Origin of the sequence: Mangrovicella endophytica, from assembly GCF_002893625.1 — a bacterium.
GTDB classification, from domain to species: Bacteria; Pseudomonadota; Alphaproteobacteria; order Rhizobiales; family Rhizobiaceae; genus Mangrovicella; species Mangrovicella endophytica.
Genome location: NZ_PKMZ01000004.1, coordinates 168,316 through 278,031, shown reverse-complemented (window position 1 = coordinate 278,031; position 109,716 = coordinate 168,316). Strand labels below are relative to the sequence as shown.

The window sequence follows — 109,716 nt, the reverse complement described above, 5'->3', positions numbered from 1 at the left end:
GCTCGCGAAGGTCGTAGCGGGGCTACGGCCGAGACGAGCCGACAAAGTGGGCGCCCGGCGACCGCAAACCCGAAGGGCCGGGCGCATTCGGCCCGATCCCGTCGGCCCCGGTCTACGGCCGTAGCCCCGCTACGACCTTGCCCGGCGTCTTGATCTCGAACCGAATGCCCTGCGGCAGAGCGGTTCCGTGTTCGCCGGAAATGCTCTACGCCGGCCCGCAAGGCGAGGCGACCGGGAATGGCCGGTTGGCCGTGATCCGCAACGATGAAGGGCGCGAACCCCCTTGGGATTCGCGCCCTCTGGCGTTTCATCGATCAGCTGGCGGTGATCAGGCGGTCTCTTCCAGCATCACGAAGACCGAGCGCGCCTTAACGATCAGCTCCACCGTGTGGTCGACGCGGCGCGGCTCTAGGTCCGGCCAGTCGGACTGGATGTAGAGCTGATAGGCGTGGCCTTCCCGCGGCGGCGGCAGCATCACCACCGCATCCTCGTGGCTGCCATTGACGTAGATGACGGCGCGCTCGCTTTCGACATCGGGGTCGTCCTGAGCCGAATAGATCGACATGCCGAGGAAGCGGCGGCTGGGATCGTTCCAGTCGCCTTCCTCCATCTCATTGCCGTCCTCGCGCAGCCACATCACGTCCGGGATGTCCTTGCCGGGCAGCGTCTCGCCCGTCAGGAACCGGTCGGTGTTCAGCGCCGGATGCGCCTTGCGCAGGGCCGCCAGCTTGCCGGTGAACTCGATCAGTCGCTGGTCGGCATTCTCCCAGTCGAGCCAGGTGATCTCGTTGTCCTGCGCATAGCCGTTGTTGTTGCCGCCCTGCGTGCGCCCGAACTCGTCCCCGGCGACGATCATCGGGTTGCCGCGCGAGACGAGCAGCGTCGCCAGCAGCGCCCGGATGTCCTTGCCGCGGGCCTCGATGATCGCGGGATCATCGGTCATGCCCTCGACGCCGTTGTTCCAGGAGTGGTTTTCGTTATGGCCGTCGCGATTGTCTTCGCCGTTCGCCTCGTTGTGCTTCTCCACATACATGGTGAGGTCGGCGAGGGTGAAGCCGTCATGGGCGGCGATGAAGTTGACGCCTGCCGACGGCTTGCGGCCGTCGTGATTGTAGAGGTCGGCCGAGCCCGCCATGCGGGTCGCGAGCGCCCCGATCATGCCGTCCTCGCCCTTCCAGAACTTGCGCACGTCGTCGCGGAAACGGTCCTGCCACTCGAGCCACGGCGGCGGGAAGTTGCCGACCTGATAGCCGCCGGGACCGACGTCCCACGGCTCGCCGACATGGATGCGGTCCTTCAGGACGTCGTCCGCGGCCACCATCTTGAAGAAAGGCGCGTCGTGGCTGAAGCCGTCGGGCAGGCGGCCGAGCACGGTGCCGAGGTCGTAGCGGAAGCCGTCGATACCGGCGGCCTGCACCCAGGTGCGCAGGACGTCGATGAACATCCGCGCCACCGGCTCCTTGTGCGTCGCCATGGTGTTGCCGGTGCCGGTGTCGTTCAGCATGAACTCCGGCTGGCCTTCCGGATGGCGGTAGTAGAGGAGGTTGTCGAGGCCGCGATAGCAGATCGTCGGTCCGAGCTCCGAGCCTTCGCCCGAATGGTTGAACACAACGTCGAGGAGGACGCGGATGCCGCGCTCGTGCATCGCCTCAACCGTGCGGCGGATCTCGGCAAAGCCACCCGGTGCGAGGCGCGGATCGGGCGCCATATGGGTGATCGGGTTGTAGCCCCAAGCGTTGGTGAGGTTGTAGTTGAGGAGGTGGCCCTCATCGATCCAGGCCGCCAGCGGCATGAACTCGACCGTGTCGATGCCAACCTTCTGCAGATGGTCGAGGAGCTTCGGCTCGGCGAGTGCCGCGACGGTGCCGCGCAGCTCGGTGGAGATATCGGGATGGCGCTGCGTGAAGGCGCGGATCGACATCTCGTAGGTGAAGCCGGGCGCCTGGAAGGGCATCGGCTTGGCGTCACGGGCAAGATCCATCACCACGGCGCGCGGCATGAAGGCGGCGCTGTCGAGGTCGCGCTCGGGCGGCGCGGTCAGGACCGGCGTGTAGACGAAGGGCCGGTCGAGCTGAACGGCATAGGGATCGGCGAGGAGCTTGGAATAGTCGAAGCGGTAGCCCTCTTCGGGAGCCCACTTGCCGACAGCGCGCAGGCCGTAGCGGGCACCAACCTTCAGGCCCGGAACGAAGCCGTAATGCGTGCCGCCGTCGCGGCCGGTCAGCGGCAGGCGATCGGTTTCCTGCGTTCCTGCCGCGTCGTCGAAGAGGCAGAGATGAATTTCGTCGGCATTCTCGGAGTAAACGGCGAAGTGCACGCCGTCGTCATCAACAGTTGCGCCGAGCGCAGCCGGTTTGCCACGCTCGGTAGTGAGTGAGTTGCTCATTCTGGCCCGATCTCAGGTGATGACGTCAGGGCCAGAACGGCCCGTACGCTTGGTGATCTCGCCGATAACATCGGCCGTGTTGATCAGTTCCGCGAGCGCGACATCCGGCGTGACATTGTGCTTTGCCGGGTCTGGTTCGAAGCATTCGATGTAGACGCGCAGCGTGGCGCCCTGCGTTCCGGTGCCTGAGAGGCGATAGACGATTCGCGAGCCGCCGGAGAAGACGATGCGCACCCCCTGGCCGGTTGAGATCGAGCCATCGACCGGGTCCCGGTAGGAGAAGTCGTCCGCCTCGGAGACCACCAGCGTGCCGAAGCGCTGCCCCGACATGGAGGCGAGACGGTCGCGCAGCGACTCCATCAAGCCATCCGCAGCGGTCTTGTCGATCTCCTCATAGTCGTGCCGCTGGTAGTAGTTGCGGCCGAATTCGCGCCAGTGCGCCTCGACGATCTCCTTCACGCTCTGGCGGCGCTCGGCCAGGATGTTGAGCCACAGGAGCACGGCCCAGAGGCCGTCTTTCTCGCGCACATGGTCAGAGCCGGTGCCGGCGCTTTCCTCGCCGCAGATCGTCACCTTGCCCGCATCGAGGAGATTGCCGAAGAACTTCCAGCCCGTCGGCGTCTCGTAGATGCCGATCCCGCGCTTCTGCGCCACGCGGTCAGCCGCTTGGCTTGTCGGCATCGACCGGGCGATGCCGGCGATCCCCTTGGCGTAGCCCGGCGCGAGATGCGCATTGGCCGCGAGCACCGCGAGCGAGTCCGACGGCGAGACCACGATGCCGCGCCCGACGATGAGGTTGCGGTCGCCATCGCCATCGGAGGCCGCGCCGAAGTCCGGACCATTCGGCGCCATAAGGTGGTTGATCAGCGCCGCGGCATGGACTGCGTTCGGATCAGGATGGCCGCCGCCGAAATCTTCCCTGGGCTCGCCATTGACGACGGTGCCGGCGGGTGCGCCGAGGCGCTCCTCGAGGATGCGCGTCGCATAGGGCCCGGTGACAGCGTGCATGGCGTCGAAGCGGAGCGTGAAGCCGGAGGCAATCAGCGCGGCGATCTTGCCGAAATCAAACAGCTGCTCCATCAGCCGCTCGTAGTCCGCGACGGGGTCGACGACCTCCACGACCGTGTCGCCGAGCCGGCTTTCGCCGACCACCGAGATGTCGGGCGCCGCATCGCGGGCGATACGAAAGGCGGTGATCCGACGCGAGTTCTCGTAGATGGCCTCGGTGATCTTCTCCGGCGCAGGCCCGCCATTGGCGATGTTGTACTTGATGCCGAAATCGCCGTCCGGCCCGCCCGGATTGTGGCTCGCCGAGAGGATGATGCCGCCGGAGGTCTTGCGCTGGCGGATCAGATTGGAGGCTGCCGGCGTCGACAGGATGCCGTTCCGCCCGACGATTACCCGGCCGTAGCCATTCGCCGCCGCCATGCGGATGGTGGTCTGCACCACCTCGCGGTTGAAGTAGCGGCCATCGCCGCCGACCACCAGGCTGGCGCCTGGCTCTGGCTTGGCCGCGTCGAAGATCGACTGGATGAAGTTCTCGACGTAGTGCGGCTTCTGAAAATGCGGAACCTTCTTGCGAAGCCCCGAGGTTCCAGGCTTCTGGTCTTCAAAGGGCGTCGTTGCGACGGTCTCGATCATGGGTTCCGCTATTCTTTCGTCAGCTCGCGATAGAGGTCAGCATAGAGGGCGGCGCTGGCAGACCAGGACACGTCCGTGTTCATTGCGCGTGCCTGCATCTTCTGCCACGGCGCCCCTTCGTCATAGAGCCCTTTCGCGCGCTTCAGCGCTGCAATGAGGTTCTCCTCGTCCACGGGCGAGAAGATGATGCCGGTAGCAACCCCCGCCGTGGACGCCGCAAAGTTGGCGTCGATGACCGTGTCGGCAAGGCCGCCGACGCGCGAGACAATAGGAATACAGCCATAGCGCAGCCCGTAGAGCTGCGTGAGGCCGCAGGGCTCGAAGCGCGATGGTATGATCAGCGCATCCGCGCCGGCCTGCACGCGGTGGGACAGCACCTCGTCATAGCCGATCCGCACGCCGATGCGGTCGGGATGGCGGTTGTGAGCAGCGCGGAAGGCATCCTCGATCTCCGGGTCGCCAGACCCGACCACGACGAGGCGGATGCCGGATGCGACGATCTCGTCGCAGGCGGCCGCGACGAGGTCGAGGCCCTTCTGCCAGGTGAGGCGGCTCACCACGGCGAAGATCGGACCGGCCTCGCGGCGCAGCCCGAACTCGCCTTCGAGCGCGCTCTTGTCGTGCCGGCGCGGCTTCAGGTCCTGAGCCGAGTAGCGCTCCGCGATCACCGCGTCCGTTGCGGGATTCCAGACGTCGACATCGATGCCGTTGACGATGCCGTGGAGCTGGCTCGCCCGGCCGGCGAGCAAGCCCTCGAGGCCCATGCCGCCCGCCGGCGTCAGGATCTCGCGCGCATAGGTCGGGCTGACCGTGGTGATCGCGTCGGCGGCGTGGAGACCGCCCTTGAGATAGCCGACATTGCCGTAATATTCGACGCCTTCGATCGACCACGCCGTCGGCGGCAGGCCGAGCGCCGGGAAGATGGAACTGGAGAAGTTGCCCTGGAAGGCGAGGTTGTGGATGGTCACGACCGTGCGCGGCCGCGGTGCATTCGTCACGGCGAGATAGACGGGTGTCAGCGCCGCCTGCCAGTCATGCGCATGCACGATCGCCGGCCGCCAGCCGTCGAGCGCGCCCATGGCGATCTCGGCGCCGGCCCTCGACAGCGCCGCGAAGCGCGCCCAGTTGTCGGGATGATCGTAGCCGCCGGGCATCTGGTAGGGCCCGCCCGGACGGTCGAAGAGATGCGGCGCATCGAGCACGAGAAGATCGAGCCCGTTCACCTCGACGGCGAGCACATAGGCCGGGCCGCCGAAGAGATCCGGGATCCGCAGCGCCGCATGCGTCGGGTCCAGCGCCGCCAGCACAGATGGATAGCCCGGCAGCAGCGTGCGGGTGCGGATGTCCTGCGCCTTCAGCGCCAGCGGCAGCGCCCCGGCAACGTCCGCCAGCCCTCCCGTCTTGATCAGCGGGAAGGCCTCCGAGGCAACCGACAGGACATCGAGGCTCATCGGTAGCTGAGCCGGTCGATCATCGGCTTGGTGACGAGGCAGATGCCGTTGGCCGTGCGACGGAAGCGCTGCGCGTCGAGTTCGGGATCCTCGCCGATCACCAGCCCGTCCGGGATCTGCACGCCGCGGTCGATCACCGCGTTGCGGATGCGCGCGCCGCGTCCGATCTGGCACTGCGGCAGCACCACGGCATGGTCGAGATAGGAGTAGGAGCGCTGGCGCACGCCGGTGAAGAGGAGGGAGCGGCGCAGCGTGCCGCCGGAGATGATGCAGTCGCCGGACACGAGCGAGGAGATCGCGGAGCCGCGGCGGCCGTCCTCGTCATGCACGAACTTTGCCGGTGGCGTCGTCTCCGCATAGGTCCAGATCGGCCAGTCCCGATCGTAGATGTCGAGCGGCGGCACCACGTCGGTGAGATCGATATTGGCCTGCCAGTAGGCGTCGACCGTGCCGACGTCGCGCCAGTAGGCCTCGTCCTCGTTGGCCGAGCGCACCACCGAGCGGTTGAACGAATGCGCATGGGCGACGCCGTGGCGCACGATATGCGGGATGATGTCCTTGCCGAAGTCGCGGTTCGACTGCGGATCGGCCGCATCGCGCCGCAGCTGGTCCATCAGGAACGTCGTCTCGAAGACGTAGATGCCCATCGAGGCGAGGGCGGTATCCGGGCGGCCGGGGATCGACGGGGGATCGGCCGGCTTCTCGATGAAGTCGGTGATGCGGCCGTCCTCGTCGACATGCATGACGCCGAAGCCGACGGCCTCCATGCGTGGGACTTCCAGGCAGCCGACGGTCACGTCGGAGCCTTTGTCGACATGCTGCTGCAGCATGATCTCGTAGTCCATCTTGTAGATGTGGTCGCCTGCGAGGATCACGATGTAGCGGGGCGCGTAGCCCTCGATGATGTCGATGTTCTGGTACACGGCGTCGGCCGTGCCGGCGTACCATTGGTCCTCCGAGACGCGCTGGCTGGCGGGGAGGATGTCGAAGCTCTCGTTGCGCCCGGGGCGCAGGAAGTTCCAGCCGTTCTGCAGGTGGCGGATCAGGCTGTGCGCCTTGTACTGCGTTGCGACGCCGATGCGGCGAATGCCGGAATTGATCGCATTCGACAGCGCGAAGTCGATGATGCGGGTCTTGCCACCGAAGAACACGGCCGGCTTGGCGCGTCCGTCGGTCAGTTCCATGAGGCGGCTGCCGCGCCCGCCGGCCAGAACATAGGCCATGCTGTCACGCGAGATGGATGCGATGCGTTTGCGTTCGGCCATGAATGTCCTCCCACTGCCGGTCCGCCGTTGATCCGCCGGATTCCGGGCCTGATGGCAGTCGCCGGTGCCGCGTCTTACCCGGCGTCCACCCTCTCAAGGCTCAGATAGAGCCGCGGCCATAAGCTTCCATGAACGGGAAGCCGCCGGGAAGGGATTTTTCCGGCGGCTTCGACGATTGCGCGACCGAGGCGGGAGGGATGCCGATCGGGGTTGCCTCAGCGGGTCGGGCCGGCGTGCCAGATGTCGCGGGCATATTCGCGGATCGAGCGATCGGAGGAGAACCAGCCCATCCGCGCCGTGTTGCGCACGGCCTTGGTCTGCCATTCGTCCTGCTGGCGCCAGACCTTGTCGAGCCGGCGCTGCGTTGCCCAGTAAGCCTCGAAGTCGGCGGCGATCATCCACCAGTCGTTGTTGTAGAGGTTGGAGACGAGGCCGTGGTAGCGCGTCGGCTCGTCGGGCGAGAAGACGCCGGCAAGGATTGCCTCCAGCGCCTCATGCAGCAGCGGCAGCGCCTCGATGATGGAGCGGCCGCTATGCGTTTCGCGCCGGCGCTGGGCCACCTGCTCGGCGGTGAGGCCGAAGATGAAGATGTTGTCGTCGCCGACATGCTCCAGCATCTCGACATTGGCGCCATCCAGCGTGCCGATGGTGAGGGCGCCGTTCAGCGCGAACTTCATGTTGCCCGTGCCGGAGGCCTCCAGGCCGGCTGTGGAGATCTGCTCGGACAGGTCGGCCGCGGGCATGATCACCTCGGCAAGGCTGACATTGTAGTTCGGCAGGAACACCACCTTCAGGAGGTTCTGCACCGAAGGGTCGGAATTGACGACCCGCGCCACGTCGTTGGCGAGGTGGATGATCTCCTTGGCCTGCGCATAGCTCGGCGCCGCCTTGCCGGCGAAGATCTTCACCCGCGGCACCCATTCCTTTTCCGGATGCGAACGGATCTGCGTATAGAGCGCCACTGCCTCGATGATGTTGAGGAACTGGCGCTTGTACTCGTGGATGCGCTTGACCTGGATGTCGAACATCGCAGTCGGATCGACATTGATGGCGAGGCGCTCTTCGATCAGCTTAGCGAGCCGCCGCTTGTTCTGCAGCTTGACCTCGGCGAAGCGCTTGCGGAAGGCGGCATCGTCGGCGAAGCGGTCGAGGTCGATCAGCTTTTCCGTGTCGTCCAGGAAGGCCGGCCCAATCGCTTCGGTCACGAGGGACGTCAATCCCGGATTGCAGCGCATCAGCCAGCGCCGCGGCGTCACGCCGTTGGTCTTGTTCTCGATGCGGTCGGGATAAAGCTCATGCAGATTGTGGAAGACGGTCTTCTTCATCAGCTCCGTGTGGAGCGCCGAAACGCCGTTCACCGCATGTGAGCCGACAAAGGCGAGCTGGCCCATACGCACGCGCCGGCCGTTGCCCTCGTCGATGAGCGAGATCGCCGAGATCTTGCCGCCGTCGAGGCCACGCTCCTGCGCCTGTCGGATCGTCTGCGCGTTGATGGCGTAGATGATCTGCATCTGGCGCGGCAGCAACCGCTCGAAGAGGTGGATCGGCCAGTGCTCCAGCGCTTCCGGCAGGAGCGTATGGTTGGTGTAGGAGAAGGTCGCCTGCGTCGTTGCCCAGGCGGTCTCCCAGTCGAGCTCGTGCACGTCGATGAGGAGCCGCATCAGCTCCGCGACCGAGACGGCCGGATGGGTGTCGTTCAGCTGGATCGAGACCTTCTCGGCGAAGTTGGAGAGGTCGGGATACTGGCTGAGGTGACGGCGGATGATGTCCTGCAGCGAGGCCGAGGAGAAGAAGTATTCCTGGCGCAGCCGCAGCTCCTGGCCGGCCTGATGCGAGTCGGCGGGATAGAGGACGCGGGTGATCGCCTCGGCCTTGTTCGATTCCAGCAGCGCGCCGATGTGGTCGCCGGAGTTGAAGGCATCGAGCAGAATCGGATCGAGCGACTGCGCGCTCCACAGCCGCAGCGTGTTGACGTTGGCGCCGCGCCAGCCGACGATCGGCGTGTCATAGGCGACGGCGAGCACGCGTTCGGCCGCGCGCCAGATGTGGCGGACGGGCTTGCCGGCCTCTTCCACCGCCATGACCTTGCCGCCGAAGCCGATCTCGTAGGCGCTCTCGCGACGCTCGAATTCCCAGGGATTGCCATGGGCGAGCCAGGTTTCCGGCAGCTCGACCTGCGAGCCGTCGACGATTTCCTGGCGGAAGAAGCCATGGACGTAGCGGATGCCGTAGCCGACACCGGGAACGCCGGTCGAGGCCATCGATTCCATGAAGCAGGCCGCAAGGCGCCCGAGGCCGCCATTGCCGAGCGCCGCGTCCGGCTCCAGCAGCTCGATCATGTCGAGGTCGATGTTGAAACGGGCCAGCGCCGCCGAGATCGGCTCTTCCAGTCCGAGATTGCCGATCGCGTCGCGCAGCAGGCGGCCGATCAGGAATTCCATCGAGAGGTAATAAACGCGCTTGCGCTGGTTCTCGTAGATCTCGCGGGTCGAGGTGAACCAGTGGTCGATGATGCGATCGCGCACCACCAGCGTCGTCGCTTCCAGCCAGTCGTAGCGCCGGGCGGTCTGCGGGTTCTTGCCGATCGCATAGGTCAGCTTCTCGACGATCTCCTGCGCCAGCGTATCGGCGTCGACGCGCCGCGGATTGGCGTTCGGGATGGCGGTGTTCGGCGTCGCGTCTTCGGCATCGTCGATGCGAAGGTTGTCCTGGATTGCCGATGTCATCGGGACCTCATCGTGCTGATCGCGTTGACGAGACCGATGGTGGACGCGTCGCGTCCCTCCGGCGAGGTCTCGCCCTTGATGACGGGGAGAAGGGCGGTGGCGAGCTCCTTGCCGAGCTCGACGCCCCACTGGTCGAAGGCGTTGATGCCGTAGAGCTGCGCCTCCACGAAGACGCGGTGCTCGTAGAGGGCGATCAGCCGCCCGAGCGTTGCCGGATCGAGCCGATCGTAGAGGATCGTCATCGACGGCCGATCGCCGGTGAAGGTGCGATGCGGCGCAATCCGCTCGGCATCGCCCGGTGAGCGGCCCATGGCGAGGAGCTGCTGGCGCGCCTCCTCCAGCGAGCGGCCGCGCAGCAGTGCCTCGCTCTGGGCGAGGCAGTTGGCGAGGAGAAGATCGTGGTGACCTGCCGGGTCGCCCTCGGCAGCATTGGCCGCGACCAGGAACTCGACCGGGATGATGTCGGTGCCCTGGTGCAGCAGCTGGAAGAAGGCGTGCTGCCCGTTGGTGCCGGGCTCGCCCCAGACGATCGGGCCGCTGATAGCCACCGTGCGTCCGTCGATGCCCGTGCGCTTGCCGTTGGACTCCATGTCGAGCTGCTGGAGATAGGCCGGCAGGCGGGCGAGGCGCTGGTCGTAGGGAATGACCGCGCGCGTCGGATAGGCGCAGACGGCCCGATGCCACCAGCCGACGAGGCCCAGCAGGACCGGCAGGTTCCGCTCCAGCGGGGCGGAGCGGAAATGCTGGTCCATGTCACGTGCGCCGGACAGGAAGGCCCGGAAGTCCTTTGCGCCGATGGCGATCATCAGCGGCAGTCCAATCGCCGACCAGATCGAGTAGCGCCCGCCGACCCAGTCCCAGAAGCCGAAGACGCGCGAGGGGTCGATGCCGAAGGCTGCGACCTTGTCGAGCGCCGTCGAGACCGCTGCGAAATGGGCGTTCACCGCTCCATCGCCGAGCGCCTCGGCGATCCAGCGGCGCGCGGTCTCAGCGTTCGTCATCGTTTCGATGGTGGTGAAGGTCTTCGACGCCACGATGAACAGCGTCGTCGCCGGATCCAGCACCTTCAGCGTGTCGCCCAAATGGGCGCCGTCGACATTGGAAACGAAGTGGAGGCGCGGCCCGTCATGATACGGCGCCAGCGCCAGGGTCGCCATGGCCGGACCGAGGTCGGAGCCGCCGATGCCGATATTGACAACGTCGGTGAACCGGGCACCGCCGGAGCTGGCAATCGCGCCCGAGCGGATCGCCTCGGCGAAGTCCGACATGGCGAGGAGGACGTCCTCGACAAGATCGCCAACCGGCTCGCCATCGGCGGCAAAGCCGTCCTCTCGAGTGCCGCGCAGCGCGACATGCAGGACGCTGCGGTTCTCCGTCTCATTGATCCTGGCGCCGGCAAACATCGCATCGCGCTTCTGAACGAGCATGGCCGCCTCGGTGCGCTTCAGCAGGTCCGCCAGAACGGCATCGTCGAGCGCGGTCTTGGAGAGGTCGAGGATGAGGTCGTCCAGCCGGAAGGCGAAGCGCTCGAAACGGGCCGGATCCTTGTCGAACAGCGAACGGATCCCCGTCCCGGTCGTCAGCTTTCCGGCAGGGGATGATCCGGCAGATGCAGTCACGCGATACTTTCCTTCAATGCGGGGAGAGCCCCAACCGCCGAAGGCTTCGGCAGCAGGGACCAGTCGTCCTTGATTCGCCAGCGTTGTTGATCTTAACCATGCGACACGGCCTTACGAAAGCCGGGCAATAAATCGTCGGGTCGCAGCCGAACTAGCTGCGGCCCGGCGCGCTTCAAGAGCGACGCGGCGCATGGGAGCTCCGCGGAATCGTTCGTCCGCGCGAACTCACATGCTGCCGCACCGCCGACCGGGTTGTCGGCGTCGGTGGGCCTGGAGCTGCGCTTCAGCCGCGCAGGGCGGCTAAGTGCTCGATCGCCTCGTCCACCGTCTCACCGGTGGAACGGACCTCGTCGTGACCGGCGGGCTCGCCAAGCCGCTCCCGCAGCTGCGCCTTCCAGTCCCGCAGCACCTCCTCCTTCTCCGCGTCTGACAGCGCGTCGCTGTCGAGAACGGCGCGCGGATCGGAGAAGCGACCGTGCTTGGGATGGTCGAACTTGGCGTATTTCAGCGACTCGGTGTTCATGGCTGCCGGCCTCCGAGGCCGCCCACGATGTCGTTCTGTCCTGCCGCGACGTCGATCGCCGACGGTGTGCCGGTCTCGCCGGTGCTCGGGCCCGTATTGCCAAGCCGCTCATCGACACCACTGAAGAAGGAGCCGAATTCCGCATGGCGTGCGGCGGGGATACGCTCCCGCAGGTCTTCCGCCAGCTGCCGGATTTCGGCATTGCGGCCGGGTTCGCGGGACGGATCGGCCAGCATGGATTCGATGCGGGATCTCTCGCTTGCAAATTCGTCCGGAAGGCTGCCGGCCGTGCCGGACGCAGCGCCCTCGCTGATTGTGCGATCGTTCATGGCTGTTCTCCAATCTGAGAGCGGACAGCCGATCGTTCAGTTGGCTGCCGCCGCTCGATGGAGAACGGCGCGTAGGAGCGAAGGTTCAACCAGAAAAGGGATGCGGGCCGGCGTGCCGCATCGCCTGAGAGACAGCCGCTCGTGGGCGGCAGGCAGAATGGCGCAGGCCGGCGGAGCTGTGTGCGCCGCCGCTGCCCTCAGTATTCCTTCTCGTAGAACACGCCGACTTCGCCGCCGCCCGTCGCCGTCACCGCGCCGCGAGCTTTCAGGCCCTCGCCGAGGTTGAGGTCGATCGAGACGCGTCCAGTGGAATCGACGCCGAGATAGGTGTTGTCGTTGAGATATTTGCCGACGCCGACCGCGGTCTGGCCGTCGGACGTCGTCTTGATGTCGAGATCATCGACGCCGATCTGCGAGCGGAGATTGTCGAGGAGCCCCGTCGATCCGCCGACGCCCGCGAGCGTCGCGGCGGCTTCCGCGAGCTGGGCGATCTGCAGCGGCGACAGGTCCGCGGTGCCCTGGTTGAAGATCAGCCGAGCCAGCACCTCATCCTGCGGCAGCGCCGGCGTGGAGGAGAAGTTGAAGTCGGGCATGTTGGCCGGGCCGGTGACGGCGATGTTCACCGTCGCATCACCCGTGTCGGAGGTCGCCAGAAGGTCCAGAGTCGGGACGAGATCGCCGGTGAAGGACAGCCGTCCGCGCTCGAAGTCGAGCCGCTTGCCAAGGATGCGGAAGCGTCCGCGCTGCAGGTCGAAGCCGCCGACGATGCTCGGCGAACTGGCCGAGCCGGTGAGGCGGATGCTGCCGCCAAGCTCGATGTCGAGGCCGCGGCCGCGCACGAACACCCGGTTCGGCGCGTTGAAGGTGAGGTCCAGCTGAATGCCGCCGCCCGAGCGGGTGGTGCCGGCACCCTTCGGTGCGATCTCTTCCTGCTGCTTGTAGACCGCCCGCGGCGCGTTCTTGTGCTTGACGTCGATCCGCGCAAGCGAGGTCGGCAGGTTCTCCGGGACGATGATGTTGATCTCTTCGGCATTGATGGTGCCGGAGAGGACTGCGGCGCCGGTGAGCGGGCCAGTGAGGCTGAGATCGGCATTCAGCGTCGCGCCGATCAGCTCGCCGTCATTATAGCGCCCGTCCACCACCCGCACGCGGATATCCGCCGGGAAGCCGTTGTTGAGGCCGACCGATCCGGAGACGGCGATGGTGCCGCCGGAGGAGAGCGATGCGCTGAAGGACTGGATGGTCGCCGTCTGGCCGTTCAGCGCGATCTGCGTGTTGATGTTGCGGATTGCGAGGTTGAGGCCCGTATCGACGAATTGCGCGCCGCTGGTGGAGACGGTGCCGACGACATTCGGCTGGCTGGCCGGGCCGCTGACACGCGCATCGACCCGCACCGTGCCCTGCACCGAGCGACCGCCTTCCGCGAGGATGCGGTTGGCAAGCGCCAGCGGCGCCGTGCCGTTGAGTGCAAGATCGAGCTGCGGCGTGCCCGCGACGTTGACCGAGCCGCTGACGGTGAAGGCGATGGCGCTGCCCGACAGCCGCGCATCCACCGTCGCGACATTGTTGGCGAAGCGGCCGCGGGCTCCGACGCCGAGCGGACCGACGCCAGCCTCGCGCGTCTGCGCCAGCGTCAGGCCGGCAATGTCGAGATTGTAGTCGACGCTCGGATTGGAGGCCGAGCCGGTCACCCGCGCATTGCCGTTGATCGTGCCGGACGGGTCGATGCCGGAGGCCGCGGCGCTGAGCAGCGAAGCGGGGACGCGGTTGAGGTCGATCGACAGGTCCAGCGTCTGGCCGGCGGAGCCGGTGGCGACGATGCTGCCGCCGCCGACATCGACGCGCGCCGTCTCGATCGTCACGGCCGAGCGGGCGTAGCGGCCCTTGGCGACCGCGTTGACGGACGGGGCCTTGGCCGCGCGGGTCTGCGCCGTCGATATGCCGGAGGCCGAGAGATCAAAGCTCGCAGCCGGATCGGAGATAGAGCCGGTGGCCGAGGCGGTGCCGGAGATCGTGCCGGCGGCGCCGAGATTCGGCACGAAACCATTGGCGATGCCGACCGGCACGCGCGTCAGCTCCACGTCGATGTCGAGCCTCTGGCCGACTGTGCCGGTGGCCGTCAGGGAGCCGTTGCCGATAACGGCGCGTGCCGTCTTCAGCGTGGCCGTCCCGGCGGCATAGGAGCCGGTCACGTCCAGGCGCAGCGGCTCGATCTTGGAACGGGCGATCTGAGTCGCGGTGATGCTGCGCCCGGCCAGCGTGAACTCCGCCGTTGGGTCGGCGACGGGACCGCTTGCCTTGGCGCTGCCCGAGACGGTGCCGGAGGCGCCGAGCCCCGGCACGAAGCCGTTGGCGAGGCTGACGGGGACGGCGTCGAGCGTCACGTCGAGATCGAGCGTCTGGCCGACCGTGCCGCGCGCGCTCAGCGAGCCGGAGCCGACCGTGGCCCGCGCCCGCTCGATGGTCGCCGAATCACCGGCATAGGTGCCGGCAACATCGAGGCTGATCGGCGGCACCTTTCCGGCCTTGACGGTCGCCGCGGTGATGCCGGTGCCAGTCAGCGCGAAGCGCGCCTGCGGTGCGTCGATCGAGCCGGTGGCCGTGGCATCGCCCGAGATCGTGCCGGTGGCGTCGAGACCGGAAACGAAGCCATTGACCAGGCCGACCGGGATGTCGGCGAGACGCACCGAAAGGTCCAGCGTGCGGCCGACCGTGCCGCTGGCCATGAGGTTGCCGTCGCCGACGGTCGCCTTGGCGCTGGCGATCGTCGCCGTGCCGGCGGCATAGCGGCCGGAGAGGTCGAGCTCGACCGGCTTGATGCCGGACCGGGCGATCGCCTCTGTGGTGAGGCCGGTGCCGGTCAGCGCGAAATCGGCCGTCGGATCGGCGATCGAGCCGGTCGCCTTGCCGTTGCCGGAGACGGTGCCGGATGCCTTCAGGCCGGGCACGAAGCCGTTGACGAGACCGACCGGAAGGGCGTTGAGGCCGACGGTCAGGTCGAGATTGCGGCCAACCCGGCCGCTTGCGTTCAGCGAGCCCGCGCCGACATTGGCGACGGCGGTCTCGATGTCGGCGGTCTCGTCGGCATAGCGGCCGGCAAGGCGCAGATCGAGCGGCGGCACGCCGGAGGCGCGGCTTTCCGCAGCGGTGAGGCCGTTGCCGGTGATGTCGAAGACCGCGGCCGGATTGTCGATCGGTCCGCTGGCGGTCGCCGTGCCGGAAATGGTGCCGGCGGCCTTGAGGTCGGGCAGGTAGGCGTTGGCAAGCGCAGCCGGCAGGTCGCGCATGGCAAGCTTCAGATCGACGGTGCGGCCGACGGTGCCGGACGCCTCCAGCAAAGCCGCGCCCAGCGTCGCGCGCGCCGCCGTCAGCGTTGCGACCTCGTCGGCATAGCTGCCGGACAATGCCAGCTCCATCGGCGGCACGCCGGCCGCGGCGACGGCCGTCGCGGTGATGCCGGTGCCGGTCAGGTCGAAGCTGGCGTTCGGGCGCTGCAGCGTTCCTGTGGCCGTGGCCGTGCCGGAGACCGTGCCGCTTGCATCGAGCCTGTCGACGAAGCCGTTGGCGAGCGCCACCGGCACCTTGTCGGCGGCAATCCTGAGGTTCAGCTGCTCGCCGACCTGTCCGCTCGCCGACACCGCGCCTTCCCCGAGACCCACCGCCGCCTCGTGCAGGTTGAGCGTGCCCTTGGCGTAGTCGCCAGCAATGCGCGGCGTCAGCGGCGGGAGTTTGGCCGCGCGCGTCTGGCTGGTTGCGATGTCGGTGCCGGTGATGGCGAAGGTGGCGGTGGGATCGCCGGCCGGTCCCTTGGCGCTGGCTTCACCGCTCAATGTGCCGGAGGCGGCAAGGTCCGGGACGAACGGATTGGCGACGGCGGCGGGGACGGCGTTCAGCCGCGCCGTCAGGTCGAGCGTCTCTCCGGCCGTGCCGTTGAGGACAAGCGAGCCGCTGCCGACATTCAGCGTCAGCGCCTCGAAGCGTGTCCCGCCATTGACGATGGTCAGCGCGGTGGGGTTGGCGAGGGCAACGGCTGCACCCTCGATGTCGGCCGTCAGGCGGTCAGCCGAAACGATCGTGGCATCTGCATCGAAGCGCACGCTGCCGGCGACTTCCACCGGCACGCTGTTGGCCGTCGCGGTGGTGGCGAGCGTCGTCAGCTCGCCCTTTCGGTCGAGCGCGATTGAGAGATCGCGGACGGCCACACCGCCGGCGTCGATCCCCTCGGCCGTCACGCGTCCCTGCGGGAAGGGCTGGCCGAGATAGTCCTCGGCCGAAAGCTTGATGTCGGCGCCGCGCAGCGTATTGCCGCCGACCGTCAGCTGCCGGGAGACGAGGTCGAGGGTCGCCAGCGGCTGATCCTGATCGGACAGGCCGAGCTTCACCGTGCCGTTGAGGTCGCCGCCGGCCTCCTGCATCGCCAGCGCCGCGAGCGGGCCGATGTCCTCGACCGCAACGGTGAGGGTGCCGACGGGCGCTGCGCTGTCGGTGATCTGCAGCTCGCCGGTGATCGAGTTCGGTCCCTGCTTGATTGCAAGGTTGCGGATCCGCCGCTCGCCGCTCGGCAGCGTCTCGACATCGGCGGTGCCGGTGATCGGCGCGCCGTCGAGATTGCCGGCCACGCGCACCGTGCCGGACGGTGCCGTCGGGTTGAAGCTGCCGCGGGCCTCGATCTTGAGGTCGGAGAGCTTGCGGCCACCGATCGTCAGGCCATTGCTGTTCAGCGCGATGTCGACGTCCGGCTTTTCCACCGGGCCGGAGGCGGTCAGGGAGAACTGTGCCTCGCCGCCGAGCGCGGCGTTCACCGCCTCGGCCTGTGCGATGGTGCCCTTGATATCGGCGGAAACAGTGCCGGCGTCGAGGCCGGCCTGGCCGGTGATGCTGAGGCCGGTGCCCTTGACGGCAAGCTCCGCCGCCGAGAGGGCGCCCGCCGCCGTGCGCGCCACCTTGCCGGAGATCGCCAGCCGGTCGCCGGCGAGCGGGATCATCGCGGCCGATAGGGCCGAGGTGTCGAAGGCGGTCGACAGCGACAGGTCGAAGGCGGAGAAGTTCAGCGCCGCGGTGCCGGCGACACTCGCCTCGGCGACCTTCGTCGTCGCTTTGCTTTCGGTCAGCGTCAGGCCCGTGTCACCGAGCGAGCCGGCAGCCGTGATGGCAACGGGGCCTTCGAGGAAACGGTCAGCAAGGCCCTCCGGCGAGGCGACGGACTGGGCCGCGGCCTCGATGGCGAAGGGGCCGGTCAGCGCCGTCACGTTGAAGCCGTTGCCGGTCGCCGATGCGGTGACGCGCTGCGCGATGTACTGGCCAAAGCCCGCCGTCGGCAGATCGGCCTTGAGCGTGAGATCGGAGGCGGAGAGCGCGCCCTTCAGCGTGCCACTCAGCGAGGCGACTTCGAGCTTGGTCTGGTTTGGCTCGGTGCCGAAGGCGAAGGGGATCACCGCACCCTGGCGCGAGCTGACGGAGAAGCTCAGATCGTTTCCGGTGCCGGTTTGGTCCAGCGTGCCGCGCGCCGTCAGCGCCAGCGCATCGGACGCAAGGTCGGCCTGGTCGATCCCGATCAGCCCGTCGGGACGGAACAGGAGTTGCGCGTCGAGCGTGGTCGCGCCGGAGACGTAGGCGCGAACGGAGTCGGGTGCGAAGCGCTCGGCCGCGACGCTGAGCGAGGCGGAGACGCGCCGGCCTTCGGGGAGGGCGTTGACGCGCGCCGTGACGCTGGCGGCCTGCTCGCCGCCGACGGTGAGCGCGCCATTGGCCATGAAGTCGCTCAACGGGCCATTGCCCTTGACCGTCAGGTTGACCGGCGGTGCGCCCGGCAGCTGCAGCAGCCCGGCGACGAGGCCGCCCGCCGGCTCGCTCGCGGCGACGTCGATCGTCAGCCGGTCCTCGGCCGGCGCAAAGGCGATGGTGGCGGCGATCGTCCCCGGCTTGTCCAGCCGGTCGATATTGGCGCGCACGTCAAGGCGCGTCGGGTCGGCGGCAAGGCCAAGGCTCGCGGTTGCCTTCAGCCGCGCCGGCGTACCCGCCACGGCCTGCCCCAGCTCGAATTCGTTGATGGCGATGCTGCGGATATCGGCGGTGATTGAGGGCAGCGAGAAGCCGCCGCCGCTGTCGTCCGCCGCGGGCGCGGCGCTGCGCGGCAGCCGGTCGAGAACGATGCGACCGGCCGTCAGGCTCTCGATGGAGACATTCTTGCGCACCAGCGCCAGCGGCGACCAGTCCATGGCGAGGTCGCTCGCCGTGAGATAGACGCCGTCGGCGTCGGAGACGGTCAGCCGGTCGATGCGCACGGCGCCGGTGAGCGCGCCGGAGAGACCCTCGATATCGACCCGGGCCGTGTCGGAGGAGATCAGGTTCTCGATCTGGTTGGCGACGAACTCCTGCGCCTCGGCGGGGTGAGGAGCCGAGAGCAGGAGAGGCGCGAAGACGGCCAGCGCCAGCCAAGAGCGGAGGCGAGGGGCGCGGTCGAAGGGGCGTCGGAAAAGGGTCATCAGAAGGCCTGCCCGATTCCGGCATAGATCTGGAAGCTGGCGTCGCGCGGCCCCGGATCGAGCGGGATACCGACATCGACGCGGATCGGCCCGAAGCCGGTGAGGTAGCGGGCGCCGACGCCAGCACCGAGCTTGAATTCGGAGAAGTCGGGCACGAGATCGTCGCCGACGGTTCCGAAGTCGAGGAACGGCACGACCTGGATGTTCTCGGTCACGCCGATGCGCGCCTCGAGCGATCCTTCGAACAGCGACAGGCCACCCGTCGGCGTATCCGTGAAGTCCTCGTTAGTACCGGGCAGTACGACATCCGGAAAGTAGGGACCGATCGACTGGAAGGCGTAGCCGCGCACCGATCCGCCGCCGCCGGCATAGAAGCGGCGGTCGTTCGGCACGTCCTCCAGGTCGGCGCCGAAGATCGTGCCATAGGCGAGACGCCCAGCCAGGATGAAGCGGTTGCTGTCCGACAGCGACAGGTAGGTGGAGGCGTCCGCGCGCGCCTTCAGGAAGGGCGTGCCGTCCTTGAACTCGTAGGTCGGCTCGGCGAAGAGCTTGGCGTAGATGCCGGACGTCGGGTTCAGCGGCTCGTCGCGGCCGTCATAGGTGTAGGTGATCGGCACCGAGCCCAGCACGAAGCTGTCGCTGCCGAGATAGTCGGTGATCTCGTCATATTCGGCGCGAACCGCGACATTGATCGTCTGCTGCTCGTCGAGCGCGTATTCCACGCCGTTGCTGAGCGCGAAGGCGCGGCGGTCATAGGCAAGTGGATGCTCGCTCGTCACCTCGAGCGAGCCGATATAGACCGAGTCCGGCCCGAGCACGCCGGGCTTCTTGAAGACCAGCGAGGCGTCGTAGTCGAACTCGTCGGTCTCCCGGCCCGTCGTGTCGATCACCGAGGCGCCGATGCGCGACACCGAGGCGTCGAGGCGGATGCTCTCGGCGCGGCCGAAGAGATTGCGGTTGCCGATATAGCCGGAGACGCCGGCGCCGTCCGTGTTCGAGAAGGTCGCGCCGAAGCCGTAGTAGTTGAACTTGCGTTCGCCGACCTCGATCTGGACGGGGAGCGTGCCGTCCGCCGCCTGGCCTTTGGCCTCCTTGACGCTGATCGAGGAGAAGACATCGAGCTTCATCAGGCGCTTGCGGGCGCGCTCCAGCGCCTCCGGCGAGAAGGTCTCGCCCGGCTCGATGCCGGCCATGTAAGCGATGAAACCGGGGTCCACGTCCTTGGCGCCGTCAACGAAGGTCGCGCCGAACGGCACCGGCTCGCCCGGCGAGATCTGCAGCGTGTAGTCGAGCCGCCCGGTTTTGGTATCGGCAACGACGTCGCGGTCGGTGATGGCGACAAAGGGACGGCCTTCGTTGCGAAGGTCGCGCAAGAGTTTCGCCTCGGCGTCGAGGATTCGCACGGAGGCGGCCGAACTGCCCGGCGTCAGCTCGTATTTCTCGGCGTCCATCGGAACGCCATTGGCGCTGACCGAGACGGAACCGAGCTGGAACTCCTGGCCCGGATTGACGCGGATCTCGACCGGCACCGGCCGCGCGGTGAAGGTCGCGTCCGGCGCGAGGTCGGCGATGTTGCGCCCCTCGATGAAGATGTCCACGAGCCCGTCATATCGCGCGTTCTCGTAGAGCGCGGCGACGAGCCGCTTGCGATCGTTGCGAGCCTTGGAGAGGAGACCGAGCGAGCCGGAAACCGGATCGTCCTCGTCCGCTATGAGGGTCGAGGCGTCGCGCAGCTCGTCCTCCAGCCCTTCGACGGCCGGCGTGACGTTCAGCGTGACCGTATAGTTGACGGGATCGAGGACCGCATCCTCATCGGCCTCGTTCTCGCTTTCGAAGAACTTCAGTCCGAAGATCTCGAAGGCTTGCGCGGGCACGGCGCAAGCTGCGAGCAAGCCGACCGTGGCAAGGATAAGGCCGAGGTGCCGTGTTCGCCGATCGTGTCCGGATGCTCCCGTCAGGCCCAGCCGGGTCGATCGTGTCGCAAGGAGCAAGGCGTACCTCGAACATTTCGCCGCCGCGCCGCCGCGAAGGCCGGTGCAGGCTCGGACCGGCCGTCCGCGGACTGCCATTTCGGGAGAAGGCCGGCCTTGGCCGCCGCTGCGGCTTTGTCAGCCGCTGCCCACCTCCCGTCGCTGCCGTAAGCATGCCGTTAAATCGTGAAAAGACAACATCGCAAGCCGGTGATCGGCCGGCTCGACGGGCGCAGCAGGGCCGAAAGCGCAAGCCTTGTGCTATCGCCGCCACAGTCCGGGCCGGCCGCTCGCGGACGGGATGAGGCAGCGTTAAGTCATTGAAGATACACAGCCGGCTGATGATCCCGCTGGTGACCGTCCGACGGCGGCGACGTCGAAGACCCGCTGCGGCGGCAGGCATGATCCGCACGACGAAAAGGGGCGGCTGAACGCCGCCCCTTCCGCATGTCCTGCGATGAAGCCTTACGCCTTAAAGGCGGCAGGCGTGCGCACGGCCGTCATTGCCGATGAAGGTGTCGGTGCGTACGTCGTAGGTCCGGTAGCGCGCCTCGCAGCGGGCCGTGTGGCTGCTGGAGACCGGCGGGTCGATGTAGTAGCGCGGCGCCGGGCGATAGTAGACGCGGCCCTCCGGGTAGCCGTCATAGCCGTCGTAGTAGCGCGGCCCACGGTCAGCCAGTGCGCCGCCGATCAGAGCGCCGGCTGCAAGGCCGACCACACCGGCGGCAACGGCATCGCCATGGCCGTGATGGTGGCGATAGTAGCGCCGGTGACCCCAGTCACCGCGGTAGCGATGCCCGCCCCAGCCGCCGCCGTGATAGCGGTGGCCGCTGTAGTAGGGGTCAGCCGCGGCGGGAGCTACAGTGGTTCCGACCATGCCGGTGGCGAGAGCCGCAGCGGCGCAAAGACTCAAGATCGTCTTCTTCATTCTCATTACTCCTGATGGTCTGAGCGGCGCTGGCGCGCTGCCTGTAGGGCAGATGTGGGTCGGCGTCGCGCTGCTTGCAATTTGTCCCTGGGAGCTAGAACGTCGCAGTTGCCGCGGCGTTCCAGAGCGCCCGCCGGCGGCAGCGGACGGATTGCCGCGCGGCGGATGCGTCGGATGCGGACGGCGCTTCCGACGCCGTCCCGCGAACCTGTCTGCGGCCTAGAGCGTGCAGCGAATGCGGCGGCCGTTGGAGCCGAGATAGGTGTCGGTACGGGCGTCGTAGGAGCGGTACCGTGCCTCGCAGCGATCGATGTGGCGCCGATCCTCCTGAGCGCCGCCACGGCTCGCGGCCGCACCGCCGATCAGGGCCCCGGCCGCAAGGCCAAAGATCGCGGCAGCGGCGGCATCGCCACGGATGTCGCGACGATCGCGTGCGAAGCGGTCATAGCGGCGGCGGTCCCACCGGCGCGCGTCGCGGCGGAAGTCGCGGCAGTCGCTGTCGCGTGGGTTCCGGGCGCAGTAGCGCTCGACATAACGCTGACGCTCGCGCAGGCTCTGCGCTTCTGCCGGCGCGCTGAAGCTCACGATGCTGGTTCCGAGCATGGTGAGGCTCAGCGCGAGGTTGAGAAGTTTCCGCATGATTGTCTCCTGAGATGTGTCTGCACAGCCATCTGGCAGCACTGCCAGCGTAAGTGCGCCTTAGTAATGGCGCCGTCCGGCTGAACGGGAGCTGAACGCGAGCGGTTCCGCTGACAGGCTGCAACAAGAGGATGGGCAGACAAGGAGTTACGCCGGAGCGGGTCGCCCGTGCACGAGGAGTTGAACGCTCAAGCGCGATTCCACGCTTCTCCTGACTCGCCGGAACGGAACGGGAACCCTATTCTGGCCGCATGGCCAAACTGACCCTCGTCGAGAAGCTCGCGATCCTGAGTGATGCTGCCAAATACGATGCATCTTGCGCATCGAGTGGCACGTCGAAACGCGATTCATCCAAGTCGAAGGGGATCGGATCGACGGAAGGATCGGGCATCTGCCACGCCTATGCGCCGGACGGGCGATGCATCTCGCTCCTCAAGATCCTGATGACCAACTTCTGCATTTACGACTGCGTCTACTGCGTGAACCGGTCCTCCTCCAACGTGCAGCGGGCCCGCTTCACAGTAGAGGAGGTCGTGAAGCTGACGATGGAGTTCTACAAGCGTAACTACATCGAGGGCCTGTTCCTTTCCTCCGGCATCATCCGCAACTCCGATCATACGATGGAGGAAATGGTGCGGATCGCCCGGCTCCTGCGCCTGGAGCACAACTTCGCCGGCTATATCCACCTGAAGACGATCCCCGGTGCCTCGCCGCAGCTCCTGGAGGAGGCGGGGCTTTTTGCCGATCGCCTGTCGATCAACATCGAGCTGCCGACCGACATCGCGCTGGAGGATCTGGCTCCCGAGAAGAAGCCGGCCGAGATCCGCCGCTCGATGGGCCAGCTCAGGCTGAAGATCGAGGAGCACACGGCCGAGAAGAAGGAGCGTGCCAAGCCGAAGCGCTTCGCCCCGGCGGGCCAGTCGACGCAGATGATCATCGGCGCCGATGCGGCCAATGACGATGCCATTCTCGGCCGGGCGGAGAACCTCTACGGGAATTACCGTCTGCGCCGCGTCTACTACTCTGCCTTTTCGCCGATCCCGGACTCATCGAGCCGGCTGCCGCTCGCCAAGCCGCCGCTGATGCGCGAGCACCGGCTGTACCAGGCGGACTGGCTGATGCGCTTCTACGGCTTCGAGCGCGACGAGATCGTGTCCGGCGGCGAGGAGGGCATGCTTGATCTCGCCGTCGATCCGAAGCTCGCCTGGGCGCTGAAGAACCGCGAGCGCTTCCCGGTCGACGTCAACCGCGCCGACCGTGAGCTGCTGCTGCGGGTGCCGGGCTTCGGTACGCGAGCCGTCGATCGCATCATCTCGACGCGTCGCCACCGCACGCTGCGGCTCGATGACATCGCAAGGCTGTGCCAGTCGATCGACAAGGTCCGGCCGTTCATCGTGGCGCTCGACTGGTCGCCCGGCGGGCTGACGGACACGGAAGGCCTACGCGCCCGCGTCGCGCCGAAGAAGCCGGCCGAGCAGCTCAGCCTGTTCTGACCATGTTCGTCGCCAAGCTTGATCATCCCGCCGACTTCGACGGCTGGCGAGGCGCAGCGCGGGCCGCGCTGGCGCTCGGGATCGCGCCGGAGGACATGGGCTTTGCCGTGGAGGGCGAGGTGGCAGGCCTGTTCGCCGAGCCGCTGCCGCCGCTGCCCGAGGACGCTCGGCCCGCCTTCGTGCCGAAGCAGTTTCCCGATCTTGCGCGCAAACTCGTTTGCCATGCCGATGCGGACCGCTTCGTCTTCGCCTACCGCCTGCTCTGGCGGCTGCAGATCGACAAGCGCCTTCTCGAGATCGCGTCCGATACGGACGTCGTTCGCTCCATCGAGATGGAGAAGGCCGTCCGGCGCGACAGCCACAAGATGAAGGCCTTCGTGCGCTTCCGCGAGATCGAGACGGAGGAGGGGCGGCACTACATCGCCTGGTTCGAGCCCTTCCATCATGTGGTCGAGCTGACGGCGCCCTTCTTTGCCCGACGTTTCGCCGGTATGGTCTGGTCGATCCTGACGCCGCTGCGCTCCGTCCACTGGGACGGCGCCGATCTGACCTTTGCCCCTGGTGCCTCGCAGGACCAGCGGCCGAAGGACGACGACATGGAGGCGCTGTGGCTGACCTACTACGCCTCGATCTTCAATCCGGCCCGGCTGAAGGTGAAGGCGATGCAGGCCGAGATGCCGAAGAAGTACTGGCACAACCTGCCCGAAGCGCAGCTCATCCAGCCGCTGATCCGCAACGCCGAAGCCTCCGCCCAGCGGATGATCGCAACCGCACCGACGCTGCCGAGTTTGCGTCATGAACGGCAGGCGGAGCGCAACGAGATGGCGACGGCAGTCCGGGAAGGGGCATTCGGCGGCTTCAACAAGCGGCCGGACGATATCGACGAGGCGCGCGAGCAGGCCAAGCATTGCAAGGCTTGCCCGCTGTGGGAGCCGGCAACGCAGACCGTGTTCGGTCGCGGGCCGTCCGACGCGCCGGTGATCTTCGTCGGTGAGCAGCCGGGTGATCAGGAGGATCTCGCCGGCGAGCCCTTCATCGGCCCGGCCGGCAAGGTGTTCGACCAGGCGCTGACGGCGGCCGGCGTCGATCGCACCCAGGCCTATGTCACCAATGCGGTGAAGCACTTCAAGTTCGTGCCGCGCGGCAAGCGGCGCATCCACCAGAAGCCGAATATGGGCGAGATGAAGATCTGCCGCTGGTGGCTGGAACTGGAGCGCGAGCTGATCCGCCCGAAGCTCATCGTGGCGCTCGGCGCAACGGCCGCCGCCTCCGTGCTCGGCAAGGCCGTCACCATCCGCGATACACGCTCGAAGCTCATCGATCTCGACGAGGACACCAAGCTCCTCGTCACCGTCCATCCCGCCTATATCCTGCGCCTGCCTGATCGCGAGGCCCAGGCGCGCGAGCAGGCCGCCTTCAACGAGGACATGGCGCGGGTGCGTGAATATGTGCCGGAGATTGCTCTGGCTGCCTGAAGGCACGGCGGTCGTGCAAACGATACGACGCGCTGCCCGGGCGCGGATAGGCCGCGCCCGGCCTTAGCATCCCGTCGTGAAGAGGATCGCAACCTTCGCTGCGTACGCTGCGCCGATCGATCGAGGCGAACGCGGAGCCATGCATGACGAGGCGCACCGTCGATTATCTCGGCCTGCCGTTCCTGGACGGCGGGCTCGAGGCTGTGCGCACGGCTTTGCAGGAGCTCCTCGAGAGCAACGCCTATGCCTATGTCGTCACGCCGAATGTCGATCACATGGTGGCTTACCACAGCGGTGACGATTGGGCCTTCAAGGCAGTCTATGCCGATGCCGCGCTCCATATCTGCGACAGCCGCATCCTGGCGGTGCTGGCCAAGGCGTCGGGAAAGCAGCTGACGCCATGTCCGGGATCGGACCTGACGCTTGACCTGATCCGGCGTCCCCTGAAGCCCGGCATCCGGATGGCGATGGTCGGTCCGGACGAGGCTGCCGCAGCCGAGCTGCGGCGCCGCTTTCCCGAAGCCGACGTGGCACATCTCCCGTCATCCGACCGGCTCACGGTCGGGTCGGCGGACTGGCACGCGACGGTCGAGCGGGTCGCGGCTGCGGCCTGGGACCTCCTCTTCGTCTGCCTGTCCTTCCCCAAGCAGGAGTTCTTCGCGGCCGATCTGAAGCGCGTGCGGCAGTCCGGAGGCGTCGCGCTCTGCGTCGGCGCCAGCATCGACTTCCTGACCGGCAAGCAGGTGCGCGCGCCCGCCGCGATGCAGAGGCTCAAGCTCGAATGGCTGCATCGGCTCGCCGGCGACCCGAAGCGGATGTGGCGGCGCTATCTGGTGCGCGGACCAAAGATCTTCCGGCTGGCGCTGCGGGAGGCGCTCGAGACGCGTAGCCGGACCACAACCACAGCAGAAGCTGCGACCCTGTCTTCAGCACGGTCGGCCGGCAGCGCAGGGTCCGGGTGGGGCGGTGGACGCCGCGGCATCCTGTTCCTCTCCACGGTGCAGCCACTCGCACGGCGCAGCGGCGGCGAGATCTGCAGCATGAACTTCATCGAAGCGCTGAAGGCGGCCGGCGCAGATGTCGAGGTGCTCGCCTACGACCGCGCTGGTTCGAAAGAGCCACTGCCGGACGGCTTTGCCGCACCACGAACGCTGACGATCGAAAGCGCCGATTCCAAGCGGGACACGGCGATCTGGCTTGCGCGTGCCTTTGCAACCCGGCGGCCGTTCTCCGTCCAGAAATACGTCACCCCGCAGATGCGCCGCGCCGTGCGCGAGCGCTTGTCGGGCGGGCGCTACGATGCCGTCGTCTTCGACCACGCTCAGGCGACGTGGCTGCTGGGCGACATCCCACGCGAACTGCCGGTGATCTTCATCGCCCACAATGTCGAGCACGCGCTCTATGCCGGCCACGGCGAGAGCGTGGCGGAGACCGGCGGCGTCAGCGGTCTACGCCGTCTCGCCGGACGGGCGAAAGCCGGGATCTACCGCCGCGAAGGACGTCTTCTCGCCGCCGCGGAGGAGAAGGCCGCGAACCGCGCGAGCCAGATCTGGACCCTGACGGAGGAGGATCGGTTCGCCTTTGCCGCGCTCGTCCGCGATCCCGGCAAGGTCCGGCGCTTCGCCGTGCCGGGGCAGAGCTTCGGCGAAATGGCTGTTGTCACGTCAGGTGCTGATCACGCCAGTCGGCCGGACATCGGCCTTCTCGGCAATTGGACCTGGGACATCAATCGTGCCGGTCTCGACTGGTTCCTGGACGAGGTGGTGCCAAGCCTGCCGGCCTCGCTCGACATCGTCGTCGGCGGCAAGGCGCCTTATCCGGCTGGCACGCGCCGCGGTCCGGTGCGCTTCACCGGCTTCGTGCCGGATGCAGGCGCGTTCCTGCGCAACTGCCGCCTCATCGTCATCCCCAGCACGATCGGTTCGGGCATCCAGATCAAGACGATCGAGACGATCGGCCTCGGCGTCCCCGTCGTGGCGACGCCGGTTGCCCTGCGCGGCATCGACGAGCGTCCGGCCAATGTGCGGGAGGCGGGGGACGCGACGGCGATGCTGGCGGGGATCACCGGACTCCTTGCTCATCCAGCTCAAACGGACGCCTCCGGCCCCGCCTGGCTGGGCCAGCGGCGGAAGCGCTTCGAGACGGATGTCGCAGCGGCTCTGGCGGCGCTGGCCAAGGGCTGAGCCGCGGCCGTACGAACCGTCGCGCTCAGGAGCGATGCGTCACGGCATGATCATGAGCCGGATCACAAACCCCGTGGCGCCGACAACGGCAACGCCGCCGATCCACAGCGCGACGAACCATGCGAGCCGCTTCCAGAGCGGGCCTGGCGCCTCGTCCGCCTTCAATGGTGATAGCCCTCGCCCTCGACGATCTTTCCCCTGAAGACGTAGTAGGCGTAGCCGGTGTAGGCGAGGATCATCGGGATCAGCACGGAAGCGCCGACCAGCAGGAACTTCAGGCTGGAGTCCGGTGCCGCCGCATCCCAGATGGTGATGTCCGGAGGGATGATGTGGGGATAGAAGTTGATCCCCAGCCCGATGAAAGACAGCGTGAAGAGCGCCGCCGCCGACAGGAACGGCCGGTGATGCGCGCCCTTGGCGAGCGACTGGAACAAGCTGAAAGCCGCGATCGCCACGAGGACCGGGACCGGCGCGACATAGAAGATCTGCGGCATGGCGAACCAGCGCACGTAGAACTCGGGATCGAGGAACGGCATCCACAGGCTCACCGCGCCGATCAGCGCAAGGGTTCCGGCGCCGGTAATAAAGGCGTAGCGCCGCGCCACGCCCTGGATCTCGCCTTCGGTCTTCATAACCAGCCAGGTCGAGCCGAGTAGCGCGTAGCCGACGACGACCGCAACGCCGGTCAGCAGCGAGAACGGCGTCAGCCAGTCGAACCAGCCGCCGGCATAGGCTCGGCCCGAGACGTCGATGCCCTGCACCAGCGTGCCGAGCGCGATCCCCTGCGAGAGCGCCGCGACGACGGATCCGATGAAGTAGGACGCGTCCCACAGGAAGCGGCCGCGCACCGTCTTGAAGCGATATTCGAAGGCGACACCGCGGAAGATCAGCGCCAGGAGCATGGCGATGATCGGCGCGTAGATCGCCGGCATGATGATGGCATAGGCAAGCGGGAAGACGGCGAAAAGACCGCCGCCGCCCAGGATCAACCAGGTCTCATTGCCGTCCCAGATCGGCGCGACGGAGTTCATCGCCGTGTCGCGGTTCTCGTGCCGGCCGAGGAACGGGAAGAGGATGCCCGTCCCGAGATCGAACCCGTCCAGAAGGACATAGGCGAGCACGGCGAAGGCGATGATGAAGGCCCAGAGCAGCGGCAGGTCCATCCTCGTGTCTCCTATTCGCCGCGAGCCGGTTCGGGCACGTCGTCGTCGAGGGCCGGTGCCGGCGTGATGCCGGCCGAGCGGATCGGCTGGCGCGGTGGCTCTTCCTCGAATGGCGTCGGCGGCTTCGCCATCAGGCGCAGGATGTAGAAGGTGCCGGCGCCGAACAGCAGGAAGTAGACCACGATGAAGGCAAGGAGCGAGGTGCCGACTGCTTCCGCAGCGATCGGCGAAGCGCTTTCCGACGTGCGCAGCAATCCGTAGACGGTGTAGGGTTGCCGGCCCATCTCGGTGGTGATCCAGCCGCAGAGAACGGCCAGGAAGCCGCTCGGCCCCATCGCCACCATCGCCCGTTGCAGCCAGGTGGACTGGCGCAGCGAGCCGCGCCAGCGGGTCCACAGCGACCACAGCCCGAGGCCCAGCATCGCAAAGCCGATCGCGACCATGACCCGGAACGTCCAGAAGATCACCGTCGCATTCGGCCAGTCCTCGCGCGGAAAGGCGTCGAGCCCCTTGATCTCGGCGTCGAGACTATGGCCGAGGATCAGCGATCCGAGCGCCGGGACCTCCAGCGCGTAGTCCGTCCGCGCCGTTTCCATGTTCGGGATGCCGAACAGCGTCAGCGGCATGCCGCCGTCGCGGTTCGTCTCGAAATGGCCCTCCATTGCGGCGACCTTGGCCGGCTGGTGCTCCAGCGTGTTCAGCCCGTGCTGGTCGCCGGCCAGGATCTGGATAGGTGCAACGATCGTGGCCATCCAGAGCGCCATGGAGAACATCAGATGCGCCCGCCGGTTGTCCCGGTCACGCAGGAGATGCAGCGCCCCGACCGCACCCACCACGAAGGCCGTCGTGAGGTAGGCAGCCAGCACCATGTGGACGAGCCGGTAGGGGAAGGACGGGTTGAAGACGATCGCCCACCAGTCCGCCGGGATGAACTGTCCGGCCGCGTTGATCGCGTAGCCGGCGGGCGTGTGCATCCAGGAATTCACCGACAGGATCCAGAAGGCGGAGAAGAAGGTGCCGAGCGCCACCACCACCGTGGCGAAGAAATGCAGCTTGCGGCCGACCTTGTTCATGCCGAACAGCATGATGCCGAGGAAGCCCGCTTCGAGGAAGAAGGCCGACAGCACCTCGTAGGCCATCAGCGGCCCGAGCACCGGTCCTGTCTTGTCGGAGAAGACCGACCAGTTGGTGCCGAACTGATAGCTCATCGTCAGGCCTGAGACGACGCCCATGCCGAAGGTCAGCGCGAAGATCTTCACCCAGTAGCGGAAGACGTCCATGTAGACGGACTTGCCGGTGGCGAGCCACAGCCCTTCCAGGACGGCGAGATAGGAGGCAAGGCCGATCGAGAAGGCCGGAAAGATAATGTGGAAGGAGATCGTGAAGGCAAACTGGATTCGTGCCAGGACGACGGGGTCGAAGGCCTCGAACATCAACTCACCTCTGTCGCTCCGAAGGAGCGCCTCCTTGCGAACGCCCTTCACATAGTCGTTGCGGGATCGCATCTAAAGGGTATCGGCGCATCGCTCGCATGCATGGTCGGCATCTCGGGCGGCTCATTGCACGGGATCGACGCGGAGCGGCCGGCGCGATCCAGCGACCTCGTTGGTGACGTTCGCCATACGGTCGCGCAACAGAACGGTTTCCACCCTGTCGTGAAAGGCACTAGAACTGCGGCGCGAGGCGATGGGAGTTCTGCCGCGCCGGGAGGAACAGTATGGATTTCGAGGCGGCACGCCGCGACTTGACCGGCATCTTCGAAAGCGCCGTCGCGGCGGCTCATCCGGCGACCATCCTTGCCCAGCATCTGCCGGAGCCGCCGACCGGTCGCGTCATCATCCTTGCCGCCGGCAAGGCGGCGGCCAGCATGGCGGCGGTGGCCGAGCGCCACTATCGCGAACGCGGCCTGGGTGAAGAGAGGATCGACGGCATCGCCGTGACGCGCGACGGTTATGCGCTGCCGGCTGGCCACCTCGCAGTGGTTGAGGCCGGCCACCCGTTGCCGAACGCCCACGGCCTTGCCGCGACGCGTCGTGTGCTGGAACTAGCGGCCTCCGCCGGTCCGGACGATCTGGTGCTGGCGCTGATCTCCGGCGGCGGCTCGGCCAACTGGCTGCTGCCGGCGGGCGACGTCACACTGGAGGACAAGCAGGCGGTGACGAAAGCGCTGCTGCGCAGCGGCGCGGCGATCGGCGAGATCAACTGCGTGCGCAAGCACCTGTCGCAGATCAAGGGCGGCCGGCTGGCACAGGCCTGCAGCCGGTCGCATCTGGTGACGCTGGCGATCTCCGACGTGCCGGGCGACGATCCGAGCGTGATCGCCTCCGGTCCGACCGTCGCCGATCCAACCACGCTGGCGGATGCGCTGGCGGTGATCGAGACCTATGGCATCACGCTGCCGCCGGCCTGCCAGGCGGTCCTCGCTGATGCCGCCAACGAGACGCCGAAGGCGGACGATCCGGTCTTCGCGGCGAGCGACTACAGCATCATCGCGACGCCGGCTGGCGCGCTCGATGCCGCAGCGGCCGAGGCGGCAAGGCTCGGCTGGCAGCCGCTCCTTCTGGGTTCCGATCTCGAAGGCGAGGCGCGCGACGTCGCCGCCGAGCACGCGCGGCTGGCGCTGGAGGCCCGCGGCCGCGGCGAGCGTATCGCCATCCTGTCCGGCGGCGAGCTGACGGTGACGATCCGAGGGCAGGGGCAGGGTGGACCCAACCAGGAATACGCCCTCGCTTTGGCGCTCGCACTCGGCGGGGCTCGGGACATCTTCGCCCTCAGCGCCGACACGGATGGTACCGATGGCGGCGGCGGTCTTGCCACCGACCCTGCCGGTGCCTTCGTGGCGCCGGACACGCTGGACCGCGCAGAGAAGCACGGCGTCGACGCGGCAGCCGCCTTGGCGGACAACGACTCCACCGGCTTCTTCGACGCGATCGGCGACATCTTCCGGCCGGGACCGACCCACACCAACGTCAATGACTGCCGCATCATCCTCGTCGCCTGAGCCCAACGGGCTCGGGAGGGGAAAAGCGACTGCACCGATTGGGGCCGACCGACCGGCCAATGCCATCTTGGTAATAGGGGAGGACCTTTCATGAAGCGCTCGCGCGTCAACCAGATCCTGCGGGAGTCGGACGACTTCATCCGCTCCTTCGGCACCATCCTGCCGCCCTTCGCCTACTGGTCGCCAGCGGAGATGAAGGCACGTCGAAGCGAGATCGGCACCATCCTCGACCGGCGTCTCGGCTGGGACATCACCGATTACGGCCAGGGCGATTTCGACAGGCTCGGCCTCTTCCTCTTCACGGCGCGCAATGGCGACAATGCCGACCTGAAGGCCGGCCGCGGCATGCTCTATGCCGAGAAGATCATGATCTCGCGGCAAGACCAGCTGTCGCCGATGCACCGGCACGACCTGAAGGCCGAGGACATCATCAATCGCGGCGGCGCGACGCTGGCGATCGAGCTCTACACGGCAGCACCCGACGGCTCGCTCGACGAGAGCCTGCCGGTCGAGGTCGTCACGGACGGACTGACACGGCGGATGAACGGCGGCGACATCCTGCGTCTGGCGCCCGGCGAGAGCGTGACGCTGCTGCCCGGCATCCACTGGCACGCCTTCTGGGGCGAGGGCGGTGACGTCTTCGTCGGCGAGGTTTCGACCGTCAACGATGACCTCACCGACAACGTCTTTCGCGATCCGATTGGCCGCTTTGCCGCGATCGAGGAGGACGAGGCACCGCTGCACCTCCTGGTGTCGGATTACGAGAGCTGGTTGGGGGAGTAGGCGCGATGGAATACCGGTACGACTTGCTTGAGAGCTTTGTGTAGCTACATATAGATGCTGGGCATCACCTATGATCCCGCGAAGCAGGAGTGGACTCTCGTCGAACGGGGGCTCGATTTCCGCGATGCAGAACGTGTCTTTGCGGGCATCACCTTCGATCGGATCGATGATCGTAAGGATTATGGTGAGGAGCGGGTCATCACCGTCGGGACGCTTGATGGGCGAATGGTCGTGCTTGTCTGGACCCGACGTGACGGCACGCGGCACATCATTTCGATGAGGAAGGCCAATGAGCGCGAACAAGCTCGATTCAAGTTCCATCTGGACCGACCCTGACGATGCTCCGGAGCTGACTGACCAATGGTTTGAGGATGCGACGCTGCATGAAGCCGGCGTGGTCAAGCGTCTCCCAGGCCAGCGCGGACCTGGACGGAAACCACCGAAACAGGCGGTGACGCTTAGGCTGGACGCTGAGATCATCATGCACTTTCGAAAGAGTGGCGAGGGCTGGCAAACCCGCATCAACGAGACGCTGAAGGCGGCCATCGCCAAAGAATCTGCCTGATCAAAGGTGCTGAGTCGCACCGGGCCAGATGGAGGTCGATATGACGCGGCTGGAGAAGCTCGAGAACGAGGTCAAAGATCTCGATGCGAACGAACTCGCCTGATTTCGCGAGTGGTTTACCCGCTTCGATGCCGAGAAGTTCGACGAAGCCATCGAAGCGGACACCCTCTCTGGGCGGTTGGATACCTTCGCCGAAGCGGCGCTCGACGACCATCACAAGTGCCTGACGATGGTGGTCTGATAAGTCGTGGCGAACCAGGCTTTTCGTGATCCGAACCGCTGTCCCACGCACCCCGGCGAGATCCTTCGCGAGGATGTGCTGCCGAGCCTCCGCAAGTCGAAGGATGAGCTCGCGCATCTGCTGCGGATTGAGACGCCAGTATTCGCCGATGTCCTGATGGAGCGCCGGCCCATCACTCCTGAGATCGCCGCGAGGGTCGGCAAGCTCCTGGGAAACGGTCCGGGCGTGTGGCTGCGCATGCAGACGGAATATGGCACCTGGCATGCCGAGCGCGACATCGACGTCAGCGGCATCCCGACGCTGACGGCCGCCTGACCTTTTCCGATTCTGTGGACAGGCAGCCCATAGCTCCGACTCCCGGACCCGCTCCCGTGCTAGATCGAAGGCGATCCTCCGACCGCTCCAACTGAGCGGCCGGACGCTGCCGTGGCAGCCCCAGCACAGACATCCGAAGGGCATGCGATGAAGGTTGCCGTCGATCTCGGCACGACCGCCAGCGGCGAGCCGGCGGAACTCGATCTGGAAGAGCTTCTCTCGACCCGCCTGCTGGTCCAGGGCAATTCCGGATCCGGCAAGTCGCATCTCCTGCGCCGGCTTCTCGAGCGCAGCGCCGAATGGGTGCAGCAGGCGATCATCGATCCCGAGGGCGACTTCGTCGGCTTCGCAGAGCGCTACGGCCATGTCATCGTCGACGCCAACCGGACGCCGGCGGAGCTGACCCGCATCGCCATGCGCATCCGCCAGCATCGCGCCTCCGTCGTGCTCGATCTGGAAGGGCTCGACGCCGAGGTGCAGATGCACTGCTCGGCCGCCTTCCTGAACGGGCTCTTCGATGCCGATCGCAGCGCCTGGTATCCGATGCTGATCGCCGTCGACGAGGCGCATCTCTTCGCCCCGGCCATGGCGGGCGAGCATTCCGACGAGGCGCGGCGCGCCTCGCTCGGCGCCATGACAAACCTGATGTGCCGCGGCCGCAAGCGCGGGCTTGCCGGCATCATCGCGACGCAGCGGCTCGCCAAGCTCGCCAAGAACGTCGCGGCCGAAGCCTCGAACTTCCTGATGGGCCGCACCTTCCTCGATATCGACATGCAGCGCGCCGCCGACCTTCTCGGCATGGACCGACGCGCCGCCGAGCGTTTCCGCGATCTGGAGACGGGTAACTTCGTGGCGCTGGGACCGGCGCTCTACAGCCGGCCGACGCAGGTGAAGATCGGCACGGTCGAGACGGCCGGGCGCAGCGGTCGCCCTTCGCTGCTGCCGCTGCCGGAACATGGCCGCGAGGCGCTGGCCGAGCTCATCTTCACTGCCGGTGCCGACGAGCCGGCCGAGTTGCCGATGCCGGTCCGCTCCGCGCCGGTGCCGATGCGCGAGCTGATGGAGCGGGTCTCGGCCCCCGCTGCCTCCGCCGAGCCCGCCGACGACGACAGCCGTTCACCGGAAGAGCGCGCGGGCCTGATCGACGCGATCTTCGCCGAGATGCTGGAGGACCCGGAGGCCGCCTATCGTCCGGTGCCGATCCTCTACCAGGACTTCCTCACCCATTGCCGCCTGAAGCGGCTGCGCGGCGCCGACACGGACATGGCGGCCTTCCGCCGGCGCCTGTCGCTGGCGCGTGCCGGCATCTCCGCGGATGCCGAGGATGAGGAGTGGGCTGAGGTGGTGGCGCGCTCCGAAGCGCTGCCGGAGGAGATGCAGGGCGTCTATCTCATGCTGGCACGGGCGGCGCGCGACAGCGCGCCGTGCCCGCCCGACGAGGCGCTGGCGCGCGCCTATGGCAGCCACTCGCCCTCGCGCGGCCGCTTCCTCCTCTCCTTCATGACGGATCGCGGCTTCATCACCGCCGACATGGATTTCCGCGGCAACCGCGTCGTCACCATCGCCGGCACTGGTTGGCGCACGGGAGCGGTGCAACAAGCCGCGGCGGCCAAGCCGACCGCGCTCGACGAGGCGCGGGCCCGTCGCGCTGCGCGCCTTGCCGGGCTCAGCTGATTTCGGTCTCAGCGGGCGGCAGGGCGGTGCAGCTTAGATGTCGACGCCGAGCAGCCGCAGCGTTCCCACGATGAAGCCGTCGCCGACGCCGAGCGTCACCGCGGTCTCGATCGCGGCGAGGATGATGATCAGACCAGTGCGGGAAAGCCGCGGGAAGGTCGCTGCGCCGCCGAGCGCAAACAGCGTGTCGCCGAGCGAGTTGAGGAGGCTGTCGCCGGCATAGTGCTCGGCATTGGGGCTGCTGGAGAACAGCGCCACGATGGCCGGCGTGTTTTCCATCGCCTCCCAGATCGAGTGGCCGAAGATCACGCAGAGGAACATGGCGCCAAGCGACCATGCGGGTCGCATCCAGCGCACGAAGGCGGCAAGGCCGATGCCGAAGGCGATGTGCAGCAGCGAATACCAGTCGGCAAACTGCTGTGAATTCTCCGCCGGATTGGCGCCGGTCTGCCATAGGCGCACAATGCCGCAGGGGCAGGTGACTGGCCGGCCAATCGCGGCCAGCAGGGCGAGCGTCACCGCGATCATGCCGAGCCCGGCCCAGAGCCGCCCGCGCACATTCATCGGGAACGGGCTCGACCTGTCCTGCGGCTTGGGCTGGAGGATATCCGACATCGCCCACGGAACGGCGCCGCGGCCTATCGGGTTGCGCACAGCAACAGACCCGACACGGCCGCCTGCGGCTACGGAATCGATGCGGGCGCCGGTTGGCTGCGCTATTGTCACGGCACGATGGTCCATTTCGCCCTGATATGCCCTCCCTTCTTCAGCCATATCCGGGTGTTCGAGGCGCTTGCCGCCGAACTGACGGGACGGGGGCACCGCGCCACCTTCGTTCTGAATGCCGGTGCGGACTCGATGGTCGGCCCCGGTTTTCCCGCCGCCACAGTTTGGTCTGGCGGAGGCCGAGAGGCTCAAGGTGATCCGGCCCGAGCGCATCTTGATGCGGTGATCGAGCGGGCGGCGCGGCCGAACGGGCTCTTCGGCATTCTGCGCACCGTTGCCGACACGGCCGCGCTGACCGACGAGCTCTGTGACGGCGGCCCCGACGTACTGGGTGCGATCGGTGCGGAGATGATCATCGGCGACCAGATGGAGCCGGCCTCAGGTCTCCTAGCGGCGCATCTCGGCCTGCCCTTCGTCTCCATCGCGGCCGCCCTGCCAATCGATCCCGATCCGGCGATCCCGCTGCCCTTTCTGCCCTGGCCCTATGATCCCAGCGAGAAGGGGCTGAAGCGCAATCGCGGCGGTGAGCAGGTGGCGCGCCTGCTGCTGACGCGCCAGCGGCAGACTCTGCGACGCTGGTCGGAGCGTTCCGGCATCTCGCCGCGCGAGACGCTGGCGGACTGCCTGTCGCCATCTGCGACCATTGCGCAGACCGTTCCCAGCTTCGACTTTCCGCGTCCGCCGGAGCCACGCTTCCAAGCCGTCGGTCCCATACGTCTCCAGACAGAGGTTGCGACAGACCTGCCGTTTGCGCTCGATCCAGAGCGCCCGCTGGTGTTCGCCTCGCTGGGCACGCTGCAGGGGCACCGCGTCGACATCTTCCGCTCGGTTGCCAAGGCCTGCCGCGATCTCGGCGCGCAGTGCCTCGTTGCCCATTGCGGGCGCCTCGATGCGAGCGAGGCCGCGTCGATCGATGCCGACGTCGTCACCGATTTCGCGCCCCAGCAGGCCGTGCTCCGGCGCGCCGCCGTCTGCGTGACCCATGCCGGGCTGAATACGGTCATGGACTCGCTGGAGGCCGGCGTGCCGCTGCTGGCGATCCCGATCGCCTTCGATCAGCCCGGCATCGCCGCGCGGATCGTGCATCATGGCGTCGGCGAGCGGCTGTCGCGACGGTTCCTGACTGCGGCCAAGCTGCGCGCCTCCCTTGAGCGGCTGCTGGCGCGGCCTAACTACAGAAACAGGGCCCGCGCGATCGGCCTCGACATTCGGGCATCGGGCGGGGCGTCCTTGGCGGCTGACATCATCGAGAAGGCGAGCGGCGACATCGCGTCGGCGCGGCGATGACAATGCCCGATCGGGATTGCGACATCGCCCTCGTGGGCGGCGGCCTTGCCAACGGCCTCATTGCCTGGCGGCTGCGGCAGAGGCGTCCGGAGCTTTTGGTCCGCATCTTCGAGGCCGGCGCCATCGGCGGAAACCACACCTGGTCCTTCCATGCCGGCGACATCTCGGCGGAAACGGCGGCGTGGCTGGAGCCCTTTGTCTGCCATCGCTGGTCGGACTACGAGGTGCGCTTCCCCGCCCGCCGCCGCGTGATCGGCACCGGCTACCAGAGCGTCACGTCGGAGCGGTTCCGGCAGGTGCTCTCGGCGACGCTCGGCGATGCCATCGAGACGGGCTTTGCCGTAGAGCATCTGACGGCCAACACGGTGGTTCTGGCGGATGGCCGGACGATCCGGGCCGCGTGCGTCATCGATGGCCGCGGCTTTACACCGACGCCGCATCTGCAACTCGGCTTCCAAAAGTTCCTGGGGCAGGAGGCGGAACTCGCCGCACCACACAGGCTCGTCCGCCCGATCATCATGGACGCGACCGTGCCGCAGAGGGACGGTTATCGCTTCGTCTACGTGCTGCCGCTGTCGACGACCCGCCTCTTGGTCGAGGACACCTACTATGCCGACGGGCCGGACCTTGATCCGGATCGTCTCCGCACGTCGATCGACGCCTATCTTGCTTCCCACGGCTGGCAGATGAAGGCCGTCGAGCGAGAAGAGCACGGCGTCCTGCCGATCGCACTTGGCGGCGACATCCAGGCATTCTGGGAGGAGAAGCAGGGGCAGCCGTCGAGCGGGCTGGCCGCCGCACTGTTCCACCCGACCACCGGCTATTCGCTGCCCGACGCCGTGCGGCTCGCCGACTGCATTGCCGCCTTGCCCGACATCGCGTCGCCATCCGTCTTCACGACGATCCGCGACCATTCGATCGCGACCTGGAAGGAGCGTTCCTACTTCCGCATGCTGAACAAGCTTCTCTTTCTCGCCGGCGAGCCGGCCGAGCGCTACCGGATCCTCGAGCACTTCCACCGCCTGCCGGACGGCCTGATCGCCCGCTTCTATGCCGGGCGCCTGCGCCTGTCCGACAAGCTGCGCATCCTCAGCGGCAAGCCGCCGGTGCCGGTCGGCCGGGCCGTCAGGGTTCTCGCCGGCGCGGGTTTCTTCCGGAGGGCTGTCGCGTGAGCGCGGGGCGTGCCACCACGGCCGTCGTCATCGGCTCCGGCTTCGGGGGACTGGCGCTGGCGATCCGCCTGCAGGCTGCCGGCATCCAGACGACGCTGCTGGAGAAGCGCGACAAGCCCGGCGGGCGGGCTTACGTGTACGAGGACCAGGGGTTTACCTTCGATGCCGGACCGACGGTGATCACCGATCCCTCGGCGCTGGAGGAACTCTTCGCCGCCGCCGGCCGGCGCATGGCCGACTATGTCGAGCTGCTCCCGGTCTCGCCCTTCTACCGGCTGTGCTGGGAGGACGGCTACGCCTTCGACTACGGCAACAACCAGGCCGAGCTCGACCGGCAGATCGCCGCCAAGAGCCCGGCGGATGTCGACGGCTATCGCCGCTTCCTCGCCTATTCCAGGGCCGTCTTCGAGGAAGGCTACCTGAAGCTCGGCGCCGTGCCGTTCCTGAACTTCCGCGACATGATCCGCGCCGGGCCGCAACTCGCGCGCCTGCAGGCGTGGCGCAGCGTCTATTCCAAGGTGGCCCAGTTCATCGAGGATGATCAGCTGCGGCAGGCCTTCTCCTTCCATTCGCTGCTTGTGGGCGGCAATCCGTTCGCGACCTCGTCGATCTATGCGCTGATTCACGCGCTGGAGCGGCAATGGGGCGTCTGGTTCCCGCGCGGTGGCACCGGGGCTCTCGTCAGCGGCCTCGTCCGGCTCTTCACCGATCTCGGCGGCACGGTCCACCTCAACGCCGAAGTCGCCGAGATCGAGATGGCGGGCGAGCATGCGACCGCCTTCGTCACCAAAGACGGGCGGCGCTTTGCGGCCGATCGCGTCGCCTCCAATGCCGATGTCGTCCACACCTATGGCGATCTTCTCGGCGGCAGTGATCGCGGTCGGACGGAGGCGGCGCGGCTGAAGCGCCAGCGCTTCTCCATGTCGCTCTTCGTGATCTATTTCGGCCTCAGCCGGCATCATGAGCAGCTGGCCCATCACACCGTCTGCTTCGGGCCGCGCTATCGTCCGCTGATCGACGAGATTTTCCGCGGCGTCTCGCTGCCGGCGGATTTTTCGCTGTACCTCCACAGCCCCTGCGCCACCGATCCCTCGCTCGCCCCTGCGGGGGCGGGGAGCTACTATGTGCTGGCGCCGGTGCCCCATCTTGGCAATGCCGATATCGACTGGGCGGTGGAGGGGCCGCTCTACCGCGACCGCATCCTCTCCTACCTCGAAGCCCGCTACATGCCGAACCTCAAGTCCGAGCTGGTCACCAGCCGCATCTTCACCCCGGCCGATTTCAAGACCGAGCTGAATTCGCATCTGGGCTCGGCCTTCTCGCTCGACCCGGTGCTGACACAGAGCGCCTGGTTCCGGCCGCACAATCGCGACGACAGGATTGCCAATCTCTATCTCGTCGGCGCCGGCACGCATCCGGGCGCCGGCGTGCCCGGCGTCGTCGGCTCGGCCAAGGCGACGGCCGGGCTGATGATCGCCGACGCCGCCGCGTCCCCGGCTTGAGCACCTGATGGCCGACGCCGCGCCTCCGAGCCCCGCCGGCGCGAGTACGCCCGCGGCGGAGCTCGGCTCCATGGCAGCCGAGACCATTGCGGCGGGATCGAAAAGCTTTGCTGCCGCCGCGCGTCTGTTTGATCCCGCGACCCGGCGCAGCGCCATGCTGCTCTATGCCTGGTGCCGGCATTGCGACGATACCGTCGACGGGCAGGAGCTCGGCCATCGCCCCACGATCGCGGCGGCGGCCGCCAATGCCGCCTCAGCCGAAGCGCGTCTGGCCACGCTGCGCCGCGACACCGAGGCGGCGCTCGCGGGCAACCCGCCGTCGCATCCGGCCTTCCAGGCGCTGGCGGAAGTCGCCGCCCGCCATCACCTGCCGCCGGCCCTCGTGCTGTCGCACCTCGACGGCTATGCCATGGACGTCGCCGGTCGAACCTACCGCACCGAGGCCGACCTCCTCGAATATTGCTACGCCGTCGCGGGTGCCGTCGGTGTGATGATGGCGCGCGTGATGGGCGTCAGCGACGAGTCAGTGCTCGACCGAGCCTGTGACCTCGGCCTGGCCTTCCAACTCACCAACATCGCCCGCGACATCGTCGAGGATGCTGAGAATGGCCGCGTCTACCTGCCGGCGGAGTGGCTGGCCGAGGCGGGTGTGCCGGCCGATGCCGTCGCGGCGCCGGAAAACCGCGCGGCGATCGCAAGTCTGGCGCAGGGGCTGATCGTCCTCGCCGAGCCCTACTATGCCTCGGCGCTGGTCGGGCTGAAGGGGCTGCCGCTGCGCTCCGCCTGGGCGGTCGCGACCGCAAACGGCGTTTATCGCGAGATCGGCTTGCGGGTGGTGGCCAAGGGGCCGGCGGCCTGGGACGCGCGGATCTCGACCTCGAAGGCCGCCAAGCTGCGGCATGTCGCGCGCGGCTATGCCGCCGCACTCGCCTCGCGCATCGCGCCCGAGCCGCCGCGCGCGGCCAAGCTCTGGACGCGGCCGCGTTAGATTAGAGGCCGGCGGTCAGGAGCGCGGCGCTGCGGTCTCGTTGCGGCGCTCGGCCGCGACGGTGCCGGAACGCTTCAACTCCTCGCTCAGCCGGTCCACCGGCGGGGCGTAGAGGAAGCCGAAGGACACGGCGCCGTCCTTGCCCTTCACCGCATGATGGAGCCGGTGCGCCTGCACCAGGCGCTTGGCATAGCCCTTGTGCGGGATATGGCGGAACGGCCAGCGCTGATGCACCAGCCCATCATGCACGATGAAGTAGAACAGCCCATAGAGCGTGATGCCGGCGGCGATCGCAGTCACCAGCGGGTAGCCGTAACTGCCGATGAAGAAGAGCAGGATGGCGAAGAGCGCGAAGACGACGGCATAGAGGTCGTTCTTCTCGAACAGGCCCTCGTGCGGCTCGTGATGAGAGCGGTGCCAGCCCCAGCCCCAGCCATGCATGATGTATTTATGCGCGGCCCAGGCGACGCCTTCCATGGTGAGGAAGACCGCGAGCGCGACGGTGATCAGCACCGGCCAGCCGTTGACGTCCATCATCCCTGTCCTTGCTGTCGCATGAAGCCTGCAATCTAGCGGATAGAGGCAGCACGCTCCACCCGCCGGCACCGCTGATTGCGGGAGGCCGCTATGCGAGCGCAGTATCAGCTTCGGCCAACCTCTTAAGGCTTCGCGGTACTCGCGGCCGGATAGAGCGTTCCGATCAGCGGCAGATGCTCCGGCCCGTGTTGCGAGAGATAGGCGTGGAAGGCCTTCTCGGCCGGCGATTCCGCCCGGTCCTTGCGCGACACCACGAACCACTGCCGCCGCACCGGCATGTCGACGACGTCGAGGATGGCGAGCCGCCCCATCTCCACCTCGAAGCCGATCGTATGGGCGGAGATGAAGGCAATGCCGAGCCCGGCCATGACAGCCTGCTTGATCGTCTCGTTGGAGCCCATCTCGACGCTGTTTCGCTCCAGCGAGCCAGGCACGGAGGCGAAGAACAGCTCCAGCGACTTGCGGGTGCCGGAGCCCGGCTCGCGGATGATGATCGTCTCCTGCAGGAGGCGTGCCCGTGGAATCTGCCGCTCTCGCGTCAGCGGATGGTCCGGCCGCGCGATCATCACCAGCGGATGATCGCCAAAGACGGTCGACTGCGCCGGAAACTCCGTCGGCGCCTGGCCCATCAAGACGATGTCGAGCTCATAGGCGCCGAGCTTGGCGACAATGTCGGCACGGTTGCCGACCAAGAGCCGGATGTCGACATCGGGATGCTCGGCGCGAAAGCCGGCGATCAGCCGCGGCGCGAAGTACTTCGCTGTGGACACGACGCCGAGCCGGATCGAGCCGGCGCGCACGCCCTTCAAGGCGTCGAATTCGTCGTCGAGGGCACGCAGCACGGTGTCGACGGCATTCGCCGCCTTCAGCGCCGCCCGGCCCGCAGCGGTCAAGATCATGCCCTCGTTGGTGCGGTCGAACAACAGCAGCCCGCAGTCGCCCTCCAGCTGTTTTATCTGTAGGGTGACCGCCGGTGACGTCAGCCCGAGGACACGCGCCGCCGCGGCAATGGTGCCGTGCTGGTGGATGGCCTGGATCGACCGCAGCTGCCGAAGGGTCAGTGTCCTCATGACGCGCTAAGTTAGTTTTCCTTACCCTCACGGTAAAGAGAATAAATTTTACTTAACCAGCGGCCGTGTCCATCCTCATCCGTGACTTGGTGAACGGGGCCGCAGAGCTCCGACACCAAAGGGGAGGAATGACATGCCCTCGTCGCTCGACGCTTATCTCGGCTCCTATGCCGGCACGGACCCCCAGCGGGTCGCGGTGGCCGACACGCTGCGCCAGCTGGCCGGCGCGGCCGTGAAGGTCCGCAACACCATCATCCAGGGCGGCAGCGGCGAGAACCTCGGTGCCTCGCGCGAGGCGGCGAATGCCGGCGGCGACATCCAGAAGGAGCTCGACGTCGTTGCCGACCGCGTCTTCCTGGAGGCGGCCAGGGCGTCCTCCATCGCCTTCTACGGCTCCGAGGAGCAGGACGAGGCGGTCGCACTGAAGGCCGATGGGCTGCTCGCCATCGCCATCGACCCGCTCGACGGCTCGTCCAATATCGAGACCAACGTCTCGATCGGCACGATCTTCTCCATTCTGCCGGTCGATGCCGAGCATCGCAGCAATCCGGCCTCGGTCTTCCTGCAGCCGGGCTCCCGGCAGCTCGGCGCCGGCTTCTTCATCTACGGGCCGCAGCTCCTCCTGGTGATGAGCGTCGGCAACGGCACGCATGTCTTCTCCTTCTCGCCCTCCTTCGGTGGCTTCGTCGAGCTGCGCAGCTCGCTGTCGATCGCTGAAAAGGCGAGCGAGTTCGCCATCAACGCCTCGAACTACCGGCACTGGGACCCGGCGATCCGTCTCTATATCGACGACTGCCTCGCCGGGGCGGAAGGGCCGCGCGAGCGCGACTTCAACATGCGCTGGATCGCCTCGATGGTGGCTGACGCCTACCGCATCTTCGTGCGCGGCGGCATCTTCCTCTACCCGGGCGACGGGCGGAAGGGGTACGCCAAGGGCCGCCTGCGGCTCGTCTATGAGGCCAATCCGATCGCCTACTGCGTCGAGCAGGCCGGCGGCGGCGCCACGGACGGCCTGAACCGCATCCTCGACATCGTGCCGGACGGGCTGCACGCCCGCACGCCGCTGGTCTTCGGCTCCAAGCGCGAGGTCGAGCGCGTCGGCCGCTACGTCACCGATCCCGCTGCGATCGGAGAGCGCTCGCCGCTCTTCGGCAAGCGCAGCCTGTTCAGAGCCTGAGGAGAGCGACAGGCCGCCATGTCCGCCAAGCATCCCATCATCGCGATCACCGGCTCGTCCGGCGCCGGCACGACGTCCGTCAAGAAGACGTTCGAGCAGATCTTCCGGCGCGAGCAGGTGAATGCCGTCTACATCGAGGGCGATGCATTCCATCGCTACGACCGGCTGACGATGCGCGATCGCATGGCGGAGGCGGAGGCGAAAGGCGACCGGAACTTCTCCCACTTCAGCCCGGAGAACAACATCCTGGAGAAGCTGGAGGAGGTGTTCGAGGAGTATGGGCGCAAAGGGCGCGGCGAGACCCGCCACTACGTCCATGACGATGCCGAGGCGAAGATCTACGGAGCGGCGCCCGGCACCTTCAGCGACTGGTCGCCCTTCGACGCGGACTCGGACCTTCTCTTCTACGAGGGCCTGCACGGCTGCGTGCGCACCGACGGCATCGACGTCGCCCGGCATGTCGACCTGAAGATCGGCGTCGTACCGGTCATCAACCTCGAATGGATCCAGAAGATCCACCGGGACAAGGCGACGAGAGGCTATTCCACCGAAGCGGTCATGGATGTGATCCTGCGGCGGATGCCGGACTACGTGAAGTACATCTGTCCGCAGTTCACGCTGACCAACATCAACTTCCAGCGCGTGCCGATCGTCGACACGTCGAACCCCTTCATCGCGCGCTGGATCCCGACGCCCGACGAATCGATGATCGTCATCCGCTTCGCCAATCCGCGCGGCATCGACTTTCCCTACCTCCTGTCGATGATCCCCGGCAGCTTCATGTCGCGCGCCAACTCCATCGTCGCGCCGGGTGCCAAGCTCGACATCGCGATGCAGCTCATCCTGACCCCGCTGATCCTGCAGCTCATCGAGCGCAAGCGGAGGGCGTCATGACAATCAGACCCGCCGTATCGGCGGATCCTCCGGCTTAGACGCCGGAACAGAACAGTCGAAGTGCAGGGCATGACCGAACGCCGCGCGATCCGCGCCGGCGAAGGAGAGATCATGCGCTCGCCGTCCCGGATGAAGGGCGGCAGCCGGGCATCGGACGAGCAGGGAGGCTCAGACGAGAATGGCAAAGATCACGCTCAGGCAGTTGCTCGATGAGGCGGCGGAGGCCGGCTTTGGCGTTCCCGCCTTCAACATCAACAATATGGAGCAGGGGCTGGCGATCCTGGAGGCGGCCGACCGCTGCGACGCACCGGTGATCCTGCAGGCATCCCGCGGCGCCCGGACGTATGCCCGCGATATCATGCTGTCGAAGATGATGGACGCCCTGGTGGAGATGTATCCGCACATCCCCGTCTGCATTCATCAGGACCACGGCAACAACGAGGAGACTTGCCTGACGGCGATCCGCCACGGCTTCACCTCGGTGATGATGGACGGCTCGCTCGAGGCCGACATGAAGACGCCGGCCTCCTACGACTACAACGTCGTGATCACCGAACGGGTGACGCGCATGGCGCATTGGGTCGGTGCTTCCGTCGAGGGCGAGCTCGGCGTGCTCGGCTCGTTGGAAACGGGCGCCGGCGAGGCGGAGGACGGCCACGGCTTCGAGGGGCAACTGGGGCACGACCAGCTGCTGACCGATCCGGACCAGGCGGTGGACTTCGTCAGCCGCACCAGGGTCGACGCCCTGGCGATCGCCATGGGCACCTCGCACGGTGCCTACAAGTTCTCGCGCCGGCCGGACGGCGACATCCTCGCCATGAACGTCATCGAGGCGATTCACGAGAAGCTGCCCTCGACCCATCTCGTCATGCACGGCTCGTCCTCGGTGCCGCAGGAGCTGCAGGACGTCTTCAACCGCTACGGCGGCGACATGCCCCAGACCTGGGGCGTACCGGTGGAGGAGATCGAGCGCGGCATCCGTCACGGCGTGCGTAAGGTCAACATCGACACCGACTGCCGCATGGCGATGACCGGGCAGTTCCGAAGGGTCGCCATGGAGAACCCGCGCGAGTTCGATCCGCGCAAGTTCATGAAGCCGGCGATGGACGCGCTGCGCGACCTCTGCCTCGACCGCTACGAGCGCTTCGGCACCGCAGGGCGCGCCTCGCGCATCCGACCTGTGCCGCTCGACGACATGGCCGAGCGCTATCGGCGCGGGGAGCTCGACCCGCGCATCGAGATGCGGCGCGCCGCCTGAACACCTCCAACAGACACCACACCAAAGGAGACGGCCATGCAGGAGATCGCCCACACCATCAAGGGCAAGGACCGCTACCGGTCCGGCGTGATGGAATACAAGAAGATGGGCTACTGGGAGCCCGACTACGAGCCGAAGGACACCGACGTCATCGCCTGCTTCCGGATCACGCCGCAGGACGGCGTCGATCCGATCGAGGCGGCCGCGGCGGTCGCCGGCGAATCCTCAACGGCGACGTGGACCGTCGTCTGGACGGACCGGCTGACGGCGGCCGAGAAGTACCGGGCCAAGGCCTACCGTGTCGACGAGGTGCCGAACGCCGAAGGCCAGTACTTCGCCTACATCGCCTACGATCTCGACCTCTTCGAGCCCGGCTCGATCGCCAACCTGACGGCATCGATCATCGGCAACGTCTTCGGCTTCAAGCCGCTGAAGGCGCTGCGGCTGGAGGACATGCGGCTGCCGACCGCCTATGTGAAGACCTTCCAGGGGCCTGCCACCGGCATCGTCGTGGAGCGCGAGCGCCTCGACAAGTTCGGCCGGCCGCTGCTCGGCGCGACGGTGAAGCCCAAGCTTGGCCTGTCGGGGCGCAACTACGGCCGCGTCGTCTATGAGGCGCTGAAGGGCGGGCTCGACTTCACCAAGGACGACGAGAACATCAACAGCCAGCCCTTCATGGATTGGCGCGAGCGCTTCCTCTACTGCATGGAGGCGGTGAACAAGGCGCAGGCGGCCTCCGGCGAGATCAAGGGCACCTATCTCAACGTCACCGCCGCGACCATGGAGGACATGTACGAGCGCGCCGAGTTCGCCAAGCAGCTGGGCTCGACCATCGTCATGATCGATCTCGTGATCGGCTGGACGGCGATGCAGTCCATGGCCAAGTGGGCGCGCCGGAACAACATGATCCTGCATCTCCACCGCGCCGGCCACTCGACCTATACGCGGCAGAAGTCGCACGGCGTGTCCTTCCGCGTCATCGCCAAGTGGGCGCGGCTCGCCGGCGTCGACCACATCCATGCCGGCACGGTCGTCGGCAAGCTCGAAGGCGATCCGGCGACGACGCGGGGCTACTACGACGTCTGCCGCAACGAGTTCACCCGGCAGAACCTTGCCGACGGCATCTTCTTCGACCAGCCCTGGGCCTCGCTTAACAAGCTGATGCCGGTCGCCTCCGGCGGCATCCACGCTGGGCAGATGCACCAGCTGCTCGACCTTCTCGGCGAGGACGTGGTGCTGCAGTTCGGCGGCGGCACGATCGGCCACCCCATGGGCATCGCGGCCGGTGCCACCGCCAATCGCGTCGCGCTGGAATGCATGATCCTCGCCCGCAACGAGGGGCGCGACATCGTGCGCGAGGGACCGGACATCCTCGTCGAGGCGGCCAAGCACTGCACGCCGCTGCGCCAGGCGCTGGATACGTGGAAGGACGTGACCTTCAACTACGCCTCGACGGACTCGCCGGACTACCAGACGAGCGTCACCGCCGCCGCCTGACGCACTCGTCCGCGGCAGGCGCCGAGCCTGTCGCCTCCGCCTTCAACCCTTGTGGCCGGGCCGCTCCGCAGCGCCCGCCGATGGAGGATTTCATGCGCGTTACTCAAGGGACCTTCTCGTTCCTGCCCGACCTGACCGACGAGCAGATCACCGCCCAGGTGCAGTACTGCCTCGACAATGGCTGGGCGGTGAACATCGAATACACCGACGATCCCCATCCCCGGAACACGTACTGGGACATGTGGGGCCAGCCGATGTTCGACATTCCGGATGCCGCCGGCATCATGATGGAGCTCGCCGCCTGCCGGAAGGCGCACGGCCATCTCTACATCCGCCTGTCGGCCTTCGATTCCAGCCATGGCTGGGAGTCGGTGAAGCTTTCATTCCTGGTCAACCGGCCGGTCGAGGAACCGGGCTTTCGCCTCCGCCGCTCCGAAGGGGAGGGGCGCAACATCCGCTACACCACCGATCCTTATTCGACCGACCGCCCCGAAGGCTCCCGCTATCAGGGATAGTCGATCGACGGGCCGGCGCATCCTCCCAGCGTCGGCCCGACTTATTCACGAGAGGCAGGTCGCATCATGAGCGAGGCCCTGATCCGAGACACTGAGACGCCGGCAGCCGCGCCTGCCGGGACCGTCGATCTGCGCCGCGAATATGAGGAAGCCGGCGTCCGCGACGTGCTGGACGAGCTCGATCGCTCGCTGGTCGGCCTCGCGCCGGTGAAGAAGCGCATCCGGGAGACCGCTGCGCTGCTGCTCGTCGAGCGGGCCCGCCGTCGCCTTGGCCTCGCCCACGAGACGCCGACGCTGCACATGAGCTTCACCGGCAATCCCGGCACCGGCAAGACGACGGTGGCGCTCAGGATGGCCGATCTTCTCCACCGCCTCGGCTATGTCCGCAAAGGGCACCTTGTCTCGGTGACGCGCGACGATCTCGTCGGCCAGTATATCGGCCACACCGCGCCGAAGACGAAGGACATCCTGAAGAAAGCGATGGGTGGCGTCCTCTTCATCGACGAGGCCTATTATCTCTACCGCCCGGAGAACGAGCGCGACTACGGCCAGGAGGCGATCGAGATCCTCCTCCAGGTCATGGAGAACCAGCGCGACGACCTCGTCGTCATTCTCGCGGGCTATGCCGACCGGATGGACCGCTTCTTCGAGAGCAATCCCGGCTTCCGCTCACGCATCGCCCACCATATCGACTTCCCCGACTATTCCGATGCCGAGCTGCTGCAGATCTCCGTCGGCATGCTGGAGCGGCAGAACTACCACTTGAGCGCCGAGGCTGAGGCGATGCTCGCCCGCTATATCGAGCAGCGCCGCGCGCAGCCGCATTTCGCCAATGCCCGCTCCATGCGCAACGCGCTCGACCGGGCGCGGCTGCGCCAGGCGAACCGGCTCTTCGAGCGGTCGACCGGGCCGCTCGACGCCGAAACCCTGTCGCGGATCGAGGCGGAGGATATTGCGGCGAGCCGCGTCTTCGACCAGAAGCGTCCTGCCGCCGCCGAGCTGACCGAGGAGACCCGATGACCCGGCCGATCATCATTGCCCCGTCCATCCTGTCGGCGGATTTTTCCCGCCTCGGCGAGGAGGTGGCCGCCGTCGATCGCACCGGCGCCGACTGGATCCATCTCGACGTCATGGACGGCCACTTCGTGCCGAACATCACCTTCGGCCCGCCGGTGGTGAAGGCGATCCGCCCGGCCTCGACCAAGCTCTTCGACTGCCACCTGATGATCGAGCCCTGCGATCCGTTTCTGGAGGCCTTCGCCGCGGCCGGTGCCGACCTCATCACCGTGCATGCCGAGGCGACGACCCATCTCGACCGCTCGCTGCAGGCGATCCGCGCGCTCGGCAAGAAGGCGGGCGTCTCGCTGAACCCGTCGACGCCGGAAAGCGTCATCGAATATGTGCTCGACCGCCTCGACCTCGTCCTCTTGATGACGGTCAATCCGGGCTTCGGCGGCCAGGCTTTCATCCCGTCCGTCGTGGAGAAGATCCGGCGGGTGCGCGCGATGATCGGCGACCGCCCGATCGATATCGAGATCGATGGCGGCGTCACGCCGGAGACCGCGCCGCTGGTCACCGAGGCCGGCGCCAACGTCCTCGTCGCCGGCTCGGCCATCTTCAAGGGCGGCACGCCGGCCCATTACGAGGCCAATATGCGGGCCATCCGCGCAGCCGCCGAGGGGGCGTTGGCGAAGGCGGCTTGAGGTCAGAGCTTCGGCGCTTGCGCGGCATACGCCGGCGATCCATCTTCAGGGCAGGAGATCCGCTCGTGTCCGGTTCGTCATCGATGCTGCACGTCCCCTTGGACAAGGAGACCGAAGCCAAGGCAACGGCTGCACTGTCCGCCGTCGGGTTGTCGGTGCCTGAAGCCGTCCGCTTGTTCCTGCACCGGGTTGCCGCCGACCAGGGGCTTCCGCTGGAACTGAAGGTCCCAAACGCGGAAACACGCTCTGCCATGGCGGAGGCCGACACTCTCGCTCGGGAAGGCCGAGCGCGCTTTGGGGACGCAGAGACTTTGCTGACGGGCCTTGAAGAAGAGCGCCGGGGGCTGAAGGCATTAGGAGCATTAGCCGGATGAGGCACGTGCGACAAACCAACAGGAGCAGTGGTTGTGGTCCAGCCTGCATCGCGATGATCGCGAATGTAGATGAGCAAGCTGCCCAACTCGCGATGTTTCCCGATTGCAGGACAAGAAGTTTCCGGTCGCAATGGGGGGACATCAAGGCCGCCCTTGACCGCTTGTCAGCTCCGCATGAACCTCGAGCCAAACCCGCAGCAAGCTGGACGGCCATTCGCAAACTGTCGATAGTCGCCTGCGGGCTCGACAAAGACGAGAATTGGCATTGGGTCGTGTTCGATCCCGAAAAGCAGCTAGTCTATGACCCTCTCAAAGAGGAGGCAGTTGCACCTTCGAGGGTACGTCGTAAGCCTTTCTCCTATCTTGCTGTGAGCGAGATACAGTGACCGTTCTAGTTTTCTTTGCAGGCTGATAAGGTGTCGGTCTCTTTCGGCAGGTTGCATGCCGATCTCTTCGAAGAGTAGGCCGGTCCGCCAGGCTTGCTACAGCTTCACCGTCCGCAGCCGCAGCGCATTGGCGATGACCGACACGGAGGAGAGGCTCATCGCCGCCGCCGCCAGCATCGGCGACAAGAGCATGCCAAAGACGGGATAGAGCACGCCCGCCGCCACCGGCACGCCGATGACGTTGTAGGCGAAGGCGAAGAACAGGTTCTGCTTGATGTTGCGGATCGTCGCCTTGGCGAGGCGGCGCGCCCGCACGATGCCGTTGAGATCGCCCTTCACCAGCGTGATGCCGGCGCTTTCCATTGCGACGTCCGCGCCCGTGCCCATGGCGATGCCGACATCGGCGACGGCGAGCGCCGGCGCGTCGTTGACGCCGTCGCCGGCGACCGCGACCGTCGCGCCGCTCCGCCGCAGCTCCTCCACCAGCGCCTGCTTGCCCTCTGGCAGCATCGAGGCGCGAACCTCGTCGATGCCGAGCTGGCGCGCCACGACCTCGGCCGTCTTGGCCGTGTCGCCCGTCGCCATGATGACGCGGATGCCGCTGGCATGGAGGGCGCGGATCGCCTCGGCACTGGTTGCCTTGATCGGATCGGCAACGGCGACGATGCCGGCCGCCGCTCCGTCGACGCTGACGAACATCGCCGTCTTGCCCTCGGCCTGCAGGCGCTCGACCTCGCCGGCGAAGGCACCGAAATCGATGCCGTCCATCATCGCGCGGTTACCGAGCGCGACGCGCCGGCCATCCACCGTGCCGCTGACGCCCTTGCCGGTCGTCGCCTCGAAGTCCGTCGCATCCTGGAGCGTGGCGCCGCGCGCCCTGGCGCCGTCGACGATCGCTTCGGCCAGCGGGTGCTCCGAGCCGCGTTCGAGGCTCGCGGCCAGCGACAGGAGCGTGCTCTCGTCGCCGCCCGCGGCGATGACGTCGGTGAGCGTCGGGCGCCCCTCCGTCAGCGTACCAGTCTTGTCCACCACCAGCGTGTCGACGGTCGCGAAGCGCTCCAGCGCCTCGGCCTCGCGAATGAGGACGCCGGCGCCGGCGCCGCGACCGGTCGCCGTCATGATCGACATGGGGGTCGCGAGACCCAGCGCGCAGGGGCAGGCGATGATCAGCACGGAGACCGCGGCGACGATCGCATGGACCATCGAGGGCTGTGGACCGAAGATCGCCCAGACCGCAAAGGCGAGGACCGCGACGGCGACGACCGCCGGCACGAAAACGCCGGCGACCCTGTCGGCCAATCCCTGGATCGGCGCGCGCGAGCGCTGCGCCTTGCCCACCATCTCGACGATGCGCGACAGCGTCGTCTCGGCGCCGACCTTCTCGGCCCGCATCGTAAGCGAGCCGTTCCGGTTCAGCGTGCCGCCGGTGAGCGGCGCCCCTTCAGTCTTCTCCACCGGCACCGGCTCGCCGGTGATCATGCTCTCGTCGACCGCCGAGCGACCGTCGATGACAGTGCCGTCGACGGGGATGCGCTCGCCCGGCCGGATGCGCAGCCGGTCGCCGGAGACGACGTCGCCGAGCGGCACGTCGTGCTCTGTCCCGTCGGCAGCGATCCGCCGCGCCGTCGCCGGTGCGAGGTCGAGCAGGGCGCGGATCGCCGATCCCGTGCGCTCACGCGCCTTCAATTCGAGGATCTGGCCGAGGAAGATCAGCGCCACGATCACCGTTGCGGCCTCGTAGTAGACCGGCACGGTACCGATTCCGGCCTCATGGTCCATGCCGCCGGCCATTCCGGGCATCGCGTCGGCGCGGAACGAAGCCGGGAAGAGGCCGGGGAAGAAGGTAGCGACGAGGCTGTAGCCATAGGCCGCGCCGACGCCGATCGCGATCAGCGTCCACATATTGGGGCTGCGGTTGACGATCGACTGCCAGCCGCGCCGGAAGAAGGGCAGCGCCGCCCATAGCACCACGGGGGTCGCGAGGATCAGTTCGGCGAAGACGGCGGTGCGCTCGCCGAGCCAGGCCCGGAACGGCAAGCCGACCATCGGTCCCATGGTGAGGAGAAGCAGCGGCAGGGCGCAGACGAGACTCACCCAGAAGCGGCGGGTGAAATCGACGAGCTCCGGATTCGGCCCGATGCCGCCGGCGGGCACGCCCATCGGCTCCAGCGCCATGCCGCATTTCGGACAATCGCCGGGCGCGTCGCGGATGATCTCCGGATGCATCGGGCAGGTGTATTGCGTGCCCGCGGGTGCCGGCTCTGCCTTCGGACGTTCGCCGCGATAGCGCTCCGGATCGGCCTCGAACTTGGCGAGGCACCCTGCTGAGCAGAAGTAGAACTTCTCGCCGTCATGGCGCTTGAAGTGGCGGGCGCTCGCACGGTCGACGTTCATACCGCAGACCGGATCCTTGGCGGTCAGGTAGGACCCGGGATCAGCCTCGAACTTGGCGCGGCAGCCGGCGCAGCAGAAGTGGTAGTCGCGCCCCTCATAATGCGCGGTCGGCTTTCCTGCCGCTGGATCGACCGTCATCCCGCAGACGGGATCGCGCGTAACCACATCCGCAACCGGAGCGGCGCCGTGATCGTGCTGATGGTCGTGATGGTGATGGGTGCTGGATGTCATCGCTGAGCTGCCGGATCGGGATCGTCAAAGGCCGCCTGTTTAGATGGGGCTTCCTGCAACTGGAAGGTCAAGCCTGCCTGTTCGCTCTTGCAGAGCGGCGCCGTTTGCCGTGAAGTGAGGCACGGGTTTGAACTGCCTCTTCGACAGGCGCTGTGACAGGCGCCGGTTCGCCGGCAGCGGGAATGGCTGATGGCATGAACGTGGATCTCTCACTGAAGACGCTGATGGCAAAAGCGTCGCCGGCGCGTTCCGGCGATTTCCTGGCCGGCCTCGCCGCCGAAAGCCAGGAGGAGCGCGTGCGCGCCCAGCGCCGCTTGGCCGATGTGACGCTTGCCGAGATTCTGGAGGAGCCGCTGATCGCCCCGGAAGGCGACGAGGTCTCGCGACTCATCCTCGCGCAGCATGACGCGACCTCCTTTGCGTCGATCCGCAACTGGTCGGTCGGCGAGTTCCGCGACTGGCTGCTGGCCGCCGATGGCGAGGCGATTGCGGCTCTGAAATGGGCGCTGACGCCGGAGATGGTCGCCGCCGTCTCGAAGATCATGCGCAACCAGGACCTCATCGCGGTCGCGCGCAAGCGGCGCGTCGTCACCGCCTTCCGCACCACCGTCGGCCTGCCCGGGCGGCTGTCCGTTCGCATCCAGCCGAACCACCCGACGGACGATCCGAAGGGCGTCGCCGCCTCGATCCTCGATGGCCTTCAGTTCGGCTGCGGCGACGCGGTGATCGGCATCAATCCGGCGACGGACAGCCCGGCAGCGATGCGCCGCCTGCTGGAGCTGATCGAGGATCTGTGCCAGCGCCTGGAATGTCCGGTGCAGTCCTGCGTCCTTGCCCATGTCACCACCGCGCTGCAGTGCATGGAGCGGCAGGCGCCCGTCGATCTCGTCTTCCAGTCGATCGCGGGCTCTGAGAAGGCCAACGCCTCCTTCGGCATCAACCTGTCAATGCTGCGCGAGGCGCATGAAGCGGCCTTGGCGCTCGGGCGCGGCACGGTCGGATCGAACGTCATGTATTTCGAGACCGGCCAGGGGGCGGCGCTCTCGGCCGATGCCCATCACGGTGTCGACCAGCAGACGATGGAGACGCGCGCTTATGCGGTGGCGCGCGAGTTCGACCCGCTTCTCGTCAACACCGTCGTCGGCTTCATCGGGCCGGAATATCTCTATGACGGCAAGGAAATCATTCGTGCCGGTCTGGAGGATCACTTCTGCGCCAAGCTGCTCGGCGTGCCGATGGGCGTCGACGTCTGCTACACCAACCATGCCGAAGCCGACCAGAACGACATGGATACGCTGCTGACGCTGCTCGGCGTTGCCGGCTGCAACTTCATCATGGGCGTCCCGGGATCGGACGACATCATGCTGAACTACCAGTCGACCTCCTATCATGACGCTGCCTATGCCCGCGAAACGCTGGAGCTTCGCGCCGCGCCGGAGTTCGAGGCCTGGGCGCAAGGGATGGGCATCTTCGATGCGGCGGGCCGGCTGCGCGGCGCCGGCGAGGACCGCTCCGGCGAGCTGCTCGGCCGCTCGCGCCTCCTCGAGCTCGCCTGAGATGGCGGACAATCCCCTCCGCCCGCCGGTTCCTGCGCATCCGCTGCGGGCTCTGCGACGCTTCACCGACGCGCGGATCGGCCTCGGCCGCCAGGGCGCCGGCCTGCCGACCGCCGCGCATCTCGACTTCGCCGAAGCGCATGCGAGAGCCCGCGATGCCGTGCATGCGCCCTTCGATGCCGCCGGCATTGCCGAGGTGCTGCAGGCGCAGGGGATCGCCACGCTCACCGTAGACAGCGAAGCCGGCGATCGCGCCACCTATCTGAGGCGTCCCGACCTCGGCCGGCGCCTCGCCAGCGGCTCTGCCACGACGCTGCAGGCCGGGGCGTCCGGCGAGAGCTGCGATCTTGCGCTGATCATCGCCGACGGCCTCTCGGCCTATGCGGTGAACCTCTATGCCGCCGATCTTGCCGCCGCGATCCTGAGGCTGGTGCCGCAGAGCTGGCGTGTCGCGCCGGTGGTGCTGGCGAGCCATGCGCGCGTGGCCTTGTCCGATCCGGTCGGGGCAGCGCTCGGCGCGCGCATCGCCTTGATGCTGATCGGCGAGCGCCCCGGTCTTTCGGCGGCCGACAGCCTCGGTGCCTATCTCACTTTCGATCCCAAGCCCGGACGTAGCGACGCGAATCGCAACTGCGTTTCCAACATCCGAAGCGGCGGGCTGACGCCGGAGCTGGCGGCGGTGAAGATCGCCGGGCTCCTCAAGCGCTCGGCGAGCCTCGGCCTCAGCGGCACCGCCCTGAAAGACGACGAAGGGCTCATCGAAGGCGAGCCTGCGTCCAATCCGTTGCTTGGGCGGCCGCCGTCATGATGCGCATTCGCCTGTATCTTTATTGGGCATTTGCCTAATTCATCATAGTTGACGCCAGCAAAAATCCCCAATCACTATGGTCTCGGGAGGCCATAGTTCTTCGGAGACCAAGAGAATGGCGGGCGATCCAAGCATCCAGTACCGTACTGCCGAAAGCGGCTACTTCGAAAAACGCGGCCTCAGTCGCTATGCCGGTGTCTGGTCGCTATGGGCGCTCGGCGTCGGGGCGGTGATCTCCGGCCACTTCTCCGGCTGGAACTTCGGCTTCGCCACCGGCGGCTGGGGCGGCATGCTCGTCGCCGGCATGATCATCGCGGTCATGTATCTCGGCCTGACCTTCTCCATCGCCGAGATGAGCCCGGCGCTGCCGCATACGGGCGCCGCCTATTCCTTCGCCCGCACGGCGATGGGGCCGTGGGGCGGCTTCATCACGGGCCTCTGCGAGAACGTCGAATACGTCCTGACACCGGCCGTGGTGGTGACCTTCATCACCGCCTATGTGAATTCGATCCTCGGGCTGGACGCGGCCTATTCGCCCTTCATCTGGATCGTCTTCTACGCCATCTTCCTGGCGCTCAACGTCTTCGGGCTCGAGCTCTCCTTCAAGGTGACGCTGGTCGTCACGCTGATCTCGCTCGCCGTCCTCGTCTTCTTCTGGATCAGCGCCATTCCCAACATGGACTTCGGGCGGTGGGCGCTGAACATCGGCGTTGGCCCGGACGGCGCGGCGGTCGAGCTTCCCGAAGGCAACGGTCCGTGGTTCCCCTTCGGCCTCTCGGGCGTCCTCGCGACGCTGCCTTTCGCCGTCTGGCTGTTTCTCGCCATCGAGCAGCTTCCGCTCGCGGCCGAGGAGTCGGTCGATCCGAAGCGCGACATGCCGCGCGGCATCATCCTCGGCATGCTGACTTTGATGCTGTCGGCCTTCATGATCGTGCTCCTCAACCCGTCGCTGCCGGGCGTCGGCGCCTTCCACCTGGGTTCGGCGCTGGAGCCGCTGCTCGACGGCTTCAAGGCCGTATATGGCGACGGTGGCGTCGTGCTGCTCGGCATCGTCGCGCTGACCGGCCTCATCGCCAGCTTCCACACCATCCTCTATGCGCAGGGGCGGCAGGTCTATTCGCTGTCGCGGGCCGGCTACTTCCCGACCGCCCTGTCAGTGACGCACCCGACCTACAAGACGCCCTATGTCGCGATGATCGCCGGCGCCCTCGTCGGGCTCGGCGTGATGCTGGCGATCTGGTTTGCGCTCGGAGCGTCCGAAGGCGGCAGCGCCATCGGCAGCGTCCTCCTCAACATGGCGGTGTTTGGCGCGATGTTCTCCTACATCATGCAGGCCATCTCCTTCATCCTATTGCGTCGGAACATGCCGGCGATGGAGCGGCCCTTCCGCTCGCCGCTCGGCGTACCGGGCGCGGTGCTGACGATCATCATCGCCGTGGTGACGCTCGGCTATCAGGTGCAGGATCCGAACTTCTCCAAAGGCGTGCTCTGGGTCGCCGTCTGGTTTGCCGTCGCCATCGCCTATTTCGCGCTGGTCGGCCGGCACCGGCTGATCCTCTCGCCTGAGGAGGAGTTCGCCATCGAGCATGCCCGCGCCGGCACCACGCCGGCTCCGCTCAGCACCGTGGCACCGTAAGCCAGACGCGGGGCGCCGAGGCCTCGCCAGTCATCGAACAACATGGCGGCTGTCGGCTTTCCTCCGGCGGCCGCCGTTCCATCTGAGGGCGGGAACGGCGCTCCTCCCATGGATCGGCGCCGGCCGCCTGTGAGGACTGCCATGAAAACCGTAAAACTCGGCCGCACCGGCCTCGACATCTCGCCTTTGTGCCTAGGCTGCATGAGCTATGGCGTGCCGGAGCGGGGGACCCACCCCTGGTCGCTGCCGGAGGAGGAGAGCCGTCCCTTCATCCGCCGCGCGATCGAACTCGGGATCAACTTCTTCGACACGGCCAATGTCTATTCCGACGGCACCAGTGAGGAGATCGTCGGCCGGGCGCTGAAGGACTTCGGCCGCCGCGACGAGCTGGTCATCGCCACCAAGGTCAACGGCCGCATGCATGAAGGACCGAACGGGCAGGGGCTCTCGCGCAAAGCGATCTTCACCGAGATCGACAATAGCCTGCGCCGTCTCGGCACCGACTATGTCGATCTCTACCAGATCCACCGCTGGGACTATTCGGTTCCGCTCGAGGAGACGCTGGAAGCGCTGCACGACGTGGTGAAGGCCGGCAAGGCCCGCTATATCGGCGCCTCCTCCATGCATGCCTGGCAGTTCGCCAAGGCGCTGTTCCTCGCCGAGCAGCACGGCTGGACGCGCTTCGTCACCATGCAGAACCACCTCAATCTCCTCTACCGCGAGGAGGAGCGCGAGATGCTGCCGCTCTGCGCCGATCAGGGCATCGGCGTCATCCCGTGGAGCCCGCTGGCGCGGGGGCGTCTCACCCGTGACTGGGCGGCTGAAACGAAGCGATCGGATACCGATGCCTTCGGCAAGACGCTCTACCAGAAGGACGCCGATGCCGAGCGCGCGGTCATCGAGGCCGTGGCGGCGGTCGCGGCCGAGCGCGGCGTGCCGCGGGCACAGATCGCGCTCGCCTGGGTGCGTGGCAAGCCGGAAGTCAGCGCGCCAATCGTCGGCGCAACCAAGATGCAGCATCTGGAGGATGCCGTCGCCTCGCTCGCCATCGAGCTGACGCCCGAGGAGATCGCGCGGCTGGAGGCGCCGTACCGGCCGCAGGCCGTCGCCGGCTTCAGCTGAGCCTTTGCGGAAGGCGGACGCCGGCTTCAGCGGAACGGACTGAGAAGCATGCGGGAAGAGCAACTGCCCGCCTGGTCAAACGAGTGCCGGCGGCGCTGCCTTATAGCACCACGTCCGGCTCATGCCGGCCGGGCACGCCGAGGTCGAGGATGAAGGTCTTGCCGGCCTCAGGGTCGGCAGCGCGCTCGGCCTCCGACAGGCCGGACCAGGCGGAGGTCACCACTACGCGGTCGGCTTTCTGGCCGACGAAAGCTGGGCAGCTCACCTGGGCTGCCGGCATGTCGACGGTGCGCAGGAGCGTGCCGTCCGGGCGGTAGCTATAGAGCTTGCCGCTGCCCCAGCGGGCATTCCAGAGGACACCGTCGGCATCCACCACCGAGCCGTCATGGCCGCCCTTCTGTCCGTCCTTGTCGACCAGCACCTCTGGCTCGGCCGTTGGCAGACCGCTCCAGGGATCGATCGCCACCCGCATGATGCGGTTGTCCTTGGTGTCGGTGAAGTAGGCGATCGAGCCGTCCGGCGCGAAGGAGATGGAGTTCGGGATGCCGATCTCCGGATAGAGCTGCTTCACCTCGCCCCTGCGGTACCAGTAGATCGCGCCCGCTTTCGGCTCACCGCCTTTGCCCATGGTGCTGATCCAGAAGGCGCCGGAGGCATGGACGCGGCTGTCATTGGAGCGCGTGGCGGGATTGTCCGCCTCGATCGGCCGGTGCAGCGTCAGGGCGCCCGTCGCGACGTCGCGGATGTAGAGCCCGTCCTCGGCCATCACCAGCTGACGCCCTGCATCGATGCGGGCCAGCGCGCTCGCCATGAAGGGCAGTTCGTGGATTGTGGTGCGATCTGCCGTGAGCCCGCGCTCGAACAGCCGCTTGCTCTCGATGTCGAACCACCAGACCGTGTCGGTGGTCGGATCGTAGGTGACGCCTTCGCCGAGCTGAGCGGCGATGTCGCAGAAGATGCGCGGTTCCTGGCTCATCCTGCAAAGGCCTCATCATAGGCTTGAACGATCGCCCGTGCCTTGGCGCCCACCTCGGCTGCGCTGGAGCCCGGCTTGTAGAGGCTGGAGCCGATGCCGAAGGTACGCACGCCGACGGCCCTGTAGGCCGAGAAGTCGCGCTCCGACACGCCGCCCACCGCGCCGATCGGCAGCGCCGGCGGCAGCACGGCCCGGATCGCCGCGATGCCGGCGGGTCCGAGCACGCTGGCGGGGAAGAACTTCAGCGCCGTCGCGCCGGCCTTGATTGCGGTGAAGGCCTCCGTCGGCGTGAAGACGCCCGGCATTGTCACCATGGAGCGGCGCGCAGCTTCGCCGAGCACGTCGACATCGACATTCGGGCTGATGACGAGCCGACCGCCGATCCCGTCGAGGCGCACGACGTCATCGGCCGTGAGCACCGTACCGGCGCCGATCAGGCAGTCGGCCGGGGCGAGCTTCACCGCCGTCTCGATGGAGCGGAAGGGCTCCGGCGAGTTCAGCGGGATCTCGATCGCCGTAAAGCCGGCCTCGATCAGCGCGCCGACGACGCTTTGGCTCTCCTCCGGCTTCAGTCCCCGCAAGATGGCGATGAGGCCACGGGGGAGGGCGGCGACAGGATTGGTTTCGCTCATGCGCTGATTGTGTCCTTGCTCTGCGGTCCCCAGAAGCGCTGGGCTGCGGCGAAGAGGCCGGCTCTGACCGCCGCATCGGCGTCGACGATGCCGGCGGTGATGCCGCAGGCGGTTAGAGCGCTGTCATAAAGGCGCGCCATGCGGCCAGAGGCGACGAGCGTGACGGCGGTGTTTGGTCTGTCGCCCAGCGCGCCGGCGATCTCTTGGCCGATGAGAAGGCCCGACAGGGTCGCTCCGGCGTCCTTTGCGTCACTCACTCCCAGAAGCCCACCGGCGCGGATCGCAAACAGCGCGTTCAAAAGCCGCTGCGGCTCCCGGAAACCGGCGATGACAGCGTTGCGGAAGGCCTCGCCCTGCGGATCGGTGTCGGCGGCCGCGTCGATCGTATGGCTGAGGATCGAATGGCGCGAAAACAGCGCGAAGGTCTCGCCGGTCATGAAGGTCGAGAAGCCGGTGACGGTCCCATCCGCGATGCTCGCCCACTTCGAATGGGTGCCCGGCAGGCAGATCAGCCCGTCGCCGCCAGCGCCGGTCGAAAGCGCGCCGGCAAGCTGCGTTTCCTCGCCGCGCATGACGTCCGGCCGCCCCGCTTGGCGCTGCGCGATACCTGGCAGGATACGGACGGCGCGGGCCCCATCCTCGAAGGCGATGGCGGCATCGAACAGGGCGGCGAGCGGCGCCGGTGTCTCGACATAGCCGGCCTCGCGCCAGCCCTGCCGCGCGCCGGCCATGCCGCAGATCACCACCGGCAGCCTGTCCGGCGCCTCGACGGCGGCGAGGTGCTTGGCGAGCACGGCCGGGAAGCCGCTCGTCGCGGCCGAGACCGTCATCCCCTCGTCGCCGCGCGACTCCGCAAGCACCGACCCGTCAGGGCCGAGCAGCCACAGGCGGAAGCTGGAGGTGCCCCAGTCGACGGCGACGTAAGGGGCGCTCATCCCGTCACCACCACGCCGGCATCGACGACGAGCGCCTGTCCGGTCATCACGCTGGAAGCATCCGACGCCAGGAACAGCGTCGGCCCGACCATGTCCTCGGGCACGATCTCGCGCGGCAGGCACTGGCGTTCGAGATGCGCCGCGAGGCCCTCCGGCGTCACCCAGAGATCGCGCTGGCGCTCCGTGAGCACCCAGCCCGGCATCAGCGCATTGACGCGGATGCCGAAGGGACCGAGCTCGCGAGCGAGGCCGCGCGTCAGCCCGGTGATGGCGGACTTCGCCGCGACATAGGCGGGGTAGCCGGCATTGCCCATCATGTAGGAGATCGAGGAGTAGTTGATGATGGTGCCGCGGCCGGCAGCCTTCATGTCTGCGGCGGCTTCCTGCGCGGTGAAGAAGTGCGGCCGGAGGTTCACCGCCATGGAGCGGTCGTAGTCGGCGACCGAATAATCCGACAGACCATGGCGGTTGTCCGATGCGGCGTTGTTGACGAGCACCTCGATCGGCCCGTGGGCGGCCTTGGCCTCGCGCATCGCGGCGACCAATGCGTCGACATCGGTGATGTCGCAGGGGATGAACAGCGGCCGCGTTCCGTAGTCAGCTTCCAGCCGGTCGCAGAGCGCGCTGGCATCCGAGCGCTGCACGAAGGCAACGCGGCAGCCCTGTTCGAGGAAGCCTTCGGTGAGTGAAGCGCCGATCCCGGAGCCGCCGCCGGTGATGAAGACCGACCTGCCGGCGAGATCCGGAAACCGGGCCGAAACCGATGTCATGCCGTCAGCCTCTCGCTCGCCATTCCAGCGCCTTCCATAGAGCGCGAGAGCATGCCCGAACAAGCCGGCTGGTTGAGCCCGCAAGCGGCACCCGCAGCTTTTTTTGACGCCCATCTTTTTTCGCGTCTGGCGAATGAGCATCTGAGGCGGAAAGGCGGCACTCCGGCGACGGGGCCGCGACGGACCGGCGAAGCCGGCCGTTCCAACGCCGCCCGACGGGCATCGACAACACGACGGCCCTCAGGGCGACGAAAGGAACGACAGAATGCAGGTACCGGTGTGGCTCTGGGTGTCGACGGTCTTGGCCTTCGGGGCCCTGTTCGCCTTCGACTTCGTCTCGCATGTGCGCCGGCCGCATCACCCGACATTTCGTGAATCCGCGATCTGGTCGATCTTCTACATCGTCCTCTCGCTGATCTTCGGTGCGGTCATCTGGAGCGTCTGGGGCAACGAATACGGCCTCGAATACATCGCCGGCTTCATCACCGAGAAGAGCCTGTCGGTCGACAACCTCTTCGTCTTCGTCATCATCATGGCGAAGTTCCGCGTGCCGCCGGAGTTCCAGCAGAAGGCGCTGCTGATCGGCATCATCATCGCGCTCGTCATGCGCGGCGCCTTCATCGCCGTTGGTGCGGCTGCGATCGAGGAGTTCTCCTGGATCTTCTACATCTTCGGCCTCTTCCTCATCTACACCGCGATCAAGCTGGCGATGGAGAGTGTCGGCGGCCATCAGACTTCGGAAGAGTACGAGGCGAACGCGATCGTGCGCTTCGTGCAGCGCCATATCCCGTCGACGGAAAGCTTTGCGGACGGTTCGATCTTCATCCGCGAACATGGTCGTCGGCTGGCGACGCCGATGCTTGTGGTCATCGTCGCGCTCGGCATGACCGATCTTCTCTTCGCGCTGGATTCGATCCCGGCGATCTATGGCCTCACCGAGGAGCCGTACATCGTCTTCACCGCCAATGCCTTCGCGCTGCTCGGCCTCCTGCAGCTCTATTTCCTGCTCGGCGGCCTGCTCGATCGCCTGGTCTATCTTGGCATCGGCCTCTCGATCATCCTGGCCTTCATCGGCGTGAAGCTGATCTTCCACGCTATGGCGGAGAATACGCTGTCCTTCGTCAATGGCGGCCAGTCGATCGAGTGGGTGCCGCATATCACCACCTTCACCTCGCTCGGCATCATCATCGGCGTGCTCGTCGTGACGACGGTCGCGAGCCTGATCAAGAGCCGGGCCGACCTGAAGGCGGGAGCCGGGAAGCCGAACGCTCACTGACGCGGGCGCCGGACTGCTGCTCAGCGGCAGCGATGGCAGCCTGACCTATCCACGGCAATGTTTGGTCCTGACTGGGGCGGCGGACTTCGGTTCGCCGCCCCTTGTCGTATCCGGCTGTGGATAACGGGAGTTTCCTTTCCGGCGCAGCCGTCGAGGGATGGCCGCCGTATCGGCTTCAGCGTCTGGAGCCGCTGGTCAACAACTCTCTTCGCCTGAACACCTGGGGCCCGATTGCTGGACGCTGCGAAACGCGTCATCATCGTTGCGTGCCCGTCCGCTGATCATCTGCGGCGGGCATGCCGACATCCAACTGTCATCCGGCACTGCTAACCGATCGCCGCCCCGGATGGGGCGCCAACAGGCAAAGGTCCGGACATGATGTCCGCGGCCACAGCAAAGGGTTCTTCATGCGTAACCATCTGAAGCGCGCCGCCAGCGTCGCGGCCATGATGTCGATGTGGACGGGAATGGCGAGCGCGCAGTCGGCCGCGTCGATGGACGAGCTGATCGCGGCCGCGAAGAAGGAAGGCCAGCTGACGACGATCGCGCTGCCGCACGACTGGTGCGGCTACGGCGCCGTCATCGAGGGCTTCAAGGCCAAGTATGGCATCCAGGTCAACGAGCTGAACCCCGACGCCGGTTCGGGCGACGAGATCGAGGCGATCAAGGCCAACAAGGGCAACACCGGCCCGCAGGCTCCGGACGTCATCGACGTCGGCCTTTCCTTCGGCCCGAGCGCCAAGGCCGACGGCCTGCTGATGCCCTACAAGGTCTCGACCTGGGACGAGATCCCGGCCGACGCCAAGGATGCCGACGGCCACTGGTATGGTGACTACTACGGCGTTCTCGCCTTCGAGGTGAACAAGGACATCGTCGAGACCGTGCCGACCGACTGGGCCGATCTCCTGAAGTCCGACTACGCCAACTCCGTCGCGCTCGCCGGCGATCCGCGAGCCTCCGCGCAGGCGATCCAGGGCGTCTATGCGGCGGGCCTGTCGCGCGCCGGCGGTGACGCCTCCAAGGCTGCCGAGGAGGGTCTCTCCTTCTTCGCCGAGCTGAACAAGAACGGCAATTTCGTGCCGGTCATCGGCAAGTCGGCCTCGCTCGCGCAGGGCGCAACGCCTATCATCATCCGCTGGGACTACAGCGCGCTGTCGGATCGCGACACGCTCGCCGGCAACCCGAATGTTGAGGTCGTGGTGCCGAAGACCGGCGTTATCGCCGGCGTCTACGTGCAGGGCATCAGCGCCTACGCGCCGCACCCGAACGCGGCCAAGCTCTGGATGGAGTATCTCTATTCCGACGAGGGGCAGCTCGGCTGGCTGAAGGGCTATTGCCACCCGATCCGCTTCAACGCCATGTCGAAGGCCGGCAAGATCCCGGCCGACCTCCTCGCCAAGCTGCCGGAGGCCTCGGCCTACGAGAAGGCCGTCTTCCCGACGCTGGAGGAGCAGAACGCGGCCAAGGCGAAGATCACCGCCGATTGGGACAAGGTCGTCGGCGCCAACGTCCAGTAAGCGCCTTACACCATCAGGCCGGCCCGTCAGGGCCGGCCACCTCTCCCCAGTGATCAGGATTTAGAGCCGCCGTATGTCGACCGACGCGGGTCTCGTCGCATCATCTCCCGGTGTCCCCGTCGGGACGAGCACCGCTGCGCGGGCTCGTGCACCGCTCGGCGGATCGACGCTGGCAGTGCTCGGCGTCACACCCTTCTTTCTGTTTTCGCTGCTCTTCCTGATCGGGCCGACGCTCTATCTGATGCTCGGGGCCTTCCAGACGCCGGACGGCAGTCTGACCCTCGACAACATTGCCGGCCTCTTCACCCCCTCGATCCTGTCGGCCTACAAGATTTCGATCGAGGTGAGCCTTGCATCCGCGGCCCTTGGCGCGGTCTTCGGTTTCCTGATCGCCTATGCCATCGTGCAGGGCGGGCTGCCGGCCTGGATCCGGCCGACCATGACGACCTTCTCGGGCGTCGCCTCCAACTTCGCCGGCGTGCCCTTGGCCTTCGCCTTCATCGCCACCGTCGGCCGGCTCGGCCTCGTCACGGTGCTGCTGAACGAGCTCTTCGGCGTGAATATCTACCGCTACGGGTTCAACCTCCTGAGTTTTTGGGGGCTGACCATCACCTATCTCTACTTCCAGATTCCGCTGATGGTGCTGATCCTGACGCCGGCGATCGACGGCTTGAAGCGTGAATGGCGCGAGGCCGCCTCGATGCTCGGCGCGAGCCGCTGGCAGTACTGGCGGATGATCGCGCTTCCCGTGCTGGCGCCGAGCATCCTCGGCTGCTTCCTGCTTCTCTTCGCCAACGCCTTCGGTGCGATCGCAACGGCCTATGCGCTGACCGGCTCGTCGCTGAACATCGTGCCGATCCTGCTCTATGCGCAGATCCGCGGCGACGTCCTGCACAACGCCAATCTCGGCTACGCCCTGGCGCTTGGTATGATCATCATCACCGGCTGCTCGAACGCCCTCTATATCGTCTTGCGGGCGCGCAGCGAGAGGTGGCTGCGATGAACCGCTCGCGGATTGCGCCGACCGTCATCGTCACGCTCGCGGCGCTATATTTCCTCGTGCCGCTGGTCGCCACGCTCGAATTCTCCATGCGCATGGTGCGCGGGACCTACTCCTTGAAGGCCTATCAGGTCGTCTTTGCCGACCCGCGCTTCCAGGCGACCTTCTCCTTCTCGGTGATCGCGGCGCTCTGCACCATCGTCATCGGCGCGCTTCTGGTGGTGCCGACCGCCTACTGGATCCGGCTGAAGTTCCCGCGGCTGCGCGGCCTCGTCGAGTTCATCACGCTGCTGCCGCTGGTGGTGCCGCCGATCGTTCTCGTCTTCGGCTACTTGAGGATCTACAACTCGTCCTCCTGGCTTCCCTTCACGGCGACCATCGCCGGGACCAATGTGCTCCTCGTCTTCGGCTATGCCGTTCTGTCGCTCCCCTACATGTACCGGGCGGTCGACACCGGCATGGGCGCGATCGACATCCGCACGCTGACGGAGGCGGCCGAAAGCCTCGGCGCCAGCCGCCGCACCATCCTGATGCGGGTCATCCTGCCGAATGTCCGGGCGGCGATCCTGTCCGGCGCCTTCCTGACCTTCGCCATCGTCATCGGCGAGTTCGTGCTGGCGAGCCTCCTGAACCGCCCGGCCTTCGGGCCATATCTGCAGCTCGTCGGCGCCAACCGCGCCTATGAGCCGGCGGCGCTCGCCATGATCGCCTTCGCCATCACCTGGGCCTGCATGGGCTTCCTGCAGCTCTTCGGCTCGGGCGTTCCGGGCCGGCGCCTGGGCTCCACCATCCTCAGATTCGGAAAACGCGGACGATGAGCTTTCTCGAGATCTCCGGCGTTCGCAAGAGCTTCGGTCCGACCACGGTCGTCCACGATTTCGACCTGTCGGCGGAGAAGGGCGAGTTCATCTCCTTCCTCGGCCCCTCCGGCTGCGGCAAGACGACGATGCTGCGCATGATCGCGGGCTTCGAGACGCCGTCGCAGGGCACGATCCGCATCGACGGCGAGGACGTCACGCATGTCCAGCCGAATGCGCGGCGGATCGGCATGGTGTTCCAGGCCTATGCCCTGTTCCCGAACCTCACCATCGCCGACAATGTCGCCTTCGGGCTGAAGGTGGCGGGCCGCCCGAAGGCGGAGATCGCCACCCGCGTCGAGGAGATGCTGGCGCTGATCAAGCTGCCGCATCTGGCGAGCCGCTATCCCTACCAGCTGTCCGGCGGCCAGCAGCAGCGCGTCGCCCTGGCGCGGGCCATCGCGGTCAAGCCGCGCGTCCTTCTTCTCGACGAGCCGCTCTCGGCGCTGGACGCCAAGATCCGTGTCTCGCTGCGTGAAGAGATCCGCAGCCTGCAGCGCGAGCTCGGCATCACCACCATCTTCGTTACCCACGATCAGGAGGAGGCTCTCTCCATGTCCGATCGCATCGTGGTGATGAGCGAGGGGCGGATCGACCAGATCGGCAACCCCTTCGAGATCTACAACAAGCCGCGCACCCGCTTCGTCGCCGGCTTCGTCGGCACGCTCAGCGTTCTGGAGGCGGTTGCGACCGGCGGCACCGGTGTGCGCATCGGCGAGGAGGCGATCGTTCTTTCCGGGGCGCCTGCCGTTCAGCCTGGCACGTCGCTCTCGCTGGCGCTGCGGCCCGAGGCCGTCTCGCTGCATCCCTCGCCGGAGCGGATCAATCGGCTGGCCGGCCGGATCGTCGATGTCGCCTTCCTCGGCTCGGTGGTCCGCATGCGCATTGCAACGGCTGGCGGCACCGTGCTGGTCGACAGCTTCAACGACCCCGCCACCCCGCCGCCGCAGCGCGATACGGCCGTGACGCTGCACTTCACCGCAGCCGGGATCTATCCGCTCGAAGGCGCGGGCGATGCGCCGGTGGCCGCGGCCGCTGCCTGAGGCGGCGGGCCGCATGCCGCATCCCCAGCGTCGGAGGGGGGCGGGCGATGTGCCAGGCGGCGCTCACCATTCGTTAACCCTGTCCGCAGAATGATGGCGCCCACATGGCCCGATAGCTAAAATTCGCGTCCAAACAACGGCTTATTCGTCCATTCCGGGCCGGCGCCGAGGCCCGGCTCAAGCGCTCGTTAAGCGTTCCGTGCGATCGTCCGGGGACTGTTGCCAGTCTGGAACTCCGGATGACGCCCGAACGAATCTCTCGACATATGCTGAAGGCAGCATGCCTCATGCTGCTGTCGGGTCTGGCCGCCTGTGGCCACTTCCGCGGCTCGTCGACGCCCCGCATGAGCGAGCACGAATGCATGACGCGGGTCATGTACTTCGAGTCCAATCGCTCCAGCGACGATGGTATGCTGGCGGTCGGAACGGTGGTGATGAACCGCCTGAAGTCCGGCAAGTATCCGAAGACGATCTGCGGTGTCGTCGGGCAGAAGAACCAGTTCGCGCCCGGCGTGCTGACACGCAAGATGGAGGTCGGCAAGGACCGTGCCGCGCGCATGGCGAAGCAGGTGATGCGCGGCAAGCGCCATCCCAAGGTACAGAAGGCGATGTTCTTCCACACCGCCGGCATGACCTTCCCCTACACCAACATGCACTATCTCGTGGTCGCCGGCGGCAACGCCTTCTACGAGAAGCGCAAGAATGCGCGGCGCCTCAGCGATCCGCCGTTCCGCAATCCGGAGCCGGCCATCGCGTCTGGTGGCGAGACGCCGAGCTGGGCGCTGTTTGGGCGGCCTGCACCCGTCGAGCGTGAGATCGTCTACAGCGCCGCGCCGGACGCCAGGACGCTGGTGGCACCCCAGCCGGTCCGGCGTGCACGTCCCGCTCCGGTCGAAGCACCGGCGCCCCGTCTCCTGGAGACGCTCACCATCGAGGACCTGATCCGCGAGCAGGGTCTCTGATCCTTTGATCTCGGAACCCGGTCAGGTTTGCCTGGCCGGGTGTTGAGGCGCATGATCCTGTGCTCTGCCGCCGAGGTGGCAGTGCGCACCGGGAGAGACGTCGTCAGGCGGCTCCATCCGTGCGGGAACGGGAGGAAGCGCGATGTGCCGATCGATCGAGGCGCCGGAGCCGACGGGCTTGTCGTTGCGCCGGCCGCTGACGCGGCGTGGCTTTACCTGCCTCGCACTGCCCGCTCTCGCCCTACCATGGCTGCCGCGCGCGGCGATGGCCGCGCCGGTTGAGCCCGCTGCGGCCGAGCCTCTTGGAATGGAGGAGATTGCCGCCGGCGTCTTCGTACACCGCGGCGCGATCGATCTCATGCGCCCGGACAATGCGGGTGCGATCGCCAATCTTGGCTTCATCGTCGGTGAGGAAGCCGCGGCGGTGGTGGACAGCGGCGGCAGCCTCAACGAGGGGCGACGGCTGCTGGCGGCGGTGAAGGCCGCGACGGACCGGCCGGTCCGCTACGTCGTCAACACCCATATGCATCCCGACCATCTCTTCGGTAACGCCGCCTTCGCGGGGGAGGGCATTACCTTCGTCGGCCACCGCAACCTCGCGGCGGCGCTGGCGGCGCGCCGCGAGACGTATCTTGCCTCCAACCTCGAGGCGATGGGCGCGGCACTGATGGAGGGGACGGAGCTGGTGCCGCCGACGCTCGCCATCGCTGAGACGACGAAACTCGATCTCGGCGGACGGGCGATCGAGCTGCGGCCATGGCCGACGGCTCATACGAACAACGACGTGACCGTCGCCGACAGTGCGACCGGAGCGCTGTTCGCCGGCGACCTCGTCTTCCAGGAGCACTGCCCGACCCTGGACGGCAGCCTCAAGGGTTGGCTGGCGGTGCTGGATGAACTGCAGGCCCTGAAGCCGGCGACGCTCGTGCCGGGGCACGGGCCGACGCGTCTTTCGACCCCTTCCGCCTTTGCCGATACGCGACGCTATCTCGAAGTGCTGGCTCGCGACCTTCGGGCGGCGATCGCCGATGGCGTGCCGATGATGCAGGCGGCGAGCACCGCGGCGGCCTCTGAAGCGGGGCGGTGGCAGCTGTTCGAGGAGTACAATCCCCGCAACGCCACGGCCGCATTCGCCGAGCTGGAATGGGAATAGGGCGGCCGCCGGCCGCCCCAAGCTGTCCATTCCGCTCCGTGTTACGTCAATGCCTATGCCGGAGCGTTGCCGTCTCAGGCCGGTGACTTGCCGAGGCAGTCGCTGAGAGACCCTGCGAGCCTGCGCAGGAGCTCGAAGTAAAGATCGGGACCGTCGGTAAGGTCTGCGCCCAGCGGGTCGAGCACGCCGGTGCGGGCATTGGTGCCTTCCGTCACCACGCTGACGAGCTTCGGCTCGAACTGGGGTTCCGCAAAGACGCAAGCCGCGTCGAGCCCTTGGATCTTGGCCTTGATGGCCGAGACGCGCGCGGCGCCCGGAGGCGTTTCAGGGCTGACCGTGATGGAGCCTGCCGCGGGTATGTCGAAGCGCTTCTCGAAATACTGATAGGCATCGTGGAAGACGACGAAGGGCCGGTTCTTCACCGGCTGCACCGTCTTGGTGATCTCAGCCTCCAGCTGATCGAGCTGCTTGGTGACGTCGGCAGCGTTGGCCGCATAGGCCGAGGCATGCTCCGGATCGGCCTTGGCGAGGGCCGTTTCGAACGTGCGGACGAAGACCTTGGCATTCTCCGGGTCGAGCCAGAGATGCATGTCGACCGAGCCGTGCTCGTCGTGGTCATGGTCGTCATGATGGTCGCCATCGGCGTGGTGCTCGTGATCATCACCGTCGCCATCGTCATGATCGGTATGGGCCTCGCCGGCCTGGGTCTTCGCCTCGCGATCATGATCGTGGTCGGCAGCTTCGCCCGACTCGTCGTGATGATGTCCTTCGCCGCCATGGGAGTGTGCCTCGAACGGACCGCCGACGCGGAAGGGCAGGGTGGTGGCTCCGGGCACTTCGGACAAGGCGACCACCGTGGCGCCGCCGGCCAGCGTCTCCAGCGGCTTCGTCAGGAACGTTTCCATATGCGGTCCCATCCAGAAGACCAGATCGGCGCCTTCAAGGTCGGCCGCCTGCGAAGGACGCAGCGAATAGGCGTGCTCGGATCCGGCGCCCTGGACCACCAGCTTCGGCTCGCCGACGCCCTTCATCACGCCGGCGAGCAGCGAATGCAGCGGCTTCAGCGACGCCACGACATTCGGCACCTCGGCCATCGCCATGCTGGGCATTGCGCAGCTTGCCGCTGCGAGAACGAGTAGCTTCTTCAAGGACGGCATCTGATCGCTCCTGGCGCCGTTGATGATATGTTACATCATAACGTTGATGTTGCGTTACGCTATAACGTCTGCCATATCCCGGCGCAAGCCACTGCAGTCGTCGTCGGGAAAGGCAGCCATGTCAGACGCCCTCGTCACCATGACCGATGTCGGGGTCCGCAGGGGCGGGCGCTGGCTGGTACGCGGCGTCTCCCTGGAGGTGCGGCGGGGCGAGATCGTCACGCTGGTCGGGCCGAACGGTTCGGGCAAGACGACCACGGTGAAGACGGCGATCGGCATCTTGCGGCCAGACGAAGGTGAGGTCCGCCGCGCCGGTACTCTGTCGATCGGCTATGTCCCGCAGAAGATGACGATCGACTGGACGCTGCCGCTGAGCGTGCGGCGCCTGATGACGCTGACCGCACCGGCCTCGGCTCAAGCCATCGACGCCGCGCTGGACCGCGTCGGCATCGGCCATCTCGCCAAGGCCGACGTGCAGACATTGTCAGGCGGGGAGTACCAGCGCGCGCTGCTCGCCCGTGCCATGATCCGCCGGCCGGACCTGCTGGTTCTCGACGAGCCGGTGCAGGGCGTCGATTTCGCCGGGCAGCTGGCGCTCTACGATCTCGTTTCGGACATCCGCGAGCGCGACGGCTGCGCAGTGCTGCTGATCTCGCATGACCTTCACGTCGTGATGGCGAAGACCGACACCGTGCTGTGCTTCAACGGCCATGTCTGCTGCGCCGGCACGCCGCAGTCGGTTGCCGCCTCGCCCGCCTATCGCAGCCTGTTCGGACCGCGCGCGGCCGAAACCTTGGCGATCTACAGCCATCATCACGACCATACGCATCTGTCGGACGGCCGCGTGCGCCTCGCCGACGGCACGGTGGCCGACAGCTGTGCCGGTGTTCATGCCGACCGGCATCCTGAGCATCACGCCCACGATCGACGGGAGCATCATGCTCATGCTGAGTGACTTCTTCCTGCGCGCGATCCTGGCTGGCATCGGTATCGCGCTGGTCAGTGGTCCGCTCGGTTGCTTCATCGTCTGGCGCCGCATGGCCTATTTCGGCGACACGATGGCGCATTCGGCGCTTCTCGGCGTCGCGCTCGCCTTTGCCTTCGACATCGACCTGATGCTCGGCGTCTTCGCGGTGGCCGCTCTGGTCTCGGTCGCGCTGCTGCTGCTGCAGCGGCGGGCGAGCCTCTCGACGGATGCCCTGCTTGGCATCCTGTCCCACTCGACGCTGGCGGTCGGCATCGTCATGGTGGCCTTCATGACGTGGATCCGTGTCGACCTGATGGGTTTCCTCTTCGGCGACATCCTCGCCGTGTCGCGGATCGATCTCGCCTTCATCTATGGCGGCGGAGCCGTCGTACTGGCAGTGTTGGCGCTCTTGTGGCGCCCGCTGCTGGCCGCGACCGTCAGCCCGGAGGTCGCCGAGGCCGAAGGCTTGCGGCCGGAGCGCTCACGCATCGTCTTCATGCTGCTGATGGCGGCGGTGATCGCCATTGCCATGAAGATCGTCGGCATCCTGCTCATCACATCGCTGCTGATCATACCAGCGGCAACAGCGCGTCGCTTCGCCGGCACGCCGGAGACGATGGCGGTTCTGGCGTCGATCCTGGGTGCGGTTGCCGCAACGATCGGTCTGTTCGGCTCGTTGGAGTTCGATACGCCGTCCGGGCCATCCGTCGTCGTCGCGGCGCTCGGCCTCTTTCTCCTCAGTCTCCTCTCCGCCGCCCGCTCGGGTGCGGCTTCATCGGCGGAGACGCCGGGCCGAGCGGCGTCTCTCCCGGAGCCGAGCCGATGAGTGGCGCCGCCAAGCTGACGCGCAACCAGCAGCTGGTTCTCGACACTCTGTCCGGCGCCGAGGAGCCGCTGAGCGCCTACACCATCCTCGACCGCCTGCGCGACGAGGGCTTTCGGGCGCCGCTGCAGGTCTACCGGGCGCTGGACCGGCTGCTCGAGGTCGGCCTCGTCCACCGTCTCGACAGCCTCAAGGCCTTCGTGGCCTGCGCCACCCCGCATCATCACCATGAGGCGGCGACGATCGCCTTCGGCATCTGCGAGCGATGCTCCCGCGTCTGGGAGTTCTCCGATGCGGTGGTGGAGGAGCGGCTGAAGGCTTGGGCCAAGACGGAGGGCTTCATGCCGTCCCGGACCTCGGTCGAGATCAGCGGGATCTGTGCCTGCTGCGCGGCGGAAGCAGCCTGAAGCACAGCGGCGTCTTCACGGCGCCGGCGCCATCACCTATAGCGCGGCGATGAGCTGGACCGTCGCTGCCTTCTACCGCTTCGTTACCGTGAATGATCTTCCCGCATCCCAGGCGGCGGTGCGTTCCGCATGCGAGGCGGCGGGCGCCTGTGGCACGATCCTGCTCGCCGGCGAGGGAATCAACGGCACCGTGGCAGCGCCGACCGCCGCCGCCATGGACGCGCTGGTCGCAGCGCTCGACGCCATGTTCGGAATTCGTGCCGGCGAGGTGAAGTTCTCAGCCGCGACCAAGGCGCCGTTCAAGCGCCTGAAGATCCGCATCCGGCCGGAGATCATCACCATGCGGGCGCCGGAGGCCGATCCCTCGCGTCAGGTCGGCACCTATGTGGAGCCGCGCGACTGGAACGCCCTGATCAGCGATCCGGACGTGCTCCTCATCGATACCCGCAACGACTACGAGACGGCGGTCGGCACCTTCCAAGGCGCCGTCGATCCGCAGATCGCCACCTTCACGGCCTTCAAGGATTTCGTTGCGACGGAGCTCGACCCGGAGAAGCATCGCAAGGTCGCGATGTTCTGCACCGGCGGCATCCGCTGCGAGAAGGCCTCCGCCTATCTGCTCGCCCATGGCTTTCAAAGCGTCTTCCATCTGAAGGGCGGCATCCTCCAGTATCTCGAGGACGTGCCCCAGGAAGAGAGCCTCTGGGACGGTGCCTGCTACGTCTTCGACGGACGCACGGCTGTCGGGCACGCGGTTGCCGAGACCGGCTGGGACCACTGCTTCGGCTGCGGCCGCGCCGTGTCGCAAGAGGATCGGCGCCACGCCGCCTTTGAGGAGGGCGTCTCATGTCCCGCCTGCGCGCCGTCGCTGCACGAGGACCGCGCCGGGGCGCTGCGCCGACGCCATGCCGCAATGACGCGTCAGGGGAGCCGCTGAGGCGGCCGGCGCCATCCAGCGATTCCATCTGCGGCATATCCGCTGACCGGCTGGCCCGCTAACCGCCCCCTGAGAGCTGCCGCATCAGACGGGCAGGGGCGAACGCGATGCCCTGCGCGCTGCAACGCGCCCGTTGCGGGAAGCGATGGAGTGCCCCGTCCTCTTGCTGATAGGCGATCGTAAGCATCGCGTATTACTTCAACAGTCCTGAAGCCGCCAAGTAGAACGGCCCCATGCCTTCGAAACGCCGCGATGCGAGAGGACGCCGGCCCTCGGGGACTCTGCCGATCTGTGTTCACCTTCAATGGATTGGCGCATCGTTAACGATCAATCCCCGAAATCCGGACGATCTTCGCAATCGACCCTTGAAGTAACAGGCGCTTAGGGCTCGGCCGCTAGGCTGATGGTTGATCGCGGTCCGTCGCTGCCGTTTGGAGCAGCCTGCAGGGCTGCTTCACAGCGACGGCTTGCGATCATCACAGTCCTGTCATCCGGCGAAGACTCTCGAAATATCATGATCCCGCCACTGGTCTTCGCCGCCTCTACGTAACCGATGCTTAGGAAGCAGAGGCTACAGTAAAGCCGTCAGTGGGAAACCGTTCGCGTGAGTGGCGGTCTCCGATCATCCCTCCATCCACCGACCATCTGAGGCACAGCAGATGCACCCGCGCGACCTGAAAATCTCAAGGAAGATCGCTGCAGCATTCGCGATCGTTCTGATGACGGCTGCGGCGATGGGCGGGCTGATCTACACGCAGCTCGAGACGGTCAGGCAGTCGGGTGAGCGCTCCAATTACTATGGTTCGCTTGTCTCCAATGCGATCCAGGCTCGCTTCGCCTTGGCCCGGCAGGAGAACTCGCTGCGCGGCTTCATGCTGACGCGCGACGAAAGCTATGTCGGCAAGGTCCAGAAGCATTACGACTCGATGCTGGCCGCGGTGGGCGCCATCGAAGCGGCCTCGCAGGAGCCGGCGCTCAACCAGCAGATGGAGGTGCTGAAGACCGCCGTCGCCGCCTGGCACGAGAAGGTCGTCAAGCCGACCGTCGATTTCGCCCGCAATCCGGACACCGCCGCGCAGGCGATCGACCTCATGAACTCCGGCGTCGCGGATCAGTACATCACCCCGGCCGAGGACATCCTCGATACGCTGCGCGACGAGCGCAAAGAGTCCGGCGCAAAGATGGTGGTTATGGAGGCCGAGGCCAATGCGAAGGCGAAGCTCGTCTTCTTCATCGGCATGGCGCTGCTGCTCGTCGCCTCCGCTGCGCTCGGCTGGATCCTGTCGCGCGCCATTGCCAAGCCGATCGTCGCCCTGTCCTCCGCGATGCGCCGCCTGGCGGACGGTGATTTCACCGTCGACGTGCCGGCGGGCGGGCGTCGGGACGAGATCGGCCAGATGGCTGCGACCGTCGTCACCTTCCGTCAGGCCGGCATCGAGAAAGAGCGCCTCCAGAGCGATGCCGAGACGGCGCGTGGCCGCGAGGATGCCGAGCGCTCCCGCAAGGCGGCTGCCGAGCATGCCGACCATGAGGAGCTCTCTGCCTTCATCTCCGACATTGAGAGCGGCTTCGCGCGGCTCTCGGCCGGTGATCTGACGGTGCGTCTCGACCGCCCGGTGGCGGCTCAGTATGAGCCGGTGCGCGGTCAGTTCAACGCCTCCGTTGCTTCGCTGGAAGAAGCGATCGGCTCGGTGGTGACCTCGATCGGCGCCATTCGGACCGGTCTGACGGAGATCACTGTCGCCTCGAACGATCTCGCTCAGCGCACCGAGCAGCAGGCCGCGAGCCTGGAGCAAACGGTGGCGGCCCTCTCGGAGGTGACCAGCGCGGTGAACGAGACGGCGCAGGGCGCCGGCCAGGCTCAGCTGGCGGCGACCACCGCACAGAAGAACGCCGAAAAGGGCGGCGAGATCGTCGGCCGCGCCGTCGATGCCATGGATCGGATCGAGAAGAGCTCCGATCAGATCGGCAAGATCATCGGCGTGATCGACGAGATCGCCTTCCAGACCAACCTCCTCGCCCTGAACGCCGGCGTCGAGGCGGCCCGGGCAGGCGAGGCGGGACGCGGTTTCGCCGTCGTCGCCCAGGAGGTGCGCAACCTCGCCCAGCGCTCGGCCGAAGCCGCCAAGGAGATCAAGGACCTCATCTCGACCTCGCGCGAGCAGGTCAGCGAGGGCGTCGACCTCGTCACTGCGTCGGGGCGCTCTCTCGATGAGATCGTCAGCCAGGTCGGTGAGATGAGCCGCGTCGTGGCCGAGATCGCCCGCAGCGCCAAGGAGCAGGCCGTCAGCCTGAAGGAAGTCTCCACGGCGGCCGACCAGATGGACAAGGTCACCCAGCAGAACGCCGCCATGGTCGAGGAAGCCACCGCGGCCAGCCAGACCCTGTCGAGCGAGACCGAAGAGCTGGCCGGCCTCGTCATGAAGTTCCGCACCTCGGCATCCAAGGGGATGCCGGTCAACCAGGGCAGCCGGGCGGCGCCAGCGCGTCGCAGCGCCCCGCAGCGGACTGTCACCCAGATGCGCACCACCGGCACCGGCGGCGCAGCCCCCAAGATCAGCGAAGACGGATGGGAAGAATTCTGATGGCGAGGAAGAAGACAGCTGCGGCGAGCGCCGCCAGCCTGGAACTACCGGCCGTGCTCGACCTCAAGGCGGCAGCGCCCCTGGCCGAGCAGCTCCTCGCGATGCGGGGCAGCCCGATCACGGTCAGCGCCGCGCAGGTGGAACGGATCGGGGCCCAGTGCGCCCAGGTCCTTCTCTCGGCGGCGGCGACCTGGAAGAGCGACAAGGCGTCCTTTGCCATCACCGGCGCATCGGATGGATTTGAGAGCGGGCTGAGGCTGATGGGCCTCTCGACCGAGCGACTGATGGAACAGGAGATTGCACAGTGAAGACCATTCTGACAGTCGACGACTCCCGCACCATGCGCGAGATGCTGCGCCGGGCGCTGCAGGACTCGGGCTTCAACGTCGTGCAGGCCGAGGACGGCGTCCACGGCATCGAGGTTCTGCAGGGCATCGATCCCGACGTCATCATCACCGACGTCAACATGCCCCGTATGGATGGCCTGCAGTTCATCGAGGAGGTCCGCGCCGATCGTGAGCGCCGCGCCATCCCGATCCTGGTGCTGACGACCGAGAGTGACGCCGAGAAGAAGGCGCGTGCGCGCGCTGCCGGCGCCACCGGCTGGATCGTCAAGCCGTTCGATCCGGTGAAGCTCATCGACGCCATCAACCGCGTGGCCGCCTGAGCGGCCACGACTGCAACCAACAACAACCGACGACCGCCCGTGGGCGGCATCGAGGGGTAAGGACGTCACATGGACGCGATGGCGGAGATCCGCGCAACCTTCTTCGAGGAGTGTGCCGAGCAGCTTGCGGAGCTGGAAGCGGGGCTTCTGGCCATCGAGAGCGGCGAGGCCGATGCCGATACCGTGAATGCCGTGTTCCGCGCGGTGCATTCGATCAAGGGCGGCGCGGGCGCCTTCAATCTCGACGACCTGGTCCACTTCGCCCACGTCTTCGAGACCACGCTGGACGAGCTGCGCTCCAACCGCCTCGAGGCGACGCTCGACGTTGTCCGCGTCATGCTGCGGGCTGCTGACGTCCTCGCCGACCTCGTCACCGTCGCTCGCGACGGCGGATCGGTCGATGCGGTGCGCACACGCGGACTGGTCGAGGAGCTGAAGGCGCTGGTCGGCGGCAAGAAGGATGCGCCGGCGGCCGCCCCCGCCGCGAGTGATGACGGCCCGATCTTCGCGCCGATGGTCGGCGACGGCATGGATGGGCTCGACTTCGTGCCCGTCTCGGTCGACCTCTCCGACATGATGGACGGCGGCGAGAGCCGCTACCGCATCCAGTTCCGGCCGCGCGCCGAGCTCTATGCCAAGGCCAATGAGAGCGCCCGCCTGATCCGCGAGTGCCTGGCGCTCGGCAGCGGCGAGGTGACCTGCGACACCAGCGCGATCCCGCTTCTCACCGACCTCGATCCGGAAGGCGCCTACCTCGCCTGGACCATCGAACTCGCCAGCGAAGCCGGCGAGCCTGCTGTCCGCGAGATCTTCGAGTTCGTCGAGTGGGACTGCGACCTTTCCATCGATCGCATCCTTGATGCCTCGGCCATGGCGGCCGATGATGGCGTCGACCCGGAGATCGCGGCGCTGCTCGCCCGGCTCGCCGGCGGAGCCGACGCTGCGGCCGACGAGCCGGCTGCCGACGCCCCCATGGCTGAAGTGGTCGAGCTGAAGCCCGCGGCAGCGGCGGCGGCGCCGAAGCCGGCACCGGCTGCCGAGGCCCCGGCGCCCCGCAAGGCCGAGCGTGCAGCAGCCGCGGCTGAAAGCGGCGACGCCAAGGCTGCCGCCGCAGGCAGCGCGCCGGCCGCGACCATCCGCGTCGACCTCGAACGCGTCGACCGGCTGATCGACCTCGTCGGCGAGCTGGTGATCCACCAGGTCATGCTGTCGCAGCGCGTCATGCAGGCCGGGCTCGCCCGCGCCTCGGATGTTGCCGTCGGCCTCGATGAGCTGGAGCAGCTGACGCGCGAGATTCAGGACAGCGTCATGGCCATCCGCGCGCAGCCGGTGAAGTCGGTTTTTCAGAAACTGCCGCGCCTCGTTCGCGAGGTCGCCGACATCACCGGCAAGCAAGTGCGGCTGATCACCGAGGGTGAGTGGACCGAGGTCGACAAGACCGTCATCGAGCGCCTCTCCGACCCGCTGACGCACATGATCCGCAACGCCATCGACCACGGCGTCGAGCGTCCGGAAAAGCGCGTCGCCGCCGGCAAGGGCGAGGAGGGCACCGTCCGCGTCGCGGCGATGCACCGCTCGGGCCGCATCGTCATCGAGATCTCCGACGACGGCGCCGGCATCAACCGGCAGGTCGTGCGCAAGATCGCGGTCGACAAGGGCCTCATCCCCGCCGACGCGAGCCTCAGCGACGAGGAAACTGACAATCTGATCTTCCTGCCGGGCTTCTCCACCAAGGAGGAGGTCTCCGAGCTCTCCGGCCGCGGCGTCGGCATGGACGTGGTGAAGCGCTCGATCCAGGCGCTCGGCGGCCGTGTCTCCATCGCCTCCAAGCCGGGCGAAGGCTCCATGTTCACCATGAGCCTGCCGCTGACGCTCGCCGTCCTCGACGGGATGATCGTCTCGGCCGGCGACCACACGCTGGTGGTGCCGCTGACGGCCATCATCGAGACGCTGAAGCCGAAGCCCGCGGAAGTGCGCGGCTTCGGCAACGACCAGCGCCTGATCGAGGTGCGCGGCAACTTCATGCCGCTCGTCGATGTGGCTCGCCAGCTCGGCTACCGTGAGGAACCGACCGATGCCCTGTCCGGCGTTGCGATCCTGGTCGAGGCCGAGAACGGTGCCCGCTCGGCACTGCTCGTCGACGGCATCCAGGGCCAGCGGCAGGTCGTGATCAAGAGCCTCGAGGCCAACTACGGCCGCGTGCCCGGCGTCGCCGCGGCGACGATCCTCGGCGATGGCCGTGTCGCGCTGATCATCGATGTCGACGTGGTCGCCGCGACCTCACGTTTCGAACAGAACTACTTCAGCAGCGGCCTTCAGGCGGCGGAGTGAAAGGTGACACAGATGAACGACAATGAGAGCGCCGGCGCACGTGAGCTCATCGCCTTCCGCATCGGCGAGCAGGAGTTCTGCGTAGACATCATCTCGGTGCGGGAGATCCGCGGCTTTGCGGCCGCCACCCCGCTGCCGCACTCGCCGGACTATGTCCGCGGCGTGATCAACCTGCGCGGCACGGTGCTGCCGATCGTTGACCTCGCGGCCCGTCTCGGTTTCGGCGCGACGATCCCGACAGCGCGCTCGGTGATCATCGTTGTGCGGGTCAACCAGCAGCTGGTCGGCCTCCTGGTCGATGCGGTCTCCGACATCCTGACGGTGACCGACGACCTGCTGCAGCCGACGCCGGAGCTTGCCTCCGAGCTCGCCCGTGCCTTCGTCCGCGGCGTCATGGCCGTCGAGGGCCGGATGATCTCGCTGATCGCGGTCGACAACGTGCTGCCGCAGATGGAGCTTGCGGCCTGATTAGGCCGCGAGTTCTAGGACGAGCCTGTCCTTAGCCATGCCCGACCGTCGCCTCACCAGGCGACGGCACCCCGGGGCGCGGCTGCAATCCTTGCGAACGAGCCCATATCGGGCCGGGATGTGCCATGTCTAACCTGAAGCTTGAGTCCGCGGAGCGGGCATCGTCGGGCGAGTTCCCGATGACCGATGCGGACTTCACGACCATCGCCAAGATCCTCTACGAGGACTCCGGGATTCTGCTGTCGTCGTCCAAGACGACCCTGGTCTATTCGCGTCTGGCCAAGCGCCTTCGGGCACTTGGGATGGAGAGCTTCAAGGATTACTGCGCCTATATCGCCGGTGCCTCCGGGGCTGGGGAGCGCATGACGATGCTGGCCGCTCTGACGACCAACGTCACGCACTTCTTCCGCGAGCCGCACCACTTCGAGCATCTCAAGAACCACCTGCTGCCGCCGCTCCTCGCCAAGGCCAAGCAGGGCGGCAAGGTGCGCATCTGGTCGGCCGGCTGCTCCAACGGCCACGAGCCCTATTCGATCGCGATGACGCTCCTGTCGCTGATGCCCGATGCGGCGGATTACGACATCAAGATTCTCGCCTCCGACATCGACCCGAACGTCGTCGCCTTCGGCCGCCGCGGCGTCTATGACGAGCAGACGCTGGAAGCCGTTTCGAAGGACCTGCGCCGGCGTTGGTTCCAGCCCTCGGGCAACGGCTTCGAGGTGGTCGATGCGATGCGCGACCTCGTCTCCTTCCGCGAGCTGAACCTCATCGGCGACTGGCCGATGAAGGGCACCTTCCAGGCGCTGTTCTGCCGCAACGTGACGATCTACTTCGATCAGCCGACGCGCGAGAAGATCTGGTATCGCTTCTGCCGTTACCTGCAGCCCGATGGTTGGCTCTATATCGGCCATTCCGAGCGCATGTCCGGGCCTGCCTCCGAGTTCCTCTCCTATGAGGGCACCACGGCGTATCGCCGCCTAGCGGGGACGGTCCGATGACGCCGGTCAGAGTTCTCGTGGTGGACGATTCCGCCACCATGCGCGCGCTCCTGAAGCACTCCCTGGCGGCCGATCCCGAGATCGCCGTGGTCGGCGAGGCGGCCAATCCGCTCGACGCGCGCGAGAAGATCAAACAACTCGATCCCGACGTCGTCACGCTCGACGTCGAGATGCCGAACATGAACGGCCTGGAATTCCTCGACAAGATCATGCGCCTGCGTCCGACGCCGGTGATCATGGTCTCGAACCTGACCGCACCGGGTGCGACCGCGACGCTGGAAGCGCTGGAGATCGGCGCCTTCGACTGCATCGCCAAGCCGAATTCGGCACAGGGCGACACGTTCGGCCACCTGCCGGCGCTGATCAAGGAGGCCGCCAAGGCCAAGGGCCAGATCGGCGGCCAGCGGATGACGCGGCCGTCGACTGGGACCGACCCTGTGGCTCCCGCGGCGCGCCATGCCGGTTGGCCGGATCTGATCGGCATCGGCTCGTCCACCGGTGGCGTCGAGGCGCTGATGAAGCTCCTCGCCGACTTCCCGGAGGATTGCCCGCCGACGATGATCGTGCAGCATCTGCCGGCGGCATTCTCGGAGTCCTTCTCCGCCCGGCTCGACCGGATCTGCCGCGCCAAGGTCACCATGGCACGCGCCGGCGAATCCGTGTTGCCCGGCCACATCTATGTCGCCCCCGGCGGCAAGCACATGACGCTGAAGACGACGGGCGGCCTTCGCTGTTCCCTGAACGACGAGGACACCGTGCAGGGTCACCGCCCGTCGGTCGACGTCCTGTTCCGCTCCATCGCACGCAACTTCAACGGCTCGACAACGGCGATCATCCTGACCGGCATGGGCCGCGACGGCGCCGACGGCATGCTGGAGATGCGCGAGCGCGGCGCCCGAACGATCGCTCAGGACGAAGCGACCTCGCTCGTCTACGGCATGCCGCGGGTCGCCTACGAAATCGGCGCCGCCCAGAAACGGGTGCCGCTCGGCCGGATCGCTCGCGAGACGTTCGGCTGAGGCGAAGCGCCACGCCCGCCGTTAAGAAATCCGGCAGGCGACAATGCGATGATCGACGGCCTCTTCGGAGGTCCCGAGCAGTGGCCGGCCAAAGCCAAAAACGCTTGGTCGCCAGTGGAAAGTACGCCTTAGCAAGTGCTGACATCAAGTCCGTGCGAGGGCCGAATGAAATGCCGCAGACTGCGGAAAATGCAGATCAATAGCCGCTCTTATTTAACCTTTCTGGCGGCAAATAGAGGCAGGAACTTAGGCGCTCGATGCACCTGGATGATCGTCGGAATGCCGGTGCCGCCGCTGAGGCGGGCATCGGGCGAGGCGGACAGCGGTGCAGGGCGCAGAACGGGGTGATGCCGCTTCGACTACGGTCGTAGCGCAGCCGCCGGCAACGACGGTGATTGTGGAAGGAACCAGCGAATGTCGTCTTTCAAGCAGCATCTGAAGGTTATGATCGTCGACGATCAGCGGACCAGCCGCATGCTGATCCGCGACGCGCTCGAGCAGATCGGCATCACCCAGGTGATCTTTGCCGTCGACGGCGAGGAGGCGCTGAAGGCGATGATGACGTCGCCGTGCCACATCATCATCTCCGACTTCAACATGCCGAAGCTCGACGGCATCCAGCTTCTGAAGGCGGTGCGCTCCTACGCGCCGATCAAGAAGACGCCCTTCATCATCCTGACCGGCCGCGGCGACCGCGAGCTGGTGCAGAAGGCGGCGCAATTCGGCGTCAACAACTTCCTCGTCAAGCCGATCACCGTCCCGGTGCTGCAGAAGACGATCGAGGCCGTGGTCGGCAGGCTGCAGTAATGGCGTATCCGGCAGGCACGAGACGCGTCAATCTGATCCAGGGCGAGTACAAGGTCGAGAGCGGCGAGAACGTCGTCATCACGACCCTGCTCGGCTCCTGCGTCGCCGCCTGCATGCGCGATCCCGGGGCAGGCGTCGGCGGCATGAATCACTTCTTGCTGCCGGGCTTTGACGACAGCCAGGGCAGGGCGGAGAGCTTCGGCCTCTACCTCATGGAAATGCTGATCAACGGCCTCCTGAAGAAGGGTGCGCGGCGGCATTGCCTGGAGGCCAAGCTCTTCGGCGGCGCCTCGACCATGGAAGGTCTGCGGGACATCGGGTCGCAGAACATCGCCTTCGCCAAGCGCTTCCTGGAGATGGAAGGCATCGCTCACGTCGGCGGCAGCCTTGGCGGCGATCGCGGCCGGCGCATTGAGTTCTGGCCACATTCCGGACGCGCCCGGCAGATCCTGATGGATCGCGCCGAGACGCCGAAGATCGTGCCGGTGGCACCGCCAGCGCGCCAGTCCGTCGGCGATCTCGAACTCTTCTGATCCGGTATGCCGGCGGTTCAGCCGGCGTTCCACGTCATGCCGATCCAAGGATGATCCGGCCGCGGCCGGTCGTCACATGCCGCATCCCGTGAGGCCTCGTCCATGAGCCACCATCCGCTGTCGGGCCTGATGAGCCGAGTGTCGAGCGAGCTCGACGAGCTGTCGCGCAGCACCGAGGAGCTGCACGACCTGACGATCGACATCGAATGGCCGGAGACGGCGATCGATGCTGGCTTCGTTCGCGCCGCGCAGAAGATCGACTTCCTCTGCCAGGCGCTGTCGAATCTTGCAGGCTATCTCGACGCCCTGTCGGTGGAAGTGCCGGCCGACTGCCGCATCGACGCCACCGCCGCCCTGTCGGCGCTCAAGCTGTCCGAACTGAAGAACCGCCTTTCCACCGAGGAGACCGCCGTGCGCGGCCCTGAGTCGGATGGCGAGCTGGAACTGTTCGGCTGATCAATCTGGAGCGCCTTGAAGCGCTCTCATGAAACGTGCATCGACGCCGCGGCATTCCGGAAGGAGGCCGCGGCGTTGCCGTTTGCAGCGGAGCATCGTGTCCGTCAACGCCGCCGCCATGTCGTTTCTGGAATTCCTTCAAGCTGCGGGCAGTGCTCTAGTCGCAATGCTTGAGGTGCCGCGGCGTCCCTGGATGTCGCGGAGAATTGGGAAGCCGGTGTGAACCCGGCGCTGCCCCCGCAACGGTGAAGGAAGGTGAGACGCGGCTCTACGCCATTGGACGGACCCGTCCGAGAAGGCGCCGCGTCTGCTGAGGAGCAACTTCCGAGCCCGGAAACCAGCCTCCGGCAACTCTGGGCGATCGCGGTGGGCGATCGGTCCGATCGCGTGGCGCATGCGGCGACGAGCCGCCGCCGCGGGCCGGATACGTGCCTCACCGTCGACGCTCCTGGCGACTGCCCATAGGATGAGGCACGGCATGGACGTACGTGGTGAAATGCTCCGCAAGCTGCTGCTGCGCAGGCGCGGCTACAGCCTGGACCGCAGCTTCTATGTGGATCCCGACTTCTACAGGGTCGATCTCGAGCTGATCTACTACCGCGAATGGCTGTTCGCCGGCCATGACTGCGAGCTGAAGAAGACCGGCAGCTACATCACCCTGCAGGTCGGCGACTACCCCGTGATCATCGTGCGCGACGCCAAGGGCGAGATCCGCGCCTTCCACAATTCCTGCCGCCATCGCGGCTCGCGCCTCTGCTCGGCCGAACGCGGCACGACCGCAAAGCTCGTCTGCCCCTATCACCAGTGGACCTACGAGCTGGATGGCCGGCTGCTCTATGCCCGCGACATGGGGCCGAGCTTCGATCCCGCACGCTTCGGCCTGAAGCCGGTGCATTGCGAAAGCATCGGCGGCTTCGTCTTCATCTGCGTCGCCGACGAGGCGCCGGACCTTGCTCCGTTGCGGGCGATGGTCGCCCCCTACCTGCTGCCGCACCGGCTGCAGGACGCCAAAATCGCCCACGAGACGACCATCATCGAGAAGGGCAACTGGAAGCTCGTCTGGGAGAACAACCGGGAGTGCTACCACTGCGCCGGCAGCCATCCGGAGCTCTGCCGCACCTTCCCGGAAAAGCCGACGGTGACCGGGATCGACGCGGCCGAGAAGGATCCGGAGATCGCCGGCCACTGGAACCGCTGCGAAGCCGCCGGCCTGCCGAGCCGCTTCCGCATCTCCGACGATGGCCAGTACCGCGCCGCCCGCATGCCGCTGCTGCGCGATGCCGTGAGCTACACACTGAGCGGCAGGAGCGCGGTGAGCCGGCCGCTGTCGGACGACGTCACCACGCCCCAGATCGGCTCGATGATGCTGTTCCACTATCCCTCGACCTGGAACCACGTGCTCGGCGACCACGCGGTCTCGTTCCGGGTGATGCCGATCAGCGCCACAGAGACCGCGGTGACCACCAAATGGCTGGTCAACAAGGATGCCGTCGAGGGCGTCGACTACGATCTGGACGAGCTGACGCGGGTCTGGATCGCCACCAACGACCAGGACCGGCAGATCGTCGAGGAGAACCAGCGCGGCATCCTCTCGCCGGCCTACGAGCCCGGACCCTATTCGGAACTGCACGAGGGCGGCGTCATCCAGTTCGTCGACTGGTATTGCAGCTTCATGCAGCCGCGCGTCGCCACGTCAGGCGTGCCGCTCGTACGCGTCGCCTGACCGGGCGGATGACGGCCATGACGATGATGCCGAGCTACAAGCATCTCGACCAGATGCTGCCCTGGAACGACAAGGTGCAGGTGCTGGAATGCGTCGCGGTCCTTCCGGAGACGCAGGACTGCAAGACCTTCTCCTTCCAGTCGACCGAACCGAGCTGGTTCCGCTACACGCCGGGCCAGTTCGTCACGCTGGAGCTGCCGGTCGGGCCGGTGCCGGCGCTGCGGACCTACACGCTGTCCTCCAGCCCGTCGCGACCTTTGTCGATCGCGGTGACGGTGAAGGCGCAGCGCGACAGCGTCGCCACCCGCTGGATGCTGGACAATCTGAAGGTCGGCGACCGGCTGAAGGCCTTTGGCCCGTCCGGCACCTTCTCATTCCACAATCATCCCGCCGAGAAATACCTGTTCATCTCGGCCGGGTCGGGCATCACCCCGATGATGTCGATGACGCGCTGGCTCTACGACTATGCTCGCCACACCGACATCAGCTTCATCAACTGCGCGCGCCGGCCGTCCGAGATCATCTTTCGCGCCGAGCTGGAGCGGATGGCGACGCGCGATCCCAACATCAAGCTCGCCTGGATCGTGGAGGAATCGGACCCGTACGAGGTCTGGCCGGGCTTCCGCGGACGCATCAATGCGCTGATGCTGGAGCTGGCGGTGCCGGATTACCGAAGCCGCGAGATCTTCTGCTGCGGCCCCGAGCCATTCATGCGCAACGTGCGCGAGATGCTGGCGGCCGCCGGCTGCGACATGGCCCGCTACCACGAGGAGAGCTTCCACCCCTCGACGGAGGCGGAAGCGGCACCGATCATCGTAGACGGCTTCGGTGCGGATGCCGCCGAAACCGCAGCGGAGATCGTCTTCACCCGGTCCGGCATCACGGCCGAGTGCACCTCCGCCGATACGGTGCTGCAGATCGCCCGTACCGCCGGCCTCAACATTCCGAGCGGCTGTCAGTTCGGCGTTTGCGGTACCTGCAAGACCCGCAAACTCTCCGGCGAGGTCCAGATGAGCCACAATGGCGGCATCCTCGACGAGGAGGTCGAGGAGGGCTTTATCCTCGCCTGCTGCTCGCGCCCGGTCGGGCGGATCGAGGTGGAAATCTGAAAGCCGCTCGACGAACGACTTATCGGGCGGGTGATCGGGAGCCTGGGCGGCAGGGCATCGCCCGCCGTCCGGCAGCGCGATTGCTGGCCGGACATCGGTTCAACGGGCTGCTCCGTGCGTTTCAGGCGCGGCCGACGATGTTGTCGTTCATCGCCACTTCGTAGCGGGCTCGCAGACCTTCGAGACCCTCGACGGCGAGGCGGAGATCGGCGGCGATCAGGTCGAAACCACCGCGCCCGCCGACCGAGCGCACGCCGGCATCGACGATCCTGGTGGCATAGTCGCGAGCCGCTTCGTCGGCATGGCCGAGCTGGCCTGCCGCCCACAGGCCGACGACCCAGTCGGCATGGGCGCGGCTGTAGAAGGAACGCTCCTCCATCCGCAGGTAGCTCTTGATGGAGAGTTCGGTGTGTTCTTCGATCGTGTGCATCACGTTTCCCCTCATTTTCCCTGAGCCAGGAGAAGATGCCACAAGCGCTTGAAGATACGGTGCTTTCAGCTGCTGCAATTTACGGAAGGTCATCCACTCGCGGGTAAGTCCTACATGCCTTGGAGGAGCGATCCTCCGGGCTGAATGACGCCCATTCCTCCATCACTCCTCGGACTGGTTCTGGCGGCTATGATGATATAAGGATGTCTTTATGTCATGCCGGCGCGACGGCGTGAGCAAGAGGCATGCATCCATGACGTCACAAACCGACGCGCTCTTCGGAGCCGATCTCACCCCCTCCCGCCAAGCGACGGCGGCAGCCGATCTTGCCGCAGCGGCACGTGAGCGCATCCTGATCCTCGACGGTGCGATGGGCACGGAGATCCAGGGGTTGGGCTTCGTCGAGGAGCATTTCCGGGGCGAGCGCTTCGCCGGCTGCGCCTGCCATCTCCAGGGCAACAACGACCTCCTGACGCTGACTCAGCCGCAGGCCATAGAAGACATCCACTTCGCCTATGCCATGGCCGGCGCCGACATCCTGGAGACCAACACCTTCTCCTCCACCTCCATCGCCCAGGCCGATTACGGCATGGAGGAGGAGGTCTATGCGCTGAACCGGGACGGCGCGCGGCTCGCCCGCCGCGCCGCCATCCGGGCCGAGCAGGCCGATGGGCGCCGCCGCTTCGTTGCCGGCGCGCTCGGACCCACCAACCGGACCGCCTCGATCTCGCCGGACGTCAACAATCCCGGCTACCGCGCCGTGAGTTTCGACGATCTGCGGCTCGCCTATGGCGAGCAGCTGCGTGGGCTGATCGATGGCGGCGCCGACATCATCCTGATCGAGACGATCTTCGACACGCTGAACGCCAAGGCGGCGATCTTCGCGACGCGCGAGATCTTCGACGAGAAGGGCGTCGAGCTGCCCGTGATGATCTCCGGCACGATCACCGATCTCTCCGGCCGCACCCTGTCCGGCCAGACGCCGACGGCCTTCTGGCACTCCGTGCGTCACGCCGCCCCGTTCACCATCGGCCTCAACTGCGCCCTCGGGGCGGCCGCCATGCGCGACCACCTGGCGGAAATCGCCGGTGTCGCCGACACCTTCGTCTGTGCCTATCCCAATGCCGGCCTGCCGAACGAGTTCGGCCAGTATGACGAGAGCCCCGAGGCGATGGCCGCCCAGCTGGAAGGCTTTGCGCGGGACGGCCTTCTCAATGTCGTCGGCGGCTGCTGCGGGTCGACGCCGGCGCATATCAGGGCGATTGCGCAGGCGATGGCGCGCCACCGCCCACGCACCGTCCCGGCGATCGCCCCGCAGATGCGCCTCTCCGGCCTCGAGCCCTTCACGCTCACCGCCGAGATCCCCTTCGTCAATGTCGGCGAGCGCACCAATGTCATGGGCTCGGCGAAGTTCAGGAAGCTGATCACCGCCGGCGACTACGCGGCTGCGCTCGACGTGGCGCGCGACCAGGTCGCGAACGGCGCCCAGGTCATCGACGTCAACATGGACGAGGGCCTGATCGATTCCGGCAAGGCGATGGTCGAGTATCTCAACCTCATCGCCGCCGAGCCGGACATCGCCAAGGTGCCGATCATGATCGACAGCTCCAAGTGGGAGGTGATCGAGGCCGGGCTGAAATGCGTCCAGGGCAAGCCGCTGGTGAACTCCATCTCGATGAAGGAGGGCGAGGAGGCCTTCCTGCGCCAGGCGCGGCTGGTGCGCGCCTATGGCGCCGCGGTCGTCGTCATGGCCTTCGACGAGACGGGGCAGGCGGATACGCAGGCGCGCAAGGTCGAGATCTGCACGCGGGCCTACAAGCTCCTGACGGAGAAGGCGGGCTTCCCGCCGGAGGACATCGTCTTCGATCCCAACATCTTCGCGGTGGCGACCGGCATCGAGGAGCACGACAATTACGGCGTCGACTTCATCGAGGCGACGCGCGAGATCGTCCGCACGCTCCCGCACGTCCATGTCTCCGGCGGCGTCTCCAACCTCTCCTTCTCCTTCCGCGGCAACGAGCCTGTCCGCGAGGCGATGCATGCCGTCTTCCTCTACCACGCCATTGCGGCTGGCATGGACATGGGCATCGTCAATGCCGGCCAGCTGGCCGTCTACGACACGATCGAGCCGGCACTGCGCGAGGCCTGCGAGGATGTGGTGCTCAACCGCCAGCCGAAGGGCGGTGGCACGGCCACGGAGCGGCTGCTGGAGATCGCCGAGCGCTTCAGGGGCACCGGCGGACGCGAGGCGAAGGCCAAGGACCTCGCCTGGCGCGAATGGCCGGTCGAGAAGCGGCTGTCCCATGCGCTCGTCAACGGCATCACCGAGTTCATCGACGCCGACACCGAGGAGGCACGGCTTGCCGCCGAGCGCCCGCTGCACGTGATCGAAGGCCCGCTGATGGACGGCATGAACGTCGTCGGCGACCTGTTCGGCGCCGGCAAGATGTTCCTGCCGCAGGTGGTGAAGTCGGCCCGCGTGATGAAGCAGGCGGTGGCCCATCTCCTGCCCTTCATGGAGGCGGAGAAGGCGGCGAGCGGCGCAAGCGGGCGGCAGTCGGCCGGCAAGATCCTGATGGCGACGGTGAAGGGCGATGTCCACGACATCGGCAAGAACATCGTCGGCGTCGTGCTGGCCTGCAACAATTATGAGGTGATCGACCTCGGCGTCATGGTGCCGGCCGCAAAGATCCTCGAGACGGCGCGGGCGGAGAATGTCGACATCATCGGCCTCTCCGGTCTCATCACGCCGTCACTGGACGAGATGGTGCATGTGGCGTCCGAGATGGAGCGGACCGGCTTTACCGTGCCGCTTCTGATCGGCGGCGCCACCACCAGCCGCGTCCACACGGCGGTGAAGATCGCGCCACGCTACGAGGCGGGGCAGGCGGTCTATGTCACCGATGCGAGCCGCGCCGTCGGCGTCGTCTCCAACCTGCTGTCGCCGGAGCAGCGCGAGGGCTATGCCGCCTCGATCCGCGCCGAATATGCCAAAGTCGCAGATGCGCATGCGCGCAGCGAGCGCGACAAGCAGCGCCTGCCGCTGGCCAAGGCGCGGGAGAACCGCCACCGCATCGACTGGGCGGCCTACCAGCCGCCGCGGCCGAGCTTCCTCGGCACCCGGACATTTGATGACTGGAACCTCGCCGAACTCGCCCGCTACATCGACTGGACGCCCTTCTTCCAGACCTGGGAGCTGAAGGGCCGCTATCCCGCGATCCTGGAGGACGAGGCACAGGGAGAGGCGGCGCGTTCGTTGTTTGCCGATGCGCAGGCGATGCTGGCGCAGATCGTGGAAGAGAAGTGGTTCAGGCCGAAGGCGGTGATCGGCTTCTGGCCGGCCAATGCCGTTGAGGACGACGTCCGCCTCTTTGCCGACGACGGCCGGCAGGCCGAGCTCGCCACCTTCTTCACGCTGCGCCAGCAGCTGTCGAAGCGGGGCGACCGCGCCAATGTGGCGCTTGCCGACTTCGTGGCGCCGCAGACGAGCGGCAAGCCGGACTATCTCGGCGGCTTCGTCGTCACCGCCGGGATCGAGGAGGAGGCGATCGCTGAGCGCTTCGCCCGGGCCAATGACGACTACGCTTCGATCATGGTGAAGGCGCTGGCCGACCGGTTCGCCGAGGCCTTCGCCGAGCGCATGCACGAGCGCGTCCGCCGCGAGTTCTGGGGCTATGCGGCGGACGAGGCCTTCGCGCCGGAGGAGCTGATCGGCGAGCCCTACAAGGGCATCCGCCCGGCGCCCGGCTATCCCGCCCAGCCGGACCACACGGAAAAGGCGACGCTCTTCCGCCTGCTCGACGCGGAGGCTGAGACGGGCGTGAAGCTGACGGAGAGCTATGCCATGTGGCCGGGCTCGTCGGTCTCCGGCCTCTACTTCTCGCACCCGGAGTCCTACTACTTCGGCGTCGCGAAGGTGGAGGAGGACCAGGTCCGCGACTATGCCCGCCGCAAGGGCATGGAGGTTGCGGAGGTCGAGCGCTGGCTCGGACCGATCCTCAACTACGTGCCCGCGAAGCCGTCGGCCGCATCAGCCGACATGCCGGCTGAGGCAGCCGAGTAGCTCTTGAGCCGGAGGTTCGCCGCGGCGCCCCTCGTGCGGGAGCCGCGTCAGGCTTCCGGCGTCAGGCCGGCCGGCGCGCGGCGCCCCGGTTGAGCAGCCAGACGAGATAGGGACCGCCCACCAGCGAGGCGAAGAGGCCGAGCGGCAGCTGGTAGGGGAAGGTCAGGCCACGCGCCATCCAGTCGGCGAAGATCATCAGCGCCATGCCGATGAGCACGGTGGCGAGCAGCTGCGGGGCCGGGCGGGCGATGCCGGTGAGGCGTGCGGCATGCGGCGCCATCAGCCCGACAAAGGAGAGCGGCCCGACAGTCAGCGTCGCCACCGCCGTCAGGATCGCGGCGAGGAGCACGAGCACTCCATTCGCAAGGCTTGGCGACAGACCGACGCCGCGAGAAACACCAGGGCCGAGCGGCAGCACCGCGAACCAGCGCGAAAACAGCGGCAGCGGCGCGATCAGGGCGACCGCCAGCGCGGTGGAGAGAAGCGCTGTCTCAGGCCCGACCAGTTGCGTCGAGCCGCTCAGCCAGTTGAGGAGCTGCGTGCCCTCGGCGCCGCCGCGCGCGATCACCGTCGTCACCAGCGCGCCGCTGAGCGAGCCGACCGCGATGCCGCCGAGCAGCAGCCGCTCCGGCCCGAAATGGCCGCTGGCGGCAAGGCCGAGCACGACGAGGAGGGCGAGCAGCGCGCCGCTCACGGCCGATCCGGTCTGGACCGCCAGCGAGGCCTCCGGCACGAACAGGAGGACGGCGGCCAGACCGACGCCGGAGCCGGCGCTGATGCCGAGGACTTCCGGGCTCGCCAACGGGTTGCCGCTGACGCGCTGCATGATGAAGCCGGCGGCCGCCAGCATGCCGCCGCAGGCGGCCGCCGAAAGGATGCGCGGCCAGCGCCAGGGCGCCACGGCTTCCAGCACCGGGCCGGTCGCGATCGTCCAGCCGCCCTCACCGGGCCCGACGAAGAGCGCGGCGATGCCGAGGAGGACGGCGGCTGCGGCGACCAGCGCCAACATCGCCCCCGGCTTGGAAAGCCGCCGCGGCGATGCCTCGGCCGCAGTTGTGCGCGGCGTCGATGGGCGCAGGCGCGGCAGCAGCCAGAGCAGCAGCGGTCCGCCGAAAAGGGCGGTCGCCGCACCCGTCGGCACGATCTCGGTCTCGTCGATCGCGGCGAGCTGGACGAGGCCGTCGGTGAGCAGCAGCAGGATCGCTCCGATCAGCGGCGACAGCAGCAACACCGCTGCGAAACGCCGCGCACCGGCGATGCGGGCGAGATTGGGGGCGGCAAGCCCGATGAAGCCGATGACGCCGACATAGGCCGCGGTGCTGGTCGCGAGGAATACAGCGAGGCCGAGGGCGAGGAGGCGCGTTCCGGTGACGCCGAGGCCGAGCGCTCGTGCGGAGGAATCGTCGAAGCCGAGCAGCACCAGCGGGCGATAGACGATCGCCACGGCAACCGTGGCGAGGCCAGCGCGCAGCGCCAGCGCCACCGTCGGCTGCCAGCCGCCCTGTTCCAGCGAGCCGCCGCCCCAGATGAACAGCGACATCATGTATTCGCCGTTGGCGAGGATGATCGTGGCGCTGAGCGAGGCGGCCACCAGCGAGATCAGCATGCCGCAGAGCACCACCGTCACCGGTTCCAGCCCGCGCCGCCACGATAGACCCAGGATCAGCGCCAGCGATGCCAGCCCGCCGGCAAACGCGATCGGCTCGCGCGCCGAGGCCATCAGGGCCGGGGCGTAAATGGTCGCTGCCGTCATGGCGAGCTGCGCGCCCGCGGCGACGCCGAGCGTCGAGGGATCGGCGATCGGGTTGCGCAGCACCCGCTGCAGCAGCGCGCCGGCAAGGCCCAGCGATGCGCCGGTGACGAGCGCCACCGCACCGCGCGGCAGGATGCTGTCAATGAGGACGATGCGGCCGAGCTCGTCGCCGCTTGCCGGCCAGGATGACCAGACGCCGTAGCCGAAGAGGGCGAGCGCGACGGCCGCAAAGGCGGCGAGCGTGACGGCCGCCCGCCGAACCGATGTGGCAGGTTCGCTCATGCCGCCGCTTCGATCGCGCCGGCGAACAGCCGCGCAAAGCGGCGCGCCGCCGGCAGGCCGCCAAAGGGGTTCACGGGCTCGATCATGTGCACGCGTCCCTCGCGCACCGGCGGCATCGCGTTCCAGAGCGCGCTTTGCGGCAGCGCCGCTGCGGCGTCAGGCGGGATCGGCGCGATGACGAGGACGATCGCCTCCGGCACCTTGGCGAGCGCCTCCAGGCCAACCGGTGCGGTGGCACTGTAGCTTGTCCGCGCTCCCCAGGCGTTGCGGAAGCCGAGCCGGGCGGCGACTTCGCCGAACATGGAGTCCTCGCCAAAGACGCGGAAGTGCCGGGGATCGCCGATATTGATGATCAGGACGGGGCGGTCGGTCCGCGCGGCGAGCTGTGCCTTCGTCGCGGCAAGCTCGGAGTCGAGGGCCGCGATATAGGCGTCGGCACGGTCAGGCACGCCGAGTTCGGCCGCCATGGTGCGCATGGCGCTCTCGGCCTTGCGGTAGGGGCGCACGCCGCGCTCGAAGACGCTGAGCATGCGCACGGGCGCGATGCGCGACAGGAGGTCGTTTGCCCAGAGATTGAAGGACGAGCCGTAGATCACATCCGGCCGCAAGCCGCTGAGCAGCTCGAGATTGATCGAGCCGCGCAGGCCGAGATCCACGACGCTGTCCGGTACGGCAGGCTCCACGGCGATCCTGCGGAAAAGCACCAGCTCGACGGCCGCCAGCGGCGTGACTTCGAGGGCAAGGCAGGTTTCCAGAAGCGCCCAGTCGACAATGGCAACGCGCTGGGATGCGGCCGCGGCCGGCACAGTGCAAGCCGGCGAGAGGGCGAGCCCCGCGCCGGCGGCGATGAAGGCGCGCCGGGTTAGGCCCGATGCGCTGCTGGTGATCACGCTTGCCTCCTGCCGGGCTCAGTCCGCCGGACGACGGACTGGCTGGCCGGGATGGAGCGCTGCTTTCGCCCTACCACTTGTAGGTCAGGCTGCCGATGACCTGCCGGCCTTCGCCGTAGAAGCAGCCGAAGTTGCAGCTGGCGAAGTATTCCTTGTCGGCGATGTTGTTGACGTTCAGCTTCGCCTCGAAGCTGTCACGCTCGTAGCGGATCGCCGCATCGAACACCGTCGCCGAGGAGAGGTCGATCGTGTTGGCGTTGTTGCCGTAGCGCTCGCCGATATAGCGCATGCCGCCACCGAAGGAGAGGCCCTTCAGCATCTCGGACTGCAGCTCGTAGTTCAGCCAGAGCGACGCGGCATGCTCAGGGATGTTGGCGGGCCGATTGCCGGTGGTGGTCGCCGTCACGAGGCCCGTCGTGGCATCGATCGTGTCGTCGCCTTCCGTGATCTCGGCGTCCGTATAGGTATAGGCGGCGATCAGGCTGAGGCCCTGCGACAGGTTCGCCGTCGCCTCGAACTCGAAGCCGCGCGAGCGGATTTCGCCGGTCTGCGACGTCTCGGACTCGAGGCCGCCGGCGCCGTCCGGCACGGCCTGGGTGCTGACGACGTTGGTCTTGGTCAGGTCGTAGACGCTGGCGGTGATGAAGCTGTTCCAGCCGAGCGGCTGGTACTTGAAGCCGCCTTCGATCTGCTCGCCCTCGGTCGGATCAAAGAGCTCGCCGGTGACATCGCTGACGCCGGCGGTCGGGCTGAAGGAGGTGGAGTAGCCGACGAAGGGCGCGAAGCCATTGTCGAAGAGGTAGAGCGCGCCGGCACGGCCGGTGAGCTTGTCGTAGTTCGCCTCGTCGCCGCTCTCATTGTCATCGAGGCCGGCCCAGTCCTGCCTGAGGCCGAGCGAGACGTTCAGGCGATCGAACTTGATCTGGTCCTGCAGGTAGAGGCCGACCTGATCCTGCGTGACGTCGGTGATGTTGGCGCCGTCCGGATTGACCGTGACCGGCTGGCCGTAGACCGGATCGAACACGTCGATCGGCCCGACCGAGCCGGAGAAGTTCGACGAGCGCCACTGGTTGTTGAGTTTGTAGTCGAGGCCCACCAGCGTCGTGTGCTGCATGGCGCCGGTGTCGAACTTGGCTTCGAGCTGATTGTCGATGCCGAGGCTGTCGATGGTCTCGGACTGGACGTTCACGCCGCGGTAGCCGGTGCGAAGGTCGACCGGATCGAGAAACGAGAAGTACAGGTTGTTGGAGTCGGCGTCGAACTTCAGATACTGGACGTTCTGACGGACCTCGAAGGTCTCGTTGAAGCGATGGCGGAACTCGTAGCCGATCGTGCCGATCCAGCTCTCATTGTCGTTGAAGTCGGGCTCGCCAAGATAACGGCTCGGCGGCAGCGAGCCGTTCGGGTTGTCATTGATCGTGCCCTGGAGCGGCAGGCCGATCTGCGAGGTGCCGGTGTCGTACTGGAGGCTCGACAGAAGCGTGAAGGACGTGTCCGCATCGGGCTCGATCGTCACGGTCGGTGCGATGTAGAAGCGGTTGTCCTCGATGAAGTCCTGCTCGCCGTCGGCAAGGCGACCAAGCCCGGTGAGGCGATAGGAGACGACGTCGTTGGCAACGCCCGCATAGTCGAACTTGGCGACATAGCGGTTGTCGCTGCCGACTTCGATGCCGGCCTCGCCGAAGGTCTCGCCCGTCGGGCGCTTCTGGATGAGGTTGATGAGGCCGCCGGGCTCCCCCTGACCGTAGAGCACCGAGGCAGGACCCTTGATCACTTCGATGCGCTCTTGGCCGAAAGGCTCGAAAGCGAGCGCGCCGAAGTCGCGGATGAAGCGGAAGTTGTTGAGGTAGACGCTGTTCGTGGCGTCGAAGCCGCGGATGATCGGCGCGAAGTAGCGAACGTCGTTGCCGAAGGGCTGGCTGATGACGCCAGCCGTATAGTTCAGCGCCTCGCCGAGGTTCTGGACGCCGCGGTCCTCTAACTGATCCGTCGTAACGACGGAGATCGACTGCGGGATCTCGATCAGCGGGGTCGCGGTCTTGGAGCCGGTTGTCGTGGTCTCTGCCGTATAGCCTTCAACGGGTCCGGTTGCGCTGTTGCCCGTGCCGCTCGTGGCGTCGCCGCTTCCATTGCCTTCGACCACGACGGTGTCGAGCACGATGTCCTGCGCATAGGCCTGTGCCGGCAAGAGCAGCGAGCACGACAGCAGCAGATGACGCGTGCGGCGGGAAAGGCGGGAGGACATTGCGGACTCCATCACGAACACGTCAGTCGCAATATCCGACAGAAGTGGAGTGTGGGAGTCAGATTTTGACGGCCAGGCTGTTTGCCGGGCCCTGTCGCAGGGCTGCAACAGTTGCCGCACAGAGGCAACGAGGTCTGCAAAGTGGCTAGGCCGAACGGTGGATCGCCAAGCTCGCTTTGCCGCAAGGCTGAACCGTGCCCGTTCCTGTCAGGACGGGCACGACGCGATCTCGCCTCAGCTTTTCCCCGAGCCAGGCTCCGACATCTTGCGGTGCTGCTCGGCCAGGATCTCCGACGGCGTGACGTTGGCGACGGCCGTTATGATCTTGTTCTTCACGCCGCTGACGACCTCGGCCTCGCCGGACATCATCGCCTTAAAGCCGTCCTTGGCAACACCCGCCGGATCGTCCTTCTTGGCCGTGCCGACGCTGGTATCCTCCATGTCGGCGCGCTCGAAGAAGGGGGTGTCAGTCGCGCCCGGCATCAGGATGGAGACCGTCACCTCCGTGTCCTTCAGCTCGTTGCGCAGCGCATAGCCGAAGCTGTTGATGAAGGCTTTCGAACCGTTATAGACGGCCTGAAACGCGCCGGGAATGAAGCCCGCGATCGACCCCGTGAAGAGGATGCGGCCCTTGTTGCGGGCACGCATGTCGCGGCCGATCTTCTGGACGAGGTAGATCGTGCCGGTGATGTTGGTGTCGACGATCTTGTGGACCTCGGTGAAGTCCTGATCGAGGAAGCCATGGCCGAGGCCGCGTCCAGCATTGGCGAGCAGCGCCTCGACCGGGCGGCCGAGGCTCTTCACGCTCTCGTAGAGGGCGTCGACACCGGCGGTGGTCGAAAGGTCGGCCTGAACGGCGACGACGTCGGCGCCGGTCGCCTTCAGGCTTGTCGCCGCGGCCTCGATCTCCGGCTCGTCGGCGGCAATCACGAGGTCGAAGCCGTTCTCGCCGCATTCGCGGGCGAGTTCGTAGCCGATACCGGTCGATGCGCCGGTGACGACGGCGAGCGGACGCGTGGTGGAGGACATGTCGATCTCCTGTGCTGTCGGGCTGCGAAAGTAGGCCGCGCCTTACGGGCGCAGCACCACCTTGATGCAGCCGTCCTTCTTGTCGCGGAACGTCTTGTAGAGGTCCGGGCCCTCTTCCAGCGTCGCGCGGTGGGTGATGACGAAGGAGGGGTCGATCTCTCCCTTCTGGACGCGATCCAGGAGAAGCGGCAGGTAACGCTGCACCGGCGTCTGGGCCATCTTAAAGGTGAGGCCGCGGTTGATCGCCGATCCGAACGGGATCTTGTCGAGGAAGCCGCCATAGACGCCGATCACCGACACGATGCCGAAGTTGCGCGTGCAGTGGATCGCCTGGCGCAGCACGTGTGGACGGTCGGTGCCCATGAAGGTCGCCATCTTCACGCGGTCGATGACGGAATCGAAGCTCGCCGTGCCGTCCGCTTCGGTGCCGACGGCGTCGATCGTGGCATCAGCGCCCCGCCCGTTCGTCAGCTCCATGATGCGGTCGTAGACATCCTCTTCGTGGAAATCGACGGTGATCGCACCGGCATCGCGCGCCATGGCGAGACGCTCCGGCACAGTGTCGATCGCGATCACGCGCTCGGCCCCGAGAAGGAAGGCGGAGCGGATCGACATCTGGCCCACGGGCCCGCAGCCCCAGATGGCGATCGTCTCGCCGCCTTTGATCTCGCAGAAATCGGCGCCCATGTAGCCGGTAGGGAAAATATCGGAGAGGAACAGGACCTGCTCGTCCGTCAGGCCGTCCGGCACCTTGATCGGCCCGACATCGGCGTAAGGCACCCGCAGATATTCCGCCTGGCCGCCGGCATAGCCGCCGAGCATGTGCGAGTAGCCGAACAGGCCGGCCGGCGAATTGCCCCAGGCCTTGGCGGCGATCTCGCGGTTCGGATTGGAACGCTCGCAGCCGGAGAAATAGCCGCGCTTGCAGAAGAAGCACTCGCCGCATGAGATGGTGAAGGGCACCACCACCCGGTCGCCGACCTTCAGCTTGCCCTTGGCGCCGGAACCGACCTCGACCACCTCGCCCATGGCCTCGTGGCCGATGACGTCGCCGCTCTCCATGGTGGGAATGACGCCGTCATAGATATGCAGGTCGGAGCCGCAGATCGCGCAGGCCGTGACCTTGATGATGGCGTCACGCTCATGCTCGATCTTCGGGTCGTCCACGCTTTCGCAGCGCATGTCGCCTTTGCCGTGCCAGGTCAGTGCTTTCATGGAGGGCTCCCTGAAGAGGCACGTCGGCGCGTGCCATGCGTCAATGATGTCGCGGAAGGACGACAGTCGTGGTTGGCAAACGGGGCGTTTGCCGCGGGCGTTCCTCTAGAGGAGAGCGGAAACCGTTAGCTGCCTGCGCATCGAAACGGATGGACGGCGTGCGTCCGTTTCGATGCGCAGGCGAGGGGCGTCAAGGCTGGGAGAGAGGGACGTGCCGTCCCTTCAGCCCAGATCGCAATAGGCGCTGCCGTCCTCCGCACGTGCTGGTTCGGCCAGATAGCGGCCGGTTGCCGGGACGGCGATCGTGTCGAAATCGGCAGCGAGTCGGGTCAGCGCCCGCCGCATCTCCGGTCCCTTCATCGCCTGGCCGTGGCCGGTGATGACGACGGATGGTTCCAGCGCCGCGAGCTTTGCCACCGATGCCCGCGCCTTGTCCCACTCGATCGTGTAGTAGGCCGGCGGCCCGTGCATCTCCGCCTTCTGCACGGCGACGGCATAGGCCGATTCCTGCTCGGTGGTGATGAAGGCATCGCCGGCGATCAGCGCCCGGTCGCTGTCGCGAAAGAAGGACACGTGCCCGACGCTGTGGCCCGGCGTATGGATCCAGCGCCAGCCGGGCATGCAAGGGATGCTGCCGTCATCGGGCAGGTCACGCAGCCGGGTTCCGACATCGACCGGTCCACGGGGATAGAAGCGCGCGACCGCAGCCATCAGCCCGCCACCGACGCTCGGATCGCCCGGCGGATAGGAGGCGCTGCCGTCGAGATAAGGGCGCTCCAGCCGGTGGGCATAGACAGGGACGTCCCATTCCTCCGCCAGATCCTCGAGCGCACCGACATGGTCGAAGTGACCATGCGTCATCACGATCGCGGCCGGCCGTGCGCCGCCGTCGAAGCGCTGCGCCGCCGCGCTCGTGATGAAGGTCCTTGTGCCGGGGAGGCCGGCGTCGATCAGCACCCATTCGCGGTCACGTGCCCCGGGGACACCGACGAAGACGACATTTACGATGCCGAGGCGGCGGTAGGCGAGGTTCGGCGCGATCTCGTGCGTATGGTCGTCGCGTGCCGCATCGAGCGCCGGATCAAGGGCGCTCGCGTCGTCTGATAGCGGTATCTGCTCGGCCATGCCGGCCTCCATCTGACCTAAAGGAGCTTGTCGAGCGTGATCGGCAGGTGCCGCACCCGCCGCCCCGTCGCGTGATGGATGGCATTGGCGATCGCCGCCGCCGTCCCCACGATGCCGATCTCGCCAAGCCCCTTGATGCCGAGCGGGTTCAGCATGTCGTCCTCTTCCTCGACAAAGATAACGTCGATGTCCTCGACGTCAGCATGGGCGGGGACGTGATATTCGGCAAAGTTGTGGTTCATGAAGCGACCGAGGTTCTTGTCGGGGATCGACTCCTCGTGCAGCGCCATGCCGATGCCCATCACGACACCGCCCAGAATCTGGCTCCGGGCTGTCTTCGGGTTGAGGATCTTGCCTGCAGCGACCGCGTTGACGATGCGCGTCACCCGGACGATGCCGAGCTCCTCGTCGACGCGCACCTCGGCGAAGATCGCCGAATGCGTGTAGGAGGAATAGGTCGCCATCGCCTTCATGTCGGGGCTGGCGGTTTCCTCTGCTTCGATGCGCTCCTTGCCGGTCGCCTGCATGGCCTCGCCGATGGACACGCTCATCACGGGATCGGCGATGAAGGCGATGCGGCCGTTCTGAAACGTCACCTGGTCGAGGGTGGCGCCGGCAAGCGGCGATCCGTCGATGCCGGCGGCAGCGTCGAGCAGCGTCTGGCGGAGCGCGTGGCAGGCGGCACGCACCGCCGTTCCCGTCGAGGCGGCAGCCCAGGAGCCGCCCTCGACCGGCGCCGTCGGAAGCGAGGAGTCGCCGATGACGGCGGTGACGCTCTCCAACGGCAGGCCGAGCGCGTCGGCGGCGATCTGCGTCATGATCGTATAGGTGCCGGTGCCGATGTCAGCCGTCGCGCTGGAGACTTCCAGATGGCCATTGGCGGTAAGCACGGCACGCGCGCTGGTCTTCTGCATCTGCGCTTCCCAGCAGCCGGTCGCCATGCCGAGGCCAACCAGCTCGCGGCCCTCGTGCATGGAGCGCGGCACCGGATTGCGGCGGCTCCAGCCGATGCGATCGGCACCCTGGGCGTAGCAGGCACGCAGCTCCTTGGAGGAGAAGGGCTTGTTCTCGTTCTCGTCCTTGTCGGCGAAGTTGATCAGCCTGAGTTCGATCGGGTCGATGCCGGCGGCATAAGCGAGCTCGTCCATCGCCGATTCCAGCGCATAGACGCCGAGCGTCGCACCCGGCGCCCGCATGTCGGCGGGCGTATGGGTATCGATCTGCGCCAGCTTGTAGTCGAGACGGACATTGTCGCAGCTGTAGAGCAGGCCCGACCAGTTGACGACGACCTCCTGGTAGTCTTCGTGCCGCGATGTCCCCATCACCGCCTCGTGCCGCACCGCCTGCAGGCGGCCGGTTTTGTCGGCGGCAAGCGCGACGCGCTGGATGGCGTCCGGCCGATAGGAGAAGGTGAACATCTGGTCGCGGGTGAGCACCAGCTTCACCGAGCGCTCCAGCTGCAGGCTCGCCATGACCGCGAGGAAGAGCTGGTACTGCGGCCTGAGGCCCGAACCAAAGGCGCCGCCGATATAGGGGCTGTGGACCCGCACGTCGTCGGCAGAAAGGCCGAAGACGCTGGTGATGTAGCCGTGGCTGTTCTGCGCACCCTGGATCTTGTCGTGGACGGTGAGCTTGCCGTCGCCTTCCCAGACGACCGTGGTGGCGTGCATCTCCATCGGATTGTGGTGCTCGACGGCGACACGGTACTCGTGCTCCAGCCGGATCGGCGCCGCGAGGAAGGCGCCATCGGCGTCGCCGCGAGGCTTCGGCGGAGGCGAGATGCCGCTGCGCTTCTGCTTCGGCACGTAGGCTTCGCCGAGCACCTCCGCGACATCGACGACGGCCGGCTCGGCCTCGTAGCTGACCTCCACCAGCGACGCGGCGTACTGCGCCACCTGCAGCGTCTCGGCGACAACGAGCGCGACCGGCTGGCCGCTATAGCTGATCGACGCGTCGTAGAGTGGTCGCAGCGGGCTGCCCGGAGGCGCGACCTCGTCGCGGTACTTGTAGTCGAACCAGGCGGTGCGCGGCCGGTTCTCATGGGTGAAGATCTCGATGACGCCGGGCACCTTGAGGGCTGCGGCAGTATCGATCGAGGTGATGCGGCCCTTGGCGATGGCACCGGACACGACGACCGCATGAAGAAGATCCTCGGCGCCGAATTCGGCGACGTAGGTCGCGGTGCCGCTGACCTTCAGCGGGCCGTCGACGCGGCTCTGCGGGCGGCCGACAAAAGCTTCGGTATTGGACATAGGGTCAGCCTTCCCGTCAGTTCACGCGCTTCTCAGCCTGCACCTGCGGCGTTCCCGCGGCAGCCTGCTCGAGGGCGCGCTGGATCGCGCGGCGGGCGAGATCGATCTTGAAGTTGTTGTCCCCCTGGCCCTTGGCGTCGCGCAGGATGTGATCGGCCGCGGCGGCAAAGATGGCCGGTGAGGGAGCCTGGCCCTTCAACAGGGCTTCGGCCGCCTCGTCGCGCCAGGGTTTGTGGGCAACGCCGCCCAGCGCGATCCGGGCATCCGTGATGCGCCCGTCCGCCATGTCGAGGCCGGCGGCGACCGAGACGAGCGCAAAGGCATAGGACAGGCGGTCGCGCAGTTTCAGATAGGTGTGGTGCGCGCCGAAGCGCGGCGCCGGCAGCGCGACCGCCGTGACCATCTCCCCATGCTTCAGCGTGTTGTCGTCCTGCGGCCGGTCGCCGGGCAGCCGGTGGAACTCCGCAAACGGAATGCGGCGTTCGCCCTCCGGTCCGGTGACATGGACCACGGCTTCCAGGGCCGCCAGCGCCACGCACATGTCGGACGGGTGCGTCGCGATGCAGTGCTCGCTCGCGCCGAGGATGGCATGGATGCGGTTGACGCCGCCGATCGCCGGGCAGCCGCTGCCGGGCTCGCGCTTATTGCAGGGCGTGGCTACATCGTAGAAGTAGTAGCAGCGTGTCCGCTGCAGGAGGTTGCCGCCGGTGGACGCGGCGTTGCGCAGCTGTCCCGAGGCGCCCGCGAGGATCGCGCTCGAAAGCAGCGGATAATCCCGCTGGATGCGCTCGTCATAGGCAAGGTCCGCGTTGGAGACGAGCGCGCCGATCACGACGCCGCCGTTTTCGGCATCCTCGATCGTCTTCAGCGGAAGCCGGGTGATGTCGACCAGCGTCTGCGGCGTCTCGACGTCGTAGCGCATCAGGTCGACGAGATTGGTGCCGCCGGCGATGAAGCGGGCGGTGCCGCTGCTGCCGACCGCAGCAACGGCCTCCGCAACGCTGGTCGGGCGGACATAGGCGAAGGGCGTCATTCCGCGGCCTCCCGGACCGCCGGGCGGCCATCCTGCATGACGTCCTCGATGGCGTCGACGATATTGGTGTACGCCCCGCAGCGGCACAGATTGCCGCTCATCAGCTCGCGGATCTCGGCGCGGGTCGAGGCGTGTCCCTCGCTCATCATGCCAACCGCCGAGCAGATCTGGCCGGGCGTGCAGTAGCCGCATTGGAACGCGTCGTGCTCGACGAAGGCGGCCTGCAGCGGGTGGAGATTGTCCGGCGTGCCGAGGCCTTCGATCGTGGTGATTTCGGCCCCGTCCTTCATCACGGCAAGCGCAAGGCAGGAATTGATGCGCGTGCCGTCGACGAGCACGGTGCAGGCGCCGCACTGGCCGTGGTCGCAGCCCTTCTTGGTGCCGGTGAGATGCAGCGTCTCGCGCAGAAGGTCGAGCAGCGACGTCCAGGGCGTGACATCCAGCCTGTGGAGCTGGCCGTTGATGGTAAGGCTGATCGGGATCTCGTCCGGCGCAGCGCTGGCAAAAGTCATCTCGGGCATCGAACCTCTCGGATGCGATCGAAGCAGCGGCCCTCAGGCCTTCAGCTTGTAACCGTTCCAAAGTCCGGAGCGTTCCGAGGCCGGCGGTACAATACGTCCGCCGCCCGCATCAAAAGGGATTTACCCTGCCGCCGGCCAGTCGTCGGCAGCCAGCCGTTCGCCGAAGCGGCCGATGGCCGCTACATCCACATTGGCAAAGGCAATGCGAAGGTGCTGTTCTTGCCCTTCGCCGAAGAAGCTGCCGGGCAGGGTGATGATCCCGAGATCCCGGGCGAGGTGCTCGGCGACCGAGCGGGCGTCGCGACCTTCGTAGGGATGGCGGATGAAGGCGAAATAGGCGCCGATCTGCTCCAGACGCCAGTCGGGCAGGGTAGCCATCACCTCCCGGAAGACCTCCGCGCGCTCCGCAATTTCGCCGGCCATGCCCGCGCGCCACTCGGCGAGGCTCTCGATCGCCGGCGCGATCGTCGCCTGAGCGGGCCGCGGCGCGCAGATCTGCATGCTGTCGACGACCTTCTCGATCTGCGGCAGCATCGACGGTCCCGCCAGCATGGCGCCGAGCCGATGCCCGGGAATCGCATAGGACTTGGAGAAGCTGTAGAGGCTGACGACATTCTCGCCCCACCCGCCATCGGCAAACAGCGCGTGCGGCCGCGGATTGCCCGCCGGCAGGAAGTCGCGATACGTCTCGTCGAGGATCAGCCAGAGGTCGCGGCGGCGACAGAGCGCATGGATCGCCGCGATGGTCTCGGGTGGGTAGATGGCGCCGGTCGGATTGTTCGGCGTGACGAGGACCACCGCTTTGACGCGATCGTCCAGTACCTGCTCCAGCGCATCCGCGCTCGGGATGAAGCCGGTCTCAGCCGAGAGGGGCAGCGGCCGCGCCTCGATGCCGAGCATGTCCAGCGTCATCTTGTGATTGAAGTACCAAGGTGTCGGCAGCACGACGGCGTCGCCGGCACGCGCCACCGCGATGATGGCGGCAAAGAAGGCCTGGTTGCAGCCGGCGGTGATGGCGACGTTTGCGGCGGTGATGCCTGCGCCGTAGAGGCGGGCAACCTCAGCTCCATAGGCGTCCCGCAGGGCAGGATCGCCAAGGATGAGCCCGTAGCGGGCCGCCGCCGCGGTCGCGCCCTCCGCCGCAAAGCGCGCCAGCAATTCAGGGGCCGGCGCATGGCCGGGCACCGCCTGGCTGAGGTCAACCAAGGGCCCGTTGCGCCCGTCGTAAGCGGCCCGCCAGCGGGCGGCCAGTGCGACGGGCGGCGCCGCCATTGCGGTCAGAAGCGGATTGGCGCTCGGCATCGGCAAGGTCTCTGAGGCAGGGCCGGACGGATCAGCCGACGGGGAGGGCGGATTCCGGCTCGGCCGCCGCAACGGTCCGGCGCGGCGCGTAGCGCTCGATCATCGAGGCGCAGAAGTCGGCATATTCCTCCTTCACCTGTGGCGGACTGCTGTGATGCGGCGCGAGGCCGCGATGCTCCGGCGTGAAGCAGAAGGTGACGGTGACGTCGAAGTCCTGGAGCGCCTCCATCTGGCGGTCGAACCAGCCGATCGCATCCTCCCGGAAGCTGTCGGCCCAGGAGAGGCCGGTGCGCACATGCTTGACGCCGAGCCGCTTCAGCCAGGCAACGCCCTCGTCGAGGCGCGGGTCCCGGTAGTGGAACCACTGGCAGATGCCGAGATCAGGCGTATGGCGACCGAAGGCTTCGAGCGAGGGCTTCGGCGTGCCATCCTCGCGGATGAGGCCCATATAGAAGTGACGGTAGTAGGACGAGCCCTCCGCCTCGCGGTGGCGGGTGGTGGCTCCCCAGCTCTGCGGCAGGTCGTAGAGGCTGTACCAGTGGATGCGCGGCGCGCGGCCGACGAGGAGCTCCGCCGTCTTGTCGAGGCCCCAGACCTGCACCTCCTCGGCGCCGAAGGTGGAGATGCCGACCTCGCTGACCCAGATGGGCAGATGGGTGACGGCACGGATCTCCTCCAGCTTCTGGGGCCATTCATGAATGGACCAGAGATTCCAGTCGAGCGGAAAGCCATGCACCGCGATCGCATCGACATGGGCGAGCACGTCCTGCTCCTGCAGCCGCCGCACGAAGGCGGGATCGATCGGCGACATGCCGCCGAGCACCCGGACGATGTCCGGGTTGACGGCGTGAATGGCCGCGCCTGCAGCCTTGGCCATGTCGGCGAACAGCGTCCAATCCGGATCGATCTCCAGGTCCCAATGGGACTTGTTGTTCGGCTCGTTCCAGATCATCGCGGCTTCGATCATGCCATGTCTCCGTCGTCTCCCATGCGGGGATGTTCGTGGTCCTGCGCTTCGCTCACCTCGTTCAGCGCGAGGAGCTTGGCTCCCCAATCGCCGACGACGAGCGTTGTCACCGATGCGGGCGCAATATCGAACCGGTGCAGCTGTGAGAAGGGCAGACCCAGCGTCCGGCAGACAACCGCCTTGATCGTATCGCAATGCGACACCAGCGCCACTTGCCGTTCCCTGCCGTCGCGCAGCCGCGCGATGGCGCCCTGCATCCGCGCAGCGACGCCGCTCATCGTCTCGCCAGCCGGCGTCGAGGCTTCCCCCCGGGCCTCGTTCCAGTGGCGCCAGGCCGGGTCATCCTCGAGCTCGGCAAAACTCTGACCCGACCAGGCGCCGAAGTCGATCTCGGCGAGATCGCTATCCTCGGCGAGCCGGTCCGCCAGCTGCGGAAAGGCGATCGCCGCGGTCTCGCGGGTGCGCTGCTGCGGGCTCACCCGCACCGCCGTGATCGGCAGCCGAGCCATCCGTCGACCTAGCGCGCGCGCTTGTGCTTCACCCTCTTTCGAAAGGCCGATGCCCGGCATGCGACCCGTCAGGATGTGGCCAAGCTGCCCGTGAGCCGCGTGCCGGATCAGCCGGACGATCGTGTCGCTCAAAGCGCCGCGCCGTCCTCGTCTTCCCCTGCCATGAAGCGCAGCGTGCGCTCGCGCGCCTCCGTGTCGTCGAATTGCTCGGGCGGCGACTTCATGAAGTAGCTGGACGGTCCGATCAGCGCGCCGGCGATGCCGCGGTCGAGCGCGAGCTTGGCGCAACGCACGGCATCGATGACGACGCCGGCCGAATTCGGCGAGTCCCAGACTTCGAGCTTCAGCTCGGCGTTCAGGGGCAGTCCGCCGAAAGTAGTGCCTTCGAGCCGGATATAGGCCCACTTGCGGTCGGTCAGCCACGGAATGTGGTCGCTCGGGCCGACATGGATGTTGCCCGGCTCCAGCGGCACGCCGACCTGGCTCGTCACCGCCTGCGTCTTGGAGATCTTCTTCGATTCCAGCCGCTCGCGCTCCAGCATGTTCTGGAAGTCGGTATTGCCGCCGAAATTGAGCTGATAGGTGCGGTCGAGCCGCACGCCGCGTTCCTTGAAGAGGTTGGCGAGGACGCGGTGGACGATGGTCGCGCCGACCTGGCTCTTGATGTCGTCGCCGATGATCGGCAGGCCGCGTTCCTCGAACCGCTTGCGCCATTCCGGCTTCGACGCGATGAACACGGGCATGCAGTTGACGAAAGCGCAGCCGGCTTCGAGCGCGCGCTCGGCATACCATTCCGCCGCCTGCTGCGAGCCGACCGGAAGGTAGGAAACGAGGACGTCGGTACGGCTGTCGGAGAGGATTTTGGCGACGTCCGCGACCGGCGCGTCGGACTCCTCGATCTCGTCGCGCACATATTTGCCGAGGCCGTCGAGCGTCGGTCCCCGCTCGACCTTGACGCCGGTCGGCGCCACGGTCGCGAAGTTCACCGTATTGTTAGGGGATGCCACGATCGCCTCGCCGACATCGCGTCCGACCTTGGCCGCATTGATGTCGAAGGCCGATGAAATCACGATGTCGCCGATCCCGTAGCCGCCGACATCGACGTTCATCAGGCCGGGGACGGGTTCGTTGGAGCGCGTATCTCCGTAGTAGCTCAGCCCCTGGACAAAGGACGATGCGCAGTTTCCGACGCCAATGATTCCAACACGCAAACTCTTGGCGCCCAACGCACTTCCTCTCTACTGCTCCTGCCGGCCGGCAGCCGTGACGACAGGATGGCAGTCCATGCCGTCCCGACAAAGCACCCGCTTTTTTGCCGGCGAACGATCCGCGTCTCCGATTCGGATCCAGCCCTGCCATATGGACAAAACGCGGCATTCGGCAATTGTCTAGAGAACACCGGATATCCGCCTGCGCCAAGGGCGGACCGATGCGGATGCGAGTATCTTGCCAAGAACCGCGCCTGCGACCAGAACACCGGCGCATCGGCGCTGCCGCCGACGGAGGACTTGAAAGACGTGACCGTTCATCTCTCGGCCGAAACTCTCTCCACTCTCCCCGACACCATCGAGCGCCCGCGTTACGCCGCCAGCAGCCTCACCGGCGGCATTGTCCATTTCGGCGTCGGCAATTTCCATCGCGCCCATCAGGCTGTTTATCTGGACGATCTCTTCAACACCGGCAGCGACCATGACTGGGCGCTTGTGGGCGCCGGCGTACGCCCCTCCGACGAAGCGATGCGGCAGACGCTGGAGAAGCAGGACTGGCTGACCACGGTCGTCGAGCAGGAGGCGGACAAGACGGGCGCGCGAGTCACCGCCGCGATGATCGACTACCTTTCGCCGAACGATCCGGACGCGATCCTCGCGCGCCTCAGCGATCCCGCTATCCGCATCGTCTCGCTGACCATCACCGAGGGCGGCTACTACATCGATCCGGCGACGCAGCGCTTCGCACCGGATCATCCCGACATCGTCCGCGATGCCGGCGCGATCGACACGCCGCGCACCGTCTTCGGCTACATCGTTGCGGGTCTGCGCCGCCGCCGCGCGGACGGAACGCCGCCCTTCACCGTGATGTCCTGCGACAACATCCCGGGCAACGGCCACGTGACCGAGAACGCCGTGCGAGGCCTCGCCGCGCTGGTCGATCCCGAGCTCGCCGAGTGGATCGCCGCCAACGTCGCCTTCCCGAACTCGATGGTCGACCGCATCACGCCGGCGACCTCCGATCGCGAGCGCGCCTTGCTGGAGCAGAACTTCGGCGTCTCCGACGGATGGCCGGTCTTCTGCGAGGAGTTCCGGCAGTGGGTGATGGAGGATCGCTTCTCCTCCGGCCGACCGGCGCTGGAGAAGGTCGGCGTGACCTTCGTGGAGGATGTCGCGCCCTATGAGCTGATGAAGATCCGCATCCTCAACGGCGGCCATGCGACGATCGCCTATCCGGCGGCGCTGATGGACATCCACTTCGTCCATGAGGCGATGGAGAACGAACTGGTGCGCGCCTTCCTCGCCAAGGTGGAGAAGGAGGAGATCATCCCCGTGGTGCCGCCGGTGCCGGACACGGATCTCGCCAGCTACTTCGCGCTGATCGAGCGGCGCTTCTCCAACCCGAAGATCGGCGACACGGTCTCGCGGCTCTGCCTCGACGGCTCCAACCGCCAGCCGAAGTTCATCCTGCCGTCGGCGGCGGACCGGCTGGCGGCGGGGCAGTCCGTCACCGGCCTGGCGCTCGTCTCGGCGCTCTGGTGCCGCTACTGCTACGGTAAGAGCGACAGCGGCCGGCCCATCGCGCCGAACGACGACAACTGGGACCGGCTGCAGGCGGCCGCCCGGGCGGCCAAGGACGATCCGAAGGCGTTTCTCGCCATGGACGACATCTTCGGCCTCGTGGCCGAGAATCCGGCCTATGTCGCCGCATTCACGCATGCGCTCGAAACGCTGTGGAGCGTCGGCTGCCGCGAGACGCTGACCCGCTACCTCGACGGCCGCCTCTAGAGCGCCATGACCTCCAGCGATCCGGGCGGTGCGAACGCCGCCCGGATCGCTCGTCTCAGACCCGTGCGGCGAAGATGTCCTTCTTCACGATCGCATGGCAGCCCCAGTTGCCGTCGACCACCTGCGTGACGCCGAAGTCGACGCCGATCGACATCAGCGAGATCGCCTCGTCCTCGGTCAGCCCCTTGGTCGTCATCAGGAAGTGGCGCATCTTGCGGAAGGCGTCGCGCAGCGCCGAATCCACCGACGACTTCTTGTAGATCTCCGACTGTGCGTCGGCGCCGAGCTCGGCAAGGTAGTTCGACACGGAGAAGCCGTGGACGAGCCATTCGTCCTTGGTTTCCAGCATCGGATAGTTGAGTTCTTCCAGCGGCGTGCCGGCCAGATCGGCCTTCTTGTGCAGAACCAGCTGGAATGTGCCGGTCAGCGAGCACTCGATCGCCGTGCCGCAGAGCTCGCTGTCACCCTGCGAAGCATGCGGATCGCCGACGGAGAGAAGCGCGCCTTCCACCGAAACGGGGTAGTACATCACCGCGCCCTTGCCGATACGCCAGTTGTCTATGTTGCCGCCCGTGTAGCTCGGCGGGACCGTGTCGACATAGTCCGCCTCTGCCGGCGCAAGACCGAGCGTGCCGAAATGCGGGCGGATCGGCAGCCTTACGCCCTTCAGCGCATCGTAGTTGCGCTGCGTCTTGGAGTGATCGACGGGAACACCGGGATAGTCGATCGTCTCGTGCATGACGCCGAACGGATCGACCTGCGGCACCCATTTGAAATTATAGACGGCCTGCGCCCAGCTGCGCCCGCCGGTTGCGTCGACCTCGTAGATGGTGACGACCTCGCGCTTCGCGCCGTCCAGCATGTCGTTGTAGTGGAAGCCCCAGTTCGCCGCGGCGTTGGAGCCGAAAGACTTGCCCTTGAACTCGGGATTGGCGCTCGGCCGGGGTGCGCAGTCGAGGATGCGCACCTCCAGAATGTCGCCGGGTTCGGCGCCGCGCACGTAGACAGGGCCCGTCATGATGTGCACGCCCATGCCTTCGCCCGAGCCCTTCTTGTAGACCTTCGGATCGGTCGGGCCGGCGCCGCGCCTGTCGACGCCCTTCTTGTCCTTGGTCCACAGGAAGACGCTCTCGGCGCCCTCATCGCCCGTCACCATGCGCTCGAGGTCGTCGCCGGCATGATGGGTCAGCGTCTCGATGGTGACGATGTCGCCGGGATCGATCTCCACCTGCGGCTTCAGCTTCTTTGAGAAATAGCCCCAATGCACCGTGTCGGCATTGGCCGGCAGGTAGTGATAGGCCGGCGCGC

Annotated in this window: 88 protein-coding genes, 1 pseudogene and 1 riboswitch (1 of these 90 only partly in view); of the genes and pseudogenes, 50 read left to right on the top strand and 39 right to left on the bottom strand. The window is 66.9% G+C overall.

The features are described 5' to 3' along the window. Positions 1–328: 328 nt before the first annotated feature. The 12 genes from glgX to C0R46_RS12735 all read right to left on the bottom strand — a co-directional run bounded on the left by glgX (position 329) and on the right by C0R46_RS12735 (position 21,962). Positions 329–2,386, bottom strand: a complete 2,058-nt coding sequence (gene glgX, locus C0R46_RS12790) for a glycogen debranching protein GlgX (protein WP_102960016.1) — start codon at positions 2,384–2,386, stop codon at positions 329–331. A 12-nt stretch (positions 2,387–2,398) separates the two neighbouring features. Next, positions 2,399–4,027: an alpha-D-glucose phosphate-specific phosphoglucomutase gene (locus tag C0R46_RS12785; RefSeq protein WP_102960015.1), complete on the bottom strand. Its 1,629-nt coding sequence runs from the start codon at positions 4,025–4,027 to the stop codon at positions 2,399–2,401. 8 nt (positions 4,028–4,035) lie between these two features. Next, positions 4,036–5,478 (bottom strand): glycogen synthase GlgA, encoded by a 1,443-nt coding sequence (gene glgA / locus C0R46_RS12780; RefSeq protein ID WP_102960014.1) that lies wholly within the window; start codon positions 5,476–5,478, stop codon positions 4,036–4,038. Then, positions 5,475–6,743, bottom strand: a complete 1,269-nt coding sequence (gene glgC, locus C0R46_RS12775; protein ID WP_102960013.1) for a glucose-1-phosphate adenylyltransferase — start codon at positions 6,741–6,743, stop codon at positions 5,475–5,477. The genes glgA and glgC overlap by 4 nt, the downstream gene beginning before the upstream one ends. 215 nt (positions 6,744–6,958) lie before the next feature. Next, positions 6,959–9,469 (bottom strand): glycogen/starch/alpha-glucan phosphorylase, encoded by a 2,511-nt coding sequence (locus tag C0R46_RS12770; protein WP_102960012.1) that lies wholly within the window; start codon positions 9,467–9,469, stop codon positions 6,959–6,961. Continuing rightward, on the bottom strand, positions 9,466–11,088 hold the full coding sequence (gene pgi / locus C0R46_RS12765) for a glucose-6-phosphate isomerase (protein WP_102960011.1): 1,623 nt from the start codon (positions 11,086–11,088) through the stop codon (positions 9,466–9,468). The genes C0R46_RS12770 and pgi overlap by 4 nt, the downstream gene beginning before the upstream one ends. A gap of 283 nt (positions 11,089–11,371) precedes the next feature. Further along, positions 11,372–11,611 carry a hypothetical protein gene (locus C0R46_RS12760; protein WP_102960010.1) on the bottom strand — a complete coding sequence of 80 codons (240 nt, stop codon included), beginning with the start codon at positions 11,609–11,611 and terminating at the stop codon, positions 11,372–11,374. Further along, positions 11,608–11,940, bottom strand: coding sequence for a hypothetical protein (locus C0R46_RS12755; RefSeq protein ID WP_102960009.1), 333 nt, complete (start codon positions 11,938–11,940; stop codon positions 11,608–11,610). The genes C0R46_RS12760 and C0R46_RS12755 overlap by 4 nt, the downstream gene beginning before the upstream one ends. Positions 11,941–12,137: 197 nt before the next feature. Continuing rightward, positions 12,138–18,425: a translocation/assembly module TamB domain-containing protein gene (locus tag C0R46_RS12750; RefSeq protein ID WP_102960008.1), complete on the bottom strand. Its 6,288-nt coding sequence runs from the start codon at positions 18,423–18,425 to the stop codon at positions 12,138–12,140. Further along, a complete protein-coding gene (locus C0R46_RS12745; RefSeq protein WP_245413560.1) occupies positions 18,425–20,299 on the bottom strand; it encodes an autotransporter assembly complex protein TamA in 1,875 nt (624 codons plus the stop codon). The genes C0R46_RS12750 and C0R46_RS12745 overlap by 1 nt, the downstream gene beginning before the upstream one ends. 568 nt (positions 20,300–20,867) lie before the next feature. Then, the gene (locus C0R46_RS12740; RefSeq protein WP_245413559.1) at positions 20,868–21,323 is read right to left on the bottom strand and encodes a BA14K family protein; all 456 of its coding nucleotides are present in this window, start codon (positions 21,321–21,323) and stop codon (positions 20,868–20,870) included. Between the two features lie 219 nt (positions 21,324–21,542). After that, positions 21,543–21,962, bottom strand: a complete 420-nt coding sequence (locus tag C0R46_RS12735) for a BA14K family protein (RefSeq protein WP_102960006.1) — start codon at positions 21,960–21,962, stop codon at positions 21,543–21,545. 251 nt (positions 21,963–22,213) lie between these two features. Between C0R46_RS12735 and C0R46_RS12730 the strand changes: the two genes are divergently transcribed. The 3 genes from C0R46_RS12730 to C0R46_RS12720 all read left to right on the top strand — a co-directional run bounded on the left by C0R46_RS12730 (position 22,214) and on the right by C0R46_RS12720 (position 27,113). Further along, complete coding sequence (locus tag C0R46_RS12730; protein ID WP_102960005.1) at positions 22,214–23,455, top strand: putative DNA modification/repair radical SAM protein; 1,242 nt, start codon at positions 22,214–22,216, stop codon at positions 23,453–23,455. A 2-nt stretch (positions 23,456–23,457) separates the two neighbouring features. After that, on the top strand, positions 23,458–24,930 hold the full coding sequence (locus tag C0R46_RS12725; RefSeq protein WP_102960004.1) for a UdgX family uracil-DNA binding protein: 1,473 nt from the start codon (positions 23,458–23,460) through the stop codon (positions 24,928–24,930). A gap of 143 nt (positions 24,931–25,073) precedes the next feature. After that, entirely contained in the window at positions 25,074–27,113 is a 2,040-nt protein-coding gene (locus tag C0R46_RS12720; protein WP_102960003.1) for a WecB/TagA/CpsF family glycosyltransferase, read from the top strand. Positions 27,114–27,152: 39 nt separating this feature from the next. On the opposite strand, the gene C0R46_RS12715 is transcribed toward C0R46_RS12720, so the two are convergent. Genes C0R46_RS12715 through C0R46_RS12705 form a run of 3 tightly spaced genes read right to left on the bottom strand, consistent with a single transcriptional unit; the run spans position 27,153 to position 29,709 of the window. Beyond that, positions 27,153–27,278: a DUF2474 domain-containing protein gene (locus C0R46_RS12715; protein WP_102960002.1), complete on the bottom strand. Its 126-nt coding sequence runs from the start codon at positions 27,276–27,278 to the stop codon at positions 27,153–27,155. Beyond that, positions 27,275–28,276: a cytochrome d ubiquinol oxidase subunit II gene (gene cydB / locus C0R46_RS12710; protein WP_102960001.1), complete on the bottom strand. Its 1,002-nt coding sequence runs from the start codon at positions 28,274–28,276 to the stop codon at positions 27,275–27,277. Before cydB ends, C0R46_RS12715 begins: the two co-directional genes overlap by 4 nt. 11 nt (positions 28,277–28,287) lie before the next feature. Then, positions 28,288–29,709, bottom strand: a complete 1,422-nt coding sequence (locus C0R46_RS12705) for a cytochrome ubiquinol oxidase subunit I (RefSeq protein ID WP_102960000.1) — start codon at positions 29,707–29,709, stop codon at positions 28,288–28,290. 284 nt (positions 29,710–29,993) lie between these two features. Here C0R46_RS12705 and C0R46_RS12700 point away from each other — a divergent pair, with 284 nt between their 5' ends. The 6 genes from C0R46_RS12700 (at position 29,994) to C0R46_RS12670 (ending at position 34,855) form a co-directional block, all read left to right on the top strand. Further along, the gene (locus C0R46_RS12700) at positions 29,994–31,277 is read left to right on the top strand and encodes a glycerate kinase type-2 family protein (protein ID WP_102959999.1); all 1,284 of its coding nucleotides are present in this window, start codon (positions 29,994–29,996) and stop codon (positions 31,275–31,277) included. Between the two features lie 90 nt (positions 31,278–31,367). Continuing rightward, entirely contained in the window at positions 31,368–32,060 is a 693-nt protein-coding gene (locus C0R46_RS12695; protein WP_102959998.1) for a D-lyxose/D-mannose family sugar isomerase, read from the top strand. A gap of 54 nt (positions 32,061–32,114) precedes the next feature. Then, positions 32,115–32,396: a BrnT family toxin gene (locus C0R46_RS12690; protein ID WP_342586511.1), complete on the top strand. Its 282-nt coding sequence runs from the start codon at positions 32,115–32,117 to the stop codon at positions 32,394–32,396. Next, positions 32,350–32,625, top strand: coding sequence for a BrnA antitoxin family protein (locus C0R46_RS12685; protein ID WP_102959997.1), 276 nt, complete (start codon positions 32,350–32,352; stop codon positions 32,623–32,625). Before C0R46_RS12690 ends, C0R46_RS12685 begins: the two co-directional genes overlap by 47 nt. Before the next feature lie 247 nt (positions 32,626–32,872). Next, positions 32,873–33,181, top strand: a complete 309-nt coding sequence (locus C0R46_RS12675; protein ID WP_102959996.1) for a HigA family addiction module antitoxin — start codon at positions 32,873–32,875, stop codon at positions 33,179–33,181. Between the two features lie 147 nt (positions 33,182–33,328). Further along, positions 33,329–34,855 carry a helicase HerA domain-containing protein gene (locus C0R46_RS12670; protein WP_102959995.1) on the top strand — a complete coding sequence of 509 codons (1,527 nt, stop codon included), beginning with the start codon at positions 33,329–33,331 and terminating at the stop codon, positions 34,853–34,855. A gap of 33 nt (positions 34,856–34,888) precedes the next feature. Here C0R46_RS12670 and C0R46_RS12665 read toward each other — a convergent pair whose 3' ends face one another. Continuing rightward, complete coding sequence (locus C0R46_RS12665) at positions 34,889–35,470, bottom strand: DUF2585 family protein (RefSeq protein WP_157944640.1); 582 nt, start codon at positions 35,468–35,470, stop codon at positions 34,889–34,891. Between the two features lie 117 nt (positions 35,471–35,587). Here C0R46_RS12665 and C0R46_RS12660 point away from each other — a divergent pair, with 117 nt between their 5' ends. From C0R46_RS12660 to C0R46_RS12645, 4 genes are all read left to right on the top strand, one after another. Next, the gene (locus C0R46_RS12660; RefSeq protein ID WP_102959994.1) at positions 35,588–36,868 is read left to right on the top strand and encodes a nucleotide disphospho-sugar-binding domain-containing protein; all 1,281 of its coding nucleotides are present in this window, start codon (positions 35,588–35,590) and stop codon (positions 36,866–36,868) included. A 2-nt stretch (positions 36,869–36,870) separates the two neighbouring features. Then, the gene (gene crtY / locus C0R46_RS12655; RefSeq protein ID WP_102959993.1) at positions 36,871–38,040 is read left to right on the top strand and encodes a lycopene beta-cyclase CrtY; all 1,170 of its coding nucleotides are present in this window, start codon (positions 36,871–36,873) and stop codon (positions 38,038–38,040) included. Beyond that, positions 38,037–39,542, top strand: a complete 1,506-nt coding sequence (locus tag C0R46_RS12650; protein ID WP_102959992.1) for a phytoene desaturase — start codon at positions 38,037–38,039, stop codon at positions 39,540–39,542. The genes crtY and C0R46_RS12650 overlap by 4 nt, the downstream gene beginning before the upstream one ends. 70 nt (positions 39,543–39,612) lie before the next feature. Continuing rightward, on the top strand, positions 39,613–40,530 hold the full coding sequence (locus tag C0R46_RS12645; RefSeq protein ID WP_102960040.1) for a phytoene/squalene synthase family protein: 918 nt from the start codon (positions 39,613–39,615) through the stop codon (positions 40,528–40,530). A gap of 15 nt (positions 40,531–40,545) precedes the next feature. Here the strand turns inward: C0R46_RS12645 and C0R46_RS12640 are convergent, their stop codons facing one another. Both C0R46_RS12640 and C0R46_RS12635 read right to left on the bottom strand, forming a co-directional pair. Next, positions 40,546–41,067, bottom strand: a complete 522-nt coding sequence (locus C0R46_RS12640; RefSeq protein WP_102959991.1) for a sterol desaturase family protein — start codon at positions 41,065–41,067, stop codon at positions 40,546–40,548. A 122-nt stretch (positions 41,068–41,189) separates the two neighbouring features. Further along, complete coding sequence (locus C0R46_RS12635) at positions 41,190–42,137, bottom strand: LysR family transcriptional regulator (protein WP_102959990.1); 948 nt, start codon at positions 42,135–42,137, stop codon at positions 41,190–41,192. Positions 42,138–42,270: 133 nt separating this feature from the next. Between C0R46_RS12635 and C0R46_RS12630 the strand changes: the two genes are divergently transcribed. The 8 genes from C0R46_RS12630 to C0R46_RS12595 all read left to right on the top strand — a co-directional run bounded on the left by C0R46_RS12630 (position 42,271) and on the right by C0R46_RS12595 (position 49,555). Next, a complete protein-coding gene (locus C0R46_RS12630) occupies positions 42,271–43,314 on the top strand; it encodes a class 1 fructose-bisphosphatase (protein WP_102959989.1) in 1,044 nt (347 codons plus the stop codon). A gap of 18 nt (positions 43,315–43,332) precedes the next feature. Further along, positions 43,333–44,208, top strand: a complete 876-nt coding sequence (locus C0R46_RS12625; protein WP_102959988.1) for a phosphoribulokinase — start codon at positions 43,333–43,335, stop codon at positions 44,206–44,208. Positions 44,209–44,386: 178 nt separating this feature from the next. Next, positions 44,387–45,466, top strand: coding sequence for a class II fructose-bisphosphate aldolase (gene fba, locus C0R46_RS12620; protein ID WP_102959987.1), 1,080 nt, complete (start codon positions 44,387–44,389; stop codon positions 45,464–45,466). Between the two features lie 36 nt (positions 45,467–45,502). Then, positions 45,503–46,963: a form I ribulose bisphosphate carboxylase large subunit gene (locus C0R46_RS12615; RefSeq protein WP_102959986.1), complete on the top strand. Its 1,461-nt coding sequence runs from the start codon at positions 45,503–45,505 to the stop codon at positions 46,961–46,963. A 92-nt stretch (positions 46,964–47,055) separates the two neighbouring features. Then, entirely contained in the window at positions 47,056–47,478 is a 423-nt protein-coding gene (locus C0R46_RS12610; protein WP_102959985.1) for a ribulose bisphosphate carboxylase small subunit, read from the top strand. 66 nt (positions 47,479–47,544) lie between these two features. Further along, the gene (gene cbbX, locus C0R46_RS12605; RefSeq protein WP_102959984.1) at positions 47,545–48,498 is read left to right on the top strand and encodes a CbbX protein; all 954 of its coding nucleotides are present in this window, start codon (positions 47,545–47,547) and stop codon (positions 48,496–48,498) included. Then, positions 48,495–49,181 carry a ribulose-phosphate 3-epimerase gene (gene rpe / locus C0R46_RS12600; protein ID WP_102959983.1) on the top strand — a complete coding sequence of 229 codons (687 nt, stop codon included), beginning with the start codon at positions 48,495–48,497 and terminating at the stop codon, positions 49,179–49,181. The genes cbbX and rpe overlap by 4 nt, the downstream gene beginning before the upstream one ends. A gap of 83 nt (positions 49,182–49,264) precedes the next feature. Beyond that, positions 49,265–49,555 (top strand): type II toxin-antitoxin system RelB/DinJ family antitoxin, encoded by a 291-nt coding sequence (locus tag C0R46_RS12595; protein ID WP_102959982.1) that lies wholly within the window; start codon positions 49,265–49,267, stop codon positions 49,553–49,555. A gap of 482 nt (positions 49,556–50,037) precedes the next feature. On the opposite strand, the gene C0R46_RS12590 is transcribed toward C0R46_RS12595, so the two are convergent. Then, on the bottom strand, positions 50,038–52,566 hold the full coding sequence (locus C0R46_RS12590) for a heavy metal translocating P-type ATPase (protein WP_102959981.1): 2,529 nt from the start codon (positions 52,564–52,566) through the stop codon (positions 50,038–50,040). A gap of 194 nt (positions 52,567–52,760) precedes the next feature. On the opposite strand from C0R46_RS12590, the gene C0R46_RS12585 reads away from it, so the two are divergent. The 4 genes from C0R46_RS12585 (at position 52,761) to C0R46_RS12570 (ending at position 57,688) form a co-directional block, all read left to right on the top strand. Beyond that, on the top strand, positions 52,761–54,122 hold the full coding sequence (locus C0R46_RS12585) for an ethanolamine ammonia-lyase subunit EutB (protein ID WP_245413557.1): 1,362 nt from the start codon (positions 52,761–52,763) through the stop codon (positions 54,120–54,122). Position 54,123: 1 nt separating this feature from the next. Beyond that, entirely contained in the window at positions 54,124–54,930 is an 807-nt protein-coding gene (gene eutC, locus C0R46_RS12580; protein WP_102960039.1) for an ethanolamine ammonia-lyase subunit EutC, read from the top strand. Between the two features lie 115 nt (positions 54,931–55,045). Further along, positions 55,046–56,566 (top strand): amino acid permease, encoded by a 1,521-nt coding sequence (locus C0R46_RS12575; protein WP_102959979.1) that lies wholly within the window; start codon positions 55,046–55,048, stop codon positions 56,564–56,566. A 141-nt stretch (positions 56,567–56,707) separates the two neighbouring features. Continuing rightward, positions 56,708–57,688 carry an aldo/keto reductase gene (locus tag C0R46_RS12570; RefSeq protein ID WP_102959978.1) on the top strand — a complete coding sequence of 327 codons (981 nt, stop codon included), beginning with the start codon at positions 56,708–56,710 and terminating at the stop codon, positions 57,686–57,688. 100 nt (positions 57,689–57,788) lie between these two features. Here the strand turns inward: C0R46_RS12570 and C0R46_RS12565 are convergent, their stop codons facing one another. The 4 genes from C0R46_RS12565 to C0R46_RS12550 are packed head-to-tail and all read right to left on the bottom strand — an operon-like array spanning position 57,789 to position 61,001. Then, a complete protein-coding gene (locus C0R46_RS12565) occupies positions 57,789–58,664 on the bottom strand; it encodes an SMP-30/gluconolactonase/LRE family protein (RefSeq protein ID WP_102959977.1) in 876 nt (291 codons plus the stop codon). Further along, positions 58,661–59,296 (bottom strand): 2-dehydro-3-deoxy-6-phosphogalactonate aldolase, encoded by a 636-nt coding sequence (locus tag C0R46_RS12560; RefSeq protein WP_102959976.1) that lies wholly within the window; start codon positions 59,294–59,296, stop codon positions 58,661–58,663. The genes C0R46_RS12565 and C0R46_RS12560 overlap by 4 nt, the downstream gene beginning before the upstream one ends. After that, positions 59,293–60,231 carry a 2-dehydro-3-deoxygalactonokinase gene (locus tag C0R46_RS12555; protein WP_102959975.1) on the bottom strand — a complete coding sequence of 313 codons (939 nt, stop codon included), beginning with the start codon at positions 60,229–60,231 and terminating at the stop codon, positions 59,293–59,295. Before C0R46_RS12555 ends, C0R46_RS12560 begins: the two co-directional genes overlap by 4 nt. Next, positions 60,228–61,001 (bottom strand): SDR family NAD(P)-dependent oxidoreductase, encoded by a 774-nt coding sequence (locus C0R46_RS12550; RefSeq protein WP_102959974.1) that lies wholly within the window; start codon positions 60,999–61,001, stop codon positions 60,228–60,230. The genes C0R46_RS12555 and C0R46_RS12550 overlap by 4 nt, the downstream gene beginning before the upstream one ends. Before the next feature lie 265 nt (positions 61,002–61,266). On the opposite strand from C0R46_RS12550, the gene C0R46_RS12545 reads away from it, so the two are divergent. The 7 genes and pseudogenes from C0R46_RS12545 to C0R46_RS12515 all read left to right on the top strand — a co-directional run bounded on the left by C0R46_RS12545 (position 61,267) and on the right by C0R46_RS12515 (position 68,809). Next, entirely contained in the window at positions 61,267–62,277 is a 1,011-nt protein-coding gene (locus C0R46_RS12545; RefSeq protein WP_102959973.1) for a TerC/Alx family metal homeostasis membrane protein, read from the top strand. Positions 62,278–62,684: 407 nt separating this feature from the next. Next, positions 62,685–63,794 (top strand): ABC transporter substrate-binding protein, encoded by a 1,110-nt coding sequence (locus C0R46_RS12540; protein ID WP_102959972.1) that lies wholly within the window; start codon positions 62,685–62,687, stop codon positions 63,792–63,794. A 73-nt stretch (positions 63,795–63,867) separates the two neighbouring features. Continuing rightward, the gene (locus C0R46_RS12535) at positions 63,868–64,797 is read left to right on the top strand and encodes an ABC transporter permease (protein ID WP_102959971.1); all 930 of its coding nucleotides are present in this window, start codon (positions 63,868–63,870) and stop codon (positions 64,795–64,797) included. Continuing rightward, positions 64,794–65,612: an ABC transporter permease gene (locus C0R46_RS12530; protein ID WP_102959970.1), complete on the top strand. Its 819-nt coding sequence runs from the start codon at positions 64,794–64,796 to the stop codon at positions 65,610–65,612. The genes C0R46_RS12535 and C0R46_RS12530 overlap by 4 nt, the downstream gene beginning before the upstream one ends. Further along, positions 65,609–66,694, top strand: coding sequence for an ABC transporter ATP-binding protein (locus tag C0R46_RS12525; RefSeq protein WP_102959969.1), 1,086 nt, complete (start codon positions 65,609–65,611; stop codon positions 66,692–66,694). The genes C0R46_RS12530 and C0R46_RS12525 overlap by 4 nt, the downstream gene beginning before the upstream one ends. Positions 66,695–66,981: 287 nt before the next feature. Next, positions 66,982–67,596, top strand: a pseudogene (locus C0R46_RS12520) (cell wall hydrolase); the annotation flags it as partial. A 202-nt stretch (positions 67,597–67,798) separates the two neighbouring features. Beyond that, on the top strand, positions 67,799–68,809 hold the full coding sequence (locus tag C0R46_RS12515) for a quinoprotein relay system zinc metallohydrolase 2 (protein ID WP_198598320.1): 1,011 nt from the start codon (positions 67,799–67,801) through the stop codon (positions 68,807–68,809). A gap of 74 nt (positions 68,810–68,883) precedes the next feature. Here the strand turns inward: C0R46_RS12515 and C0R46_RS12510 are convergent, their stop codons facing one another. After that, entirely contained in the window at positions 68,884–69,966 is a 1,083-nt protein-coding gene (locus C0R46_RS12510; RefSeq protein WP_102959968.1) for a zinc ABC transporter substrate-binding protein, read from the bottom strand. Positions 69,967–70,084: 118 nt separating this feature from the next. Here C0R46_RS12510 and znuC point away from each other — a divergent pair, with 118 nt between their 5' ends. From znuC to C0R46_RS12430, 16 genes are all read left to right on the top strand, one after another. Then, positions 70,085–70,921 (top strand): zinc ABC transporter ATP-binding protein ZnuC, encoded by an 837-nt coding sequence (znuC, locus tag C0R46_RS12505; protein ID WP_102959967.1) that lies wholly within the window; start codon positions 70,085–70,087, stop codon positions 70,919–70,921. Then, positions 70,911–71,759, top strand: coding sequence for a metal ABC transporter permease (locus tag C0R46_RS12500; protein WP_102960037.1), 849 nt, complete (start codon positions 70,911–70,913; stop codon positions 71,757–71,759). Before znuC ends, C0R46_RS12500 begins: the two co-directional genes overlap by 11 nt. Beyond that, entirely contained in the window at positions 71,756–72,163 is a 408-nt protein-coding gene (locus C0R46_RS12495; RefSeq protein WP_102959966.1) for a Fur family transcriptional regulator, read from the top strand. The genes C0R46_RS12500 and C0R46_RS12495 overlap by 4 nt, the downstream gene beginning before the upstream one ends. A gap of 49 nt (positions 72,164–72,212) precedes the next feature. Then, a complete protein-coding gene (trhO, locus tag C0R46_RS12490; RefSeq protein ID WP_102960036.1) occupies positions 72,213–73,100 on the top strand; it encodes an oxygen-dependent tRNA uridine(34) hydroxylase TrhO in 888 nt (295 codons plus the stop codon). 659 nt (positions 73,101–73,759) lie between these two features. Further along, positions 73,760–75,685, top strand: a complete 1,926-nt coding sequence (locus tag C0R46_RS12485; RefSeq protein ID WP_102959965.1) for a methyl-accepting chemotaxis protein — start codon at positions 73,760–73,762, stop codon at positions 75,683–75,685. Beyond that, positions 75,685–75,993, top strand: a complete 309-nt coding sequence (locus tag C0R46_RS12480; protein WP_102959964.1) for an STAS domain-containing protein — start codon at positions 75,685–75,687, stop codon at positions 75,991–75,993. Before C0R46_RS12485 ends, C0R46_RS12480 begins: the two co-directional genes overlap by 1 nt. Further along, positions 75,990–76,352 (top strand): response regulator, encoded by a 363-nt coding sequence (locus C0R46_RS12475; RefSeq protein WP_198598319.1) that lies wholly within the window; start codon positions 75,990–75,992, stop codon positions 76,350–76,352. Before C0R46_RS12480 ends, C0R46_RS12475 begins: the two co-directional genes overlap by 4 nt. A gap of 69 nt (positions 76,353–76,421) precedes the next feature. After that, the gene (locus tag C0R46_RS12470) at positions 76,422–78,683 is read left to right on the top strand and encodes a chemotaxis protein CheA (RefSeq protein WP_102959963.1); all 2,262 of its coding nucleotides are present in this window, start codon (positions 76,422–76,424) and stop codon (positions 78,681–78,683) included. A gap of 12 nt (positions 78,684–78,695) precedes the next feature. Continuing rightward, complete coding sequence (locus tag C0R46_RS12465) at positions 78,696–79,151, top strand: chemotaxis protein CheW (RefSeq protein WP_102959962.1); 456 nt, start codon at positions 78,696–78,698, stop codon at positions 79,149–79,151. Between the two features lie 125 nt (positions 79,152–79,276). Further along, positions 79,277–80,149 (top strand): CheR family methyltransferase, encoded by an 873-nt coding sequence (locus C0R46_RS12460; protein WP_102959961.1) that lies wholly within the window; start codon positions 79,277–79,279, stop codon positions 80,147–80,149. Then, entirely contained in the window at positions 80,146–81,168 is a 1,023-nt protein-coding gene (locus C0R46_RS12455; RefSeq protein ID WP_102959960.1) for a protein-glutamate methylesterase/protein-glutamine glutaminase, read from the top strand. Before C0R46_RS12460 ends, C0R46_RS12455 begins: the two co-directional genes overlap by 4 nt. Before the next feature lie 414 nt (positions 81,169–81,582). Further along, the gene (locus tag C0R46_RS12450) at positions 81,583–81,975 is read left to right on the top strand and encodes a response regulator (RefSeq protein ID WP_102959959.1); all 393 of its coding nucleotides are present in this window, start codon (positions 81,583–81,585) and stop codon (positions 81,973–81,975) included. Further along, positions 81,975–82,508 carry a chemotaxis protein CheD gene (locus tag C0R46_RS12445; protein WP_102959958.1) on the top strand — a complete coding sequence of 178 codons (534 nt, stop codon included), beginning with the start codon at positions 81,975–81,977 and terminating at the stop codon, positions 82,506–82,508. The genes C0R46_RS12450 and C0R46_RS12445 overlap by 1 nt, the downstream gene beginning before the upstream one ends. A gap of 102 nt (positions 82,509–82,610) precedes the next feature. Beyond that, a complete protein-coding gene (locus C0R46_RS12440) occupies positions 82,611–82,964 on the top strand; it encodes a hypothetical protein (protein ID WP_102959957.1) in 354 nt (117 codons plus the stop codon). Between the two features lie 156 nt (positions 82,965–83,120). Beyond that, positions 83,121–83,324: riboswitch (cobalamin riboswitch) on the top strand. A gap of 118 nt (positions 83,325–83,442) precedes the next feature. Then, a complete protein-coding gene (locus tag C0R46_RS12435; protein WP_102959956.1) occupies positions 83,443–84,687 on the top strand; it encodes an aromatic ring-hydroxylating oxygenase subunit alpha in 1,245 nt (414 codons plus the stop codon). A gap of 26 nt (positions 84,688–84,713) precedes the next feature. Beyond that, positions 84,714–85,796, top strand: a complete 1,083-nt coding sequence (locus tag C0R46_RS12430) for an FAD-binding oxidoreductase (RefSeq protein WP_157944641.1) — start codon at positions 84,714–84,716, stop codon at positions 85,794–85,796. A gap of 121 nt (positions 85,797–85,917) precedes the next feature. On the opposite strand, the gene C0R46_RS12425 is transcribed toward C0R46_RS12430, so the two are convergent. Further along, a complete protein-coding gene (locus tag C0R46_RS12425; RefSeq protein WP_157944639.1) occupies positions 85,918–86,226 on the bottom strand; it encodes an ATPase inhibitor subunit zeta in 309 nt (102 codons plus the stop codon). A 253-nt stretch (positions 86,227–86,479) separates the two neighbouring features. Here C0R46_RS12425 and metH point away from each other — a divergent pair, with 253 nt between their 5' ends. Next, complete coding sequence (gene metH, locus C0R46_RS12420; RefSeq protein ID WP_198598318.1) at positions 86,480–90,289, top strand: methionine synthase; 3,810 nt, start codon at positions 86,480–86,482, stop codon at positions 90,287–90,289. 61 nt (positions 90,290–90,350) lie between these two features. Here metH and fhuB read toward each other — a convergent pair whose 3' ends face one another. From fhuB to C0R46_RS12355, 13 genes are all read right to left on the bottom strand, one after another. Further along, complete coding sequence (gene fhuB / locus C0R46_RS12415) at positions 90,351–92,324, bottom strand: Fe(3+)-hydroxamate ABC transporter permease FhuB (RefSeq protein WP_102959953.1); 1,974 nt, start codon at positions 92,322–92,324, stop codon at positions 90,351–90,353. Continuing rightward, on the bottom strand, positions 92,321–93,214 hold the full coding sequence (locus C0R46_RS12410; RefSeq protein WP_102959952.1) for an ABC transporter substrate-binding protein: 894 nt from the start codon (positions 93,212–93,214) through the stop codon (positions 92,321–92,323). The genes fhuB and C0R46_RS12410 overlap by 4 nt, the downstream gene beginning before the upstream one ends. Before the next feature lie 70 nt (positions 93,215–93,284). Continuing rightward, positions 93,285–95,459 (bottom strand): TonB-dependent siderophore receptor, encoded by a 2,175-nt coding sequence (locus C0R46_RS12405; protein WP_157944638.1) that lies wholly within the window; start codon positions 95,457–95,459, stop codon positions 93,285–93,287. 234 nt (positions 95,460–95,693) lie between these two features. Further along, positions 95,694–96,488, bottom strand: a complete 795-nt coding sequence (locus C0R46_RS12400; protein WP_102959950.1) for an SDR family NAD(P)-dependent oxidoreductase — start codon at positions 96,486–96,488, stop codon at positions 95,694–95,696. Between the two features lie 42 nt (positions 96,489–96,530). After that, positions 96,531–97,703 (bottom strand): zinc-dependent alcohol dehydrogenase, encoded by a 1,173-nt coding sequence (locus tag C0R46_RS12395; RefSeq protein WP_102959949.1) that lies wholly within the window; start codon positions 97,701–97,703, stop codon positions 96,531–96,533. A 222-nt stretch (positions 97,704–97,925) separates the two neighbouring features. Continuing rightward, a complete protein-coding gene (locus tag C0R46_RS12390) occupies positions 97,926–98,828 on the bottom strand; it encodes an MBL fold metallo-hydrolase (protein WP_102960033.1) in 903 nt (300 codons plus the stop codon). A 17-nt stretch (positions 98,829–98,845) separates the two neighbouring features. Further along, positions 98,846–101,080, bottom strand: a complete 2,235-nt coding sequence (locus C0R46_RS12385) for a xanthine dehydrogenase family protein molybdopterin-binding subunit (RefSeq protein ID WP_102959948.1) — start codon at positions 101,078–101,080, stop codon at positions 98,846–98,848. Positions 101,081–101,096: 16 nt separating this feature from the next. After that, positions 101,097–102,113: an FAD binding domain-containing protein gene (locus tag C0R46_RS12380; RefSeq protein ID WP_102959947.1), complete on the bottom strand. Its 1,017-nt coding sequence runs from the start codon at positions 102,111–102,113 to the stop codon at positions 101,097–101,099. Continuing rightward, on the bottom strand, positions 102,110–102,634 hold the full coding sequence (locus C0R46_RS12375) for a (2Fe-2S)-binding protein (RefSeq protein WP_102959946.1): 525 nt from the start codon (positions 102,632–102,634) through the stop codon (positions 102,110–102,112). The genes C0R46_RS12380 and C0R46_RS12375 overlap by 4 nt, the downstream gene beginning before the upstream one ends. A 120-nt stretch (positions 102,635–102,754) precedes the next feature. Then, on the bottom strand, positions 102,755–103,936 hold the full coding sequence (locus C0R46_RS12370; protein ID WP_102959945.1) for an aminotransferase: 1,182 nt from the start codon (positions 103,934–103,936) through the stop codon (positions 102,755–102,757). A gap of 31 nt (positions 103,937–103,967) precedes the next feature. Continuing rightward, on the bottom strand, positions 103,968–104,903 hold the full coding sequence (locus C0R46_RS12365; protein ID WP_102959944.1) for a glycoside hydrolase 5 family protein: 936 nt from the start codon (positions 104,901–104,903) through the stop codon (positions 103,968–103,970). After that, on the bottom strand, positions 104,900–105,544 hold the full coding sequence (locus tag C0R46_RS12360; protein WP_342586510.1) for a histidine phosphatase family protein: 645 nt from the start codon (positions 105,542–105,544) through the stop codon (positions 104,900–104,902). The genes C0R46_RS12365 and C0R46_RS12360 overlap by 4 nt, the downstream gene beginning before the upstream one ends. Then, positions 105,541–106,638: an inositol-3-phosphate synthase gene (locus C0R46_RS12355; protein ID WP_102959943.1), complete on the bottom strand. Its 1,098-nt coding sequence runs from the start codon at positions 106,636–106,638 to the stop codon at positions 105,541–105,543. The genes C0R46_RS12360 and C0R46_RS12355 overlap by 4 nt, the downstream gene beginning before the upstream one ends. 291 nt (positions 106,639–106,929) lie before the next feature. Between C0R46_RS12355 and C0R46_RS12350 the strand changes: the two genes are divergently transcribed. Further along, positions 106,930–108,408, top strand: a complete 1,479-nt coding sequence (locus C0R46_RS12350) for a mannitol dehydrogenase family protein (RefSeq protein ID WP_102960031.1) — start codon at positions 106,930–106,932, stop codon at positions 108,406–108,408. Between the two features lie 55 nt (positions 108,409–108,463). Here the strand turns inward: C0R46_RS12350 and C0R46_RS12345 are convergent, their stop codons facing one another. Next, a protein-coding gene (locus C0R46_RS12345; protein ID WP_102959942.1) for an acetamidase/formamidase family protein crosses the window boundary here: on the bottom strand, positions 108,464–109,716 show its 3' portion. 196 nt of this gene lie beyond the right edge of the window; 1,253 of the gene's 1,449 nt are visible here — the last part of the coding sequence; its start codon lies beyond the right edge, outside the window — the gene reads right to left on this strand; its stop codon occupies positions 108,464–108,466.

What these genes read in the sequence shown, in the direction of transcription:
- glgX (WP_102960016.1), bottom strand. Translation starts at nt 2,386, where the DNA reads ATGAGCAACTCACTCACTACCGAGCGTGGCAAACCGGCTGCGCTCGGC.
- C0R46_RS12785 (WP_102960015.1), bottom strand. Translation starts at nt 4,027, where the DNA reads ATGATCGAGACCGTCGCAACGACGCCCTTTGAAGACCAGAAGCCTGGA.
- glgA (WP_102960014.1), bottom strand. Translation starts at nt 5,478, where the DNA reads ATGAGCCTCGATGTCCTGTCGGTTGCCTCGGAGGCCTTCCCGCTGATC.
- glgC (WP_102960013.1), bottom strand. Translation starts at nt 6,743, where the DNA reads ATGGCCGAACGCAAACGCATCGCATCCATCTCGCGTGACAGCATGGCC.
- C0R46_RS12770 (WP_102960012.1), bottom strand. Translation starts at nt 9,469, where the DNA reads ATGACATCGGCAATCCAGGACAACCTTCGCATCGACGATGCCGAAGAC.
- C0R46_RS12760 (WP_102960010.1), bottom strand. Translation starts at nt 11,611, where the DNA reads ATGAACACCGAGTCGCTGAAATACGCCAAGTTCGACCATCCCAAGCAC.
- C0R46_RS12755 (WP_102960009.1), bottom strand. Translation starts at nt 11,940, where the DNA reads ATGAACGATCGCACAATCAGCGAGGGCGCTGCGTCCGGCACGGCCGGC.
- C0R46_RS12750 (WP_102960008.1), bottom strand. Translation starts at nt 18,425, where the DNA reads ATGACCCTTTTCCGACGCCCCTTCGACCGCGCCCCTCGCCTCCGCTCT.
- C0R46_RS12740 (WP_245413559.1), bottom strand. Translation starts at nt 21,323, where the DNA reads ATGAAGAAGACGATCTTGAGTCTTTGCGCCGCTGCGGCTCTCGCCACC.
- C0R46_RS12735 (WP_102960006.1), bottom strand. Translation starts at nt 21,962, where the DNA reads ATGCGGAAACTTCTCAACCTCGCGCTGAGCCTCACCATGCTCGGAACC.
- C0R46_RS12730 (WP_102960005.1), top strand. Translation starts at nt 22,214, where the DNA reads ATGGCCAAACTGACCCTCGTCGAGAAGCTCGCGATCCTGAGTGATGCT.
- C0R46_RS12725 (WP_102960004.1), top strand. Translation starts at nt 23,458, where the DNA reads ATGTTCGTCGCCAAGCTTGATCATCCCGCCGACTTCGACGGCTGGCGA.
- C0R46_RS12720 (WP_102960003.1), top strand. Translation starts at nt 25,074, where the DNA reads ATGACGAGGCGCACCGTCGATTATCTCGGCCTGCCGTTCCTGGACGGC.
- cydB (WP_102960001.1), bottom strand. Translation starts at nt 28,276, where the DNA reads ATGGACCTGCCGCTGCTCTGGGCCTTCATCATCGCCTTCGCCGTGCTC.
- C0R46_RS12705 (WP_102960000.1), bottom strand. Translation starts at nt 29,709, where the DNA reads ATGTTCGAGGCCTTCGACCCCGTCGTCCTGGCACGAATCCAGTTTGCC.
- C0R46_RS12700 (WP_102959999.1), top strand. Translation starts at nt 29,994, where the DNA reads ATGGATTTCGAGGCGGCACGCCGCGACTTGACCGGCATCTTCGAAAGC.
- C0R46_RS12695 (WP_102959998.1), top strand. Translation starts at nt 31,368, where the DNA reads ATGAAGCGCTCGCGCGTCAACCAGATCCTGCGGGAGTCGGACGACTTC.
- C0R46_RS12690 (WP_342586511.1), top strand. Translation starts at nt 32,115, where the DNA reads ATGCTGGGCATCACCTATGATCCCGCGAAGCAGGAGTGGACTCTCGTC.
- C0R46_RS12685 (WP_102959997.1), top strand. Translation starts at nt 32,350, where the DNA reads ATGAGCGCGAACAAGCTCGATTCAAGTTCCATCTGGACCGACCCTGAC.
- C0R46_RS12670 (WP_102959995.1), top strand. Translation starts at nt 33,329, where the DNA reads ATGAAGGTTGCCGTCGATCTCGGCACGACCGCCAGCGGCGAGCCGGCG.
- C0R46_RS12665 (WP_157944640.1), bottom strand. Translation starts at nt 35,470, where the DNA reads ATGTCGGATATCCTCCAGCCCAAGCCGCAGGACAGGTCGAGCCCGTTC.
- C0R46_RS12660 (WP_102959994.1), top strand. Translation starts at nt 35,588, where the DNA reads ATGGTCCATTTCGCCCTGATATGCCCTCCCTTCTTCAGCCATATCCGG.
- crtY (WP_102959993.1), top strand. Translation starts at nt 36,871, where the DNA reads ATGCCCGATCGGGATTGCGACATCGCCCTCGTGGGCGGCGGCCTTGCC.
- C0R46_RS12645 (WP_102960040.1), top strand. Translation starts at nt 39,613, where the DNA reads ATGGCAGCCGAGACCATTGCGGCGGGATCGAAAAGCTTTGCTGCCGCC.
- C0R46_RS12640 (WP_102959991.1), bottom strand. Translation starts at nt 41,067, where the DNA reads ATGATGGACGTCAACGGCTGGCCGGTGCTGATCACCGTCGCGCTCGCG.
- C0R46_RS12635 (WP_102959990.1), bottom strand. Translation starts at nt 42,137, where the DNA reads ATGAGGACACTGACCCTTCGGCAGCTGCGGTCGATCCAGGCCATCCAC.
- C0R46_RS12630 (WP_102959989.1), top strand. Translation starts at nt 42,271, where the DNA reads ATGCCCTCGTCGCTCGACGCTTATCTCGGCTCCTATGCCGGCACGGAC.
- C0R46_RS12625 (WP_102959988.1), top strand. Translation starts at nt 43,333, where the DNA reads ATGTCCGCCAAGCATCCCATCATCGCGATCACCGGCTCGTCCGGCGCC.
- fba (WP_102959987.1), top strand. Translation starts at nt 44,387, where the DNA reads ATGGCAAAGATCACGCTCAGGCAGTTGCTCGATGAGGCGGCGGAGGCC.
- C0R46_RS12615 (WP_102959986.1), top strand. Translation starts at nt 45,503, where the DNA reads ATGCAGGAGATCGCCCACACCATCAAGGGCAAGGACCGCTACCGGTCC.
- C0R46_RS12610 (WP_102959985.1), top strand. Translation starts at nt 47,056, where the DNA reads ATGCGCGTTACTCAAGGGACCTTCTCGTTCCTGCCCGACCTGACCGAC.
- cbbX (WP_102959984.1), top strand. Translation starts at nt 47,545, where the DNA reads ATGAGCGAGGCCCTGATCCGAGACACTGAGACGCCGGCAGCCGCGCCT.
- rpe (WP_102959983.1), top strand. Translation starts at nt 48,495, where the DNA reads ATGACCCGGCCGATCATCATTGCCCCGTCCATCCTGTCGGCGGATTTT.
- C0R46_RS12595 (WP_102959982.1), top strand. Translation starts at nt 49,265, where the DNA reads ATGCTGCACGTCCCCTTGGACAAGGAGACCGAAGCCAAGGCAACGGCT.
- C0R46_RS12590 (WP_102959981.1), bottom strand. Translation starts at nt 52,566, where the DNA reads ATGACATCCAGCACCCATCACCATCACGACCATCAGCACGATCACGGC.
- C0R46_RS12585 (WP_245413557.1), top strand. Translation starts at nt 52,761, where the DNA reads ATGAACGTGGATCTCTCACTGAAGACGCTGATGGCAAAAGCGTCGCCG.
- eutC (WP_102960039.1), top strand. Translation starts at nt 54,124, where the DNA reads ATGGCGGACAATCCCCTCCGCCCGCCGGTTCCTGCGCATCCGCTGCGG.
- C0R46_RS12575 (WP_102959979.1), top strand. Translation starts at nt 55,046, where the DNA reads ATGGCGGGCGATCCAAGCATCCAGTACCGTACTGCCGAAAGCGGCTAC.
- C0R46_RS12570 (WP_102959978.1), top strand. Translation starts at nt 56,708, where the DNA reads ATGAAAACCGTAAAACTCGGCCGCACCGGCCTCGACATCTCGCCTTTG.
- C0R46_RS12565 (WP_102959977.1), bottom strand. Translation starts at nt 58,664, where the DNA reads ATGAGCCAGGAACCGCGCATCTTCTGCGACATCGCCGCTCAGCTCGGC.
- C0R46_RS12560 (WP_102959976.1), bottom strand. Translation starts at nt 59,296, where the DNA reads ATGAGCGAAACCAATCCTGTCGCCGCCCTCCCCCGTGGCCTCATCGCC.
- C0R46_RS12555 (WP_102959975.1), bottom strand. Translation starts at nt 60,231, where the DNA reads ATGAGCGCCCCTTACGTCGCCGTCGACTGGGGCACCTCCAGCTTCCGC.
- C0R46_RS12550 (WP_102959974.1), bottom strand. Translation starts at nt 61,001, where the DNA reads ATGACATCGGTTTCGGCCCGGTTTCCGGATCTCGCCGGCAGGTCGGTC.
- C0R46_RS12545 (WP_102959973.1), top strand. Translation starts at nt 61,267, where the DNA reads ATGCAGGTACCGGTGTGGCTCTGGGTGTCGACGGTCTTGGCCTTCGGG.
- C0R46_RS12540 (WP_102959972.1), top strand. Translation starts at nt 62,685, where the DNA reads ATGCGTAACCATCTGAAGCGCGCCGCCAGCGTCGCGGCCATGATGTCG.
- C0R46_RS12535 (WP_102959971.1), top strand. Translation starts at nt 63,868, where the DNA reads ATGTCGACCGACGCGGGTCTCGTCGCATCATCTCCCGGTGTCCCCGTC.
- C0R46_RS12530 (WP_102959970.1), top strand. Translation starts at nt 64,794, where the DNA reads ATGAACCGCTCGCGGATTGCGCCGACCGTCATCGTCACGCTCGCGGCG.
- C0R46_RS12525 (WP_102959969.1), top strand. Translation starts at nt 65,609, where the DNA reads ATGAGCTTTCTCGAGATCTCCGGCGTTCGCAAGAGCTTCGGTCCGACC.
- C0R46_RS12515 (WP_198598320.1), top strand. Translation starts at nt 67,799, where the DNA reads ATGTGCCGATCGATCGAGGCGCCGGAGCCGACGGGCTTGTCGTTGCGC.
- C0R46_RS12510 (WP_102959968.1), bottom strand. Translation starts at nt 69,966, where the DNA reads ATGCCGTCCTTGAAGAAGCTACTCGTTCTCGCAGCGGCAAGCTGCGCA.
- znuC (WP_102959967.1), top strand. Translation starts at nt 70,085, where the DNA reads ATGTCAGACGCCCTCGTCACCATGACCGATGTCGGGGTCCGCAGGGGC.
- C0R46_RS12500 (WP_102960037.1), top strand. Translation starts at nt 70,911, where the DNA reads ATGCTGAGTGACTTCTTCCTGCGCGCGATCCTGGCTGGCATCGGTATC.
- C0R46_RS12495 (WP_102959966.1), top strand. Translation starts at nt 71,756, where the DNA reads ATGAGTGGCGCCGCCAAGCTGACGCGCAACCAGCAGCTGGTTCTCGAC.
- trhO (WP_102960036.1), top strand. Translation starts at nt 72,213, where the DNA reads ATGAGCTGGACCGTCGCTGCCTTCTACCGCTTCGTTACCGTGAATGAT.
- C0R46_RS12485 (WP_102959965.1), top strand. Translation starts at nt 73,760, where the DNA reads ATGCACCCGCGCGACCTGAAAATCTCAAGGAAGATCGCTGCAGCATTC.
- C0R46_RS12480 (WP_102959964.1), top strand. Translation starts at nt 75,685, where the DNA reads ATGGCGAGGAAGAAGACAGCTGCGGCGAGCGCCGCCAGCCTGGAACTA.
- C0R46_RS12470 (WP_102959963.1), top strand. Translation starts at nt 76,422, where the DNA reads ATGGACGCGATGGCGGAGATCCGCGCAACCTTCTTCGAGGAGTGTGCC.
- C0R46_RS12465 (WP_102959962.1), top strand. Translation starts at nt 78,696, where the DNA reads ATGAACGACAATGAGAGCGCCGGCGCACGTGAGCTCATCGCCTTCCGC.
- C0R46_RS12460 (WP_102959961.1), top strand. Translation starts at nt 79,277, where the DNA reads ATGTCTAACCTGAAGCTTGAGTCCGCGGAGCGGGCATCGTCGGGCGAG.
- C0R46_RS12455 (WP_102959960.1), top strand. Translation starts at nt 80,146, where the DNA reads ATGACGCCGGTCAGAGTTCTCGTGGTGGACGATTCCGCCACCATGCGC.
- C0R46_RS12450 (WP_102959959.1), top strand. Translation starts at nt 81,583, where the DNA reads ATGTCGTCTTTCAAGCAGCATCTGAAGGTTATGATCGTCGACGATCAG.
- C0R46_RS12445 (WP_102959958.1), top strand. Translation starts at nt 81,975, where the DNA reads ATGGCGTATCCGGCAGGCACGAGACGCGTCAATCTGATCCAGGGCGAG.
- C0R46_RS12440 (WP_102959957.1), top strand. Translation starts at nt 82,611, where the DNA reads ATGAGCCACCATCCGCTGTCGGGCCTGATGAGCCGAGTGTCGAGCGAG.
- C0R46_RS12435 (WP_102959956.1), top strand. Translation starts at nt 83,443, where the DNA reads ATGGACGTACGTGGTGAAATGCTCCGCAAGCTGCTGCTGCGCAGGCGC.
- C0R46_RS12430 (WP_157944641.1), top strand. Translation starts at nt 84,714, where the DNA reads ATGCCGAGCTACAAGCATCTCGACCAGATGCTGCCCTGGAACGACAAG.
- C0R46_RS12425 (WP_157944639.1), bottom strand. Translation starts at nt 86,226, where the DNA reads ATGCACACGATCGAAGAACACACCGAACTCTCCATCAAGAGCTACCTG.
- metH (WP_198598318.1), top strand. Translation starts at nt 86,480, where the DNA reads ATGACGTCACAAACCGACGCGCTCTTCGGAGCCGATCTCACCCCCTCC.
- fhuB (WP_102959953.1), bottom strand. Translation starts at nt 92,324, where the DNA reads ATGAGCGAACCTGCCACATCGGTTCGGCGGGCGGCCGTCACGCTCGCC.
- C0R46_RS12405 (WP_157944638.1), bottom strand. Translation starts at nt 95,459, where the DNA reads ATGTCCTCCCGCCTTTCCCGCCGCACGCGTCATCTGCTGCTGTCGTGC.
- C0R46_RS12400 (WP_102959950.1), bottom strand. Translation starts at nt 96,488, where the DNA reads ATGTCCTCCACCACGCGTCCGCTCGCCGTCGTCACCGGCGCATCGACC.
- C0R46_RS12395 (WP_102959949.1), bottom strand. Translation starts at nt 97,703, where the DNA reads ATGAAAGCACTGACCTGGCACGGCAAAGGCGACATGCGCTGCGAAAGC.
- C0R46_RS12390 (WP_102960033.1), bottom strand. Translation starts at nt 98,828, where the DNA reads ATGGCCGAGCAGATACCGCTATCAGACGACGCGAGCGCCCTTGATCCG.
- C0R46_RS12385 (WP_102959948.1), bottom strand. Translation starts at nt 101,080, where the DNA reads ATGTCCAATACCGAAGCTTTTGTCGGCCGCCCGCAGAGCCGCGTCGAC.
- C0R46_RS12380 (WP_102959947.1), bottom strand. Translation starts at nt 102,113, where the DNA reads ATGACGCCCTTCGCCTATGTCCGCCCGACCAGCGTTGCGGAGGCCGTT.
- C0R46_RS12375 (WP_102959946.1), bottom strand. Translation starts at nt 102,634, where the DNA reads ATGCCCGAGATGACTTTTGCCAGCGCTGCGCCGGACGAGATCCCGATC.
- C0R46_RS12370 (WP_102959945.1), bottom strand. Translation starts at nt 103,936, where the DNA reads ATGCCGAGCGCCAATCCGCTTCTGACCGCAATGGCGGCGCCGCCCGTC.
- C0R46_RS12365 (WP_102959944.1), bottom strand. Translation starts at nt 104,903, where the DNA reads ATGATCGAAGCCGCGATGATCTGGAACGAGCCGAACAACAAGTCCCAT.